The organism is Micromonospora sp. NPDC048835 (assembly GCF_040649995.1).
GTDB lineage: Bacteria > Actinomycetota > Actinomycetes > Mycobacteriales > Micromonosporaceae > Micromonospora.
The window spans coordinates 77,677-165,890 of record NZ_JBEZGM010000017.1 but is presented as its reverse complement, the minus strand read 5'-3'; the positions used below and the strand labels follow the sequence as shown (position 1 = coordinate 165,890).

Sequence of the window (88,214 nt, the reverse complement as noted above, 5' to 3'; positions counted from 1 at the left end):
GGGGTAAGGCCCCCAGCTAGACGACTGGGTTGATAGGCCGGAAATGTAAGCCCGGTAACGGGTTCAGTTGACCGGTACTAATAGGCCGAGGACTTGACTACTAAGCTGCTACGCGTCCACTGTGCAACTCTGAACGAGCGAACACCCGTGAATTTTTGCCCGGGGTTGTTTGATATGTTCATAGAGTTACGGCGGTCATGGCGGAGGGGAAACGCCCGGTTACATTCCGAACCCGGAAGCTAAGCCCTCCAGCGCCGATGGTACTGCACTCGTGAGGGTGTGGGAGAGTAGGACGCCGCCGGACAATCTTTCAGATAAGCCCACCCCATCACGGGGTGGGCTTATCTGCGTTCCCTGACTGCATTGTCTGTCCGGTGTATCGCCCCAGGCCCCTCTGATACCCCCCACCCCCGCGATCTTGCAGATTCTGCGGCGACAAACCGGCTGATAGGGGGCATTGCGGCAACCGAAAGTGCAAGATCGCGGTGGTTCAGGGCTGGCTCGGTGCCGATGGCTAGGCTCGGCGTGTGGATGAGGTGCTGATATTTGTGGTGTTCGTGGGCTGCGTGGCGGCGGTCCTGGGCATCTTCTGGTGGCTCGCGTCCCGGGTCCGTCGTCGTGGCATTGGTGGCGAGGTCATGGGACCGTTCGAGGAGATGTGGCACCCCGCGGCGCACCGGGTCCGGGCCGAGATCCGGGTGCAGGAGAGTCGCGCTGTGCCGCTGCCTCCACAGGGCGGCAAGCGCAATGAGTACGGCGACAACGCCGCCGAGCTGACTCCAGACCTGAGTTGACCCCAAAATCCGCTCGGACCCGGAGCGGGCGGGACATCAGGACGTCTTCGGACCGCAGACGTAGCGGGGCTCCGCGTCGTAGCGCCAGGTGAACTTCTCCCGCTTGACGACCGCGCCGCCCTTCTTGATGACCCGGAACGCGTCCTGCGTGAAGCCGTTGATCCCGTTGGTCTCGATGCACGAGGGGCCGGCGGGCAGGTGGATCTGCTTCGGCGTCGTGATGTTGCGGCGTGGCCCGTACTCCGTCTTCACGCTGTCGTAGATCTTCGTGCTCCAGATCGAGACGGTGATCGAGCTGGACGTGTACGACGTGTCGATGAGGACGCCGTACTTGGTGTTGTTGCGGAACTTGAAGTCCAGGTTCGGCCAGAAGATCGTCGACTCGATGACCGCCGGGTACCTGTCGAACCAGTACGAGTGTGGCTTGTGCTCGACGTCCTCCAGGCCGGCGTAGTAGGTCGCGTTGAAGAGCGTGGTGGTGAACTGCGAGGTGCCACCCCCGACACCCGGCACCAACTTGCCGTCGAGGATGACAGGTGCGTCTCGGTAGCCCTGGGCGTAGCCGCGTTCACCGGTGTGACCGTTGAGCGAGAACGTCTTGCCGGGCAGCACGACAGTGCCGTCCACCTTCTTCGCGATTGTCGCGATGTTCTGGCTGCGCGAGGAGGCCATGCCCCCGGTGAACCGGGTGGTGAAGGTGGACACCCGCTCCTTGATGCCCAGGCCGGCGAGCTTCTCCCCGGTCAGTTGGGGCGGCGCCGCCTTCAACTCGCCGGCGACCTCGCGGCCGTCGGCCTTCGGCAGCACGGCCAGCAGGTCCCGACCGAGGGCGGCGCTGTCCAGTTGCTGCCCGGATCGTCCTTCCTTGGCGACGGGCCGGCCGCCGGTGATCGCCATCGTGGCGTCCTTCGGTGCGACCTCGATGGCGGCCATCTTGTCGCCGAGCGCCGCCCGCAGCCGCTTGACGTCCACCGACGGGGTGAGCTTGCCGGTCTTGTCGGCGCCGAACCGCAGGCTCTTCGCGATCGCGGCAGGCGGGATCGTCAGCGAGCCCTTGTCGGTGCGCAGGGTGACCGGTGCGGCGACCGCCGGCTTCGCCAGCTCGGCGACCAGCCGGTCCAACTCCTCCGGGGTGGTCGCCGGGTGGGTCTCCACCAGGGGCACCGTCACCGGGGCGCCGGCCAGCCAGCCCGTGCGGACCACCTCGGCGGAGCGCTGCGGGTCCAGGGCCAGCCCGGGCCTGGGTTGCACGACCTTCGGTGTGGTGCCCTTGTAGGTGATCGCTGGCATCGTCATGCCCTGGGCCTGGTCGCCGAGCACCTTGCGGAGCGCGTCGTCCAACCGGCCCTCGTCGACTGTCACCACCGGCTCCACGGTGCGGGAGCCGACCAGCCGGCTGACCGGGTGCGCGTCGGCCTCGGCCGCCGCCGCGACGGTCGCCGGCACGTCGACGCCCAGCCCCACGTCGGCCGGGTTGATCTCGGCGGTGCGCCCGTCGACGGTGACCTTCAACGGGGTGGCGAGCGCCGCCGCCCGCCGGTCCAGCGCCGCCCGCAACTCCCGGTCGGCGTCCGCACGGCTGCGGCCACCCAGTTCGGTGCCGAGCACGCTTGTCCCACGGGGAACGTCACCGGCGTACGCCCAGGCGCCGGCACCCGCCACGGCGGCGAGGACGCCCGCGGTGAGACCGACGGCGAGCAGCATCCGCACCCGACGCGGCCGGCCCGAACCGCCGCCGCCCGGCGCTTCGGCGGTGGCTGTCGTGGCTGATGTAGGTCCATCGTCCGGCCAGGTGACCGCAGTGACCCGCACGGTGGGCCGGTCGTCGGCGGGTGGACTCTTTTCGCCGTACAGCGTCACTGCAACCTCGATCGCCAGGGTGCCGCGGGAGGTCCTCCCTCCCGGAGGCACCTACGGTAACCAATGCTCGGCCGTCCCTGCGGGCTGTGCCCGCCAGGCGCTGCTACGCGTGTCGTTCGGTGTGTCGCGGCAACAGGGGGGTGGTGCCGACGGCGGGACACCAACGTGGCACGGTGGCCGGGTGGGCACTGCGGAGCGGGTGTTGGCGTACGGCGGCGGCTGGCTGGATCGGGCGAGCCCGTTGCGGACCGATTCGACGCGGGTGAGTGCGCTGCTCACCGAGGCGGCCACCGTGGTGCTGCCGATGTGGCGGGACCGCTGTCTCGTCGACGGCCACGGGCCGGTTCGGCTCGGCGCGGACCGGGCGGCGCTGGTGCGATCTGCCGCGAGCGAGACTGTCTTTCTGGGGCTCGACGGGGACGTCGCCGTGTTCGCCGCAGACCTGTCCGCACTCCCCGAGCGGTCCGCCGTCGAGATGGCCGGCGCGGTGCGATCCGTCGACGTGCGGGCACTTGTCGGGCGGCTCGAACCTGGTGACGCGGCAGTTCAGGCGTACGCCAGGGGTCTGTTGCACTGGCACCGGCAGCAGCGGTTCTGCGGGACGTGCGGCGCGGCGGCGGTCGCCGGCGGCGGCGGGCATCTGCGGACCTGCACCGGCGCGGAGTGCGGACGTCTGCTGTTCCCCCGGATCGAGCCGGCGATCATCGTGTTGGTCGAGGCGCCCGGTAGGTCGGGGCGCTGTCTACTGGCTCGGCACGCGGGAGCGGCCGAGGACGCGTACTCGACGCTCGCCGGCTTCGTCGAGATCGGCGAGAGCCTGGAGGACGCGGTCCGTCGGGAGATGGCCGAGGAGGCGGGCGTGACCGTCACCGACGTGACCTACCAGGGATCGCAGGCGTGGCCGTTCCCGGCCGGCCTGATGGTGGGCTTCCGGGCCACCGCCACCACCGACGAGGTACGCGTGGACGGTGAGGAGTTGCTCGCGGCCCGCTGGTTCACCCGGGCGGAGTTGCGGGACCGGGCAGCCTCGGGCCGTCCACTCGGTCGGGTGGACGCGATAGACCACCGCCTGCTTGCGGACTGGCTGGCGGAGGGCTAGCTGACCGCCGGGTGGCCACCGCCATCAGCCCGGTGGTGACGATGGCCGTGCCCAGTGCCGCATGGAGGAGACCGGGGACGCTGTGCGGCCGGAGGGTCGCGGTGACTGCCACCAGCCCGGCCACGCCCACCCACAGCGGTGCCGCCGCCAAGCGCGCGCCCGCCGCGAGGCGGTCGTTGAGCAGCACGAACGTCACCGCGTAGAGCGCGCCGATCGCAGCGAAGAGGGGCGCGTACCGGCCCAGGTGGTCGTAGTCGGCTCCACCGGCGAAGCGGAAGGCGAGCCCTCCGGCGAGGGTCGAGGCGAGGACCAGCACCGCGCCGCATCCGCCGGTCACCGCGAGCGCGACCGTTCGGCTGCGCCGGTCACCGCGGGCCAGCCGCGGTAGGGCGAGGACGGCGGCGACCTGCGGTGCCCAGAGCGCGCCCTTGCTCAGAACGGTGCCGACCGAGTACGCCCCGGAGTCCGACGGGGACAGCAGTTGCCGGGCCAGCAGCAGGTCGGCGTAGGAGACGACGAGCATCGCCAGGGTCGCACCGCAACCGGCGACGACCTGCGCGGCGGTCAGCCGTGCTGTGGTCGACGACCGTTCGGGCCCGCGGGCTAGGCGGGCCAGCACCAGCGGGGTGAGGGCGCAGGTCAACGCGCCGACAGCCAGGGCGCCGGTCGGCCCCGCGCCGAGCAGCAACCCGACGATCACGCCCCCGTACCGGCCGGTGGCGAGCAGGGCCATCCCGATGGCGAGTCGTACGAAGCGCTGCCCGCCCTGCAACTCTCCGAGGGACCGGGAGGAGAGCACGATCGCCGCGGTGGTCACCGCCAGCAGCGCGGGCACCTCGACCGGGAGATCGAGGGCGGTGACCAGCAGTGGTGTCGCCGCGAGGAGGGCTCCCGCGCACACCGCGGCGGTGACCGCGGTGAGCCGCCGAGTGTCGGAGGCACCGTGCCGGGCGCGGTGCACGGCGACGGCCAGTTGCAGGCCGAGCCCGGGCACACCGGCGATCGCCACCAGCCCGAGAGCGGCAGCGAGCGCGCTGAGCTCGGCCGGGTCGAGCCGCCGGGCGGCCAGCACCGGCACCAGGTAGGCCAGGCCGTTGACCAGGACCCCGGCCAGGGTGACGCTGACCCCGGCGGTTCCGAGGCCCGTACTCCGACCGCGTGCCAGCTCGGTCTGGGCTGTCCTCGCCCGACGGACGGGGCGTAGCGGGCTCACGTGATCTCGGAGAAGGTCGGAAGCTGCCCGTCGACCGGGTCCGCCGCCTGGCCCGGCGTCGGCGCCCCAGCCGTGGCCGGCGGGGTCTGCTCGGCCGTCTCCGGCGTCGGTCCCGCGACGGCCGGGCTCGCGGCGGTCGGCCTGGCCCGGCGTACGGGCCGTCGTCGGGCGGTGGTGGAGAGCCAGAGGGCACCCAGGGCGACGACGACAGTGAGTTGCAGCAGCCCGTCGGTGTTCCGCCGGGTCGATTCGAGGTAGAGCCACCCGGCCAGCAGCACGAGCCCACCCGGGAGCCACGTCTCGACGGCCCGGCTGATGGTCCTGGCCCGACGGGGGTCGGCCAGCCAGGGCAGGCGGCGTGGGCCGGGTACGGCCAGCATGAACCCCGCCGCGACCAGCAGACCACCGATGAGGCCGCTCGACAGCACGAGCGCACCGGCCCCGACCGCCAGCAGCGGTAGCGAGCGGGTGACCCGGCGTCGCCCGCCCCGGACGGGCGTCGCCGAGGTTCGCCCGGTGGGCGTTCGGGCGGGCAGCACCGCGAGCAGCACCACCACCGCGAGCAGGATGCCGCCGAGGAGAAGCCCCGCCCGGTACGGGGTGTCCGGGGTGAACCGCAACAGCACCTCACCGGAGGCCCCGGCGGGGAGGATCCAGCCCTGCTGCCACCCGTCCACCACGAGTGGTTTCAGCGTCCGCCCGCCGAGCGTCGCCTGCCAGCCGGTGTTGGTGTTCTCCCGCACGGCGAGCACCCGGTCGACGGGGTGACCTGCCACCCGTACCCGTCGCTCGGTGGCCGCCCAGGATTCGATCTCGGTGGCGCTTGCGGCCGCCGACGGCGACGGCGTGGGGGTCCGCGGCACCAGGGCGAGCCTGGTGGGTGCGGCCAACTCGCTCGCGGTGGCGACGACGCGCTGTTCCCCGCCGCCCAGGTCGAGTGGCCTGGTCCTGTCCCGGCCGCACGGCGTCACCGCCATCTCGCGCATCTCGAGCAGGTCGCGGAGCGTGCCGCGCAGGGTGGTGGTCACCCGTGCCGCGCCGACCTGGAGCGTCGGGCCCGATCCGCAGGCAAGCGAAAGCTGTGTGTCGAGGCGCGGTGCGACGGTGGGTGCTCCGGGTAGCACCGTCACCTCGCCGACCGCGATGGGCAGCCGCTCCGGCAACCGCAGCTTGTACGGGTCGGTGCTGGTGGCGGACGGTTTGTCGAGGAACTGGACGGTGATCTCGTCGGTCCGCATCGGCGGGTCCAGGCGGAGCAGCCCGTCGTCGCCGAGCAGGCTGCTGCGGAAGCCGTCGTCGCCGACCACCCGCACACTGCCGAGACGGGTGGCGGCCGTCTTGTCGTCGACCGAGAAGCGGAGCCCGGTGATGGTCTGCGGCTTGAGCCACTTGAGGCGCAGGATCGGCGCCTCGTCGTCGATCGCCGGTGACCAACTGGTGGCCACGTCCCCGTCGAGCGCCGCCCCGGCTCGGCCGGTCGGGTCGGGCACCGCCGTCGAGGAGGCGCTGATCTGCGCCGCGAGGCGCAGTGGCTGCGCGTCGGTCACCAGCTTGTCGATGGCGTTGTCCAGGTCAGGGCCGGCCGTCGGCCGCGCCCACAGCTTGGCGTCGTACGCGCCGGCCGTCGGCAGGGTCAGGGTCCGGTCGATCGTGGACGCGTCCTCGGAACCACGGATGGCGTCGGTGGAGCAGCGTGGGTGCCCGTCGACGGAGAAACAGGCAGGCGTGGTGGGTGCCGCCGACGCGACGACGGTCGCCGGGCGGTCGGTGACCGGTGCGGTGGGCAGGACCAGGGTGCGGCTGGTCCGGATGCCCGGAATCTTGATCTCGGCGATGCCGACCGACCCGTTTCCGAACGGGCGCAGGTCGTACGCGCCGTCGATCGAAATCCGCACCTCGCGGGTGGCGTGTACGGCGGGCAACTCGAACACCATGTGGTCGCTGAACTGCTCGACGGTGCGGCTTCCGTGCCCGGCGCTGACCGTCACCGTCGTGGGTAGGGCGTCGGCCTTCAGGTCGAACCACACCTCGACCCGGGTGACGGTCGTCGGGTTGGCGAGGCCGACTTCGATCCACTGCCTGTCGCTCGGCGAGTACGGTGCGGACTGCCAGGAGGTCGCCGGGTTGCCGTCCATCGCCGCGTACGGCTGGTGTTCCGGTCGGGCACCGCCGGGGGCGTCGACCTGCGAGCGGGCGGTGGAGGTGCGGATCGCGCTGATGCCGTCGAAACGGGCGACGGTGGCGTGCTGTGCCCCCCACTCGGGCAGGTAGTCGTGGGCGGGTGCGCTCTTCTCGAAGGTGTCGTCGGCGGTGAGCGTCTGGGAGGTGTTGTCCCGCAACCCGCCGAACGACACGTCGCGCCTGCGCAGCCCATCGGTCATCGCCACCGGTCCGACGACGTCGCCGGTCGGCGCGTCGCCGGCCAGGACGGTGGGCGCCGGGCCGAGCTGCCCCGCCGCGGCCAGGTCGAGCAGTGACTCGGGCCCGCCCACCACCGTGGTCACGTCGGCTCTGTCGTAGGCGACCACCGGCTCGACGGGCCGGTCGACCCGGTAGACCTCGAGTGCCCGGACCGGCACGTCGAGCCCGTGGTCACGGAACTCGTCCGGGGACGAGGGCCCCCCGCGCAGCGGGCCGAAGGACGTGACCCGGGTCAACCCGGGTGAGCGTTCCAGCGCCTGTCGGACCACCGCCGGGCGGGCCGTGTCGGAGCGGCCGTGGTCGAGGTCGGCGCGGAACAGGACGTGGCTGATCCCCGATCGGGCCAGCAGATCCGCCAGCCCGGTCGATCCGGCGCCGGTGGCGAGGGTCGACTCGATCACGTCCAGCAGCCGGATCGTGGTCGGTGGGGTGAAGGGGATGGCGTTGCGTACCGCCCACCGGCTGTTGAGCAGCGGCTGGGTGATCTCGTCGGTGGTGTTGCCCCAGTCGTACGACGGGAATCGTGCCCCGGGTACGACGAGCACCCGTCCGCGGCCCGCGTTCGCGTCGAGCCAGTCGGTGGCGTCGTGCCAGTAGCCGGGCACCTCCTTCACGCTGCCCGGGGTGGCGAGACCACCAGCGAGGGCCGGCGTGGCGACCGCGGTGACGGCGACGATCGCGGCGCCGGCGGTCAGCCAGGCGCGCGCGACGGTTCTCGGGCGGTGCCGTTCGGGAGCGGTGCGCGCCGCCCGGACGACCAACCCGATCAGGTGCGCCAGGCCCAGGCACAGGGGCAGGCGGAGCAGGACGTCGAACTTGTGCACGTTGCGCAGGGGTGCGCCGACGCCGTCGAGGAACTCCCGCTGTGGCCCGGCGAGGATGTTCGGCAGGTCGCTGACGTGCCCGAGACCGACGAGCGCGACGCCGAGCACCAGACCGGTGACGAGGAACCGGCGGTGCGGCATCCCGCGTCGGGACAGCCCCAGGACACCGAGGACGGCGACCGCCAGGGTGGCGGCGACGAGCACCGCCTCGTTGGCGAGTCGCGCCCCGGACGGGATGGTCGGCCCGAACGGCGAGGCCAGGTAGGCGACCCAGTAGGAGGCGCCGCGCAGCGTGGTCACCGCGTCGGTGACGCTCGTGGTGTTCCGGGCGGTCTCGATGTAGTCGAGGAAGGGTGGGCTGTAGCGGCCGAGGACCAGCAGCGGAACCAGCCACCACGCGGTGGCCAGGGCGACCGCGCCACACCAGGCGGCGACGGCGGTGACCCGGCGGCGTACGGGCTGGACGGTGGCGAGCCAGAGCAGGGCCAGTGGCACCACCGCGAAGACGGCGGTGGCGTTGACCCCACCGGCGCAGGCGACGGCGAGGGCCGACGCGGCGACGGGGCGTCGCAGTCGCGTGCCGGCAGCGAGACCGACGAGCGGAATGAGCACCCAGGGGGCGACGGCGCTGGGCCAGGCTTCCACCGACGACCAGCCGAGCTGGGTGAGGATGCGGGGTGACAGCGCGAAGGCGACACCGGCGATCATGCGCCCGGCCGGCGTTCCGATGCCCAGCCGGCCCGCCAGGCGCACGGCCCCGAGGTAGGCGACGCAGAAGAGCAGCGCCCACCACAGCCGCTGCACCACCCACGGCGCGAGGCCGGCCTCCGAGCCGAGCAGGAAGAACGGGCCCATCGGCCAGAGATAGCCGTACGCCTGGTTCTGGAGTTGGCCGAACGTGCCGGTGGGGTCCCACAGGTGCAGCGAGCGGAGCAGCCACCCGGCCGGGTTGACGTTCAGGTCGACCTTGGTGTCGGGGACGACCTGGCCCGGGGCCTGCTGGAAGGCGAGGGCGGTGAGCGCGATGCAGATGACCAGGTGCCGGAACCGTCGGGCCGTGTGCCGGCTACGGCTGGACTCGGGAGTGGCGCCTTCGGCCACCTCTGCACGCATGTCGGCTCCTGTCTTCACCGGCCGGACGCGCACCCGCAGCCGACGACTGTCGCGCGACGTTATCCGGACCGGGCACGGACGGGCGACCAGGGGCGCTGCGGTGGCGTTATCGGGAGAACGGCCGTCCCCACGGCGTGTAAGCGTGTGGCAGGCTGCCGACCATGTCAATGCCAGAAGCTGAGGCCGAGACGCATCCGGAACGCGTCGCGTCCGATGGCGACGGACCGGGGCCGATCGGCCGATGGCTCCGCGCCGACCCGGTCCGCGCCGTGGCGATCGCCCTCATCGCCGTGTCGGTCGCCTGGCGCGCCGGCCTCGCCGCCCGTGGTTGGTTCTCGCAGGACGAGTTCGTCATCGCCGCCCAGGTTCTCGACACCGGGCTGGACCCGGACTACCTCCTGCGTACGTTCAACAACCACCTCATGCCCGGTGGTCTGCTGGTGGCGTGGGCGATGGTGCGGGCGGCGGGCTTCGCCACCTGGCCGTGGGTGTTGCTGCTGGCGGCTGGTCAGGCGGTGACCGGGCTCGCCGTCTACCGGCTGTTGCGCGACCTGCTCCGGCCCGGCTGGGGTCTGCTCATCCCGCTGTGCCTGTTCGTGTTCAGCCCGTTGACGCTCGAGGTCTCCTCGTTGTGGCTGGTCGGGCTGCTCGTGCTGCCGATGCAGCTGGCCCTGGTCATGGCGGTGGCGGCCCAGGTGCGGTACGTGCGGACCGGTCGCCTGCGGCACCTCGTGGCGATCGCGCTCTGGCTGGTGTTCGGCCTGCTCTTCGACACCAAGTCGCTGCTGATCGTGCCGCTGCTGTTCCTGCTGACCGTCTTCCTCTTCACCTCCGGTGGCGGGTGGCGCAGCCTCACGACGGCGATCCGGCGGCACTGGCCGGCCTGGTTGGTGCTCAGCGTGCTGTCGGGGGGCTACCTGGCGTTCTACCTGTCCCGCCCCTCGGGTGAACTGCGCGATCCGACCTCGGTCGGTTCGATCCTCAACTTCCTCGGTGACCTGGTCGGGGAGACCATGGTGCCGGGTCTGCTCGGCGGTCCGTGGCGTTGGAGTTACGCCGGTGACGGTCCGCCACTCGTCGACCCGTACGACATCGCCAAGTGGTTGTCCTGGGCGGTGCTGGCGACGCTCGTGGTGGTGACCGTCCGGCGGCGTCCGTCGGCTGGCCGGGCGTGGCTGCTGCTCGCCTCCTACCTCGGGCTGGTTGCCGCGCTCTTCGCCGTCACGCGCCTGGGCGGCCCGCTCGGGTCACTGATCGGCGTCGTTCCCCGGTACGTCGCGGACGTGGTCCTGGTCGCCGCGATCTGTGTCGGTGCGGCCCTGCTGGGCATCAGGGACACCGACGAGGACGAGGTGTCGGCGTGGCCGGTGCCGACGGTCCTGCGCGAGCCGGGTGCCTTCGCGGTCGGCCTGGTCTCGATGATCGTCGTCCTGGCGACAATCGGGGTGGGCACCCTGTGGAGCACGGCCCGGTTCGGGGACAACTGGAGCACGAAGTACGGCCGCGACTACCTCGCGACCACGCAGGCCGAGCTGGCCGCCGCGCCGCCGGGCACCGTCTTCTTCGACACCGCAGTCCCGGACCGGGTCATCGCCGGCTATTTCTGGCCGGACAACCTCCAGTCGCACTTCTTCCGCCCGGCCGAACGCCGGCCCACCTTCGTGACCGAGGCCGCGCGACCGTCGACGTTCGACGAGTTGGGCCGGATCCGACCGGTGGTGGTGGAGGGGCGGAAGATCGTGCCCGGCCCGGTGGACGGCTGCGGGCACCTGGCCGAGGGCGGCCGACCCACCCGGATCCCGTTGGACGGTTATCTGGTGGAGTGGCCGTACGTGGTGCACTTCGGTTACCTCAGCTCGGGCGACTCGACTGCGCTGTTCCGGCTCGGGGAGGCCACTCGCGAGATCACCCTGCGCCGTGGGCTGAACGATGTGTTCTTCCTGCTGGAGGGTGCCGGGGACGCCGTCGAGGTCACCGTGCGGACGCCAGGGGTCGGGGTCTGCACCGAACTGGTCACCGTTGGCCGGGCGGTGCCGGCGTCGTGAATGGTTGACCCGACCGACGGCGTCGAGACCGCGCCGCTCCGGCGGAGCCGGGACACGCTGTGGCTGTACGCCGTCGCGGCGGCGGTCACGGTGGTGGTGCTGGCCCCGCTGGCGACGCCCGGCTACGCGCTGCTGTACGACATGGTGTTCGTACCCCGGCAGCCGTTGACCTGGGATCTTGTCGCCCCGGCGCAGACCCTGCCCCGGGCGGTGCCGATGGACGCCCTGGTCTCGCTCGTCACCCAGGTCGTGCCGGGCTGGTTGGTGCAGCGACTGGCGCTGGCTGGTGCGATCCTCCTCGCGGCGGTCGGCGCCGGCCGGTTGGTGCCGACCGACCGGCGCGCGGTCCGACTCTTCGCCGCGGTGGCGTACGCGTGGACGCCGTACCTGGCCGAGCGGTTGCTGATCGGGCAGTGGGGGCTGCTGCTCGCGTACGCCGCGCTGCCCTGGCTGGTGCGGGCGACGCTCGACCTGCGGGCCGGGAGGGCCGGCGCGCTGGCCCGGGTGGTGCTCGCCGCCGCTCCCGCCGCCATCACGCCGACCGGCGGTGTGATCGCGTTGGGCACGGTGCTGGTGCTGACGTCGGACCGGATGCGTGCGCCCCGATCGATGTTGGTGTCGCAGCGGATGCACCCGCACCGGTCCCGGCAGGCGTTGGCAGCGGTCGGTGTGCTCAACGCACCCTGGGTGGTCGCGGCCCTGGTCACCGGTGCCGGGGGCTCCTCGGATCCGGCGGGGGTGGCGGCGTTCGCGGCGCGTTCGGAGAACTGGGCGGGCCCGCTTGTGGCGTTGGCCGGCACCGGCGGCATCTGGAGCGCACAGGCAACCCCCGCCAGTCGCGCCGCACCGCTGGTGCCGGTGGCGACGGTGGTGCTGCTGATCCTGGCCGGTGTCGGTGCGGGGCTGCTGCGGCGCCGGCTGACCCCCGGCGGGGCGGCGCGACTTGCGGTGCTCGCCGGAGTCGGTTGCCTGCTCGCCGCCCTCGGGGTGCTTCCCGGTGGGGACACCGCGCTGCGCTGGGCGGTGGTGCACCTGCCGGGCGCGGGGCTGCTGCGCGACGGCCAGAAGTTCCTGGCGCCGTACGCGCTGCTGCTTGTGGTGTGCGCGGCGTTGGGGGCCGAGCGGCTGGTGGCCCGGATCGACCGGGAGGTGGCCGGGGTGGTCCTGGTCGGGCTGCTGCTCATGCCGGTGGCGGTCCTGCCTGACCTCGCGTTCGGCGGTGCCGGTCGGCTTCGTCCGGTGAGCTATCCGGCCGAGTGGCAGCGGGTGGCCGAGTACATCGAGGAGGATCCGGGGGAGATCCTCGCGTTGCCGCTGAGCGCCTACCGGGCGTACCCGTGGAACCCTGGCCGGGTCGTCCTGGACCCGGCACCCCGCTACCTGCCGGGGACGGTCCTGACCGACGACACGCTCCGGGTCGGCGACGTCGCCGTGGCCGGCGAGAATCCGCGCGTCGGTGAGATGCGCCGGGCGTTGGCCGAGGGGCGGCCGGTCCGGACCACGGGTGTGCGCTGGGTGCTGGTGCAGCGCGAGGTCACCGGCGAGGTGGATGACCAGGTGCTCGGCGGCCTGGTGCGGGTCCATGACGGACCGTTCCTGACGCTCTACCGCAACCCGGAGACCGTGCTGCCACCGAGCCCGTCGGGGCCGGCCCGACTGGCGGTGGTGGCGGCGCTCTGTGCTGCCCTTCTGGTGGTCGTCGCTGCCGCCGTTTCGGCACTACACCGGCGACCTACCGCGTGGTAACGTCCGCTCGCACGTCTCGCCATTGGAGGATTGGCATGCGTAGAGCTCTGACCCTGGTCGTGTCTGGCCTGGTGGCGGCGTTGCTGGGGATCCTGGCTCTCGGCGGGATCTCGGCCGCCGCGACCGCCACCGACGAGGAGGCCGTGAATCAGGCCAAGCAGGTCTCGGAGGCGGCCAAGCGGGCCGGAAAGAAGGACCCGTACGCCCCCGCGGTTTACGGCGACAGGTAGGACGGCTCGCCCCGCTGCGGCACTGGGCGGGGCGACTCCGCAGCCTTGAGGATCGCTTCGAAGCGTCCACCCGCGGCCTGCCAGGTGAAGCTGGCCGCGTGCTCCCGGGCTTGGACCCCCATCTCGCGCCGCAGTTCATCCCGGTGCAGAAGCGTGCGCACCTTCATCAGGTAGTCGTCGATGTCGTCGGCCAGCAGGCCGGTACGCCCGTCGACGACCGCTTCGGCGACTCCGCCGGCTCCCCGGAACGCCACCGTCGGGGTGCCCGCCGAACCCGCCTCCACGATGGTGAGCCCCCAGCCCTCCTTGAGTGACGGGGTCAGGGCCACCCAGGCCGCGGCGAGCAGGGCCGCTTTCTCCTCCTCGGTCACGAAGCCCCGGAAGTCCACCCGGTCGGTGATGTCCAGCTCGGCGGCGAGGTCCCGCAGGTGCGGCTCCCACCAGCCCTGGCCGGCGACGACCAGACGTAGTTGGGGCAGCTCGTCGGCGAGCGCCGCGACGGCCTTCAGGGCCACCTCCACCCGCTTGTGCGGTACCAGCCGGTTCAGCGTGACGAGCAGCGGAAACGCCGCCCGCTCGACGTCGGTGTGGGGCAGCGTCGGGGTGCCGTTGTGCACCACCGAGACCTGCTCCGGGGGCACGCCGAGCGCTGCCAGCTCCCGGCGGGTCGCCTCGGAGACGGTGACGTACCGGCACCGCTGGTAGAGGCGTACGGCGAGCGACGATTCGATCCACCAGCCGAATCGGGCCGCCCACTGTGGAAGCACCACCGGCCACTGCTCGCGGTGCACGTGGTGGATCAGCTTGACCACCGGGCGTCGTGCCCACAGCGGGGCGAGGAACGGCAACCCGTTGCAGACGTCGACGAGGACATCGGGCCGGCCGCCTCGGCGGGCCGCGAGCGGGCCGAGGCCCAGCGCGCCGGCGACGTAACAGAGCGCCGCCCAGAGGTAGACGCTGTGTCGGCCGCCGCGTCGTACCAGCCGGACACCCGCCTCGTTGACCTCGTCGGCGGGGGCCTGGCTGTGGGCGGCGCAGAAGAGAGTGGCGCGGAATCCGCGCGCCACCAGCTCGGCGGCGATCCGTTCGACGTACACCTCGGAGCCGCCACCCTCGGGGTTGCGGGTGTCTCGCCAGTTGAGGAACAACACGTGTCCGGGCATGCCGAAGCGACGCTCCACGCGAACCCTACTCTCAAGTAATTTAGCGACCCGCGTCACATTAGGGGCTGGTGTGCCGGCCGGCAATGCCCCGATGGGCCAGCGCTGAGCGCTATCCGCCGACGGTGGGCGCCGCGGTGCCGGCCGTGACGGCCGGCGGTGTGGTGGCCGGTGCGGCCACGGCGGTGGCGGGGGTGCCGGACGCCTGTCCGCGCCGACGTCGGCGCTGCGAGCCGAGCAGTTGCAGGGGGCGCTCGACGCCGTAGTAGCTGACCGCGGCGTACACCAGGCCGAGGGCCATGGTGAGGGCGAAGGTGTTGAGCAGCCCGCCGGTGAACAGCGGTCGGTCGTCGACCAGGTAGATGAGTTCGATGACCATGGGGTGCCACAGGAACAGTCCGTACGAGACCGCGCCGAGCCACCGGGCGGACGAACTGCCGAAGATCTCCTTGGCCCGGCCCGGCCCGCCGAAGGCCACCGGGATCAGGATCAGCACCGCGATCAGGAGGTACAGGGCCAGTTTGACGCCGAACTCGGCGGCGGTGGGCTCGGTGAGGTCACGGGGGCCGGCGACAGGTGTCGTCGCGATCGCCATCAGGCCGACGGCGGCGGCCCAGCAGGTGACCGGCGCGGAGGCCAGGTCGTCGAGGACCCGGAAGACCGCGGGCGCGGTGCCGGTGCGCAGGGCGACGTGCGCCGCCGCCAGTGCCATGCCGGCGCCGAACCAGGCGGCGTACGAGGGAAACCACATCGTGTGCAGGGCGGTGTCGAGCCAGCCGAGACCCATCATGGTCAGCCACCCCGCGGTCAGCAGGGCGCTCCCGCCGATCATCACGATGGTCCGGACGGGACGCCACGACCGGCCGACGACGAGCGCCGCGAGCAGCGGCAGGAGCAGGTAGAACACCACCTCGGTGGCGAGACTCCAGGTCTGGCTGAGCCCGGCCCGCAACTGCCCGGGTTGGTAGATCTGGGTGAAGGTGAGGTGGCGGACCCAGTCGCCGACGGACGCCTGCCCGTTCTGCGGCAGGACGACCAGGCAGACCACGATCGCCAACCAGTAGGCGGGCACGATCCGCAGGGCTCGCCGCCACAGGTAGCGCTCGGCGCCAGGTCGGGCCCGGCCCGTCGCAGCGTTGAGGGCCCAGGGCCGGAACAGCAGAAACCCGGACAGTACGAAAAAGATGGCGACGCCGACGTCCAGCCGTGCCAGCCAGCCGCCCCAGGTGGTGTTCATCGTGGCGGCGGTCTGGAACCCGACGTGGTGACCGACGACCGCCACCGCGCCGATTGCTCGCAGCGCATCGAGGGCGGGGAGTCGGCCGGTTACCGAAGGCTCCGAAACTGTTGGCGCGGCGGCTGTGGACATCTGGACATCCAGGGGGTCGCTTTGAAGGTGACCGGGGAGTAACCTCCCGCCATGTTAAGGATCGGGTGCCCCGGACAACAGGTCGTAGGGCGGCAGGTTACAGGAGGATGAGTGAAGCTTCGCGTGGGCGCCGCGCTCTTCGGGCTTGGCGTCTTATTGCTGGTCTTCGCGGCCGGGCTGCCGTTCTACGTGGCCCCCGCCGTGACCAAGCTCCCCTATGATCTTGAGCCGACGACGTCCGTCGCCGAGGCGAAGAACGCCAGGTTCCTGAAGATCACGGCAACCGGGAGCTCGGTGAGCATCGAGGTTCCGCAGGGCGATCTGGTGTCCAGTGTGGAGGTAATTCCGCAGCCCGACGACACCAGGGACCGGCTGCCCGAGGACCTCAAGGGTGACGCGGTGATCTGGGACGTCTACCAGACGGTCCGGCGCACCGACAACCAGGACGTGGTCAGCCAGTACAGCACCGAACTCGCTCTCGACCGGATCTCCGGCGCGGCCGTCTCGTGGAAGGAGCAGTGGCTCAACGAGACCGGCGCGGACGGCACTCCGGTCGGCAACGTGAAGTACTCCGGCCAGATCTACAAGTTCCCGTTCGGCACCGACAAGCGCGACTACCAGGTCTTCGACCGTGACCTGAAGCGGGCTCTCCCGGCGAAGTTCGTCGGCACCGAGAACGTCAAGGGCGTCGAGGCGTACCGCTTCGAGCAGCGGATCGAGAACGAGGTGCTGGCCACCCCGGAGAGCAGCATCCAGACGCTTGTCGGCAAGTTCGCCCCCGGTGCCACGAGCGGCCAGGTGGTCTACAGCAACATCCGTACGCTCTGGGTCGACCCGGTCACCGGCTCCTACGTGAACGTGCGGGAGCAGCAGCACAAGGAGTTGCGCCCCAACACCGGCACCCCCACGGTGCTGTTGGACGCCGACTTCAACTACACCGACGACACGGTCAGCCGCAGTGTCGAGACGGTCAAGGACAACCGCTTCAAGATCGGCCTGATCAGTTTCTGGGGCCCGATCCTCGCTGGTGTCCTCGGTCTGATCGCTGTCGTCTTCGGTGTGTGGCTGGTGACCCGGCCCGAGGGCGGGACCGCCCGGCACCGGGCCGAGCCGCCGGTCGCCGACCCGACGCCGACCCGGGTGGACCAGGAGCCGGTACGCGACCCGGAGACCGTCGAGCAGCCCAGGCCGCAGCCGGTCGGCGGGCCACTGAGTGACGAGATCCCGCCGGCCTCGACGAACTGGAAGTCGGAGGACCCGACGGTGCCGACCCAGCGGCCGGCGCCGGGCGAGGTGGAGCAGCGCTGACGCGCGTACGTGTGTCGGTGTGCTTGTGCTGATGAGCGGTATACCTCAGAGGTATGAATATGACTCTGAGGTATACCGCTCTCCTCAGAGCCGGGCCAGCGCCCGGCGCAGCGGGTCGAGGCCCAGCGCACCCAGGTCCAACGCCTGCCGGTGGAACTCCCGCAGGTCGAAGTCGGCGCCCTTGCGGGCCTTGGCGTCCTCGCGGGCCTGCAGCCAGATCCGCTCACCCACCTTGTACGACGGCGCCTGCCCCGGCCAGCCCAGGTAGCGGTTCAGCTCGAAGCGCAGGTTCTCGTCCGGAACTCGGCAGTGCGCCCGCATGAACTCCCAGCCCAGCTCGGGCGTCCACCGCTCACCCGGGTGGAAACCGAAGGGGTTGTCTTCCGGGATCTCCAGCTCCAGGTGCATGCCGATGTCCACAATCACCCGGGCCGCGCGCATCGCCTGGCCGTCGAGCATGCCCAGCTTGTCGCCCGGGTCCTCCAGGTAACCCAGCTCGTCCATCAGCCGCTCCGAGTAGAGCGCCCAGCCCTCACCGTGCCCGGAGACCCAGCAGAGCAGCCGCTGCCAACGGTTGAGCAGGTCGGCCCGGACGGCGGTCTGCGCCACCTGGAGATGGTGACCCGGCACGCCCTCGTGGTAGACCGTGGTCACCTCGCGCCAGGTGGAGAAGTCGCTGATGCCCTGTGGCACTGCCCACCACATCCGACCCGGGCGGGAGAAGTCCTCACTCGGGCCGGTGTAGTAGATGGCGCCGTCGCTCGTCGGGGCGAGGCAGCACTCGATGCGGCGGACCTGCTCCGGGATGTCGAAGTGGGTGCCGTGCAGCTCGGTGATCGCCTTGTCGGCGAGCGCCTGCATCCAGTCCCGGAATGCCTCCTTGCCCTGGATGGTCCGGGCCGGGTCGGCGTCCAACGTGTGCACGGCCTCGTCGACTGTGGCACCGGAGCCGGCGATGCGCCCCGCCACGACCCGCATCTCCGCCTCCAGGCGGGCCAGCTCGGCAAAGCCCCAGGCGTACGTCTCGTCCAGGTCGATCTTGGCACCGAGGAAGTACTGCGACGCCAGCTCGTACCGCTCCCGGCCGGCGGCCTGCTTGTCCCGCCCGTGCGGGGCCAGCTCGGTACGCAGGAAGTGACCGAACTCGGCGGTCGCCGCGGTCGCCGCCGCCGCACCCCGACGCAGCTCCGAGTCGAGCGTGCCGTCCGCCCCCAGCCGCTCGACAAGCCCGTGGAAGAAGTTGTCCCCGGTCGGGTCGACCCAGATGTCACACTGCTTGGCCACCTCGACCAACTGCACCTTCGAGCTGACCTCACCGGCGGCGAGCGCCTCCCGCAGCGTGGTCTTGTAGCCCTCCAGCGCGGCACCGAAGCCGTTGAGCCGGGCGGCGATGTTGGCCTTCTCGTCGCTGGTCGCGGTGGGCATCAGGTCGAACACCATGCGGATCTCGTGCAGCCCGCTGGTGATCACGCTGACCTCACTTGTCACCTCACCGGCGTCGTACCGGGCGAGGTCCAGGCCGAGCCGCTCCTGCATGGCCTCCTTGGCGGTCCGTTCCGATTCGGTCTCCGGCTCGGTCACCTCCAGCTCGGCGAGCGTGCGGCGGGTGAGGTCCGCGCGGGCCGCGTAGCCGTCGGGCGAGAGGTCGTCGAGCTGGTCGTCATGGCCGGCGATGCCGACGAAGGTCGCGCCGGTGGGGCTCAACGGCGCCCACTCGGCCACGTAACGGTTGGCGAGTTCATCAATTCGTCCCACGGTGCGACCCTACGTGACCATCCCACCTCCCGTGTCGCCGCCGTTTGTCGTGTTGGAGCTGCGGGTTCGGCACGGTGTGGCGGCCGAAAGGCGCGCGACTTTGTCGTACGGTTGCGGCAGAGTGTCAGGGGTGAACACCGATACCACTCCTGACAATGCGCCGGTCGGTGCCTGGCTGCCGGGCTTCATCGCCCTCGCCGCGATCTGGGGTTCCAGCTTCCTCTTCATCAAGGTCGGCGTGGCCGAGCTGCACCCCGTCCAGCTCACGCTCTACCGGGTCGTCGCCGGCGCGTTGACCCTCTTGGTGGTCCTCGCCGTGCTGCGCGACCGGCTGCCCCGGGAGCCCCGGGTCTGGGCGCACCTGACCGTCGTTGCCGCCTTCGGCGTGGCCGTGCCGTTCACCCTCTTCGGCTACGGCGAGCAACGGGTCGAGTCGATGCTCGCCGGCATCTGGAACGCCACCACGCCACTGATCGTGCTGCCGCTGGCGGTGCTCGTCTTCCGCACCGAGCGACTGACCCTGCGCCGCGCGGTCGGGCTCGGGCTGGGCTTCGTCGGGGTGCTCGTGGTGCTCGGGGTCTGGGAGGGCATCGGCGGGGCGCACTTCACCGGCCAGCTCATGTGCTTCGGTGCGGCGGCCTGCTACGGCGTGGCCATCCCGTACCAGAAGAGGTTCGTCGCCGGCAGCACGCACTCGGGTCTGTCGCTCTCCACCGCGCAACTGCTGCTCGCCGCCGCGCAGTTGGCCATCGTCACACCGTTCGTCGCCGGCCTGCCGCCACTGCCCACCGACCTGTCGGCAGGGGTGGTGGCGAGTGTGCTGACCCTCGGGGCGCTCGGCACCGGGCTCGCGTTCGTCATCAACATGCGCAACATCCGGGTGGCCGGCGCGAGCACCGCCTCCACCGTCACGTACCTGATCCCGATCTTCGCGGTGCTGATCGGTGCCGTGGCGCTCGACGAACGACTCAACTGGCACCAACCGGTCGGTGCGCTGATCGTGCTGCTCGGGGTCGCGGTCTCGCAGGGCGTGTTCAGTCGTCGCCGGAGCAGCCCTGTCGTCGGCCTCGGCGCACCCGCCGCACCCGTCGCCGAACCCGCCCGACGCTGAAACGCGGAGACGCCACTCAGGCGCGGCTGTGCGTCCAGGCCACCAGGTGCTCCGCCGACCAGGTGTTGACCACCCGGTCGGCGGGGACACCGCACAGTGCCGCGCGTTCGCAGCCGAACCGTTGCCAGTCGAGTTGCCCGGGTGCGTGCGCGTCGGTGTTGATGGCGAACCGGCAGCCAGCCTCCACCGCGCGGCGGATCAGGCGCTTCGGCGGGTCCTGCCGCTCCGGCCGAGAGTTGATCTCCACGGCGGTGTCGTGCTCGGCGCAGGCGGCGAAGACGGCGTCCGCGTCGAAGTCGCTCTCGGCCCGGGTCCGGGCGCGGTGCCCCCGGTCGCCCGGGCCGGTCACCCCGGCCGGACGGGACGACACCATCCGCCCGGTGACATGGCCGAGGATGTCCAGGTGCGGGTTGGCGACGGCGGTCAGCATGCGCCTGGTCATCTTCGACCGCTCGTCCTTCAGGCCGCTGTGCACCGACCCGACCACCACGTCGAGCCGCTCCAGCAGATCGTCGTCCTGGTCCAGTGAGCCGTCAGCGAGGATGTCCACCTCGATGCCGGTGAGGATCCGGAACCCCTCGGGCAACGCCGCGTTCACCCGCGCCACGTGATCGAGCTGCCGGCGCAGCCGGTCCGCGGTCAACCCCCGGGCCACCGTCAGCCGGGGCGAGTGGTCGGTCAGCACCAGATACTCGTGGCCCAGCTCCACCGCCGCCAGCGCCATCTCCTCGATCGGCGAGCCACCGTCGGACCAGTCCGAGTGGGTGTGACAGTCGCCGCGCAGGGCGGCGCGCAGCGCCGTGGCCTCGGCGTCCAGGTCACTGCCCTCGGTCGCCACCAGCCGACGCAGGTAGACCGGCTCCTCCCCGGCGAGGGACTCCGCCACACACCGCGCCGTGACGTCACCGACTCCGGCCAGCTCGGTGAGCGTGCCGTTGCCGGCCCGCTCGGTCAGCTCGGCCGCGGACAGGCCGGCGAGCGCCTTCGCGGCCGACCGGAACGCCCGCACCCGGTAGGTCGCCTCGTTCGCCCGCTCCAGCAGGAACGCGATCCGGCGCAGGTCGGCGATGGGATCCCTCGCGTGCGCCATGTCAGGGTGCCTTCGGGCAGCCGTGCTTGCGCTGCCACGCGGTGACCTCGGCCGCTGGTTCCCGGTTGCCGCCGCGCCGCCAGGAATCCAGGTAACGCGCCGGCCAGATCACCCCGCGCCGGATCCACCAGCCGTCCTTGCCGGTGCAGGCCGGCGAGACGCCGAAGTGCACGTGACACACGTTGTTCGCGTTGCCGGTGCGGCCCACCTTGCCGAGTTGCTGCCCGGCGCGGACCCGCACCCCCGCGTCGACGCCGCTGCTCACCACGCTCAGGTGCGAGCCGTAGTAGCGCACCCCGTCGTCGCCGAGCAGGGAGACCGACAGGCCGCCGTTGTCCGGCCCCTGCGGCCCACGCTTGCGGTACCTGTCGACGCGGCTCACCTCGAGCACCGTCCCGTTGGTCACCGCCACGAACGGCTCGCCGCAGTCGGCGAAGAGGTCCGTCGCCGGGTAAGCGCCGTGCGTCGGGTGATAGTCGACGTTGTCCGCGCGTACCGGAAAGACATGCTTCAGCCCGGTGCGGGGTGCCGTCGCCGACGGCCTGGCCGACGACGGCGCCGGGGGGCTCGGGGCGGTCGCCGTCGGCGTTGGCGTCGGCGACGGCGGCTGGTCGGCGGTCGCCCAGACCGCCGGCGGAGTCGGCGCCGCGCCGTCGGCCGGCACCCCGGGCCGGGTGGTCGCGCAGCCGGCGGCGAGCACCGGGGCGAGCAGCAGCAGAATCGGGTACGCCGGACGAACACGGCGGCTGATCGTCGGCGAGGACATCAGGTCATCCTGGCAGAGCCGGTACCGTGGGCACGAGCGGCACGCGTGAGGGAGGGCAGCGACGGTGACCTTTGCCCGACCCGAACCCGGCCCGGATCTCGGTGCCGCCCGGCCGGTGCCGCGCGCCCCCTCGGGTCTCTTCCCCTCCGGGCCCCCGACCCGGCCCACCTACCGCGAGCCGCACCCGATCACCGGCGGTGGTGTCGCCACCGGCGGCGGCGCGGCGACCGGCTGGCTGCTGCTGTTCGGCCTGCTCGGCACCGACGTGGCCAGCTACGCGTGGTGGACGGTGGCGGCTGGCCTGTCGGCCTGGGTCACCGCTCTGGTGCTGGTCAGGTACGGCGACCGAGGGGTGGCCACCGGCGTCGCCATCGTCACCGCGGGAGGGTTGAGCATCGCCGCCGCCGTGGTGGCGGTCCGCTGGGCCACAAGTGGTGACTGGCCGCTGTGGTGACCGGCGCGTCGACCTCGAGAGGGTGTGCGGTGACTGCACCGTGTGCCCGGTTGGCTGCGTAGCGAACGCCGTCTTGACGTGACCGCCGAGACTCGGCACGCTCGGCACTATGGCCTGGACCACTCCCCGGCAGGATCCCGATCGCAGTCGCCGTCGCCTGCAGTTGCTGGCCGAGTTGGCGGGCGCCCGGGCGGTCCGCCAGCGCAGCCGACCGCAGCGGCAGCGCACCGAGCGTCTGCAACAGCTCATCGCCACCCGCCGTCGAGTCGTCGGCTGACCCGACTTTGTCATGAAAGACCCGCCCTTCGGGGCGTTGACGGGTCGCCTGCCGACCTGACCGGCTAACGTGCACGCGTAACGAGTCGACGCTGTGTCGAGGGCTATTGGGGGGACCGTGTCGTACTTCGCTGCGGCCGTGGTGCGCGACGACAGTGGCTGGACCGCCGCCGAGGTCAGCCTGCGTGGCGCCGCCGACATCGACGAGGTTGCCGACCGACTGCGCGACGTCGACCAGGAGGCCGACGTGTCGCTGCTCTTCATCGAGGCCGACGATGCGTACCTGGTCGTCCTGCGCCTCGACGAGGGCGAGGATCTGCGGGTGTTCGGCTCGGACTCCGCGTACGCCGAGGAGTCGCAGCTGGGGTCGCTGCTTGTCGGTGACCTGAAGACCTCGGTGACCGGGCTCGACGGTGACGACGAGCCACGCCCGGCGAGCACCGGGGACGACGAGAGCGAGCAGCCCGTCGTCGACCCGGAGGCCGACCCGGTCGGTGATGCCGACCTGCTGGCCAACCTGGGCATCTCCGCACAGAAGTTGCTTACCCTCTGCGCCCACGAGGGAATGCTGCCGGCGGACGTGACCGCCGAGATCTGCCAGGTGCTCGGCTGCGCAGACGAGGTCGAGGAGCTGCGTGAGGTCTGAGCCGGCCGACGCCACCGATCCGGCTCTGGAGTCGATCCGGCCGGGGCAGCCGACTCCCGGCGCGGTCGGCCGGGCCGGGCCCGGTGCCCACGAGGGCCTGGCCGAGCTGGGCGAGGTCGGTCGACGGCAGCGGCACGAACGGTGGATGCGCCGCGCCCTGGAGGTCGCCGTCACCGGCCCGCCCGTCGACGACGCGGTCAGCACCGACGTCGACGACGTGCCGGTGGGGGCGGTGCTCTACGGGCCGGACGGCACCGAGCTTGCCACCGGACGCAACGAGCGGGAGTTGACCGGCGACCCCACCGCTCACGCCGAGGTGCTGGCCCTGCGTCGAGCTGCCGAGCGCACCGGCCGGTGGCGGCTGGACGGCTGCACCCTGGTGGTCACCCTCGAACCGTGCACCATGTGCGCCGGGGCACTGGTGCTGGCCCGGGTCACCACAGTCGTGTTCGGCGCCTGGGAGCCCAAGACCGGCGCGGCCGGATCGCTCTGGGACGTGCTGCGGGACCGTCGGCTCAACCACCGCCCCGAGGTCTACGGCGGGGTGCTGGAGGTCGAGACCGCCGCCGTCCTGCGCGCGTTCTTCCGCTGAGACCGGGTCGCCGGTCAGGCCGGCGGCAGGGTGACCGTGACGATCAGACCACCGTCCGGGCGGGGCTGCGCCTCGGCGGTGCCGCCGTGGGCACGGGCCACCGCGCGGACGATGGACAGCCCCAACCCGAAGCCCCGCGCCCCGACGACCCGCTCCCGCGACAGCCGACGGAAGGGCTGGAACATCGTCTCGACGTCGTAGCCGGGGACGACCGGGCCGGTGTTGGTCACGGTGAGGGTGGGTCGGCCGGCGACCAACCCGGTGCGCACCTCCACCCACCCGTCGGCGGGCAGGTTGTGGCGCAGGGCGTTCTCCACCAGGTTGAACGTGAGCCGCTCCAACAGCACCGGGTCGCCGCTGGTGGGTGCCGGGGCCAGGGCCCGCCGGACCGGCACGCCGGGTATCTGCTTCCCGGCCTGGTCGGTGGTGTGCGCGCAGACCTCGGCCAGGTCGACAGGCGTACGCTCGGTCAGCTCGTTCTCCGAGTCGGCCAGGGTCAGCAGACCGTCGATCAGCCGCTCGTGCCGTTCGTTGACCGCCAGCAGCGACTCGCCCAGTCGCCTGGTCTCCGCCGAGGCGTCCGGGCGGGTGATCGCCAGCTCCACCAGGGCACGGTTGAGCGCCAGCGGGGTACGCAGCTCGTGTGAGGCGTTCGCCACGAACCGGCGCTGCCCGTCGAAGGAGCGGTCCAGCCGTTCCAGCATCTCGTCGAAGGTGTCGGCGAGTTCGCGTACCTCGTCGGGAGGGCCGGTGAGCGCGATCCGCTCGTGCAGACCGCGCCCTGCGGTGTCCGCGCCGGCGATCCGTCGGGCCGTGCCGGTGATCTGGTGCAGGGGCTGCAACGCCCGGCCGGCGAGCAACCAGCCGAACGCGATCGCCACCGTCGACACCACGATCAGCGCGACGCCGCCCTGGGTGAGCAGCGACTCCAACGCGTTGCGCTTCGCCTCGTCCTGCGCCTGCTCCACCAGGGAGCGCAGCATCTCGATGTTCTGCCCGTTGCCCGAGCCGGGTGTCGTCGCGGGCACCGGCAGGTCGCGCAGTTTCACCCCGAACGGCTGCGGCATCCGCTGATCGACGAGCACGTACGTGACGGCGAGCAACACGATGCCGGCCGTCAGGAAGAGCCCTCCGTAGATGAGGGTGAGCCGGGCGCGGAGCGTCAGCCGTTTCATCGGATCTGGTACCCCGCTCCGGGCACCGTCTCGATCACCGGCGGATCGCCGAGCTTGCGGCGCAGCTTCATCACGGTCACCCGGACCACGTTCGTGAACGGGTCGATGTGCTCGTCCCACGCGCGTTCCAGCAGGTCCTCGGCCGAGACCACCGCGCCGTCGGCGAGCAGCAACTCGGCCAGCACCGCGAACTCCTTGCGGGAGAGCGCCACGTACCTGTCGTCCCGCCGTACCTCGTGTCGGGCCGGGTCGAGCTGGATGCCGGCGCGACGCAGGGTCGGCGGTGCCGCCGGACGGGACCGACGGGTCAGCGCGTGCACCCGCGCCGACAGCTCGACCAGGGCGAACGGCTTGGTCAGGTAGTCGTCGGCGCCGAGCGCCAACCCCGCCACCCGCTCCCGGACCGCCGCCGACGCGGTGAGCATCAGCACCCGGGTCTCTCCGCCCGCGTCCACGATCGCCCGGCACACGTCGTCGCCGTGCACCACCGGCAGGTCCCGGTCCAGCACCACCACGGCGTACTCGTTGACGCCGAGCCGCTCCAACGCGGCGTCGCCGTCGTACGCCACGTCGACGGCGAACGACTCCCGGCGCAGCCACTCGGCAATGGCGTCCGCGAGCACGTTCTCGTCCTCGACCACAAGCACTCTCACCCCTCCATGGTGCTCGGGGTGCGGTAACCGCGGCATAACCGCAGACGGTAACGCCGGGGATACGCCCCCTGCCGTGCACTGGGTGCGACGTTCGGCGAACCGCGCCGGACCTGAGCGGAAGCGGACATCATGCGACGACAGCTGCTTGTGTTACCCATCCTGCTCGCCCTGGCGCTGTCCGGGTGCGGCTCGGGGGGCGATGACGGCGGCGGGGTGGCGACCGCCGGTGGGGCGTCGACGAGCGCCACGGCGAGCGGTGTGGCGGTCAGCGACTCAGACCGGCAACTCGCCTTCGCCAGATGCATGCGGGAGAACGGGGTGGACCTGCCCGACCCGGAGGCGGGCGGCCGTCCCGGCTTCCGGTTCGGCGCGGACGTGGATCAGCAGAAGGTCCAGGCCGCCATGGAGAAGTGTCAGGACAAACTGCCCAACGGCGGGCAGGGCCCGCAGCTCAACCCGGAGCAGGCCGAACAGATGCGCGCCATGGCCAAGTGCATGCGGGAGAACGGGGTACCGGACTTCCCGGACCCGGACGCCGACGGGCGGGTCCGGATCGGGACCGGGGACAGGGCGATCAACATCGGCGACCCGGCCATGAAGGCTGCCCTGGAAAAGTGCCGGCATTTCGCGCCGCAGTTCGGGGGTGGCCGGTGACCGGCGCCAGCCGACGTTCGCGGCTGCGCGCCGCCATCACCGGGGGCATCGTTCTGCTTGTCGCCGCCGTGGGCGTGGTCGCCGCGGTGGGCTTCGGCGGTGCCGACGGAGACCCTGCCCAGGCCGGCAGCGCGCCGCCCGCCACCGCCACGGTCACCCGACAGACCCTCGCCGACTCGGAGACCGCCGACGGTGAGCTGGGGTACGGCACGACGCGTACCGCCACGGCGAAGCTCAGCGGCACCGTCACCGGGCTGGCGGCGACCGGGTCGACCGTCCGGCGGGGCAAGCCGCTCTACCGCGTCGACGACGAGCAGGTGGTGCTCCTCTACGGCGGGCTGCCCGCGTACCGGACTCTCGCCCCCGGGACGGAGGGTGCCGACGTCGTGCAGTTCGAGCGGAACCTCAAGGCGTTGGGCTACAGCGGCTTCACCGTCGACGACGAGTACACCGGTGCCACCGCCGACGCCGTCCGGGACTGGCAGGACGACCTCGGTCTGACCGAGACCGGTCGGGTCGAGCCGGGGCGGATCGTGTACGCCGACCGGGAGGTCCGGGTGGAGAGCCACCAGGCCGACCTCGGTGATCTCACGCAGCCCGGCCAGGCGGTGCTCACCTACACCGGCACCGACCGCGTCGTCACCGTCGCGCTCGACGTGGACGACCAGCGGTTGGCCAAGCGGAACGCGAAGGTCGGCGTGCGGCTCCCGGACGGCAAGGCGGTGGTGGGCACGATCAGCACCGTCGAGACGGTCGTCCAGGCCGGCGCGGCGGGCGCCAACGGGCAGTCCGGCGAGGCCGAGACGAAGATCGAGGTGACGGTCGCGGTGACCGACCCGAAGGCGCTCACCGGCTTCGACCAGGCCAGTGCCGACGTCACGTTCACCGTCTCGGAGCGCCGCGACGTGCTCAGCGTGCCGGTGGCGGCGTTGTTGGCGCTGGCCGAGGGTGGCTACGGCGTCCAGGTCGCCGACGGCGGTGCGAGCCGGGTCGTCGCGGTGACCACCGGGCTGTTCGCCGACGGCCGGGTGGAGGTCACCGGCGAGGGCATCGTCGAGGGCACGCCCGTGGTGGTGCCGGCGTGAGGCGCGAGGTGATCGTGCTCGACCGGGTCAGCAAGCGGTACGCCGGCGGCGTCGTCGCTCTCGACGACGTGTCGCTGCGAATCGACCAGGGCGAGCTGGTCGCGATCGTCGGACCCTCCGGATCGGGCAAGTCGACCCTGCTACACCTGATCGGCACCCTGGACCGGCCGTCGTCGGGCAGCGTCCTCATCGACGGGTACGACGTGGCGAGGCTGACCGACCGGGAGCTGTCCGCGTTGCGGGCCACCCGGATCGGCTTCGTCTTCCAGCAGTTCCACCTGGCTCCAGGTGTCCCGATCGTGGACAACGTGGCCGACGGCCTGCTCTACTCCGGCGTACCACTGCGAGGGCGGCGCGACCGCGCGGAGGCCGCGCTGGTCCGGGTTGGCCTGGGCCACCGGTTAAGGCACCGGCCGCACGAGCTGTCCGGCGGGGAACGGCAAAGGGTGGCCGTGGCTCGCGCGGTGGTCGGTGAGCCGGCGGTGCTGCTCGCCGACGAGCCGACCGGCAATCTGGACTCCCAGTCCGGCGCCGGGGTGTTGGCGCTGCTGCACGACCTGCACCGGGCCGGCACGACCGTCGTGGTGATCACCCATGACCGGGAGATCGCGGGGAGCCTGCCCCGGCAGGTACTGATGCGCGACGGCGCGGTACGCCACGACTCGGCCTTCGCGACGGGCGGGGTCGGATGACGGCGACGTTGACCCCGGCCCGGCTGCGGCCGGCGGACGTCCTGCGCGTCGGCGGGGTGGGGCTGCGGACCCGTCCGCTGCGGGCGTTCCTCTCCGCGTTGGGCATCGCGATCGGCATCGCCGCGATGATCGCGGTGGTCGGCATCTCCTCGTCGTCCCGGGCCGAGCTGGACCGGGCGCTCGACGCCCTGGGCACCAACCTGCTCACCGTCGAGCCGGGCAGCACGCTGTTCGGCGCGGATGCGCAGCTTCCCGACGAGTCGATCACCATGATCGGGCGGATCGGACCGGTGACCGAGGTGTCCGCGACCGGGCAGGTGTCCGACGCCAAGGTGTACCGCTCGGACCGGATTCCGGCGGCGGAGACCGGCGGCATCGCCACCCGGGCGGCCCGGCTGGACCTGCTCGGCACCGTCGGGGCCGAGGTGGCGACCGGTACCTGGCTCAACGAGGCGACCGCCCGTTACCCGGCGGTGGTACTCGGCGCCACCGCGGCCCGCCGGGTCGGCATCACCACGGCCCACCCGCAGGTGCAGGTGTGGCTGGGTGGTCGGCCGTTCACAGTGGTCGGAATCCTCGCCGCCGCACCGCTCGCCCCGGAGTTGGACACCTCGGCGTTGATCGGCTGGCCGGCCGCTACCGAATACCTGGGCTTCGACGGCCACCCGACCACCGTCTACACCCGGGCCCGGGAGGCGCAGGTCGAGGCGGTCCGGTCGGTGCTCGCCGCGACCACCAACCCGGAGGCGCCGAACGAGGTCGAGGTGTCCCGGCCCTCCGACGCGCTTGCCGCCGCCCAGGCGACCGACGACGCGTTCACCGGCCTGTTGCTGGGTCTGGGCGCGGTCGCACTGCTGGTGGGTGGGGTCGGCGTGGCCAACACCATGGTGATCTCGGTGTTGGAGCGCCGCGCCGAGATCGGCCTGCGCCGTTCACTCGGCGCCACCCGCGGTCAGGTCCGGGCCCAGTTCCTCACCGAGTCGCTGCTGCTCTCCGCGCTCGGCGGGATCGGTGGGGTGGTGCTCGGCATCGTGGTCACCTCGGGCTACGCGTTGTCGCAGGACTGGCCGACGGTGGTGCCGGCCTGGGCGATGCTCGGCGGGGTGGGCGCGACGGTGGTGATCGGCGGCCTCGCGGGCCTCTACCCGGCGGTGCGCGCCGCCCGCCTCGCGCCGACCGAGGCGCTGGCCACCGTCTGACGTGCTGGCTGCCGTCTGACTGTCCGCGGCTCGGCGGTCAGATGCGATAGAGCGTGATGACTGTGGGGCATATTGATGCCTCACAGTCATCACGCTCGTCGCGGTGCTGCCGCCTCCGTCGAGACGGGTCAGGCGATGATCGTGTCGAGCGCGATCTCGACCATCTGGCTGAAGGTCTGCTCGCGCTCCTCCGACGTGGTCTTCTCGCCGGTCTTGATGTGGTCGCTGACGGTCAACACGGTCAGCGCGCGGGCCTTGAACCGGGCGGCGATCGTGTAGAGCGCCGCGGACTCCATCTCCACCGCGAGCACGCCGTAGTCGGCCAGGGTGTCGTAGAGATCCGGGCGGTCGGTGTAGAAGGCGTCCGCCGCCAGGATCGGCCCGACGTGCATGCTGATGCCGCGCCGCTCGGCCACCTCGACCGAGGTACGCAGCAGCCCGAAGTCGGCCACCGGGGCGTAGTCGATCAGCCCGTCGAAGCGCATCCGGTTCATGTTCGAGTCGGTGGACGACCCGATCGCCGCCACCACGTCCCGCAGTTGCAGGTCGGTGCTGAGGGCACCACAGGAGCCGACCCGGATCAGCGTCTTCACGCCGTACTCGTTGATCAGCTCGTGGGCGTAGATGGAGGCCGACGGCATGCCCATGCCGGAGCCCTGGACGGAAACCTCGACACCGTTCCAGCGGCCGGTGAAGCCCAGCATGCCCCGAACCGTCGAGTAGCAGGTGGCGCCCTCGAGGTAGGTCTCCGCGATCCACTTGGCCCGCAGGGGGTCACCCGGCATCAGGACCCGCTCGGCGATCTCGCCCGGCTTCGCGCCGATGTGCGTACTCATGGCAAAGATCCTGCCAGGCCGGCCCGGGCGATACCGGTTCGGCGTCCGAACCGGCGGTCCTGTACCCTCGTCGGCGGTGGCGTGTCCGAGCGGCCTAAGGAGCACGCCTCGAAAGCGTGTGAGGGTTAACGCCCTCCGAGGGTTCAAATCCCTCCGCCACCGCTCTGTAGTGCAGAAACGCCCGGTCGATCCGTGAGGATCGACCGGGCGTTTCGCATCAGAGCTGCTGCTCGCCGCCGTCGACGAACAACTCGCCGCCGGCGAGGCGATGGGGATCAACAAACCCAGCCTCTACGCCGCCTACGGCGGCAAGGAGGAGCTGTTCCGCAAGGCCGTGGCGGTTACGCCGAAAGGGACATGCGGTACGCGCAGGACGCCCTCGCCCAACCCACCGCGTACGAGGTGGTGGCCTCGCCTGTCCCACCGAGAACGCGCCGATCGCCGGGTTCCTCGCCGGCAGCCGCCTGGGCGGTGAAGGCGCCCTCGCCGACCGGCTCGCCCGCGCCGTAGCCGAGGGCGACCTACCCGCGCAGGCCGACCCGGTGGCGCTCGCCCGTTTCTCCATGATCGTTACAGAGGGGCACGCGGTGCACGCCGCAGCCGGAGTCAGATGGATGTCGGAAATGCGACTCGCCGGCGATCTGAGGGTGGTCTCTTGGCAGCATGCCGTCATGGCATGGCCGCGGTCCACGTCCAACAAGCCAGAGAAAGTCAATGGTCAATGGCTTGACAGTGCTCGCAGGTACGCCGACCTCACCACCGACCTGAGTCGCGACTCCGAGTATCTGCGACGCGAGGGCCTGGTCCCGACCATGATCAGCCTCATCGGGCCGACCACCGACAAGATCGTGCTGGATGCGGGCTGCGGCACGGGTTGGCTGTTCGACACGATCGACGCGGCCGAGGCGTGGGAGTGCGACCTGCAGGTCCCCTCGACCAGGCCGGCGCACGTGACGAGCAGCCGCGAGGACGTGACAGACCTCCGCTACCCCGACAATTACTTCGACGTGGTCGTCTCCAGTCTCGTCCTGATGTGGGTCTCCGACTTCTCGGCCGCCTTGACCGAGGCGTTCCGGGTGACGCGGCCCGGCGGTCGGCTCGTGGTGAGCCTGGTTCACCCCTATTTCAACCACGCCGGTCAGGTCTGCGGGAACGGCTTCCTCATCGATCGGGACCTCAGCGTGGAGGCCGAGTGGGACGACTACTACATCTCCGGGGTCGTGGGGCCGCTGACCTACTACTACCGGCTGCCGGAGCAGTACTACAACGCAGCGGTGAAGGCGGGTTGGCGTCTGGTCAACTTCCGCGACTGGTTCGTTGACATCGCGCACTACCGCCGGGAGGCGGCTGGACGTAAGGCTCACATCCTCCGTACGGGCATGGTGCCGACCTTCACCTTCTTCGTCGCCGAGAAGGCCACCTAGCGCGCCAGAGTGGAGGGCCAGTTGTCCAAGCACAGAGTTCTGGTGACCGGAGCGACGGGATTCATCGGCCGGTACGTGACGCAAGAGCTGACGTCGCGAGGGTTGCGCGTGATCGGCCTGGACCGGCACCGCTCCGGAGAGGCACTCCATCAGGACGCGGAACTCCTGTTGGGAGACGTGCGGGATCCCAGCGTGGTGACCGAGGCAATGGGGCAGGCGCACTCCTGGGTGCACCTGGCTGGTGTGCTGGGCACCCAGGAGACGATCGCCAATCCGATTCCAGCGGCCGAGACGAATGTCCTCGGCGGGCTGAACGTTCTCCAGGCGGCGGCCCAGTACCACCTCCCGGGTGTGAACATCTCGGTCGGCAACTGGTTCGAGGACAACACCTACAGCCTGACCAAGCACTGCATCGAACGCTTCTGCTCGATGTATCGCCAGTATCGGTCGTTGCCGGTGAGTGTGGTGCGTGGCTTCAACGCCTACGGCCCCGGCCAGTCGGTCGCTGCACCGTACGGGTCGAGCAAGGTCAGGAAGATCGTGCCCTCGTTCGTGTCCAGGGTGCTCAACGGCGACGTGATCCAGATTTACGGCGACGGCAAACAGATCATGGACATGATCTACGTTTCGGACCTCGCGGTCGTTATCGCCGAGGCGCTGGAATTCACCATCGGAGGCGGCCGGCCGAGCGGGGCCTTCGAGGCGGGCACGGGTCGCCGAACGACAGTCCTGGACATCGCGCACATGGTGACGGAGTTGGCCGGCACCGGCACGATTGCGCATCTGCCGATGCGCCCCGGGGAGTCACCGGGCGCGACGGTGTTGGCGGACACATCGACACTGGAGCCGCTGGGGATCGACGCCCGGACGTTCGTTTCACTCAAGGACGGTTTGCGACAGACCATCGACTACTACGCCGGGCGCACCTAGCAGCGGATTGCTCGCCGTCTGCTTGCCCGCGGACACCAGCTCATCGAGAAGGCCGACAATCGACCGCAGGCACAGACCCTGCAGACATACCTCGAACGGATCGAGGGTGTCGTCGAGGACCAGCGCGTCCCGTGCGAGTACGGCCGCCCGAGCGGTCTCGATCGGTGTCCACAGCAGGCGCGAGTAGGAGCCAGTTTCGGCCGGCACCTCCTCGGCACCCTCGCCGACCGTCACCACGTACGTGAGCATGGCCGTCCACTGATGCTCTTCGGTGCCAAGCGGATCAGAGACGTTGTCAAGCGACCTGGCCCACAACCTTGCGGATGCCCGGAACTGGCCCATCACCAGGGCCGGGGCCAAGCCGAGCTTGCGGGCCATGAGGTGCTCCAAGGCGTATCCGCCGATGGTGGACAGGTAGCCGCCACCGCCGACCTCGAACCACGACGATTGGGCGAGCCTTTCGACGGGCGCCTGCTGTTGTCGGTGCGCTGTTCCTGGGTCCAGGGCCTGGAAGACCTGCCAGGGCACGCCCATCGTCGGAGTGCTGACCACACCTGGAAACCGCTTGACCAGCGGGGTCGGCCGACGCACTCCCAACAGGACTTCCGACATGCTCCTGTCGCGGAAGACGACTGCGGAGATGACTCCGACGGCTTGCTGTTTCGAGGTCCCCGTCGGAACGGCGGCGTCCATCACGTTTGCCGGTCCGTTGGTGCTGAGGCGAACACCGTCTGTCGGAGCCAGTCCTCCTTGCGACGGAGCAGGCGGTTGAGCCGAGGCCCGTAGGTCTTGCTGTAGAGCTGGTCCAGTGGGACAAGCACCAGATCCGGGCTCCACGCACGTACGTCGTCCAACTCATCGGTGGACGAAGATCGGACGAGGTCCAGGCGGTAGACGAAGAATCCGAGGTGGGTGAAGCCCTCCTCACGGTCGAGCACGCACGTGCCCGTGAGCTTGAGGCGATCGTGGTGGACGTCCAGCCCGCAACTCATGAACAGCTCCCGCTGTGCGGCCCGGCGAAACGAAGCTTCCGGAACTTCGAGTGCCTTCGGCTGTCCAGCGCGCTTCCACAGGTCGTCCAGGGCGCGTTCGAGGTTCGGCTCCAGGCTCGCCCGGGACTGGTTGTCCAGGTCCTGAATGAGGATCCGTTCGCTGATGAGGGAGAGAGTCTGAAAATCGTCGCGGGAGTTCTTCTCGGTCCGCCGCTTGAGAAGTACGTTCGGCCCTCTGGCCGTGTTCACGCAGACGGCCACCACGGCGATGGGCTCGACGTCGTCCTGGGCCAGGCGTCCGTAGCGAGCTATCCGCTTGATGACCGGCTTGAACTCGCCGCCGGGCTGCCGGTTGTGTGTGAGGGTGCAGCGGATCTGCTGTGGCGTCAGCGGGATGGCCTGCGCCGCCATGGAGATCAGGTAGGTCTTGAGTTCGGTGACCTGCTCGCCCGACATTCGCGAGGCGATGATCATTTCCATCGTCGCACTGTCGTGTCCGGAGACCGGCAGGGTCGGCAACTGGCTGAGCGTTATTCCTGACTCGGCGCCATCTTTCGTCACGTGGATGATGCAGTCCAGGAACATCTCGTCGAACTCGTAGACCTTGAGGCGGTCCAGGGCCCTCGGTTCGCTCGTCCTCGGTTCGAGCCAGTTGCGGAGGCCGGTTATCCCGATGAGCCAGCGCCGCACCAGCGTGCCAAGGACCCCGGTCTGGCGGTACAGGGTGACGCGCCCTCGTGCTGGTGTGAAGTACCGGACCATCGTCGGCGACGTGTACTCGCCCCTTGTCAGGAGCTCGGCCTGCAGGTCGATGAGCCGGTCGGCGCACTGGTAGGGGAACACGCCGATGATGTCCACCGAGTCGGCGTCGAGAAGTTCTTTCAGGATGTCATCGACAGCGGGGGAGGGTGGGAGGCTGGCAGGGTGTGAGCTGGTCTGCTTCGGAGTTGGCTGCGGGCGCCCCAGCGCCCGAAGGGCGGCCTTGACCTCGGGCGGAGTCTGCGCTGCGCCTGACATCGCATCAAGCCCTGATCCGTTGCCGGCAGATCCGGCCGACCTCGTCCGTCATGACGAACCACGCCTCCTCGAGCTGATCTGAGCCCTGGTCGCGGTCCCCGGCTATGGCTACGACATTCATGACAGCCTGTCGGGGCTTCTCGCTCTTGAGTCGAAGCGCCAGGAGATACAGTCGCCGCCGTACGCGGCTGTCATCGTGGCCGAGGATCTCCGAGAGTGACGCCGGGGAGTCGAAGAGGTCCAGGATCTGTTCCGCGATGGCCCGCTGGGAATCGCGCTCACGGTCCCGTCTGCCGATGTGGTTCGTTATGACCGGCGCGGCAAGCCCGAACAGGGCGCCGATGAAGGCGGCGGCGAGTGTGACGATTTGGTCCGCCAGGAGCCCTCCCCTCATCGGGGTTGCCCTGACTAGGTGAGGTAGCCCTCACGGACCGCCTGGGCGACCATCTCTTTGTTGATCTCGGCGAGTGCCCCCAGAGGCTGCTCCACGCGCTGCAACCTCTTGAGAACTTTGCGGGAATCGACGCCGTGGTTCTTCCAAGAGGATTCCTCAGGATTGAGGAAGTTCAACAGTATTGGCAGGAACGCGTCAATCCCCTTGACGAAACGAGCCTCAGGCGTGGCTTGCGCCTCATACTCCTCCCAGAGGTCGGCCAGTAACGCGGCCGTGGGCTGCGGGAAGGTTGCCCGGATGTGGGCGATGGCGCCCTCCTCGCGGGATCGCTGACCGTCTACGTCGGAACCGAAGGCGAACGTGTCTCCAACGAAAGCCTCTACGACGTCATGAACGCACGCCAACAGGACCGCTCGTGCGATGTCGAGATCATCGGGAGAGTGTTCCGACAGGAGGATGACGCCAAGTGCGATGTGCCATGAGTGCTCGGCGACACGTTCCCTTCGCGAACCGGCGGAAAGCGGATTCTGGCGCTCGACGTTCTTCAGAGCCTCCAGCTGCAAAAGTAGATCCACCTGCGGAGGGAGGTTGTTGATGATCTTCAGCCTGCTCGCGTCATCGTTGATCACTCGAAGCCCTTTCCAAACACTCGAGCCTGCCGGGGAGCATGCCGTCCATATCAGCCAACACAAGCTGGTTGTTTGACGTCAAGCCTCAGGATGAGTCCGGACAGATGGAAAGTTCCCTCGCCTGTCTGCCCTGCCTAATGCCGGCCTGAGCGCTCACCGTCCGAGCAGTTGCTCCACCCCGTCGAGCAGTCGTTGCAGGCCGAATTCGAAGAGGCTCTCGACGTTGAGGTCGACCGCTGTGCGGCTGAGTCGGGCCAGGTGCGGAAACTCGCCCGCCGCGAGCAATCCACCGAACACGTCGGCCTGGGCCTCCATCCACTCGTCTTCGGAGAGGCCGGTGTCCTGCTCGGCCTCGGCCTCCCGCTCCAGATTGACCGCGGTTCCCCGAACATGGTTCGCCAGCGTGACCACCAGGTGGAGCTGGGTGTGCTGGTCCAGGCCGTGCCGGGCCAGGGCGCGAAGCGCCCACTCGGTGTGTGCGACCGCGTGCGGCGCCATCAGTGGGCGGGTCAGTGAGATGACCTGGGCCAGCCAGGGGTGTTGCCGGTAGATGGACCACTGGAGCCGGCTGAGCAGCTCCAGTTGGGCTCGCCACCCGGGCGGGAACGTGCGCGGCAGCCGGTGCGCCGCGAAGGCCGCGTCCGCCATCAGCACGAGAAGCTGCTCCTTGCCCCGAACCTGCCGGTACAGAGACATGGTCGGAACGTCCAGCTCCGTCGCGATGCGCCGCATGCTCAACGCCGGTAACCCCTCGGCGTCCGCGATCGTCATGGCGGTCCGCACCACCTGGTCGCGGGTCAGCCCCTGAGGCGGCAGGCGCCGACCTCCGGACGACGGGCTCCGACTCGACGTGGTCGGCCCTGCGCCGGTGACCACCATGCCCACACCCGGCACCGCCCGCACAAGGCTCTCCTGCCGCAGCGCGGTGAGAGCGCGGCTGGCGGTCGCCATGGCGACGCCCCACTCGCGGACGATCTGCCGGGTGGACGGCACCCGGTCGCCGGGCCCCAACTCGCCTGCCGTGATGCGCCGTCGCAACTCTCCGACGATGCGCAGATAGGGGGGAGTGCTCTCGTCGATCTCCGTCACGGTCGCCTCCCCAGCCTCGCCGTGACCGTAGCGCACTAGAGCACCAGTGGTCGCCCCGTCGAATGTCGAACGCTCCGTGTCGCCGCGCACTAGAGCTCTCTGGTGGCGTGGTTGCCATCTCGCCATGCTCGGTGCGTACGCCGTACCAGCATCGACAGATGGGGAGAGAGATGATGAGGCTTTCGTACCCTCGATGGGTCGTCACGATGGGCGCTGTCGTTCTCGCGGGCTCAGCGATGGCGGTCGGCCCGGCCGCGGCCGACGACGGCCGTCGGAGCGCTACCGTCGTCCGGACCGACCAGGGCGCGGTGCGGGGGGCCGTCGCGGCCGACCACCGTTCGTTCCAGGGCATCCCGTACGCAAGCCCACCGCTGGGTGCTCTGCGCTGGGCCCCGCCGCAGCCCGGTCCAAGGTGGACCGGCGTACGCGACGCACGCCGTCCTGGCGCCGCCTGCGCGCAGCTACAAGGGCTGCCGATGGACGCGCCCTCCGAATCCGAGGACTGTCTCTACCTGAATGTCACCACCCCGCGCTCCTTGGCGCGTACGCCTCGACCGGTCATGGTCTGGTTGCACGGCGGGGACTTCCGGTTCGGCAGCGGCGACCGGTACGGCGGGCAGCGGCTCGCCGCCGGTGGTGACGTCATCGTCGTGACGGTGAACTACCGGCTCGGTGCGCTGGGGTTCCTGGCGCATCCGGCGCTCGCTGGACGGGACGGCGTCACCGGCAACTTCGGATTGCAGGACCAGCAGGCCGCGCTGCGCTGGGTGCGGCGCAACGTCACGGCCTTCGGCGGCGACCCGGGCAACATCACCCTGTTCGGTCAGTCCGCCGGGGCGACAAGCGTCTGCGCGCAGCTCGCCGCGCCGAGTTCCGCTGGTCTGTTCCACCGCGCGATCATGCAGAGCAACTCCTGCGCCAACCCGGTCCAGACCCGGGCCGAGGCGATCGAGGCCGCCCAGGAGTTCGCTCGGAGGATCGGCTGCACCGACCCGGCGGCGGTCGCCGTCTGCCTGCGCGGACGCGCCCCCGGCCGGCTGGTCGAGACGGCCGGCTATCCCGGTGCGGGCGTCGACCTCGGCCCGGTCGTCGACGGCCACACGCTCCCGGTGAACCCGGCCGACGCGCTGACCACCGGGGGACTGCACCCGATGCCGGTGCTGACCGGGATGAACCGGGACGAGTCCCGGCTCGCGGTGTGGGGGATGGAACGGGTCGGGCTCAACTGCCCGGAGCCGCCGAAGCCGAACGAGGAACCGGAGTCGTGCCCGCTCACCGATGACCAGTACGGCGACCAGGTACGGGCCATGTTCGGTGACCGCGCGGAGGCGGTGCTGGCCCGCTATCCGCGCGACCCCGCACATCCCGCGAGCGTGACGTGGTCTGCCGTGCTTACCGATCACGACTACGCCGAGCCGATCTACTCTGCCGCGTTGGCATTCGCGCGGCGGGTGCCGACCTTTGCATATGAGTTCGCCGACGAGGACGCGCCGTTCTTCACCGACGGACCCGAACCGACGTTCACCGCCGGCGCGTATCACTGCGCGGAGCTGCCGTACCTGTTCGCGGTCGACTATGCCGAGGCGCTCACGCCGACTCAGCGGCGGCTCTCCGACGAGATGGTGCGGACCTGGAGCGGCTTCGCCCGGACGGGTCGGCTGGGCTGGCCCCGACTGCGTCCTGACGCCCCGTACGTGCGGACGTTCGCCGGTGGCGGTGCGTCGGGCGCGACGGACTTCGCGGTGGTCCACTCGTACGACTTCTGGCGGTCGCTCCGCCGGTGATGCCGCGGGGGTCGCCCGTCGTTCTGATCAGTCGGCGTCGGTCAGCACGGGCCCACTCCCTCGGTGAAGAGGCGGCGGGCCCAGTCCGCGTACCCGGCGATGGTTTTTCGGACCGTGCGCCCGTCGTGCAGGAACAGGTACGCGCGGTCGCCGCTGCGGGCGAGCAACCCGTCGAGGCGGTGTGTCCCCTGTGGAGCGCGCAGTCGGCTGACCTCCGGGTAGCGGTCCCAGACCTGGTCGACGGGAGATCCCGCCGTGATGCCCTCCGGTGTCCGCATCGGGTCGCCGACCCAGAGCAGCACGAGTTTGTCCTCCACGAAGACCGGGCTGACCATGTCGTGGCCGGCGAGCACCGGCCCGCAGGCATCCAGGCTGGTCCGCAGGATGCCGCGCCGGGTCAGCTCGTCCTCGGTGACGCCGAACTCGATGTTCTGCAGGCCGTTCAGGTCGATGATCTCCACGCTGCCGGCGGGTCGGCCCTCCGGGATCGGCCCGGTTGGCGGTGCGCCGCTGCCAGCGATCGAGGCAGCCGTCATCAGTGCGGCGATAAACGCAAATTGTCGCAATTTCATGGAATCCCCCAGTCCCCAACGGAACGGGAGCGTTCAGGTTGCTGCCAGTGGCCGGATTACTGATTTTCCCACTGTTCGACCAGCTCGTCCCAGTAGTCGGCGCTGAGCCGACGCCGCCCGTGCGCCAGCCAGCCCTCGGTGGTGCGCTCCAGGTGCAGTCCCAGTTCCGCGAACGGGTCGATCCACGAGCCGGGCTCGACGCCCAGTCGGGACAGCGCCCCGTTGATCGGCCACTGCTCGCGCGGCGCGTCCAACTCGTCATCGAAGCGCGGGCCCCAGGACGGCGCCCCGCCCAGCCACACCGCCGCCGACTGGTAGCCGACGCCGCCGCCGAACTCGGCCTCCAGGTAGGCCACCGGCCCCGACCGTGACCAGCGGGCCAGCACCTCGACCAGCGCGGTCGACAACACCAGGCCGAACGGGTGCGCGGCACTCCGGTCGTCGGTCGCGAAATCCGGCAACGAGCCGGTCAGTTCCAGCACCAACTGCGGGGTCACCGGCAGCAGCGCGAAGTCCTGGCGCAACTCGCCGAGGACCGCGTGATCCAACTCGGCGGTCTGCTCACGGAGCAGCTCAGCGTCCGCGACCACCGCGCTGAGCTGGTAACTCACCAGGTCCCTCCGCCGTCCACAGCCTGTGGATAGAACATGTGTACGACGGGTTCGGATCCGTCGGCTCCCGGACGCTACCCGCCGTCCGCGCCCGCCCTTCCAGTCCACTACCCGTTCGTCTCATTTCGGCAACCTAATCGCCCGCTTATCGTGTCTACGCGCCTATCGAAACGGGGTCTCTATGCAGCGAAGCGCAGCTTTTCTCGTTCTTCCCACAGTTCTGGCCAGCCTGGTGATCAGTGCTCCGGCGAAGGCGGCGGAAGACGTTCGGACCATCACCCGGGACGGCGTCGCTCTTCAGCACCACAAGGTGTCCTGGATGAAGAAGACGGCCCGGATAAGAGGCGCAGGTGTCGGCCGTTCCGACTTCGACGGCGACGGCGTCGACGACATCGCGGCCACCGCTGACCCGTCCGATTACAGGCTGCCGAAGGAGCCCGCCGGCGTGGTCACCGTGCGCTACTCCTCGGCCCCGAAGGTCGACTACCTCATGGGCGTCCTGGGGGACGGCGGCGGCTGCGTCTGTTTCGGCATGGCGCTCGCGGCGGGTGACTTCAACGGCGACCGTTTCGACGACCTGGCAATCGGCAACCTTGATGAGCAGGACCCCAAGAACAAGACCCATGCCGGCGGAGTCTGGGTCATTCCGGGTAGTGGCATTGGCCTGGTGGTCGACTCGGCAATCCACTTCAATCAGGATTCGCCTGGTGTTCCGGACAGTCCGGAGGACATGGACCGGTTTGGTGCTGCGCTAGCGGCCGGTGACATCAACGGGGACGGCCGCGACGACCTCGCCATCGGCGCCTGGGGGGAGTCGATCGGAAGCAAGGCGGGCGCCGGTGCGGTCACCGTCCTCCTCGGCGGTTCCACCGGCCTCACGAGCACCGGGGCACAGCACCTTCAGCAGGACCTGGCCGCGGTGCCGGGCGCGGCCGAGAGCAACGACCAGTTCGGCTACACGCTCGCGATCGGGAAGGTCGACAACAACAAGTACCAGGACCTTGTCATCGGGGCTCCTCGGGAGAACGACGGCGTGAGCTGGGACGGCAGTGGGATGGTCACCCTGATGTGGGGTTCGCCGAGCGGCGTGTCACTCACCGGCGCCACCTCGCTCACCGGTTCGGCGGTGAAGATGAACGACGGTACCGACACCATTGCGTGGTACCTGGGCGACGCACTGGCGGTCGGCGACGTGAACGGCGACGGGTTGGGCGAGGTGATCGCCGGAGCCCCCGGCGCCCAGACCCCGCACATCAATGGTGGCCTTGTCGTGGCTTTCGTCGGCCGCGCCAGCGGCCTGTCCGGCAGTGGGGCGCAGATCATCACGCAGCGCACCGCCGGCGTACCGGGCGACCCTGGAAATGATGAATACTTCGGTGGTGCGCTCGCGGTCGGTGACGTGACCGGCGACGGCAGGGCGGACGTGCTCGTCGGTGCGCCTGGCGACCAGGTCGGCTCCCGGACCGCAGCCGGCAGCGTCACCCTGCTCAAGGGGTCCGCCACCGGGCTGACGGGGGCCGGTGCGCAGGCGATCGACCAGAACCACTCGGCCGTCCCGGACGCGTCCGAGAACGGCGACAAGTTCGGCTCGGCCGTCGCCCTGCTGAACCTCGACCTCAGCGGCGGGCTCGACGCCGTCGTGTCATCGCCTGGGGAAGAGGTCAGCGGTGACCCGTCCGGATATCCCTCCGGAGTGATCAATCCGTTCTACGGATCGGCCACCGGGCTCGTACCGCAGAACAAGACGTGGAGTGGTCTGTCCGAGCGGACGGAAGTTATCTGGCCCCAGCGTTACGGTCTTCGGATCGCCGGGCCGCAGAGCGGCGGCGGGTTGTTCTGAGCCGTACGCACCAAAGCGCCCGGCCGGTCCGTCTTGGACCGGCCGGGCGTCTGCGTGAGGGTGGCCGTGAAAGTGTCGACGTCAGCCGCTGGTCGGCACCGGTCGACACGACGGTGCCCGTCCATCGATTCTTGCGGCGGCGATCCCCGAAATCCTGGACAGTTTCCCTTCCGCGCGAAGTTCCGCGCGAACGGAAACTGTCCAGGATTTCGACTGAGGTGGGACGCGTGCCGCAACAGGGCGGTGACGGGCTGGGTGACCGACGGGTCGTCGGGCCGCTCAGGCCCGCTGGGCGAGCTGGGTGACGAACGCGCGCCAGGCCGCGGGCGCGAACGTGAGCGCCGGGCCGGTCGGGTCCTTCGAATCCCGTACGCCGATGACGGCGGGCAGGTTGTCGGCGACCTCGACGCAGGCGCCGCCGTTGCCGCTGCTGCGGCTGCTCTTGCGCCACCGGGCGCCGTTCAGCTCCATGACTCCGCCACCTCCTGGATGAGTTCGACTGACTGCCGGTGGGACAACGCCTCCCCGCGCACGTTCTCCCATGCCGCCATCATGGCGGCGATGTCGTCGGGGTCGCTAGCGACTTGTCCCTGAAGTTGGTTGTCGAGGTAGCCGGCGATCCGGTGGTCGTGGCTGTGCGCGATCACGAACGGCCCGTTGAGGCCGGCATAGGCACCGACCGAGCTGGGCACGACGTGCACCCGGATGTGCGGCTCGGCGCACGCCGTCACCACGGCCAGCAGTTGCTCGCGCATCGTCGACCGACCGCCCACCCGGCGGCGGATGACCGCCTCGTCGACGACCGCCGTGAACTGCGGAGGGTCGTCCCGCTTGAGGATGCCCTGCCGGCCGAGCCGAACCGTGAGATGCCGATCGACCTCACCCCGGGGGATCAGACCCGCGCCGCCAAGCACCGCGCGGGCGTACGCCTCGGTCTGGAGCAACCCCGGCAGGACTGTCGACTCGAACCAGCGCAGCGACACCGCTTCGCGCTCGATTTCCTGCCACGGACGAAACCAGATGGGGTCACGACGTCTTGAAGTGTCCGGCCAGATGTCCGACACGTCCTTGTGCAGCGCCTCCGCTGCCGCCAGTCGGTGCCTCGGATGCGGGATGCGATCCTCCGTCAACCAGCGCCCCACGGTCTTCGGATCGACACCGACGGTCTCGGCGAGGGATTCGGTGGTGTGCCCGGTGTCGCTGAGCGCCACCCGAAGCGCGTCGTTCATGGCCCCTCCATCGGATGTCCTGAATATCTGCGAACCATATAGCTACGCGGTGTATCTGTCTCGTGACTCACTCAAGGCTGGTCCACAGAAGACGGCGTGGCCGGTGGAGGCGCAGGAGCCCGGCGGTCCGCGTCAGTCCGGGGGTCGCCCCGACGGGGAGGCGGGGCGGCCTTCGTCCACCGCGAAGGAGATGCGCCCATGCCCCGCCGCCGCCACCGGCACCACCTGCCGACCCGACCGACCTGGCGCTGCACCGCGTGCGGCATCGCCTGGCCCTGCTCGGCGGCGAAGCTGCGGCTGCTCGGCGAATACCGGCACGACCGGATCGCGCTGACCATCTACCTGGCGACGCTCCAGGCGGAGGCCGGCGAACACCTCACCGACGTCGACCCGGCCCGACTGACCGACCGCTTCCTGTCCTGGGCCCGCGCCCGCGCTGACTGAGCAGCAGGGCCCGCGCCTGGTCGAGCGTCAGGGGCGCCAGATCGCCACGCTGATGTCGCGGCGCCGTTCGGCGAAGCGGCCGTTCCGTGCCACCGAGGTCAACAGGTGCCGCAGGTCCGCCGAGAAGGCCGGGAGTCGGTCAGCGAACAGGTGTGGTGCCGCACTGGAGAGCGAGAACACCGCAGAGGTCACCTCGTCCACCGAGCGTTCCACGACCATCCCCTGTTCGACAGTGATCTGGGTGGGGCCGGTGAAGCCCACCGCGCGCATGATCTCCCCCTCGCCGGAGGGGGTGCCCATCGGTAGCAACCCCTGCCCGGCCCGGCGAACCGGCCCCAGGTAGCTCGCCACCAGATCGTCGATCTGTTTCCACGGCGGTCGGGGGTAGTGCAGTTGCTCGTCCCCGGTCACGCCCTGGTGCGTGCTGGCGCCGACGTGGACCCACGCCCCGTCGGGCGTGATCATGTCGCGGACGCGGGAGGCCACGAGCGGTCGATCCATCCAGTGGAACGACTGGGCGAAGGTGACCACCCGGAACATACCCAGGTCGGCGGGCAGGGCCTCGGCGCGCAGGTGCCGCCACCCGACGTTGGTGACCCTGCCCTCGTCGGCCCGGCGCTGGGCCTCGACGAGCATCTCCGGGTCGGCGTCGACGCCGACGACCGCTTCGAACAGGGGCGCGAGCAGCAGGGTCACCGATCCGGGTCCACAGCCGACGTCGAGGAGCCGGCCGGTGCCGTCCAGGTCGAGTGCCGCGCCGATCGCCTCGGCGAGGCTCGGGGGATAGGGCATGCGGCCCACGGTGTAGTGGGCGGCGCTGCCCGCGTACAACGTCTGGTCCCACTCCCACGTCGCGTCGGTCACGCCGTCGATGAGACCACAGGGTCGGGCGTACGCGGGGTCACCGGCTCGCTGGTGGACAGTCGTGCAGGCCCCCTCATGTTAATCTCGCTCCGCTAAGCATGATCACCTTGAGCGACCGAGGGGACACATGGCAGCCGAGGTTCCACCCGCGGGGGGCCTGCTGGACCCGGGCGGTGCCATGGAACGGCTCGCCGAATGGAAGGGTCGCCTGGACCAGTTGTCGGCCGCGACCGACGCGATGAGTGAGCGCGTCCAGGAACTGCGGGTGACAGTCGCCGACGGCAACGGGCTGGTGGAGGTCACCGTCGACTCCGTGGGCGCGCTCGTCGATCTGCACCTGGGTCAACGGGTTCAACGGGTCGCCCCCGAGGTCGTCGCCCGGACGATCATGACCACGATCGCCGCGGCCAAGCGGCAACTGGCCGACCGCGCCCAGGAGATCATCGGCGACACCCTGGGCACCGATTCGCCCGCCGCCAGGGCGATCGCGGAACGTGTCGGGCGGCAACTGCGTGACGCCGAGCCCCCGGACGAGCAGCACAACCGGTGAGCGCCGGGTTCGAGGTCGACGCCGAACAGATCCGTGTGGTGGGCTGACAGCCACCCCGCAGACGACTCAGGGCCGGTCCCCGTTGGGGCCGGCCCTGTCGTTCGTGCTGCTCAGACGAGCGGAGGATACGAGATTCGAACTCGTGAGGGTGTAAACCCAACACGCTTTCCAAGCGTGCGCCCTAGGCCTCTAGGCGAATCCTCCGCGAGCCAGGATACAGGCCCGCGTCGGCCGGGCCACCCCACCACCCCCTGAAGATCGACGGGCGGTCGGGTAGGCTTGGCGTCACCTCCCGTGCGGCGGTATCTCGTGAACCTCCCCAGGGCCGGAAGGCAGCAAGGATAAGCGAGCTCTGCCGGGTGCACGGGAGGCCTTTTCGTCTGTGGGCCGGTTGATCCACTCGGCATCCGTGATGTCGCGGTGTCCCGGTCATGCGGACACCGCGGTTTCCAGGAAGCCGAGTCGATCAAGCCCTAGTGGCCCGGTCGATCAAGGCTGAAGGCCCAGGCGCCCCGGCGGGGTGGGTGGTCACCCGCGCCCGACCGGCGCAGAATGGCTCGGTCGAGAGGAGGCGGGACGAGTGACGCTGGCGCTCTACCGCAAGTACCGGCCGCGTACCTTCGCTGAGGTCATCGGCCAGGAGCACGTGACCGAGCCGCTGTCGCAGGCGCTGCGCAGCGGGCGGCTCAACCACGCCTACCTCTTCTCCGGCCCGCGCGGCTGCGGCAAGACCACCAGCGCCCGGATCATGGCCCGCTCGCTCAACTGTGAGCAGGGCCCCACCCCGGAGCCGTGCGGCAAGTGTGACTCCTGCCGCTCCCTGGCCGCCGACGGTGCCGGCTCGATCGACGTGATCGAGATCGACGCAGCCAGCCACGGTGGTGTCGACGACGCCCGCGAGCTGCGCGAGCGTGCCTTCTTCGCACCGGCCAGCAGCCGGTTCAAGATCTACATCATCGACGAGGCGCACATGGTCTCGACCCAGGGCTTCAACGCCCTGCTCAAGCTGGTCGAGGAGCCTCCGGAGTACGTCAAGTTCATCTTCGCCACCACCGAGCCGGAGAAGGTCCTCGGCACGATCCGGTCGCGGACCCACCACTACCCGTTCCGGCTGTTCCCACCGAAGGTGGTCCGCCCGTACCTGGAGCAACTCACCCAGGCCGAGGGCGTCGCCGTCGAGCCGGCGGTCTTTCCGCTCGTGGTGCGTGCCGGTGGCGGCAGCATGCGGGACAGCCTCTCCGTGCTCGACCAGCTCATCGCCGGGGCGGGCGCGGAAGGGGTCAGCTACGCCCGAGCCGTCTCGCTGCTCGGGGTCACCGACTCCGCGCTGATCGACGAGATGTGCGACGCACTGGCCGCCGGTGACGGCGCGGCCGCGTACGCCACCGTCGACCGGGTCGCCGAGGCCGGGCACGACATGCGCCGGTTCGCCTCCGACCTGCTGGAACGACTCCGCGACCTGATCGTCATCCAACAGGTGCCGGACGCCGCCGCGAAGGGCCTCATCGACGGCCCGGCCGACCAGATCGAACGGATGGCCGCCCAGGCCTCGCAGCTCGGCTCGGCCACGCTCTCCCGCTGCGCCGACATCGTGCACGACGGGCTGGTCGAGATGCGCGGCACCACCGCGCCCCGGCTGCTGCTGGAGCTGATCTGCGCCCGGATGCTGCTGCCCGGCGTGGACGACTCCACCGGCGGGCTGCTCCAACGCCTGGAGCGGATGGAACGTCGGCTCACCCTGGGCGGCACCGACGCGCCGTCGGCCGCCACCGGCTCCGCACCAACCACCCACCCAGGGGTACGCCCACAGCCAGCCACCCCGGTCCCGGCTGCCGGCACCCCGGCACCGGCGAACGCCCCGACCTCCGCACCGCCGTGGACTGTCGACCCGCCAGCGTCCCCGCCCCGGAGCGGCGCGGCCCCGGGCGCTCCGGCCCCGGCTGCCCCGACTGTCGGCGCTTCCGCCTCGGTCTCCGGCGCTCCGGCCCCGGTCTCCGGCGTTCCCGTCTCGCCCGCTTCGACCTTCGGTGCACCGGCCTCGTCCGTCTCGGCGGCCGACTCGCCGATCCCGGCGTCCCCCGGCGCGTCGACCGGTTCCCCCGCCGAGGCCGTGCCCGGCTCACCCGCCGGCTCGGCCCCGCGTCGCGTGGTGCCACCGTCGGCGGTGCTTCCCGACCCGGCGACACCCGCGCCGCCCCGACCGGGAGCACCGCCCGCCGCGCTGGACGCGGTCGCGGTCCGCCGCGTCTGGCCCGACGTGGTCGGCAAGGTCAACCGGACCAACAAGCGGATCGCCGCCCTGATGCGGGACGCGGTCGTCCGTGAACTCGACGGCGACATGCTGGTGCTGACGGTGAAGTCCACCGTGCTGGCCAAGATGATGGCCGACCACGCGGCGGTGCTCACCGACGCGCTCTACGAGGAGTTGGGCGGCCGCTGGCAGATCCGGTGCGAGGTGGCCGGCGAGCGCGGTGGTGTGTCGCTGCCCAGCTCACCCCGTACCCAGCCCACTGCACCGGCTCGCCCCGCCACACCGCCGGCCGCGACGAACACCGCGCCCCCGCCCGCCGCCGCCGCGCCGGGCTCGTACGCTGTGCCGGGCTCGAGCGTCGACGGGCTGGGGAGTGCGGTAGCCAACGCCCCGACGGGCACACCGCCCACCACGGGGAACTCGAATGTCGTCCCTGGGACGAACGCCGCGCCGGGCTCGCACGCCTCCGCTGGATCGGTGAGCGCGCCTCGTGACCCGGCGAACCCGGCGGGTGCCGCCGGCGGGGCTTCTGGTGGTCACGGTGCTGGTCGGCCGGGTGCTTCGCCGTCCGGGGCGGCAGACGACGAGGGCGACTGGCCGGAGGCGGCCCGTCCCGGAGGCGGTGCCCAGGCTGCCGAGGCGACTGACGACGAGGACTGGCCGGAGGCCGCCCGACCTGGCGGCGCGGCGGCCGGGAACGACTCGAGCCGCGACGGCTCGCACTCCGCGACGGGCTCTGCTGCCGCTCACGGCGGCGCCGTGAACGGCGGCGGCCTCGGCAGTGGTGACACCAACAGTGGCGCCCTTAACGGCGGTGGCGCGAACAGCGGTGGCGGCGCGAACGCCGGCGGCAGCAACGCCGGCGGCAGCAACGCCGGCGGCAGCAACGGCGGCGGCAGCAACGGCGGTGGCGCGAACGGCACCGGACCGGGCGGTTCGGGCGGACCCGGAACAGCGGCCCGCGGCGGTAGGGCGGACGGGCGGGGTAACCCGACACCGGCGGCCCGGCAGCCGGCGGCAGCCGGTGGTGCACCGGTGAGCAGCGCCATCGCCGCGGCTCGCGCGGCGGCGGCGGGGCGTGGTGCGCGTACCGCAGCGGCAGCCCGACCCGTCGCGGACGCCGAGTGGGCCGGCGAGCCGCCCTACGACCCGGACTTCGACGGCCCGGCGCGGGCCGGCGGTCGGCCGGGCGGCGCGGCGGCGGCCCCGGCCTACGAGGGGTTCGACCCGGGCGACGAGCCGTTGGACGAGATCATCGACGAGAAGACGGCCCGAGAGTCGAGCGAGGAGCAGGCAGTACGCCTGCTTCGCGAGACCTTCGGCGCCGAGAAGATCAACGAGGTCGACGCCCGCTAGCCCCCGCCCCCTGGCTCGCCGATCTTGCAGTTTCGGTTGTCGAAATGGGCAGAATGCCCTCCTGTGTCGACGCAGAAAGTGCAACATCGCGCAGGGGAGGGGGTTCGGCCAGGAGGACTCCGAGGCAGACGGCCCAGATGGGGAAGGGTAGGACGGCTAGGCGTTCCATTCCGCCTACTCCGATTCCCAGGCTCTGCTGGGCGAAGAACAGGGTCGTTCCGGCCAGCGCGACTAGGCCGGCGGTGAGGGTGAGTCGTCGCCACCTGCCGAGCGTCGTGTCGCGCGGTGCACAGCCGGCGAGGAGCAGCCCGATGTTGCCGACCCCCATGATCAGAAATGCGCCGAGGACGTGCAGGTTCTCGTCGACGTCGGCGGGGTGGCGAGCGACCAGCGCGTACCCGCCGCTGGCCAGCAGCAGGAGTGTCTGGGCCGTGCGCACCACCGCGCCGCGGCCGAGGGTGCGCCAGGTGAGCAGGAGCCCGGCGGCGAGCAGTACGGCGGTGGCAAGCGTCGCGGTGTTCATCAGTGGGTGCCACGGCGAGCAGACGTAGCGGGGGCGGGTGGTGTCCCAGACGCCGCAGTGGGCGTTGCCCAGGTCGCTGATGTTGTGGGTGGCCCAGCTGTAGGTCGGCTCGCGCCACCGCAGCCCGGTGATCAGGCTGGCGACGAGGAAGAGGGGTGTGGCCGCGAGCCAGCACAGCGCACCGGCCCGGCTGGTGCGGTTGAGGTTCATGCCACGAGCACACCAGTGCGGTGGCCCTCGGCGCACTACCAGCAGATGGCCGTTTCGGGGTAGGGGTAGCCGTACCCCGAAGGCTCGGCGTGGGCGGACCAACCGGGCGGGGAGCGGTCGGTCCCAGCGGATAGGCTGAGCGGCGGTCGAGCAGACGAGTGTGAGAAGGAGCCATCCCGTGCGCCCAGGTGGACAGCCGAACATGCAGCAGATGCTGAAGCAGGCGCAGAAGATGCAGCAGCAGATCGCCGCCGCCCAGGCCGAGCTGGCCGAGGCCGAGCTGACCGGCACCGCCGGTGGCGGGCTGGTCACCGCGACCGTCTCCGGTTCCGGTGAGCTCAAGGCCATCAAGATCGACCCGAAGGCCGTCGACCCGGACGACGTGGAGACGCTCGAGGATCTGGTCGTCGCGGCCGTGCACAACGCCGCCGAGGCGGCCCGTGAGCTGACCGAGCGCAAGATGGGCCCGGTCGCCGGCGGCATGGGCGGCCTCGGCCTGCCCGGTTTCTGAGCCGGCAGATGTACGAAGGTGCCATCCAGGACCTGATCGACGAGCTGGGTCGGTTGCCGGGCGTGGGCCCGAAGAGCGCCCAGCGGATCGCGTTCCACGTCCTCTCGGCCGATCCGGCCGACGTCAACCGGCTGGCCGGCGCGTTGCGCAAGGTCAAGGAGCTGGTGCGGTTCTGCACGACCTGTTACAACGTGGCCGAGTCCGAGCAGTGCCGGATCTGCCGCGACCCGCGCCGTACCGACGAGGTGCTGTGCGTGGTGGAGGAGCCCAAGGACGTGGTGGCCATCGAGCGGACGGGCGAGTTCCGCGGTCGCTATCACGTGCTGGGTGGCGCGATCAATCCGCTGGAGGGGATCGGCCCGGACAATCTACGCATCCGCGAGCTGATGATCCGGCTCGGTGGCGGCGGGGTACGGGAGTTGATCCTGGCCACGGATCCGAACACCGAGGGTGAGGCGACCGCCACCTACCTGGCGCTGATGGTGAAGCCGATGGGCATCTCGGTGACCCGGCTGGCCAGTGGGCTGCCGGTCGGTGGCGATCTGGAGTACGCCGACGAGATCACGCTGGGCCGGGCCTTCGAAGGTCGCCGGGCCGTCTGATTCGTACCGCCGGGGGTGGTGTCGTCCGTGACGATGCCACCCCGTCGTGGTGCCCGGCGCGGCAACGATCAATGTGTCGCCCCGTGTGTTCGCCGAGCCGTCGAGTGTCAGACCCCCGCACAAGGTGTCGGCTTGATAGCGATTGCCTAACGCCCGTTCCGCTGCACGTGTGACATGTCATAGCCTCCCGCACACGGACCGAGCCACAACTCGGTGTGGTCATCCGCATGACAGAGGTGAGAGATGCAGGCGAGAAGGCTAAAAACGGCTGTGGCCATCGCGGCCGTTGCCGCTCTGGCGGTCGGCGCGGCCGGCTGCGCGGAGAGCGATCGCGACGGTGACACTGGCGAGGCCAAGACTGGCGGCACCTTCATCTTCGCGGGTGCCGGCGACCCGAAGAACTTCGATCCGATCTTCAACGATGACGGCGAGTCGTTCCGGCCGGTTCGGCAGATGTTCGACACCCTGGTGAGCCACAAGCCGGGCACCGCGGAGCTTCAGGGCGGTCTGGCGGAGAGCTGGGAGCACGACCCGGCCGGCAAGGTCTGGACGTTCAAGCTCCGTCAGGGCGTCAAGTTCCACGACGGCACCCCGTTCGACGCCGCGGCGGTCTGCTTCAACTTCGACCGTTGGTACAACATGAAGGGCGCTGCCGCCCAGTCCCAGATGATCTACTACATGGACACCTTTGGCGGGTTCGCGAAGAACGAGGCCGAGGGCGCCGGCGAGTCGATCTACAACAAGTGCGAGGCCAAGGACGGCGGGACGGCCGTCCTGACCCTGAACAAGTACAAGGGTGCCTTCCCCGGTGCCTTCGCGCTGACCTCGCTGTCGATCGCGAGCCCCGAGGCGCTCAAGAAGTACGACGCCAACACGGTCACGCAGAGCGGTGACTCGTTCTCGTACAGCGCGTTCGCCAACGAGCACCCGGTCGGCACCGGCCCGTTCACCTTCGGTGGCTGGGACAAGGCCAAGAACGAGATCACCCTGAACCGCAACCCGGACTACTTTGGCGAGAAGGCCAAGGTGGACAAGATGATCATCAAGATCATCAAGGACGAGAGCACCCGCAAGCAGGAGCTCCGTGCCGGCACCGTGCAGGGCATCGACTTCCCGGCCCCGGCCGACCGCAAGGCGCTCGAGGGTGAGGGCTTCCAGGTCATCAACCGCCCGGCGTTCAACATCCTCTACCTGGGTCTCAACCAGAAGAACCCGAAGCTGAAGGACCTGCGGGTGCGGCAGGCGATCGCCTACGCGCTCAACCGCCAGCAGCTGGTGCAGACCAAGGGCCCGGGTGGCGCCAAGGTCGCCGACGAGTTCCTGCCGGACACCGTGCTCGGCTACGCCCCGGACGTGCAGAAGTACGAGTACAACCCGGACAAGGCCAAGCAGCTCCTCAAGGAGGCCGGCGCCGAGGGTCTGACGCTGAACTTCTACTACCCGCCGGACGTCTCCCGGCCGTACATGCCGAACCCGCAGGAGATCTTCACCGTCCTGGCCAACGACCTCCAGGCCGTGGGCATCAAGGTCAACGGAACTCCTCGCCCGTGGAACGGTGGCTTCAAGGACGACGTGCAGCAGTTCGGTAAGCACGACCTGCACATCCTCGGTTGGACCGGCGACTACAACGACCCGGGCAACTTCGTCGGCACGTTCTTCGGCCGGGGCAAGGCCGAGTTCGGCGACCAGGCGATGACCGAGATGTTCGACGCCATCGCCAAGGCTGACGCCACCGTCGACGACGCCGGCAAGAAGGCGGCCTGGGAGCAGGTCAACCGGGACATCGCCGCCAAGTGGCTGCCGGCAGTGCCGGTCTGGCACGCCCCGCCGGCGATCGTCGTCACCAAGGATGTCAAGGGGCTCGTGGCCAGCCCGCTGACCGACGAGCGGTTCAACACGGTCAGCATCAGCAAGTGACGTCCGTCGGCTGAGGCCGTAGGCGTGAATCGGCCCGGTCCGGGGCTCCTTCCCCGGTCCGGGCCGATTCCGCGATCATCGAGAGTCTGGTGTGAGAGATGTTGCGAGTCATAGTCCGCCGCCTGTTGCAGTTGGTGGTGACCCTCTTAGCGCTGTCGGCGCTGATCTTCATCTGGCTGCGGAACCTGCCCGGTGGCCCGGTCGAGGCGCTGCTCGGTGAGCGGGCCACCCCCGAGCGCCGTGCCCTGCTGACCAAGGCGCTCGGCTATGACCAGCCGATCCTGGTGCAGTACGGCAAGTTCATGCAGCGCGTGCTGACCGGCGACTTCGGCAACTCGATCCGGACCGGTGACCCGGTCACCGAGGTCATCAGCCGTGCGTTCCCGGCCACCATCGAGCTGGCCCTCGCCGCGATGATCATCGCCGTTGGCCTCGGGGTGCCGCTCGGCTACCTCGCCGCCCGCTGGCGTGGACGGTGGCCGGACAACGTCACCATCGCCGGCACCCTGCTCGGCATCTCCATCCCGATCTTCTTCCTGGGCTACCTGCTCAAGGACGTCTTCACGCAGAACATCCACTGGTTCCCGCCGTCCGGGCGGCTCACCACTGGTCTGGACAACACGAACGTCACCGGCTTCTTCGTGCTCGACGGCCTGCTCACCCGCGAGTTCGACGCCAGCGCGGACGCGCTGTGGCACCTGATCCTGCCGGCGATCACGCTCGCCACCATCCCGCTGGCGGTGATCGTGCGGATCACCCGGGCCAGCGTGCTCGACGTCCTCAACGAGGACTACGTGCGGACCGCCGAGGCGAAGGGCCTGCGGCACCGCACCATCCGTGGTCGGCACATCCTGCGCAACGCGCTGCTGCCGGTGGTCACCACCATCGGTCTACAGACCGGTGCGCTGCTCTCCGGCGCGGTGCTCACCGAGAAGGTCTACAACTGGGGCGGCATCGGCACGCTGATCACCGACTCGATCAGCGGCGGGCGGGACTACCCGGTGCTCCAGGCGATCATCCTGCTCGCCGCGCTGGTCTTCGTGGTGGTCAACCTGCTGGTCGACCTCTCCTACGCCTTCATCGACCCGAGGGTGCGTGTGCGATGAGTGACCCCATCACCGAGGCCGGCGTGCCGGCCCCCCGTCCCGGGGACGACAAGCCACGCCCCGGCATGAGCGAGCGCAGCATCGGCCTGCTGGGCGACCGCAAGAAGGCGCGACTGGACGAGCTGGCCCAGGCCAGTGCGGCCGACCGGGGCGGGGTGAGCCTCGTCCGCGACGCCGTACGCCGGTTGCGGCGCAACCCGGTCGCCATCGTCGGCGCCGTCATCGTGGGGCTGTTCGTCCTGGTGGCGATCTTCGCTCCGCTGATCGCGCCGCACGATCCGGTGCAGCGCTTCGACGAGCTGACCAAGGGCCTCACCGTGGACACCATTCCGGGTGCCAGCGGTGACTTCCCGTTCGGCTCCGACCCACTCGGCCGGGACTTCCTGTCCCGGATGATCTACGGCGCCCGGCAGACGCTCTTCGTGGGCGTGCTCGCCACCCTCATCGGTCTCGCGCTCGGCGTGCTGATCGGTGCGATCGCCGGTGCCTTCGGTGGTTGGGTCGACGTGGTTCTGATGCGCCTCACCGACGTGATGCTGGCCCTGCCCAGCCTGCTGCTCGCGATCACGCTGGTCGCGATGGCGAGCCGGTCGAGCCAGTGGACGGTCATCTTCGCGGTGGCCATCGTGAGTGTGCCGATCTTCGCCCGGCTGCTGCGCGGCTCGATGCTGGCCCAGCGGGAGAGCGACCACGTGCTCGCCGCCCGCGCGCTCGGCGTCAAGGAGCGCAACATCGTGCTGCGGCACATGCTGCCCAACTCGCTGACCGCGGTGATCGTGCAGGCCACCCTGACGTTCGCGGTGGCCATCCTGGACGCGGCGGCGCTGTCCTTCCTGGGTCTTGGTGACCCGGACATCAACCGGGCCGAGTGGGGCCTGATGCTCGGCGTGGACGGTCAGCGCTATTTCGAGGTCCGCCCGGAGTTGGCGTACTACCCCGCGCTCGCGATCATCGTGGTCGCGCTCGGCTTCACCCTGCTGGGTGAGGCGATGCGCGAGGCGATCGACCCGAAGAACCGGCGGTGACCGCGATGCGCGCGACCAGCACGTCCGGTGCCCGCCTTCGGCGAGCGCGAGGAGTGAGCTTGCGACCCCCACAGGCGCGAGCGAAGGACCACAGCAGTGAGGAAGTGACCCGATGAGCCTGCTCGACGTCCGTGACCTGAGCGTCGTGTTCCAGCGGCGAGGCGAGCGACCCTTCACCGCCGTCGACAAGGTCAGCTTCACGGTGGAACCGGGGCAGACCGTCGGCCTGGTCGGCGAGTCCGGCTGCGGCAAGAGCGTGACCAGCCTGGCCATCATGGGGCTGCTGCCCAAACGGGGTAACAAGGTCACCGGTGAGGTGCTGTTCGAGGGCACCGACCTGCTGACGTTGCGGCCGGACGACATGCGCGACCGGCGTGGTCGGGAGATCAGCATGATCTTCCAGGACCCGCTCTCCTCGCTGAACCCGGTCATCCCGATCGGTGTCCAGGTCGCCGAGGTGTTGGAGCGGCACCAGGGCCGGGACCGCAAGCAGGCGCTGCGGGAGTCGCGGGACCTGCTCGACGCCGTCGGAATCCCGGACCCGCAGCGGCGGCTCTCCGAGTACCCGCACCAGATCTCCGGCGGGATGCGGCAGCGCGCGCTGATCGCCATCGCGCTGGCCTGCAAGCCTCGACTGCTGATCGCGGACGAGCCGACCACCGCGCTCGACGTGACCATCCAGGCGCAGATCCTCACCCTGCTCAAGCAGTTGGTGGACGAGACCGGCACCGCGCTCGTCATGATCACTCACGACCTGGGCGTGGTGGCCGGGCTCTGTGACACGGTCAACGTGCTCTACGGCGGCAAGGTCGTCGAGCGGGAGCGACGGCACCAGCTGTTCGCGCACGCCCGCCACCCGTACACGCACGGGCTGCTCAGCTCGGTGCCCCGGCTCGACTCACCCCGCGGTGAGCGGCTGCACGCGATCCGTGGGTCGGTCTCGGACAACATCCCCTGGGCCGAGGGGTGCGCGTTCGCGCCGCGCTGCGACAACGTCGTGGACGCGTGCCTGGAAGGGCCTCCGCCGCTCGAACCCACCGCCGACGGCGGCGACCTCCGCTGCAACAACCCCGTCTCCGAGGAGGTGGCGGTCCGATGACCGAACAGACCGAACCCCTGATCGAACTGCGCGACATCAAGGTCCACTTCCCGATCAAGAGTGGTCTGCTCTTCGACCGGACCGTCGGCTACGTCTACGCCGTGGACGGGGTGTCGCTGAGCATCCGCAAGGGCGAGACCTACGGGCTGGTCGGCGAGTCGGGCTGCGGCAAGTCGACGTTGGGCCGGGGGTTGTTGCGGCTCGTCGAGCCCACCGACGGCGAGATCATCTTCGAGGGCACCGACGTCCGTGCCCTCAAGGGCGAGGCGATGCGCCGCGCCCGCCGCCGCATGCAGATGATCTTCCAGGACCCGCTCTCCAGCCTCGACCCCCGACAGTCGGTGGAGTCGCTGCTGGTGGAGGGGCTCAAGGCGCACGGGTTGGCCGGCGACAAGGCCGAGACCAACCGGCGGCTGCGCGAGACGCTGGAGGCCGTCGGCCTGCCCGCGTCGGCCCTCGGCAAGTACCCGCACGAGTTCTCCGGCGGCCAGCGCCAGCGGATCGGCATCGCCCGGGCGCTGGTGCTCGACCCGGACCTGATCGTCGCCGACGAGCCGGTCTCCGCGCTGGACGTGTCGATCCAGGCCCAGGTGCTCAACCTGCTGGAGGACCTCCAGAACGAGCGCGGCCTGACGTACCTGATCATCGCGCACGACCTGGCGGTGGTCCGGCACATCGCCGACACGGTGGGTGTGATGTACCTGGGCGGGTTGGTGGAGGAGGCGTCCAGCGACGACCTCTACCGCGAGCCGATGCACCCGTACACCCGGGCTCTGATGTCCGCGGTGCCGGTGCCCGACCCGCTGGTGGAGGACCGTCGTGAACGGATCCTGCTCGCCGGCGACCTGCCCTCGCCGACCAATCCGCCGTCCGGTTGCCGGTTCCACACCCGGTGCCCGTGGGCGCAGCCGACCCGGTGCGCCGACGAGCGACCGGAGCTGCGCGACGTGGTCGGCGGGCATCGGGTGGCCTGCCACTTCGCCGAGGACATCGCCGCCGGCCAGATCCGGCCGCACCAGGTCGAGGTGGAGTTGGTCCGCCCGGTGGAGGGCACCGGCCCCCTCGACCCGCCCGGTGAGCTGATCCCGACCCCGTGACGCCGTCAGGGGCCGTCCCGTCCAGGACGGCCCCTGAGCCGGTGCCTGTCCGGGCGGGTCAGCCCGCCGGACGGCTCAGCCCTCAGGGCGGTGCAGCAGCCCGACCGCGACGCCGTGCACCGCGTCCAGCCCTGCCGGGTCGGCCAGCGCGACCGACGCGCCGGTCACCGCGTACCACTCGTCCGCGTCCTTGTACTGCACCCGCAGGGTGACCGTGCCGTCCGCGTACTCGGTGCGCAACGTCAGGTCGCCGGTGACGACGCCGACCTCGTCGGTCATCACGCCGCCGGGGCCGGGCACGATGTCGGCGGTGCGGCTCTGCGGGCCGGCCGCGCCGCCCGAATCCGCCACCATTCCGGCCCCGGGCACGGCGGCGGGGGTCTCGGCGGCCCCGTCCGCGGTCATACCGGCGGCGGCCGGGCCGCTCTCCCCGGTGGCGGTCACGAGTCGCTCCCCACTCAACAGCCCTCCAACATGTCGGTAAGCGCGGCCTTTTCGGCGCTGGTCACCGTCAACCGCCAGTAGTGCTTGACCGTCACCCAGTCCTGGGCGTATTGACACCAGTACGATCGGTTTGCCGGCTTCCACTGGGACGGGTCCTGGTCACCCTTTGCCCGGTTGGAGGAGGCGGAAACCGCGAAGAGCTGCGGACGGGTGGTGTCGTTGGCGAAATCGCCGCGCTTCGCGTTGTCCCACTCGTCGGCACCCGAGCGCCACGCGTTGGCCAACGGCACCATGTGGTCGATGTCCACGTCGGAAGGGTCCGAGAAGCTGCGCCCGTCGTACACGCTCTCCCAGCGCCCACCGACCACGTTGCAGCCGGACAGCTTCACGTCCTTGCCGTCGCGCTGGAGGATGCTGTCCCGGACATCGCAGTTCTTGCCGGTGTCCCGCCAGTGCGGGAAACGCTCCCGGCTGTAGCCCTTCATCGAGCCGGCGGTCGCGACGGTGAGCTGGCTCAGCTGCTCCGCGGCGTTACCGCCGCCGCTCGGTGGTGGTGCGGTCGGCTCATCCGGCGGGACGCAACCCGCCACGCCGAGCGCCAGCGCCGCGACGAGCGCGACCACCGACACTCGCGGTCCTGATCTGGTACGCACAGACGACACCTCTCCAGCTTGGGGGCTCCCGGCGATTGCGCACAGTACCCGGGAACGGTTTCGGCGTTTCGTGGCGTCTCCCACATGGTGCAAGGCACATTGGTGGGATGACCGCACCCGTACCGGCAACCGCCCTCCGGATGGGCACCACCGCCGGCCGGGGCACGCTGCTCGCCGCCGTGCTCGCCTCTGGCATGGTCTTCCTTGACAGCACTGTCGTCAACGTGGCGCTGCCGAAGCTCGGGCAGGACCTCGGCGCGAACGTGGCCGATCTCCAGTGGACCATCAACGGTTATCTGCTGATGCTTGCGGCGTTCGTGCTGCTCGGCGGTGCGCTCGGCGACCGGTTCGGTCGGCGACGCATCTTCCTCATCGGCGTGGTCTGGTTCACCGCCGCCTCCGTGCTGTGCGGGCTGGCCCAGGGCACCGGAATGCTGATCGCGGCACGGTTCCTCCAGGGCGCCGGTGGCGCGTTGCTCACCCCCGGGTCGCTGTCGGTGCTCCAGGCCAGTTTCCACCCCGACGACCGGGGGCGCGCGATCGGCGCCTGGGCCGGGCTGTCCGGGGTGTCCACCGCGCTGGGCCCGTTCATCGGGGGTTGGCTGATCGACGCGCTGTCCTGGCGGTGGATCTTCTTCCTCAACCTGCCGATCGCCGTGCTGGTGCTGCTGGCCGCCCTGCGCTGGGTGCCGGAGAGCCGCGACGAGAGCGCCTCCCGGACCCAGGGGAGGGGACGGAACCGGCGGCGGTTCGACGTCGCCGGTGCCCTGCTCGGAGCACTCGCACTCGCCGGCGTCACGTACGCGCTGATCGACGCGCCGGCACGCGGCTTCGACTCGGCCGAGGTGGTGATCGCCGCTCTGGTCGGGGTGCTGTCCGCGGTGGCCTTCGTCCTGCTGGAGCGACGACGGGGCGACGCCGCGATGCTGCCCACCGGGTTGTTCGGCAGCCGACTCTTCTCGGTGCTGAACATCTTCACCGTGGTCGTCTACGCGGCGCTCGGCGGCTTCACCTTCTTCTTCGCCGTCTACCTGCAGAACGTGGTCGAGTGGTCGGCCTTCCGCACCGGCATCGCGTTGCTGCCGATGACCCTGCTGCTGTTGGTCGGGTCGGCCCGGGCCGGCGCGTTGTCGGCCCGGATCGGCCCGCGGCTGCCGCTCACCATCGGGCCGGTGGTCGCGGCGGTCGGTCTGCTGCTGCTGCGCGGCGTCGGACCAGGCGCGTCCTACTGGACCGACGTGCTGCCCGGGGTGCTGCTCTTCGGCATCGGGCTGACCCTGGTGGTGGCACCGCTGACCGCGTCGGTGCTGGCCGCCGTGCAGGACCGGTTCTCCGGGGTGGCCAGCGGCTTCAACAACGCCGCGTCCCGGGCCGGCGGCCTGCTCGCCGTGGCGGCGCTGCCGCTGCTGGTCGGTCTGTCCGGCGGCGGCTACGAGCAGAAGGACGAGCTGACCGACGCGTTCCGGGGCGCGATGGAGTGGTGCGCCGGGCTCCTCGTGGCCGGTGCGGTGCTGGCCCTGGTGCTGGTGCACCGACCGCCCCGGGAAGCCCCGCCGTCCCAGCCCTGCCACTCGATGCCCGCCGCGACACCCCCGAAGTAGGTAGCTCACCTCGGGGGCGTCGGGCGTCGGTCAGCGGCGGGCGCGGTTGACGGCGCTGGTGACCGCCCTGATCGAGGCGGTGACGATGTTGGCGTCGGTGCCGACACCCCAGACCGTCTTCCCGTCCACCTCGCACTCCACGTACGCGGCCGCCTGCGCGTCACCACCGGAGGAGAGCGCGTGCTCGTGGTAGTCGAGCACCCGCACGCCCACCCCTACCGACTGGAGCGCGTTGACGTACGCGTCGATCGGGCCGTTGCCGACAGCGGTCAGCGACCGCTGCTCGCCGCCCACACCGACCTGGGTGTCGATCTCGACCTTGCCGTCGATGGTGCTGATCGTGTAGCCGGTCAGCCGGACGGCCGGGTCGGGCTGGTGGTCGAGCAGGTAGTGCGTCGCGAAGATCTCCCACATCGCGGCCGGGTCGACCTCGCCGCCGTCGTGGTCGGTGACCTGCTGGACGACCCCGGAGAACTCGATCTGGAGCCGGCGGGGCAGGTCCAGTTGGTGCTCGCTCTTCATGATGTACGCGACGCCGCCCTTGCCGGACTGCGAGTTGACCCGGATGACCGCCTCGTAGGTGCGGCCCAGGTCCTTCGGGTCGATCGGCAGGTACGGAACGGCCCAGGTGTGCTCGTCCATCGGTACGCCGGCCGCCTTCGCGTCGGCGGCGAGGGCGTCGAAGCCCTTCTTGATGGCGTCCTGGTGGGAGCCGGAGAAGGCGGTGTAGACGAGGTCACCGGCGTACGGGTGGCGCTCGTGCACCGGCAGCTGGTTGCAGTATTCGACCGCGCGCCGGATCTCGTCGATGTTCGAGAAGTCGATCATCGGGTCGATACCCTGCGAGAAGATGTTGAGGCCCAGGGTCACCAGGTCGACATTGCCGGTGCGTTCCCCGTTGCCGAACAGGCAGCCCTCGATGCGGTCCGCGCCGGCGAGCAGGCCCAGCTCGGCGGCGGCCACGCCGGTGCCCCGGTCGTTGTGCGGGTGCAGGCTCAGCACCACGCTGTCGCGGCGCGGCAGGTGCCGGTGCATCCACTCGATCGAGTCGGCGTACACGTTGGGGGTGGCCATCTCGACGGTCGCCGGCAGGTTGATGATCAGCGGCCGGTCCGGGGTCGGGTCGATCACGTCGATCACCCGGGAGCAGACCTCCAGCGCGTACTCCAGCTCGGTGCCCGTGTAGGACTCCGGCGAGTACTCGTAGAAGATCTCGGTGTCCGGGGTGTGGATCTCCGCGTACTTCTGGCAGAGCCGCGCCCCGATGGTGGCGATGTCGGCGATGCCGTCCTTGTCCAGGCCGAAGACCACCCGTCGCTGGAGGGTGGAGGTCGAGTTGTAGAAGTGCACGATGGCCCGCTTCGCGCCGCGCAGCGACTCGAACGTCCGGTCGATCAGGTGCTCCCGGCACTGGGTGAGCACCTGGATGGTGACGTCGTCCGGGATCATGTCCTGTTCGATGAGCTGCCGGACGAAGTCGAAGTCGGTCTGACTGGCCGACGGGAAACCGACCTCGATCTCCTTGTAGCCCATCTGGACCAGCAACTGGAACATCCGGCGCTTGCGCTCCGGCGACATCGGGTCGATCAGGGCCTGGTTGCCGTCACGGAGATCCACCGCGCACCACCGGGGGGCCGCCTCGACGGTGCGGGTGGGCCAGGTGCGGTCCGGCAGCTCCACCCGGAACTGCTCCCGGTACGGCTGGTAGCGCTGGTACGGCATCTGACTGGGTTGCTGCCGGGCGATCGGATCGGTCTCGGCGTCGGTGACAGGTTGAGCCATCTCAGAGTGCTCCCTGGAACATGTGGCGTCAGCAGATCGGAAGGTGTCGGCGAAGTGCCGGGCGACGGTGCGCGGCGGTGCCGAGAAGAGTTTCGGATTGCTGGACGGCGCGATGCGACTCCGCGACGAGGTGCCGGCCGGTCAGGCCTCGTCGCGGCGGCTAAGGAGAAGAAGCGCCCGCCACATATCCAGGTCACCCTACGTGATGGAACGGGGGGTGGAAAGGCTGGTCCGGACTATGGGACCGGAGTCATGGTCGGCGTCGGGGCCTGGGAACCCAGCCTCGGCGTCCGTTGCGTCCAGGCCACCGCGGGCACGACAGCCACCGCTACCAGCACGAAGATCGCTGCCGTCGGTAACCAACCCCGTCGATCAGGCGAGCAGCAGGTCGGTGACCGGTCGGCGGTGCCGTAGGCCGATCTCCCGGGCGCGTAGCTCGGCCGGGAGGGTGAACGGGTCCCCGAGCCGACCGACGGCGGCGACCACGAGTGGGCGGACGCCGCCTGGCAGGTCGAGTTCGGTGGAGAGGCCGGCCCGGTCGAACCGCGTGAGCTGGTGCACGTGCAGCCCGAGCGCGGTGGCCTGCACGGTCAGGTGGGCCATCGCCTGCCCCAGGTCGTACGCGGCCCGCTCGGTGTCGAGGCCGGTGTGCGCGCCGACCACCAGGGTCGCGGCGTGCCGGATCCAGCTCTGGTCGTCGATCGGGAGGCTGATCAGGATCCGTTTCCAGGTCTCGTCGTGGCGGTGGCCGAGGGCGAACCGCCAGGGCTGCCCGTTCTCAGCCGACGGGGCCCAACGGGCGGCCTCGAGGAGCGAGGCGGACTCCTCCGGGGTCAGCTCGGCGCTCCTGTCGAAGGCCCGTGGACTCCAGCGGTAGGCGAGCAGCGGGGTGAGATCAGCCATATGTCGGATCGTCCTGTATGGGTGATTCGCCCCAACGGCGGGGGGTGTCCGAATGTGGGCAAGAGCACCCGTAACGGGACGAAGATCAGGGCGTTCCCGCGCCCGGGCTCTCCGACGGGTCCGGGGTGGGCGGCGCTGCGGTGTCGAGCGGCTCCCGGTCGACCACCACCGGGCCGGCAAGCTGCACGGTCGCCGGTGCCGGGCCGGGTGCGGCAGCCAGTCTCAGCGTCCCGGCTCCGGTCCGGACGCCGGTCGGTGTGCCGTCCTGGTCGTAGCAGTAGATGCCCACATCCAGCGGGGCGTTGAGCGACGCCGAGGTGGAGTCCACCGAGTAGCAGGCGCCGGTCATCCCCTTGGGTGCGTCGGCCGGGGCGACCGCAAGCGGCGCGCGCCTGTCGGTCAGCACGTCCAGCCAGTCGGTGAGCGGGTGCTGAACCCGGGGGTCCAACCGGCGCGGAATCGCGTCGTCGCGCTCACCCAGGCGTACACAGCTCGCCGGCTCGGCGAAGCCGGCCGAGGGCAGGGCGCACTGGAACAGCCCGTCGGCCGTGGTGGCCATCGAGACGTCGGCGGTGCCACCCAACGCGCCGCCCGGCACGTCGACCCGCCAGGTGCCGTCGTTCGCGCTGGTGAACACGATGGTGCGATCGAGCTGGCCCGGCTGGCTGTACACGTACTGGGCCGTCAGGTGCCGATCCTGGGCTGCCGCGGCGAGCGCGGCCAGCTCATCGCGCGCGGCGTCCACCTCGACCGGCCCCGGATCGGCGGGCGGCGGGGCCGGCGGCTGTTCACTCGTGCAGGAGACCAGGAGCGCCGGCAGGGCGAGGACGAGCGGCCCGAGCACGCGGCCGGCCGAGCGGGTGAGGACGGGCACCGGCCCATTCTGGTGGGTGCGGCCGGCTGGCGGGCATCGAGGCGTACCGGCTCGTCCCGGCGTGTCGGGCCGGGTCGCCGCGACCTGGTGGAAGCACCTCGGCCGGCACCGGGCGGGCCGGATGGTGGGATCACCTCACCCGGCGTCGTTACCCGCCGGATACCCTCAAGGGGTTTGACACGCGCCGCCGGCCCCGGTTCCGGCGGCGTCGGCACGCTCAGGGTCGCTGGGAGGGAGTGCACCGTCGTGGCACTCGTGGTGCAGAAGTACGGCGGGTCCTCCGTCGCCAACGCCGAGCGGATCAAGCGGGTGGCCGAGCGCATCGTCGCCGCCCGCAAGGCCGGCGACGACGTGGTGGTGGTGGTCTCCGCGATGGGCGACACCACCGACGAGCTGCTCGACCTGGCCAACCAGGTCAGCCCGCTGCCGCCGGGCCGCGAACTGGACATGCTGCTCACCGCAGGCGAGCGGATCTCCATGGCCCTGCTGGCCATGGCCATCCACAACCTGGGGTACGAGGCCCGCTCGTTCACCGGCTCGCAGGCCGGCGTGATCACCACCTCGGTGCACGGCCGTGCCCGGATCATCGACGTCACCCCGGGGCGGCTCAAGGGCGCGCTCGACGAGGGGTCGGTGGTCATCGTGGCCGGCTTCCAGGGCGTCTCGCAGGACACCAAGGACGTCACCACGCTGGGCCGCGGTGGTTCGGACACCACCGCGGTGGCGCTCGCCGCCGCCCTGCACGCCGATGTCTGCGAGATCTACACCGACGTGGACGGCATCTTCACCGCCGACCCGCGGATCGTGCCCAACGCCCGGCACATCAAGGACATCACCTACGAGGAGATGCTGGAGCTGGCCGCGTGCGGCGCGAAGGTGCTGCACCTGCGTAGCGTGGAATACGCCCGCCGGGCGGGGTTGCCGATCCACGTCCGTTCGTCATACTCGACCAACACCGGCACGATGGTCACCGGATCGATGGAGGACCTTTCCGTGGAGCAGGCACTGATCACCGGGGTCGCGCACGACCGCAGCGAAGCCAAGATCACGATCGTCGGGGTGCCCGACGAGCCGGGTGCCGCCGCGCGGATCTTCGACACCGTCGCCGGCGCCGAGATCAACATCGACATGATCGTGCAGAACGTCTCCACCGAGGGCACCGGCCGGACGGACATCTCGTTCACCCTGCCCAAGGCTGATGGCCCCACCGCCATGGCGGCGCTCAGCAAGATCCAGGAGCCGGTCAAGTTCAAGGGCCTGCTCTACGACGACCACGTCGGCAAGGTCTCACTCATCGGCGCGGGCATGCGCTCCCACCCCGGGGTGGCCGCCGGATTCTTCGCCGCGCTCGGCGCGGCCGGGGTCAACATCGAGATGATCTCCACCTCCGAGATCCGGGTCTCCGTGGTCTGCCGCGACACCGACCTCGACGCCGCCGTCCGCGCCATCCACGACGCGTTCGAGCTGGGCGGCGACACCGAAGCCGTGGTCTACGCGGGGACGGGTAGGTAGCGCCGATGTCGGCGCTGCCCACCCTCGCCGTGGTCGGAGCGACAGGTGCCGTCGGCACCGTCATGTGTGAGCTGCTCACCGGGCGGCGCAACGTCTGGGGTGAGATCCGGCTGATCGCGTCCGAGCGTTCGGTCGGCCGCCGGGTGCGCTGCCGGGGCGAGGAACTCGTCGTCCAGGCGCTGACCCCCGAGGCGTTCGACGGGGTCCAGGTGGCCATGTTCGACGTACCCGACGAGGTCTCCGCCGAGTGGGCGCCGATCGCCGTCTCCCGGGGCGCGATCGCTGTCGACAACTCCGGCGCGTTCCGGATGGACCGCGACGTCCCGCTCGTCGTTCCGGAGATCAACCCCGAGCAGGTCCGCAACCGACCCCGGGGCATCATCGCCAACGCCAACTGCACCACGCTCGCGATGATCGTCGCCGTCGCGCCGCTGCACCGCGAGTACGGCCTCCGCGAGCTGGTGCTCGCCTCCTACCAGGCGGTCTCCGGTGCCGGCAAGTCCGGCGTCGACATCCTGCACGACCAGCTCAGCAAGGTCGCCGGCGACCGGGCGCTCGGCTCGCGCACCGGCGACGTACGCCAGGCGGTCGGCGACGACCTGGGGCCGTTCCCGGCGCCCATGGCGCTCAACGTGGTCCCCTGGGCCGGCTCCCCGGCGGACAGCGGCTGGTCATCCGAGGAGATGAAGATCCGCAACGAGTCGCGGAAGATCCTCGGCCTCCCCGACCTCAAGGTCTCCGCGACCTGTGTCCGGGTGCCGGTGGTCACCGCGCACTCGGTGGCCGTACATGCGGTCTTCGCCACCGAGGTCGACGCCGAGGGCGCCCGCGAGGCGCTCCGCAACGCCCCCGGGGTGATCCTTGTCGACGACCCCGCCGCCGGGGAATTCCCGATGCCGATCGACGCCGTCGGCACCGACCCGTCCTGGGTCGGGCGGATCCGCCGCGCCCTGGACGACCCCCGCGCCCTCGACTTCTTCGTCACCGGCGACAACCTCCGCAAGGGCGCAGCCCTCAACACCGCCCAGATCGCCGAACTCCTAGCCAAAGAACTCCGCACCCCCTAACAGCCCCCCGTGGCCCACCCCGCCCCGGCCCCCCGCGCCCCCACCCCACCCTTGCTGCGCCGATCTTGCACTTTCTGCGGCGACATAAGGGATCAGCGGGACAAAGCGACGACAGAAAGTGCAAGATCGACGGCGGCGAGGGGTGCGGGCGGCTCGGGGGCGAGGGTGGGGGTTGGTGCTGCGGCCAGGGTTGGTGCTTGGGGCTGGGGTTAGGCTGCGGCTAGGAGGACGCCGTCTCGGCCTTGGCGTTTCACCGCGTAGAGGGCCTGGTCGGCCCGCTTCAGGGTGCGGTCGGGGGTTTCGCCGGGGCGGGGGAGGGCGACGCCCACGCTGATGGTGCGGCCGACGCGTCGGGCCGCCTCGGTGAGCCGTTCGGCGATCCGGACCGCCTCCTCCGGGCGGCTCACCTCGATCACCGCGACGAACTCGTCACCGCCGATCCGGTACAACTCGTCGCCGTGCCGCAGTGCCCCCTCCAGCGCCCGGGCCAACCCGACGAGCACCCGGTCGCCGGCCTGGTGGCCGTACGTGTCGTTGACGGTCTTGAAACCGTCCACGTCGATCGCCAGCAGGGCCGTACGCCCGGGGGTGGCCGCCGCGATCCGCTGCCCGAACGGGCCGGTGTGCCGCAACCCGGTCAGCGGGTCGGAGCTGGCCTGCTCGCGCAGCCGGGCCAGCGTGCGGAGTCGGTCCACGCTCGTCCAGGCCTGCCCGGCGAGCAACTCCATCAGGCTGACCGTGGTCGGGTCCGGACGCAGCGCCCGTTCGTCGGCGACCAGCAGTACGCCTCCGGCGTCCGTCGGTCCGACCGGTACGGCGACGAGTGTGCGTACCCCCGCCCGGGTCAGCGGACGGTAGTCCTCGGTCGGCGGATGCCCGGCCTCGCCGAGTGTGTACCCGGCGCCGTACCGGTGTGCCCGGTCGACCATCCGGTCCTGAGCGGCCGGACCCGCCCCGGCCAGTTCGGCGCGGATTCGGGTCTCCAGGTCACCAGGCGTCGCCGGGGAGGGGCCGAGCTGACCGCCGATCAGCAGCAGCGCGGTGGAGAGTGTGGAGACCTCCCGGGCGGCACGGGCCGCCACCCCCATCACCTCCCCCTCCGTCGGTGCGGAGGAGAGCGCCGCGGCATGCCGGAGCAGCTTCTCACTGCGGCTCTCCGCCGGTGGGCCACCGAGGGCGGCGATCCGCGCGCCGAGCCGGTCGGCCAGCCGCTGCGCGGTCTCCCGCCACGGCTCCAGGTCGGTCGGCTCACTCCACTGCAGGTCGAGTACGCCGATCACCCGGCCCGTCGGGTCCGACACCGGCACGCACAGCTCGGCTGTCACGTCCGGGCGTACCGGTAGGTAGTCGGGGTCGACGGTGACGTCCGGGACGACGGCGGGGGCGCATGTCGCGTACACCCGCCCGACGATGCCGGTCCGCGCCGGCACCGTGGCGAAGACCTGCCAGGCCCCGGTCGCCGCGACGCAGCGCAGACCGTCGTGGGCCGCGAGGAGTACGGAGATGGTCGCCGGGGTGTGGCGGGACAGCGCGGTGACCGTCCATCGACACGCCTCAGGTGCGCTCGACGCCATCGGCAGGCGGGCGGTGACGTCACGGATGACTCGCTGATGATCCACTCGCACGTCGTTCCAGGTAGGGGAGGGGCCCGGCTGACGCCGAACCGCTCGATCAAGGGTACTCACGGTGGCGGGGCGGCGACCTTCGTACACACGTGCTATCCACAGGCTGTGGACGCGGCCTGTGGACGCTTGCCCCCGCGATGCCGCGCTCGGCGATAGCCTGAAGCACCCCGGCGCCGAGGAGGCGGGCCCGTGCTCATCGCCCAGCTCAGTGACCCGCACCTGACCACCGGCCTGCTCGCTGCGGAACCCGCCGCCGGTCTGCACCGGGCGCTCGGCCGGGTGCTGGCGTTGCGACCCCGACCGGAGTGCGTAGTGATCACCGGTGACCTGGCCGACCACGGGCAACCCGAGGAGTACGCGGCGCTGCGCGAGGTGATCGGCGGGTTCCCGCTGCCGGTGCACCTGGTCACCGGCAACCACGACGACCGGGAGTCCCTGATCGACGCGTTCGGGGGCACGCCGTGGCTCGGCGGTGGCTTCTCGGCCTACTACCACGTCGACCACGAGGCGGCATCGGTCGTGGTGCTCGACTCGCTCGTCCCCGGCAGTGACGGTGGCCAACTCGGCGAGGAGCAGCTCGGCTGGCTGGACGGGGTGCTGGCCGGGCGGCCCGAGGTGCCCGCCGTGATCTTCCTGCACCACCCGCCGGTGGCGGTCGGCATTCCCGCGGCGGACTCCATCCGGCTCGCCGACGGTGCCGCGCTCGCCGAGGTGATCCGCCGACACCGGCACGTCGTACGGGTCGGCGCCGGCCACCTGCACCGCCCGGTCACCACGGCGTACGCGGGCACGGTCCTCACCGTGGCACCCAGCACGTGGAGACAGGCCACGCTCACCATGAGCGCCGACGAGCAGATCGGTTGGGTCAACGAGCCCACCGCGTTCCTGCTGCACTCGGTGGAGGCCGACGGCTGCGTCACCCACACCGTGCAGGTGAGTCACTCCGCCGGGCAGACCTGCGGCTTCTGAGGGCGACGTCATGCTGGTCTGGTACGTCTCGTACGGCTCGAACATGCACGCCGCCCGGCTGGCCTGGTACATCGGTGGTGGCTGCCCACCCGGCGGGAAGCGGACGTACCCGGGCTGCCGCGACCGCCGTCCACCGAGCCGATCGGTGCCGGTGACGCTGTCCGGCGGCATCTACTTCGCCGGTGAGTCCGGGGCCTGGACCGGCGGCATGGCCTTCTACGACCCGCACCTGCCGGGCGAGGCCGCAGCCCGCGCCTACCTGGTCACGCTGGAACAGTTCACCGACATCGCGGCTCAGGAGATGTACCGCCCCCCGGGCGACACCGCCGACCTGATCCCGGCGACCGGCGCGGCCGTCGACGCCGCCGTCGCCAACGGTCGGGCCACGCTCGGCCCCGGCCGGTACGAGACGCTGATCTGCCCGGGCAGCCGGGACGACGTGCCGATGCTCACCTTCACCGCCCCCGAGGGGGCGTCCGTCGCGCGGTGCCGACCACCCGCACCGATCTACCTCGGCCTGATCGCGAGCGGGATACGTGAGTCGCATGGCTGGCGGGCCGAGCGGATCGCCAGCTACCTGGCGGCCCGGCCTGGCGTGGCGGACGCCTGGCCACGGGACGCCGTGGCGGCCCTGGTCGAAGAAGTGCTGCTCAGCACCTGACCGCCCACGCTGGTTGGCCGCGCCGGCTGGGCCGCGCGGCGCGGTTCGGGCGGTGGTGTCGTCAACCGAGCAGGAACTCGCGCAGCACCGGGGCCAGCGTCGTCGGTGGGACGTCGTGGTAACCACCGTCGAGGCTGACCGAACGGCCGCCCGGGACCGCCTCGGCGGCAGCCCGGCTCGCGTCCCGCAACCACTGTGGACTGCCGGTGCTGTCCACCCCGAGGGTCGGCGTGGTGACGGCCCCCAGGCGGTCGGCGGGAAGTCGGCCTCCAGCGGTGACTATCGAGTCGTACACCAGGGTGTGCGCGACGGCCGTCAGCCCGGCCCACATCGGTTGTGACCGCATCCCGCTGATCTGCTCGGCCGGCAGCCCCACCGAATCGCCGAGGAAGGTCGCCACCGCGCCGTCCCGGTCGTCAGCGGCGATCAGCTCGATGAGCTGCGGGGTGATGTCCGAACGGACGCCCACGTGCGAACCAACCTGAAACGGTGGCTCGAACATGATCAACCCGGTCACCGGCAGGCCCTGCGCGGTGGCGAGGGCGGCCAGGACGGCACCGGAGGAGATGCCGTAGACCGCTGCGGAGCCACCTGCCGCCGCGATCAGGGCGGCCAGATCGTCGATCTCACGGCCGACCTCGTAGGGAGCGGTGTCGCCGCTCTGGCCGCGACCTCGACGGTCATAGCCGAAGGCGGTGAAATCCGGTGCCAACGCCGCACTCAGGTCGCGCGTCGCGTTGCGGTCAGCGAACGCGCCGCCGACCAGGATGACCGCCGGCCCGTCACCGGACCGCTCGAAGGCGATGGGCGTGCCGTCCGCCGATCGCACCTGCTCCACCACCGGGGCCGATCCACTCACGATGTCTCCTGTCCACGTGGGCCGTCCCGTCCTTTCTAGACCCTCGGTCCGACACTGTCCGGCAGACCGCGCCAAACGGCGATCGATTCCGGTCCCGGCGTACGCGCAGCTCCCAGGTGCTGCCCGGGTCGACCGCCGGGCAAACGGATGAGAGGCTGTCGGGGCGGGGGCCATGCTCAACCACCGCCATCCGCGACCCCTTCGACGGCGTCCGTCGGTGGCCCCGGTCGAACCAGAGGCCAGGCACCGTACGCGCCGATTCTCACGAGGAGATCCATGTTCATAACCGGGATGCGTCGGGCCGGTATCGGCCTGACCGCGCTCGCGGTGGCCGCCCTCGGCGCGGTCGCCACCAGCCCTGAGCAAGCCGACGCGCGGCCGAAGCCGGTCGACGTCACCCTGCTGGCCCTCAACGACTTCCACGGCAACCTCGAACCACCGAGCGGGTCCAGCGGCACCATCGCCGGGCAGACCGCCGGCGGCGTCGAGTTCCTGGCCACCCACCTGGCCGAGCTGCGCGCCGCCGCCAAGAAGAAGAACACCATCACTGTCGCCGCCGGCGACCTGATCGGCGCGTCCCCGCTGCTCTCGGCCGCGTTCCACGACGAGCCGACCATCGAGGCGCTGAGCATGGCCGGGCTGGACTACGCCAGCGTCGGCAACCACGAGTTCGACGAAGGCGCCGCCGAGCTGCTGCGGATCCAGAACGGCGGCTGCCACCCGGTGGACGGCTGCATCGACGGCACCCCGTACCGCGGGGCCGGCTTCCAGTACCTGTCCGCGAACGCCTTCAAGACCGCGACCGGCAAGCCGCTGATGGCACCGTACGCGATCCACAAGGTGCAGGGCGTCAAGGTCGGCTTCATCGGCATGACCCTGGAGGGCACCCCGCAGATCGTCAGCCAGCAGGGCGTCGCCGGCCTCAGCTTCGCCGACGAGGCGGACACCGCCAACCGGTACGCTCGCGAGCTGCGCCGCAAGGGCGTACAGGCGATCGTCGTCCTGCTGCACGAGGGTGGCACCCAGGCGGCGACCGGCGGGATCAACGACTGCGTCGGCATGACCGGCCCGATCGTGGACATCACCAACCGGATGGACCCGTCCATCGACGTGGTGGTCAGCGGGCACACCCACCAGGCGTACAACTGCGACATCAACGGCAAGCTGGTCACCAGCGCCAGCTCGTTCGGTCGCCTGGTCACCGACATCGACCTCAAGATCGACCGCCGGAGCGGGGACGTGCTGTCCGCGGCGGCGAACAACGTCGTGGTCACCCGCGACGTCGCCAAGGACCCGCGGCAGACCGCGCTGATCAACCGCTACAAGACGGTGCTCGGCCCGGTCGCCGGACGCCAGGTCGGTGTGACCAGCCAGGCGATCACCCGGAGCCAGGAAACCCTCTTCGGTACGAGTCTGGGCGAATCGCCACTGGGCAACCTGATCGCCGACGCCCAGCTCGCCGCCACCGACGACGAACAGAACGCGGTCGCCGCCTTCATGAACCCGGGCGGGGTCCGGGCCGACCTCGACGCCGGCCCGGTCACCTACGAGGAGGCGTTCACGGTGCAGCCGTTCGCCAACAACCTGGTGACACTCGACCTGACCGGAGCGCAGCTCTACTGCGTCCTGGAGCAGCAGTTCGTCACCGGTCGGACCCTGTACCCGTCGTCCACGGTCGGCTACGTGGTCGACCCGAACGGCACCACCGGTACCGTCGCCGACCCGTGCGCCGGCACCCGAGTGGTCCGGGGCAGCCTCACCCTGGGCGGCACCGCAGTCGACACCGCCGCCACCTACCGGGTGACGGTGAACAACTTCCTGGCCGGCGGCGGTGACGGCTTCAGCGCCCTCACCGGCGGCACGAACCTGGTCACCGGTCAGATCGACCTGGACGCGTTCGTGGACTACCTGACCGCCCAGTCGCCGGTCTCCGCACCGACGCTGGACCGGATCCGCACCACGGCCGAGGTCCCCGCCGCCTGACGGCCGACCCCTGCACCACCGGGCCCCGGAGCATCAGCTCCGGGGCCCGACCACGTCCCAGGCCCCGCCTGCTCCTGTCCGCGTGCTTGTTGCCCACGCTCGCTCCGACCCGCCCTGTGGCCACCACGGGCAAGATCGTGCTCGATCCTCGATGTAGTGGTGTCGGCGCGCGGGGATACCACCACATCAAGGATCGAGTGCGATCCTGGCGAGCAGCAGGATCAACGAGGGAGATCCGAGCAACATCAGGGTTGTTGCTGTCTCCCGCGCGCCTGAGGCAGCAACAACCGTGAAGTTGCTCGGATCTTGGCGCGCGCCGCGACGCCCGGGGCCCCGGGGTGGGGCCCTGCGTGGGGGCCCGGGTGGGGCCCTGCGTGGGGGCCTGGGTGGGGCCGCGGGTGGAGGGCTTGGTTGTCAGGGGCCCCTCAGGGTGTGTGCGAGGTCAGGTGAGGGCGGGCGTGGCAGCGGCGGATGTGGCCGGGGCGGGCGCCGCCAGGCCGTCCTGCTCCGCGGTGAGCAGTCGACGCAGGGAGAGCGCGACAAGCGAGGCGACCAGGCAACCGCCGACCACCGTCGCCACCCACACCATGCCGTTTGCGGCACCGATGAGCGGGCCGGCGGTCACCGGGCCGATCACACCGCTGACTCCGAAGATCATCGAACTCATCGCGTTGTACCGGCCGCGTAGCTCATCGGTGGCCAGCGCGTTCGTCAGAGCGGGCATCACCGGGGACAGCATCGTCTCGCCGAAGCCGAAGATCGCCGAGCAGAGCACCACGCAGAGGGCGGCCAGCACCGCGCTCTGACCATTCACCAGGCCGGCCGCGCCGAGGACCAGCCAGGCGGCGGCGAACACCGCCCCGACCACGGCCAGCGCCCGGGTACGGCTGCGGCCTTCGATCCGGCGGATCACCACAAGTTGCGCGAGCACGATCATCGCGGTGTTCGCCGCGAGCGCCCAGGCCACGACTCGCGGGTTCACCTCGGCCACCCGCACCGCGTACGCGGCGAAGCCCACCTCCACCTGCGCGTACCCGCAGGTGGTGAGAATCAGCCCGAAGACCACCAGTCGCCGGAACGGGCGGTGTCGAAGCACGGTGAGGTAGCCGCCGGGCGACGGATCGTCGACGCCTCGACGGCTGCCGAGTCGGTGGCCCACGGTGGGCAGAGTGAGCAGGATCAATGCCGGCATCAGGTAGGTCACCGCGTCCAGCAGGTAGATCGCCTGGAAGGTGCCGGGCCGCGCCGTGTCGACGATCGCGCCGGAGGTCATGCCGCCGATGCCGATGCCGAGGTTGAGCAGGGCGAAGTTCAGCCCGAAGACGCGTTGCCGTTCGTCGTCGTCGGTCAACGACGCGAGGATGGTGTTCTGCCCGGACCAGATCGCCGAGCTGCCGATGGCGATCACCGTCATCACCAGCACTGCCGACCCGGTCGAGTGGACGAGCGCGAGCGAGCCGGTGCCGATCGCCTCGAGCAGCAGGCAGGGCACCACCACCCAGCGGGCGCCGAAGCGGTCGATAAGCGTTCCACCCAGCGGCGACAGGGCAAGGGTGACCACGCCGTACCAGCCGATCACGAGCCCGGCGCGGGTGTCGGTGAGCCCGCGTACGTCGGTCAGATAGATGAACAGGAACGGCAGGGTCAGTCCCCGCCCGACCGCCGAAAGTAAAGTGCCGAGGAGGAGCCGGCGAGCTTCCGTTCGGCGGGGCAGGGCACGACGCAGCATGCCGGCATTCTGTTCGGTAGGTCTGACGCCGCGCCAACCGTTTCGGCCGCATCTCGCGGTGACCGGCCCGCCGGGTGACCAATCCCACGTTGATCCACTCGCCGTGATCGCGGTCGGTCGGTGTCCGCCGGGTCTGCGATGCTGGCTCGATGACCGGCACCTGGCGACATCTGCCCGCTACCGCCCGCGCCATCGCCGTGACCGCGACGGCGGCCGTCGCCGCCGCCCGGGAACGCGACGGTCAGGCGTACGACGAGGCGGTCGGCGGTCTCGCCGCGGACGAGCGTTCCGGCCTGGTGCTGGGCGGGGTGGTCCGGTTGTTGCTGGAGGAGAGCCATCCGGACGGGTTGACCGGCGACGACATCCGTCAGGTGCTGACCCACTGCGTACAGGAGTCGACGCGCTGGCGTTCGGACGTCGACCCGCACGTGGTGCTCGTCCTGCTGGCCGGCGCGTTGGGGGTGTACGACCCCGAGAGCGACGAGTCACCTCCGGACGCGGCCGCGCTGGCCCGACACGCGCCGCTGCTGGTGGCCGACCTGATGGCGGTGACGAGCGTGCCGTTCGACGACTACCTGGCCGCCGCCTTCGCGGAGATCGAGCGCACCGAGCGGCAGGACTGAGGGCGGGCGTACCAAGCGGCAGGTTGCCGGTCGAGCCGGCCGGCTCGACGTTCCTGGTCGTGCCGTTGCCGGGCTTCGTCGACGTTCGCTACGCGTCGGTACTCGCGGTGGTTGAAACCCAGATCAGGAACACGATCGTCGCGCCGACCCCGGTGACCGCGACCAGACCCGCGCGAGGCCAGGAAGGAGAAGAAGGTGGCGCGGTCGTCCACCGGGGTCGCAAGGGGTGTCGCTGCCGGGCTGTCGGGTGGGCTCCACGGTTGAGGCGCCTGCGGGCAGGTCATACGCGGACGTAAGCCACGCCGACGCAGCACGGGAATCGGTCGACAAGGCTCGCCTGGTAAGACCAAAAGGCCAGGTGAGAGAGAACCTCACCTGGCCTTTACCTCTGGTCGGGGTGGCCGGATTCGAACCGACGACCTCTTCGTCCCGAACGAAGCGCGCTACCAAGCTGCGCCACACCCCGAGGCGTGCCGACAAATAGTAGCCCACCCGCCCCGATGGTCAAACTCGGTACCCCTGCCGCCCTGGCCCTGCCCGGAGAGGCCAAGATCCGCACAACATCCGGGATGTTGCTGCCTCACCACACCCCGAGCGAGCAACATCCCTGATGTTGCGCGGATCTTGAAGCGGCCTGCGGCCGAGCGACCGAGCGGCCCCGCGGCCCCGCGGGCGGGCGGCGGCCGGGCAGGTCAGCGGGGGATGAGGGTGAGGATGCTGGCCTCCGGGGGGCAGGCGAAGCGGACCGGGGCGGTCGGGTGGGTGCCGAGGCCGGCGGAGACGTGCAGCCAGGAGTCTGAGCCGGGCCACCGGTGCAGACCTTTCGCCATCGAGCGGGGCAGGCCGCAGTTGGTCACCAGCGCACCGAAGCCCGGTACGCAGACCTGACCGCCGTGGGTGTGCCCGGCCAGCAGCAGCCCGAAGCCGTCCGCCGCCATCTGGTCGAGCAGCCGCGGCTCGGGGGAGTGCGTCAGCGCGATGGAGAGGTCGGCCGAGGACGACACCGCGCCGGCCACGGCAGGGTAGTCGTCCCGGTCGATGTGTGGGTCGTCCACGCCGACGAGGTCGACCTGTCGGCCGCCAGCCTTCACCGTGGTCCGGGCGTTGTTGAGGTCCGCCCAGCCGGCGCCGGTGAAGACCTGACGCAGCTCCTCGTAGGGCAGCTCGACGCCCTCGGTGTACTCCCGGTCGGGCAGGAAGTAGGTGAACGGGTTCTTCAGCACCGGTCCGGTGTAGTCGTTGGAGCCGAACACGAACGCGCCCGGGTAGTCCAGCAGCGGTTGCAGGGCCCGCAGCACCCCGGGCACCGCGCCGGGGTGCGCCATGTTGTCGCCGGTCACCACCACCAGATCGGGGTCGAGGGCCGCCAACGACGCCACCCAGCGCTGCTTGCGCGCCTGGTCGGGCATCATGTGCAGGTCCGACAGGTGCAGCACGCGCAGCGGCTCCGCGTCGGCCGGGAGCACCGGCACGTCGTACCGCCGCAGGGTGAACATGTTGCGCTCGATGAGCGACGCGTACGCGAGGGTGGCCGCGCCGATGGTGGCGGTTCCGGCGGCAAGCCGGAATAGTGTGCGCTTTCGCATGGCGTTCAGGGTAGTTTGACCGTCCATGAGCACGCTGAAGGACCGCCTCACTGCCGACATGCGTTCCGCGCTCAAGGCGCGCGACGAGCTGACCACCTCCACGCTGCGGATGGCCCTGGCCGCTGTCGGCACCGCCGAGGTCGCCGGCAAGGCCAAGCGCGAGCTCACCGATGACGAGGTGCTCGCGGTGCTGACCAAGGAAGCCAAGAAGCGTCGGGAGGCGGCCACCGCCTTCGCCGACGCGGGCCGCGCCGAGCAGGCCGCGAAGGAGAGCGCCGAGGGCGAGGTGTTGGACCGTTACCTGCCCAAGCAGCTCTCGGACGCCGAGCTGACCGAGCTGGTGTCGGGGGCGCTCGCGGCGGGCGGCTTCACCGGAAAGGCCCAGATGGGCCCGGCGATGAAGGCGGCCCAGGCCGCGGTGGCGGGCCAGGCCGAGGGTGGCCGGGTGGCCGCTGAGGTACGCCGACAGCTCGGTCTCTGACCAGCAGGTCAGACGGAGTGGCAGGACGGTGGTCGTAGCCGATCACCGGTCCGGACAGACGAAACGGGCGGGCACCCGAGGAGGGTGCCCGCCCGTCGTGTCCTACTGGTCGGCTCAGCCGCCGGGGCGACCTGCCCCGGGGCGACCGGGCTGGCCACCGGGCTGACCGCCGGGAGGAGTGCCGTCGTTGTTACCGGGGGCGCCGCCGCCGCTGCTGACCTGGATGGTGACCACGCCACCCTTGATGGTGCGTCCGTCCGGGCTGGTGCCGGCGGCGTCGCCCGCCTTGCAGGAGGACGGCACCTTCGCGCTGGAGACCACCGGCTCGAAGCCGGCGCCCTTGAGTCGGGACTTCGCCTGGTCCACCGAGATGCACTTCACGTCGGGGATGCTGCGCTGGTCACCCTCGGAGATCTTCTGGCCGGGCGGATCGAACTTGACCCGGTCCTTGCCCCTCATGGCGTCGCGCAGGGTTTCGTAGACCGGTGGGTTGATGCCGTCCTTCTCGGCGTGCTTCATCTTGACGTTCGTCTGTGGCCAGTCCGGGTCGGCCATGATGCCGGCCACCGAGTACTGCTTGGTCATGGCGACCAGGGCGGCCGTCTTCTCCGAGTCGGTGGTGCCGGACTTGCCGGCGACGGGCGCGTCGACGATGTCCTTCACCACGCGGGCCGTACGGCTGCCACCGCACTTGCTGGTGGTGGAGTTGTCGCCGACCGGGCAGCGGGCGGCGTCCACGGCGGCCCGGGCCACCTCGGTGCTGAACCGCTTTTCGCAGCGCGGGTTGGCGACGTCCAGCTTCTTGCCCTCCGGGTCGCGGATCTCCTGCACCGGGATCGGCTCGCAGTACTTGCCGTCCGCCGCGAGGGTCGCGTACGCGTTGGCCAGGTCGAGCGGGGTGGTGGAGGAGACGCCCAGGGTGAAGGCACCCCACTGGTGGGCGTCGCCCTTGGTGGCGGCGAACTTGGCGTCGTTGCTGGCCCGGAACTGGATGCCGGCCCGCCGGGCGGCGTCGACCACGTTCTCCGCACCGACCTGCTGTTGCAGCGGGACGAAGTAGGTGTTCACCGACTGGGCGAACGCGGACCACATGTTCTGCACGCCGCCGGCCTTCAGGCCGGAGTTGGTCGGGCAGTAGAAGTGGGTGCCCTTACAGGCCGCCGGGCTGCTGCTGTCGATGATGTATTCCGACTTGAACTGCTGCGGCGCGTTGATCGTGTAGCCGAGCGGGATGCCCTTCTCCAGCGCGGCGAGGATGGTGAAGATCTTGAAGGTCGAGCCGGCCTGGTAGCCGGTGATGCCGTTGCCGCCAGTCAGCAGGGGGTTGACCGTCGCCGGGTAGTTGCCCCGGATCTTCTTCTTGCGCTTCGCCGGATCGCTGGAGAGCTTGTTCTTCGGGTTCTTCGGGTCGTCGAGCTTGAACTGCCGGTTGACCGCGAGCGCTCGTACCCGGCCGGTGCCCGGCTCGACGACCGCGACCATTGCCGCTTCCTTGCTGTTCACGCTCTTGGCCTTACGGACCGCCTTGTCCGCGCCGCGCTGGGCCTGGACGTCGATCGAGGTCACGACGGTGTAGCCGCCGCTCTTCAGCCGGCGCTCCCGGTCGTACGTGGTCGAGCCGAACGTCTCCTGATCCATCCACCAGCGGTAGAAGTAGTCGCAGAAGAAGCCCCACTCGTTGACGTTCGCGGCCACGCAGCCGTTCGGGGTGCGCTTGTCCTTCACCACCAGCTTGGTCGCCTTGGCGGCGTCCGCCTCCTGCTGGGTGATGGCCTTGATGTCGACCATGTTCTGGATGACGTAGTTGCGTCGGTCCAGAGCCAGTGGGTAACCCGCCTCGGTGGTCGGGTCGTTGGTGGTCGGCGCCTTCACCATGCCGGCCAGCAGCGCCGCTTCCTCGATCTTCAGCTTGCTCGGCGGCTTGCCGAAGTAGACCTGGCTGGCGGCGTAGATGCCGTACGCGCCGTTGCCGAACGAGGCGAGGTTGAGGTAGCGGGTGAGGATCTCCTCCTTGGAGAACTCCTTGTCGACCTGGAGGGCCAGCCGCATCTCGCGGAGCTTGCGGGCGCTGGTGTCCTCGGTCGCCGCGACCACGTCGGCCGGGTGGGTGGCCGAGTAGGCGATGGCAAGCCGGACGTACTGCATGGTCAGCGTCGAGGCGCCCTGTCGACCGGAGCCCTCGCTCTGGTTGTTGACGAAGGCGCGGGCGACACCGTTGATGTCGACGCCGTTGTGCTTGTAGAAGTCGTGGTCCTCGGCCGCGATGATGGCCTTCTGCATGGGCACCGAGATGTCGGCGAGCTTGACGTCCCGCCGGTTCTCGTCGTACATCGTCGCGAGCGGGGTCTTGCCGTCCGACGCCAGCAGATAGCTGATCTGCGGCGCGCGGGCCACCGTCAGCTCTGTGGGTAGGGCACCGAATGTCTCCGCGCCGGCCTTCGCGGCCAGGCCGGACATCGCTACCGCGGGGAAGGCCGCCGCAGCGACCACCACGCCGGCCAGCAGGCCACACACGAGTAGCGATGCGGCGTTGGTCAGCACATTGTGGTCACGTTTCCGCATCCAGGTCACCTCGACAGGGTACGCGAGTAGGGAACGAGGGGCGCTGGGGCGTTCTTTCCCCATTTCCTGCGCGCGCTGCCCTCGTTGTGCTAAACGCACGACCCCCGGTGCTTGGTTGCGTATGACCTGGCGTGAGTCTCCTCCGATCCTGTGAGGTGGCGCAGCGTTATCGCCGACCTCGGCGGGGTAACCGGCGGTCGAAGGCCCGGGAAGCCGGGAGTGTCCGGAATGATGGATTTCGCCGACAACGTTGCGTAATCGGTCGACTACAGAGCATGATGGGGGCGGCGACAGGCCACATGTCGTTCGTGCCGCCTTGGGGAAGGCAGGCCGGGCGATCGGGGGGAATTGCCGGCTGACGTGCATCGACGAGGTCGGTAGGTACTGCAAGGGGGGACGTGTACACATGGGCATGATCACTGACTGGCCGTCACTTGCGGCATGTCAGAACGGGGACCCGGACGCGTTGTTCGTACAGGGCGCCGAACAGAACGTGGCGAAGCGGATCTGCCGGAGCTGCCCAGTTCGGTACGAGTGCCTGGCCGACGCGCTGGACAACCGGATCGAGTTCGGTGTGTGGGGCGGCATGACCGAACGCGAACGGCGGGCGCTCCTGCGTCGTCACCCGCAGGTGACGAGCTGGCGCAAGATGTTCGAGGCCGCGATGAAGAAGAACAGCAAGGACAAGGCTGCCAAGGACAAGATTCTCGTCAGCGCGTCCAACTGACGCCGGTCACGGCCGGCTGATCGCCGCGCCGATCGTCCGCAGCCCGTCGACGTCGTGCACGTCGGCGGGCTGCGCGGTAACCGATACCGCCGGCACGGCTGGGAACGCCTCGGTGAAGCGCGCGGCAACCTGCTGCTCGCGTACCGCCTGACGAGCCAGCGTCGCGTGCGCCCGCAGCACGTCGACGGTGGCCGCATGCCCACCCAGCTCGGTCAGCCGCTCGGCGGCCGCCCGGCTCTGCTCGGCGTCCAGCTCCGGCACGGCCGGGCGGTGCACCCGGTTGAGCACCAGGCCCGCCAGCGGCATCCGCTCGTCCCGCAGCCGGCCCGCGAAGTAGGCGGCCTCGCGGACCGCGTCCGGCTCCGGCGTCGCGACAAGCAGGAAGGCCGTCTCCCGTGCCTGCAGGATGCGGTACGTCTGCTCGGCGCGCTGCCGGAAACCACCGAACATCGAGTCGAGTGCCGCCACGAAGCCGGACAGGTCGGTCAGCAACTGCGCGCCGAGCACCTTCTGCACGACCTTCGAGAACATCCCGAACGAGGCAGTCACCAGGCTGAACATGCTCCGGCCGCCGCTGCGCGCCGGGGCCAGCAGCAGTCGGAGCATCCGGCCGTCGAGGAAGCGGGAGAGGCGAGCCGGCGCGTCCAGGAAGTCAAGTGCCGAGCGGGACGGTGGCGTGTCCACCACGATCAGGTCCCACTCGCCCCGGGCGTGCAACTGGCCCAGCTTCTCCATCGCCATGTATTCCTGCGTGCCGGCGAAGGTCGAGCTCATCGCCTGGTAGAACGGGTTCGCGAAGATCTCCGCGGCCTTCGTCGGGTCGGTGTGCTGCAACACCACGTCGTCGAAGGTGCGCTTCATGTCCAGCATCATGGCGTGCAACTCGCCGCCGCTGCTCTCGACGTCGATGCCCTTGACCTGGCGAGGGGTGTTGTCCAGCTCGGTCAGGCCCAGCGACTGGGCCAGCCGGCGGGCCGGGTCGATGGTGAGCACCACCGTTCGCCGACCGTGCTGCTCGGCGGCCCGCAGCGCCAGCGCCGCGGCCGTGGTCGTCTTTCCCACTCCGCCGGCACCGCAGCACACGACGATCCGCACGCCCGGGTCGGCGAGGATCTGGTCGACGTCCAGCTGCGGCGCCGCGTCTTCGGAAGGCACCAATCGAGCGTATCGGGCCGGTGGGTCCGCGCGCCCGTGCTGCGCTCAGGTGTGAGTCATTCGGCGCGAACGAGGGCCTGGGCCAGCGCCGCGAGCCCGGCCCGGTCCACCCCGTCGGGCAGCAACGGAAGCTCGATCATCGGCAGCCCCAACTCCACCAGGTCGGCGCGGAGCGAATCCTCCAGTTCGCGCCGGATGAGCTGGTCACGTGCCTCATCGTGCAGCCCGGCCACGATGTCCCGATCGGCCGGCAGCCCGGCGGCGACCAGCCCGCGTCTCAACTCCGCCGCGGTGACCGCCGGCCCGGCGGGTAGCGGCGGTCGGACACCGTTGACGAGCACCTTCCCGACGCCGAAGCCGAGGGCGGTCAGGTCGGCGATGGCGTCGACTGTCTCCTGGATCGGCATCTCCTCGAGCAACGTGACCACGTGCACCGCGGTCATCGGAGACCGCAGCAGCGCGGCGACCCCCTCGCTCTGGGTCTTGATCGGGCCCACCTTGGCCAGCCGGGCGGTCTCCGCCGTCACGTTGAGGAACCGGCCGATCCGCCCGGTGGGCGGGGCGTCCAGCACCACGGCGTCGTACGCGCGCCGCTGCCCGTTGGTGCGGGTGGTGGCCTCCTTCACCTTGCCGGTGAGCAGGACGTCCCGCAGGCCGGGTGCGATGGTGGTCGCGAAGTCGATGGCGCCGAGCTTGCGGAGCGCCCGGCCCGCCGCGCCCAGTTTGTAGAACATGTCCAGGTACTCGAGCAGTGCCTCCTCGGCGTCCACCGCGAGCGCCCGGACCTCACCGCCGTCCGGTGCGTCGGCGAGGTGCCGCTCCTCGTAGGGCAGCGGGTCGATGCCGAAGAGCTGGGCGATGCCCTGCCGCCCCTCGACCTCGACCAGCAGGGTGCGTCGGCCGCCGGCGGCGAGCGCGAGAGCCAACGCCGCCGCCACACTGGTCTTGCCGGTGCCGCCCTTGCCGGTCACCACGTGGAGGCGGGCGGGCCAGCCGGTACCGGCCGGGTCGATCGGACGCTCAGCTGCACACACCAGCCGAGCCTATCCAGGCTCGTGGGTCATGCGACCTCGCAGACCCACCAACCCGTCTTCTGCACCACAGTGAAGCGCAACTCCTGGTCGGCCACCTTCTCGTCGGCGGTGGTCATGGTGAGCCGGGTGGAGACGGTGGCCCGTTCCCCGGTCTGGTTGTCCACCTTCGGGGTGGTCCACCGGAAGCGCGGGTTCTGGTAGGTCGAGGCGTACTTCTCCACCTCGGCCACCTTCGCGGCGATCTTGTCGTCGTCACGGGAGGCGGCGCAGACGTGACTGGCCGCCTTGGTCGCGTCGCGGTCCTTGTAGACCGCGGTGAGGAACTCGTCGACGGCGACCGAGGGCTCCTTGGCGCCCTCGCCGGTCTCGGCGTCGCGCAGGGTCAGGAAGGCCACCACGCCGCCACCCACGCAGAGCACCATGATCACGACCAGGGCGACGGCCGCGATCAGCAGGCCGCGCTTCTTCTTCGGCTGGGCGGTGCCCGGGTAGGGCGGGTAGGCCGGCGGGGGCGGTGGGATCGACGAGGGGTTCGGGGCGCCCGGCGGCGTCGGTGCGGCTGCCGAGCCGTGCCCTTCCGCCGGCCCGGGGAAGGCTGGGGAGGTGGGGGCGGCGGGGAGCGTCGGCTGGGCAGGGGATGCGGGGAGGGCGAGCTGCCCGGTCGGTGGGGCGTGGGTCGGCTGGCTGGGGATGGCCGGCATGCCGGGCTGACCGGCGGGATCCGGGTGGGCCGGCGGGTGAGCGGGTGTGCCGGCCTGGTCGCCGCTGGGCGGGTGGGTCATGTCGTTCTCCCCGGGGTGCGGCGCCCGCCGCCACCCCTGGCGCCGAGCGTGATCGAGCGGGCGGCCGGGCGCTGCGCGACCGTCCGACCGGAAGGGTAGCGGTCGATGAGCGGATCGGTGTCGCCGCTGCCGCTCGGTCGGTCCGGCGATCCGGTGAGCGGTACCCGCGGCGCTTCCGGTGTCGGGCCCCCGACCTGCGGTGTGTCGCATATGTGACTGTTGGTGACCTCTTGTGCGCGTCCTGTTGGCGGGACCGCGACCACAGACCTACCTTCGTCCGGGTGCGGGGGCCGGAACGGACGAATGGGTCCGGGCCGGAAGCATGGTCCGAGAGGTACGACCGGAGGCAGTGCATGCGCGACGCGGACAACATCCCTCGCACCCAGTTCCCGACGAACGACCGGCCCCGCCGGACCGGGTCCGTGGTCGAGGCCGGCGGGCAGGTCACCAGTCAGCCGATCAACGAACGGTCGTACCGCCGCACGCCGGAGCAGGCGGAGACGCCTCGGGTGCCGAGTCAGCCCGCCGAGCGGAGCCGCGACGACGACGAGGCGGGCTTCGTCATCCACCTGCCGATCCGGGTGCCGAACCTGACTGCGGCGACAGTGCTGGCCGGTCGGGTCGCGGTCTCCCTGGGTTTCCTGCCGGAGCTGGACGCCGGCGAGACCACCGTGTCCAACGCCGACGACCAGAACAACCGGCACCGGGTCTTTTGCGACCTCTTGCTCCCCGACCGGTCCCGCTGCCCCCAGGGGTACGAGCACGAAGGGCTCTGCGGCGAGCTGCCGGCCATGCCGGAGCAGCGTCCCGTACCTCGTCCGGCCAGCGGACCGTAGGCTGTCCCTCGAACAATTCCGCACCGAGAGGGAGCCCTTCAGCGATGCAGAAGTGGGAATACTCCACGGTCCCGCTGCTGGTCCACGCGACCAAGCAGATCCTCGACAACTGGGGCGAGGACGGGTGGGAGCTCGTCGCCGTGGTCCCCGGCCCGAATCCGGACCAGCTTGTCGCCTACCTGAAGCGGCCGAAGGCGTGAGCGTGAGGCGTGCAGCGCAGCGGAGCCCCGCAGTCGCGAACAAAGGGGTGGCGCAGTGAGCAACGGTCCGCACGCGAAGCTCGCCGAGCTGGGTTTCGAACTGCCCGACGTCGTGCCGCCGGTGGCCAGCTACGTCCCGGCCGTGCAGTCCGGGCAGCACGTGTACGTTTCCGGCCAGTTGCCGATGGCCGAGGGCAAGCTGCTCGCGACCGGCAAGGTCGGCGCTGGCATCTCGGCCGACCAGGCGAAGGATCTGGCTCAGCGGTGCGCGCTCAACGCGCTTGCCGCGGTCGACTCGCTCGTCGGCCTGGAGAACGTGGTCAAGGTGGTCAAGGTGACCGGGTTCGTGGCCTCCGCGCCCGGCTTCACCGGTCAGCCTGCCGTGATCAACGGTGCCTCCGATCTTCTCGGCACCGTCTTCGGGGAGGCCGGCCGGCACGCGCGCAGCGCCGTGGGCGTGGCCGAACTGCCCCTGGACGCCCCGGTGGAGATCGAACTGATCGTCGAGGTCGCCTGACCCAACCGCGATCTTGCACTTGCTGTCGCGACGAAAGCCATGAAGAGGCATGAAACAGCAGCAGCAAGTGCAAGATCGCGGGGTGTGGCGGGCGGGGTCGTACGATCGCAGCCATGAGCGGGCACGTGACGGGGGCGGTGGCGGCGCTTGCCGACGAGTTGCCCGGCTGGGTTTCACTGCTGCGTGCACCGAACCCGGGGCCGATGACCCTGGACGGCACCAACACCTGGGTGCTGCGCGCCCCGGCAGCCGAGTACGCCATCGTGGTCGACCCCGGGCCGGCGGACGAGGGGCACCTGACCCGGATCGCCGAGCACGGCCCGATCGGGCTGATCCTGATCACCCACGGCCACCCCGACCACACCGAGGGCGCGGCGCGGCTCAGTGAGCTGCTCGGCGGGGTGCACGTCCTCGCCGTCGACCCGGCACACACCATCGGCGGCGAGCCGCTGACCGAGTCGGGTGAGCAACTCGGCGGCTTCGGCCTGGAGATCCGCCCACTGCACACGCCGGGGCACACCGCCGACTCGATCTGCTTCCTGGTCGAGCACGACGACGAGCGGGTGGTGCTCACCGGTGACACCATCCTCGGCCGGGGCACCACCGTGGTCGCCCACCCGGACGGGCACCTCGGTGACTACCTGACCAGTCTCGAGCTGCTGTCCGCGTACCCGGGGATTCCGGCGCTGCCCGGACACGGCCCGGCGCTTGCCGACTGCGCCGCCGCGGCCGACTTCTACCTCGCCCACCGCCGGGCCCGGCTCGACCAGGTCCGGGCGGCGGTCGCCGCCGGTGCCCACACCCCGGCCGACGTGGTGGCGACGGTCTACGCGGACGTGGACCGCTCCCTCTGGTGGGCGGCTGAGTGGTCGGTCCGCGCCCAGTTGGAGTATCTCGGCGTCGACACCGGGGAATCCGCACCCGGGGTCAGTGGGTTGGAGCACATGTGACCTGCCCCGTGTGTGGAACCGTTGCCGTTCCCGGCGCGCGGTTCTGCCACAACTGTGGCGCCGCGCTGCCCGCTGCCGCCACGTTGCCGGCGGCCGAGCGTCGGGTGGTCACCGTGCTCTTCGGTGACCTCTCCGAATTCACCTCCTGGTCGGAGGACCTCGACCCGGAACGCGTCGGCGCGGTCACCGACCGGGTGCTCGCCGCCCTCGCGGGTGCGGTGAAGACGTTCGGCGGGCACGTCGACAAGCTGACCGGTGACGGCATCATGGCCGTCTTCGGCGCCCCGGTTGCGCACGAGGACGACGCCGAACGTGCCGTCCGGGCCGCGCTGTCCATGCAACGCGCCGTCCGTCGGGTGCTCGACGACGAGCGGGGCGGCGGCGCGCCCCTCGGGCTGCGGGTCGGGCTCAACACCGGCGACGTCATCGCGGGCATCCAGGCCGCCATCGAGTACACGGTCATCGGCGACACGGTGAACACCGCGGCCCGGCTCGCCGACGCCGCCGCGGTCGGCGCCGTCTACGCCGGTGGACGCACCGCCGCGGCCACGCGGCACGTCTCCTCCTGGCGTGCGCTGCGCCCGCTGCGGCTCAAGGGCAAGCGGGAGCCGGTCGAGGCGTACGAGCTGCTGGGTCTGCTGGACGCGCCGGGCACCCGCTCGGGGCTCGGCGACGAGGCGCCGTACGTCGGTCGGGAGACGGAGATCGGTCGGGTCGCCGGCCGGCTCGCCGAGGTGATCGACCAGGGCGATCCACGGGTACTGCTGATGACCGCCGAGGCGGGCATCGGCAAGTCCCGGTTCGCCGCCGAGGTGGAGCGCCTCGCCGCCGGGTACGACGTCGGTGCCGGCCGGTACGCGGCGCACACCGGGGCCCGGGTGCTGTCGGTGCGCTGTGCCGCGTTCGGCGAGCGGCGGCGGCTCGCGCCCCTCGCCGACCTCGTGCGGGCCGCCGTCGGTCTGCCGAGCGACGCGTCCACCGCGCTGACCCGCCCGGCGGTCGAGGAGCGGCTGCGCCGGCTCGGGCAGCGGCTCGCCCGCTCCGGTGCGGAGACCGCGCCGATCGCCACGGAGCAACTGCTCGCCCTGCTCGGCTACGCCGAACTCCCGGCGCACGCGGCCGGCGACAGCGGCGAGTGGGGCGGCTCGGGCACCGCGCCCGCAGACACCGAGGTGGTGCCGAACGCGGTCGCCGACCTGCTCAGCGGGCTCGCCTCGGAGGCGCCGCTGGTGATCGTGGTGGACGACCTGCACGACGCCACCGCCGAGACGATAAGCGCCCTCGGGTCGACGCTGTCCAGGCTCACCGGCCCGGTGCTGGTGCTGCTGCTCGGTCGCCCCGAGCTGGTGCGTACCGCAGGCGCGCTGACCCGGGTCGCGGACGCCGAGGTGCACTCGCTGCCGCCGCTGCGCGGTGCCGACGCGGCCCGGTTGCTGACCAGCTACCTCAGTGGCGGCAAGCTGCCGCAGGCCGACACCGACAGGTTGCTCGCCACCGCGCAGGGCAATCCGTTCTACCTGGCCGAGCTGGTCACCCTGCTGATCGAGCGGGGAGCGCTCACCACGGAGTCGGCGCGCGGTGTCCGCGCAACCGTGGAGCGGCCTGGGTCAGGCGAGCGGGACCAGACCCCGTCGAGCGGGTGGCGGTTGGTGCCCGGGTCGCTGGGCAGCCGGCTGCTCTCCCGGGACCTCGCCGCAGTGCTCGCGGCCCGGATCGACGCGCTGCCGCCGGACGCCCGGTCGGTGCTGCGCGACGCGGCGGTCACCGGCGACACGGTGCCGACCGGCGCGTTGGAGGCGATGCGGGAGCAGCGTGCCGGCCGGGACGGCCGGCCGTCGGCCGTGGTCGCCGTCGAACTGGACCGGGCCGTCGAGGAGCTGCTGCAACGACGGATGCTGCACCGCTCACGTGTCGGCTACTCGTTCGCCACGCCGCTGATGCGGGAGGCCGCGTACGCCGGGGTGAGCAAGGCCGAGTTGGCCGAGCGGCACGCCGCGCTGGCCCGCTGGGCGGCGCCGGCGGACGACGCCACGGTCAGCACGGTGGGCGGGTTCACCGACGAGGCCCGGGACGACTTCGTGGCGATGCACGTCGAGCGGGCCGCCACGCTCGCCGACGCGGTGAAGCTGCGCCCGGACGCGCCGGCGCGCGCGGTGATTCCGCTCGGCGTCGCCGCGCTCGGTCGGGCCGCCCGCCGGTCGCTGTCCGCCGGTGAGCCGGCAATGGCCGTCGAGTACGCCGAGCGCGCCACCGAACTGGCAGGCGCCAGGGTGCCGGCACCCGATCAGGTGGTGTACGCACGGGCGTTGCTCCAGGTCGGCCGGGTCGCCGACGCGTTGGCGTACGCCGAGAAGATCGCCGCGAACGCGGGGGACGAGGCCACCCGGGTCAGCGCCCTGCTGCTGGCCGGGCAGGCCCAGGAGACGCTCGGCGACCAAGGTCGGGCGGTGGCCGCCTGGCAGGAGGCGTTGCAGGTGGCGGCTGACGGGCAGTTGCCCGCGCTGCGCGCCACCGCGATGCGCCGGCTCGGCATGGCCGACTTCGTGGCGGGACGGCTCAGTCAGGCGAGCAGTCGTCTGGCGGCCGCGTACCAGGTCAGCCTCGGTGCACAGGACCGACGCGGGCAGGCCTGGTCCCTGCAGAACCTGGCCTGGGTGACGACCACCCGGGGAGACTTCGCCGGCACCGACGCGGTGCTCGGCCGGGCTGCCCGGCTCTTCGCCGAGCTGAAGGACCCGTACGGGCGGGCGTGGTTGCGCGGCACCACGGCGTTCGCCCGGCTGCTCGCCGGCCGACTGCGCGAGGCCTGTCGGATGGCGCAGGTGTTCCTGCCGTTCGGCGAGCGGGTCGGTGAGGCGTGGGCGGTGGGGACGTTGCGCGCGGTGGCGGCGTTCGCCACCGCCGAGTTGGGTGACCTGGCCGAGGCGGATCGGGAGGCCCGTCGGGCGTACCGGGAGTTCGCCGCCGCCTCCGACGACTGGGGGCGCGGGTTCGCCCTGGTGGTCCGGGCGGTGGTGGCACGCGGGCTGGGCGAGCCGGAGCACGCGGCGGACCTGCTCACCGACGCCCTGGCGTACGCGGAGCGCACCTCGCATCCGCTGCTCACCGGGATGGCCGGGACACTGCGGGGCTTCGTCGCGTTGGACATGGGCGACTGCGAGACGGCCGAGCGGGTGGCCCGCGCGGTGCTGACCGCCGTGGAGCCGCACAACCCGCAGGCCCCGGCGCAGGTGGCGCCCCGGGTGCTGCTGGCGACGGCCCGGCTCGCCGCCGGCGACTCGGCGACCGCGGTCGGGCTGCTCGCCCCGGTGGCCACGGCCGCGGCGAACGCGCCCTCGCTGCTCTTCTCCCGCCGACAGACGATGGCCCAGTACGCTGCGGCGCTGCTCGCTCACGGCCAGCGGGAACAGGCGCTGGACTGGGCCCACCGCGCGGTCACCGCACCGGCCGAGGACGTGCGCAGTCAGGTGATCGCGGCGAGTGTGCTGGCGGAGGCGTTGGCCGCCTGCGGGCGTCCGGCGGAGGCGGTGTCCTGTGCGGAGGAGGCGGTCCGCCTGGCGTACGCGACCGGGCAGCGCAGCGAACGCACCGCAGCCGACGCCCTCCGAACCCGCCTAACCACCACCCACCCCTAACCCCCACCCACCCCTACCCCCACCCCCCTACCCCCACCCCCCTACCCCCACCCCCCAGGCTCCTGCCCCACGCCCCGGGCTGTTGATCAAGAGGTTTGCGTCAGAATTCGCGTCTCCAGTGACCGAAACTTCTTGATCAACCCGTGGGGGTTGGGGTTGGGGTGGGTGGGTCCGATGTCCGGTGGCGAACGCCGTCGGGTGGCGCTCGCCGCGCTGCTCGTCCGCGACGCCG

At 70.8% G+C, this 88,214-nt stretch carries 78 protein-coding genes, 3 tRNA genes, 2 rRNA genes and 1 other RNA gene; 47 read left to right on the top strand and 37 right to left on the bottom strand.

The window, feature by feature from the left end:
• From AB0C15_RS21445 to AB0C15_RS21435, 3 genes are all read left to right on the top strand, one after another.
• A 23S ribosomal RNA gene (locus AB0C15_RS21445) occupies positions 1 to 101 on the top strand; the annotation flags it as partial.
• Positions 102 to 187: 86 nt separating this feature from the next.
• Positions 188 to 304: ribosomal RNA gene (gene rrf, locus AB0C15_RS21440) — 5S ribosomal RNA — on the top strand.
• Between the two features lie 223 nt (positions 305 to 527).
• The gene (locus tag AB0C15_RS21435) at positions 528 to 794 is read left to right on the top strand and encodes a hypothetical protein (protein ID WP_357354476.1); all 267 of its coding nucleotides are present in this window, start codon (positions 528 to 530) and stop codon (positions 792 to 794) included.
• A 36-nt stretch (positions 795 to 830) separates the two neighbouring features.
• Here AB0C15_RS21435 and AB0C15_RS21430 read toward each other — a convergent pair whose 3' ends face one another.
• Positions 831 to 2,654 (bottom strand): VanW family protein, encoded by a 1,824-nt coding sequence (locus AB0C15_RS21430; protein WP_357354474.1) that lies wholly within the window; start codon positions 2,652 to 2,654, stop codon positions 831 to 833.
• A gap of 181 nt (positions 2,655 to 2,835) precedes the next feature.
• Here AB0C15_RS21430 and nudC point away from each other — a divergent pair, with 181 nt between their 5' ends.
• Positions 2,836 to 3,753: an NAD(+) diphosphatase gene (nudC, locus tag AB0C15_RS21425; RefSeq protein WP_357354472.1), complete on the top strand. Its 918-nt coding sequence runs from the start codon at positions 2,836 to 2,838 to the stop codon at positions 3,751 to 3,753.
• Here nudC and AB0C15_RS21420 read toward each other — a convergent pair.
• Both AB0C15_RS21420 and AB0C15_RS21415 read right to left on the bottom strand, forming a co-directional pair.
• Positions 3,650 to 4,918, bottom strand: a complete 1,269-nt coding sequence (locus AB0C15_RS21420; protein ID WP_357354499.1) for a polysaccharide biosynthesis protein — start codon at positions 4,916 to 4,918, stop codon at positions 3,650 to 3,652. The genes nudC and AB0C15_RS21420 overlap by 104 nt on opposite strands.
• A gap of 44 nt (positions 4,919 to 4,962) precedes the next feature.
• Positions 4,963 to 9,324 carry an alpha-(1->3)-arabinofuranosyltransferase gene (locus AB0C15_RS21415; protein WP_357354470.1) on the bottom strand — a complete coding sequence of 1,454 codons (4,362 nt, stop codon included), beginning with the start codon at positions 9,322 to 9,324 and terminating at the stop codon, positions 4,963 to 4,965.
• 161 nt (positions 9,325 to 9,485) lie between these two features.
• On the opposite strand from AB0C15_RS21415, the gene AB0C15_RS21410 reads away from it, so the two are divergent.
• Genes AB0C15_RS21410 through AB0C15_RS21400 form a run of 3 tightly spaced genes read left to right on the top strand, consistent with a single transcriptional unit; the run spans position 9,486 to position 13,345 of the window.
• A complete protein-coding gene (locus tag AB0C15_RS21410; protein ID WP_357354468.1) occupies positions 9,486 to 11,369 on the top strand; it encodes a hypothetical protein in 1,884 nt (627 codons plus the stop codon).
• Positions 11,370 to 13,115, top strand: a complete 1,746-nt coding sequence (locus AB0C15_RS21405) for a hypothetical protein (RefSeq protein ID WP_357354466.1) — start codon at positions 11,370 to 11,372, stop codon at positions 13,113 to 13,115.
• A 35-nt stretch (positions 13,116 to 13,150) separates the two neighbouring features.
• Entirely contained in the window at positions 13,151 to 13,345 is a 195-nt protein-coding gene (locus AB0C15_RS21400; RefSeq protein WP_357354464.1) for a hypothetical protein, read from the top strand.
• Here the strand turns inward: AB0C15_RS21400 and AB0C15_RS21395 are convergent.
• Both AB0C15_RS21395 and AB0C15_RS21390 read right to left on the bottom strand, forming a co-directional pair.
• Positions 13,330 to 14,508 carry a glycosyltransferase family 4 protein gene (locus AB0C15_RS21395; protein ID WP_357354498.1) on the bottom strand — a complete coding sequence of 393 codons (1,179 nt, stop codon included), beginning with the start codon at positions 14,506 to 14,508 and terminating at the stop codon, positions 13,330 to 13,332. The two genes, AB0C15_RS21400 and AB0C15_RS21395, sit on opposite strands and share 16 nt — an antisense overlap.
• Positions 14,509 to 14,617: 109 nt before the next feature.
• The gene (locus tag AB0C15_RS21390) at positions 14,618 to 15,874 is read right to left on the bottom strand and encodes an acyltransferase (protein ID WP_357354462.1); all 1,257 of its coding nucleotides are present in this window, start codon (positions 15,872 to 15,874) and stop codon (positions 14,618 to 14,620) included.
• A gap of 111 nt (positions 15,875 to 15,985) precedes the next feature.
• Between AB0C15_RS21390 and AB0C15_RS21385 the strand changes: the two genes are divergently transcribed.
• Positions 15,986 to 17,182, top strand: a complete 1,197-nt coding sequence (locus tag AB0C15_RS21385) for a porin PorA family protein (RefSeq protein ID WP_357354460.1) — start codon at positions 15,986 to 15,988, stop codon at positions 17,180 to 17,182.
• Between the two features lie 84 nt (positions 17,183 to 17,266).
• Here the strand turns inward: AB0C15_RS21385 and AB0C15_RS21380 are convergent, their stop codons facing one another.
• Complete coding sequence (locus AB0C15_RS21380; RefSeq protein ID WP_357354458.1) at positions 17,267 to 18,937, bottom strand: DUF885 domain-containing protein; 1,671 nt, start codon at positions 18,935 to 18,937, stop codon at positions 17,267 to 17,269.
• Positions 18,938 to 19,067: 130 nt separating this feature from the next.
• Here AB0C15_RS21380 and AB0C15_RS21375 point away from each other — a divergent pair, with 130 nt between their 5' ends.
• Positions 19,068 to 20,048 (top strand): DMT family transporter, encoded by a 981-nt coding sequence (locus tag AB0C15_RS21375; protein ID WP_357354456.1) that lies wholly within the window; start codon positions 19,068 to 19,070, stop codon positions 20,046 to 20,048.
• A 16-nt stretch (positions 20,049 to 20,064) separates the two neighbouring features.
• Here AB0C15_RS21375 and AB0C15_RS21370 read toward each other — a convergent pair whose 3' ends face one another.
• Both AB0C15_RS21370 and AB0C15_RS21365 read right to left on the bottom strand, forming a co-directional pair.
• Complete coding sequence (locus AB0C15_RS21370; RefSeq protein ID WP_357354454.1) at positions 20,065 to 21,138, bottom strand: PHP domain-containing protein; 1,074 nt, start codon at positions 21,136 to 21,138, stop codon at positions 20,065 to 20,067.
• 1 nt (position 21,139) lies between these two features.
• Positions 21,140 to 21,904 (bottom strand): M23 family metallopeptidase, encoded by a 765-nt coding sequence (locus AB0C15_RS21365; protein ID WP_357354452.1) that lies wholly within the window; start codon positions 21,902 to 21,904, stop codon positions 21,140 to 21,142.
• A gap of 115 nt (positions 21,905 to 22,019) precedes the next feature.
• Between AB0C15_RS21365 and AB0C15_RS21360 the strand changes: the two genes are divergently transcribed.
• From AB0C15_RS21360 to AB0C15_RS21345, 4 genes are all read left to right on the top strand, one after another.
• Positions 22,020 to 22,358 (top strand): hypothetical protein, encoded by a 339-nt coding sequence (locus AB0C15_RS21360; RefSeq protein WP_357354496.1) that lies wholly within the window; start codon positions 22,020 to 22,022, stop codon positions 22,356 to 22,358.
• A 109-nt stretch (positions 22,359 to 22,467) separates the two neighbouring features.
• Positions 22,468 to 22,635 carry a hypothetical protein gene (locus AB0C15_RS21355; protein WP_357354450.1) on the top strand — a complete coding sequence of 56 codons (168 nt, stop codon included), beginning with the start codon at positions 22,468 to 22,470 and terminating at the stop codon, positions 22,633 to 22,635.
• Positions 22,636 to 22,752: 117 nt separating this feature from the next.
• Entirely contained in the window at positions 22,753 to 23,280 is a 528-nt protein-coding gene (locus AB0C15_RS21350) for a tRNA adenosine deaminase-associated protein (protein WP_357354448.1), read from the top strand.
• A 34-nt stretch (positions 23,281 to 23,314) separates the two neighbouring features.
• The gene (locus tag AB0C15_RS21345) at positions 23,315 to 23,872 is read left to right on the top strand and encodes a nucleoside deaminase (RefSeq protein WP_357354494.1); all 558 of its coding nucleotides are present in this window, start codon (positions 23,315 to 23,317) and stop codon (positions 23,870 to 23,872) included.
• 14 nt (positions 23,873 to 23,886) lie between these two features.
• Here the strand turns inward: AB0C15_RS21345 and AB0C15_RS21340 are convergent, their stop codons facing one another.
• Positions 23,887 to 25,047, bottom strand: coding sequence for a HAMP domain-containing sensor histidine kinase (locus AB0C15_RS21340; protein ID WP_357354446.1), 1,161 nt, complete (start codon positions 25,045 to 25,047; stop codon positions 23,887 to 23,889).
• The gene (locus tag AB0C15_RS21335) at positions 25,044 to 25,700 is read right to left on the bottom strand and encodes a response regulator transcription factor (protein WP_357354444.1); all 657 of its coding nucleotides are present in this window, start codon (positions 25,698 to 25,700) and stop codon (positions 25,044 to 25,046) included. The genes AB0C15_RS21340 and AB0C15_RS21335 overlap by 4 nt, the downstream gene beginning before the upstream one ends.
• Before the next feature lie 129 nt (positions 25,701 to 25,829).
• On the opposite strand from AB0C15_RS21335, the gene AB0C15_RS21330 reads away from it, so the two are divergent.
• From AB0C15_RS21330 to AB0C15_RS21315, 4 genes are read left to right on the top strand one after another with little or no spacing between them, the layout of a single operon-like run.
• Positions 25,830 to 26,354 (top strand): hypothetical protein, encoded by a 525-nt coding sequence (locus AB0C15_RS21330; RefSeq protein ID WP_357354442.1) that lies wholly within the window; start codon positions 25,830 to 25,832, stop codon positions 26,352 to 26,354.
• On the top strand, positions 26,351 to 27,439 hold the full coding sequence (locus tag AB0C15_RS21325) for a peptidoglycan-binding protein (RefSeq protein WP_357354439.1): 1,089 nt from the start codon (positions 26,351 to 26,353) through the stop codon (positions 27,437 to 27,439). The genes AB0C15_RS21330 and AB0C15_RS21325 overlap by 4 nt, the downstream gene beginning before the upstream one ends.
• Positions 27,440 to 27,447: 8 nt before the next feature.
• Entirely contained in the window at positions 27,448 to 28,131 is a 684-nt protein-coding gene (locus tag AB0C15_RS21320) for an ABC transporter ATP-binding protein (RefSeq protein WP_357354492.1), read from the top strand.
• Complete coding sequence (locus AB0C15_RS21315) at positions 28,128 to 29,330, top strand: ABC transporter permease (protein ID WP_357354437.1); 1,203 nt, start codon at positions 28,128 to 28,130, stop codon at positions 29,328 to 29,330. The genes AB0C15_RS21320 and AB0C15_RS21315 overlap by 4 nt, the downstream gene beginning before the upstream one ends.
• Positions 29,331 to 29,458: 128 nt before the next feature.
• Here the strand turns inward: AB0C15_RS21315 and deoD are convergent, their stop codons facing one another.
• Positions 29,459 to 30,166 carry a purine-nucleoside phosphorylase gene (gene deoD / locus AB0C15_RS21310; protein ID WP_030328147.1) on the bottom strand — a complete coding sequence of 236 codons (708 nt, stop codon included), beginning with the start codon at positions 30,164 to 30,166 and terminating at the stop codon, positions 29,459 to 29,461.
• Between the two features lie 75 nt (positions 30,167 to 30,241).
• Between deoD and AB0C15_RS21305 the strand changes: the two genes are divergently transcribed.
• The 3 genes from AB0C15_RS21305 (at position 30,242) to AB0C15_RS21295 (ending at position 32,520) form a co-directional block, all read left to right on the top strand.
• Positions 30,242 to 30,328, top strand: a tRNA-Ser gene (locus tag AB0C15_RS21305).
• Positions 30,329 to 30,837: 509 nt separating this feature from the next.
• The gene (locus AB0C15_RS21300; protein ID WP_357354435.1) at positions 30,838 to 31,590 is read left to right on the top strand and encodes a class I SAM-dependent methyltransferase; all 753 of its coding nucleotides are present in this window, start codon (positions 30,838 to 30,840) and stop codon (positions 31,588 to 31,590) included.
• A gap of 42 nt (positions 31,591 to 31,632) precedes the next feature.
• Positions 31,633 to 32,520 carry an NAD-dependent epimerase/dehydratase family protein gene (locus tag AB0C15_RS21295; RefSeq protein WP_357354433.1) on the top strand — a complete coding sequence of 296 codons (888 nt, stop codon included), beginning with the start codon at positions 31,633 to 31,635 and terminating at the stop codon, positions 32,518 to 32,520.
• On the opposite strand, the gene AB0C15_RS21290 is transcribed toward AB0C15_RS21295, so the two are convergent.
• The 5 genes from AB0C15_RS21290 to AB0C15_RS21270 all read right to left on the bottom strand — a co-directional run bounded on the left by AB0C15_RS21290 (position 32,467) and on the right by AB0C15_RS21270 (position 36,641).
• Entirely contained in the window at positions 32,467 to 33,216 is a 750-nt protein-coding gene (locus AB0C15_RS21290; protein WP_357354432.1) for a hypothetical protein, read from the bottom strand. The genes AB0C15_RS21295 and AB0C15_RS21290 overlap by 54 nt on opposite strands.
• Positions 33,213 to 34,529, bottom strand: a complete 1,317-nt coding sequence (locus AB0C15_RS21285; protein WP_357354430.1) for a hypothetical protein — start codon at positions 34,527 to 34,529, stop codon at positions 33,213 to 33,215. The genes AB0C15_RS21290 and AB0C15_RS21285 overlap by 4 nt, the downstream gene beginning before the upstream one ends.
• Positions 34,530 to 34,533: 4 nt before the next feature.
• A complete protein-coding gene (locus AB0C15_RS21280; RefSeq protein WP_357354428.1) occupies positions 34,534 to 34,923 on the bottom strand; it encodes a hypothetical protein in 390 nt (129 codons plus the stop codon).
• Positions 34,924 to 34,937: 14 nt separating this feature from the next.
• The gene (locus AB0C15_RS21275; RefSeq protein WP_357354426.1) at positions 34,938 to 35,552 is read right to left on the bottom strand and encodes an HD domain-containing protein; all 615 of its coding nucleotides are present in this window, start codon (positions 35,550 to 35,552) and stop codon (positions 34,938 to 34,940) included.
• 153 nt (positions 35,553 to 35,705) lie between these two features.
• Positions 35,706 to 36,641, bottom strand: coding sequence for a TetR/AcrR family transcriptional regulator C-terminal domain-containing protein (locus AB0C15_RS21270; protein ID WP_357354424.1), 936 nt, complete (start codon positions 36,639 to 36,641; stop codon positions 35,706 to 35,708).
• 62 nt (positions 36,642 to 36,703) lie between these two features.
• Here AB0C15_RS21270 and AB0C15_RS21265 point away from each other — a divergent pair, with 62 nt between their 5' ends.
• Positions 36,704 to 38,425 (top strand): carboxylesterase family protein, encoded by a 1,722-nt coding sequence (locus AB0C15_RS21265; protein WP_357354422.1) that lies wholly within the window; start codon positions 36,704 to 36,706, stop codon positions 38,423 to 38,425.
• 41 nt (positions 38,426 to 38,466) lie between these two features.
• On the opposite strand, the gene AB0C15_RS21260 is transcribed toward AB0C15_RS21265, so the two are convergent.
• Positions 38,467 to 38,961 carry a hypothetical protein gene (locus AB0C15_RS21260; protein WP_357354421.1) on the bottom strand — a complete coding sequence of 165 codons (495 nt, stop codon included), beginning with the start codon at positions 38,959 to 38,961 and terminating at the stop codon, positions 38,467 to 38,469.
• A gap of 92 nt (positions 38,962 to 39,053) precedes the next feature.
• A complete protein-coding gene (locus tag AB0C15_RS21255; RefSeq protein ID WP_357354419.1) occupies positions 39,054 to 39,608 on the bottom strand; it encodes a hypothetical protein in 555 nt (184 codons plus the stop codon).
• 181 nt (positions 39,609 to 39,789) lie between these two features.
• On the opposite strand from AB0C15_RS21255, the gene AB0C15_RS21250 reads away from it, so the two are divergent.
• Complete coding sequence (locus AB0C15_RS21250; RefSeq protein ID WP_357354417.1) at positions 39,790 to 41,448, top strand: hypothetical protein; 1,659 nt, start codon at positions 39,790 to 39,792, stop codon at positions 41,446 to 41,448.
• A gap of 279 nt (positions 41,449 to 41,727) precedes the next feature.
• Here AB0C15_RS21250 and AB0C15_RS21245 read toward each other — a convergent pair whose 3' ends face one another.
• Positions 41,728 to 41,919: a DUF397 domain-containing protein gene (locus tag AB0C15_RS21245; protein WP_357354415.1), complete on the bottom strand. Its 192-nt coding sequence runs from the start codon at positions 41,917 to 41,919 to the stop codon at positions 41,728 to 41,730.
• Positions 41,910 to 42,677 (bottom strand): helix-turn-helix transcriptional regulator, encoded by a 768-nt coding sequence (locus tag AB0C15_RS21240; RefSeq protein ID WP_357354412.1) that lies wholly within the window; start codon positions 42,675 to 42,677, stop codon positions 41,910 to 41,912. The genes AB0C15_RS21245 and AB0C15_RS21240 overlap by 10 nt, the downstream gene beginning before the upstream one ends.
• Positions 42,678 to 42,875: 198 nt before the next feature.
• On the opposite strand from AB0C15_RS21240, the gene AB0C15_RS21235 reads away from it, so the two are divergent.
• Complete coding sequence (locus AB0C15_RS21235) at positions 42,876 to 43,121, top strand: flavin reductase (protein ID WP_357354410.1); 246 nt, start codon at positions 42,876 to 42,878, stop codon at positions 43,119 to 43,121.
• A gap of 27 nt (positions 43,122 to 43,148) precedes the next feature.
• On the opposite strand, the gene AB0C15_RS21230 is transcribed toward AB0C15_RS21235, so the two are convergent.
• Positions 43,149 to 43,985 carry a class I SAM-dependent methyltransferase gene (locus tag AB0C15_RS21230; RefSeq protein WP_357354408.1) on the bottom strand — a complete coding sequence of 279 codons (837 nt, stop codon included), beginning with the start codon at positions 43,983 to 43,985 and terminating at the stop codon, positions 43,149 to 43,151.
• 127 nt (positions 43,986 to 44,112) lie between these two features.
• Between AB0C15_RS21230 and AB0C15_RS21225 the strand changes: the two genes are divergently transcribed.
• Positions 44,113 to 44,535 carry a YbaB/EbfC family nucleoid-associated protein gene (locus tag AB0C15_RS21225; RefSeq protein WP_357354406.1) on the top strand — a complete coding sequence of 141 codons (423 nt, stop codon included), beginning with the start codon at positions 44,113 to 44,115 and terminating at the stop codon, positions 44,533 to 44,535.
• Between the two features lie 119 nt (positions 44,536 to 44,654).
• Here the strand turns inward: AB0C15_RS21225 and AB0C15_RS21220 are convergent.
• Positions 44,655 to 44,739 (bottom strand) — tRNA-Ser (locus tag AB0C15_RS21220).
• 82 nt (positions 44,740 to 44,821) lie between these two features.
• Here AB0C15_RS21220 and ffs point away from each other — a divergent pair.
• Together ffs and AB0C15_RS21210 are read left to right on the top strand one after the other, a co-directional pair.
• Positions 44,822 to 44,911: signal recognition particle sRNA small type (gene ffs, locus AB0C15_RS21215), an RNA gene on the top strand.
• Between the two features lie 204 nt (positions 44,912 to 45,115).
• Positions 45,116 to 48,142: a DNA polymerase III subunit gamma and tau gene (locus AB0C15_RS21210; protein ID WP_357354404.1), complete on the top strand. Its 3,027-nt coding sequence runs from the start codon at positions 45,116 to 45,118 to the stop codon at positions 48,140 to 48,142.
• On the opposite strand, the gene AB0C15_RS21205 is transcribed toward AB0C15_RS21210, so the two are convergent.
• Positions 48,120 to 48,875, bottom strand: coding sequence for a DUF998 domain-containing protein (locus tag AB0C15_RS21205; RefSeq protein ID WP_357354402.1), 756 nt, complete (start codon positions 48,873 to 48,875; stop codon positions 48,120 to 48,122). The genes AB0C15_RS21210 and AB0C15_RS21205 overlap by 23 nt on opposite strands.
• 202 nt (positions 48,876 to 49,077) lie before the next feature.
• Between AB0C15_RS21205 and AB0C15_RS21200 the strand changes: the two genes are divergently transcribed.
• From AB0C15_RS21200 to AB0C15_RS21170, 7 genes are all read left to right on the top strand, one after another.
• Entirely contained in the window at positions 49,078 to 49,386 is a 309-nt protein-coding gene (locus AB0C15_RS21200; protein ID WP_007466279.1) for a YbaB/EbfC family nucleoid-associated protein, read from the top strand.
• Between the two features lie 8 nt (positions 49,387 to 49,394).
• The gene (gene recR, locus AB0C15_RS21195) at positions 49,395 to 49,988 is read left to right on the top strand and encodes a recombination mediator RecR (protein WP_030328135.1); all 594 of its coding nucleotides are present in this window, start codon (positions 49,395 to 49,397) and stop codon (positions 49,986 to 49,988) included.
• Between the two features lie 243 nt (positions 49,989 to 50,231).
• The gene (locus AB0C15_RS21190) at positions 50,232 to 51,905 is read left to right on the top strand and encodes an ABC transporter substrate-binding protein (protein WP_357354400.1); all 1,674 of its coding nucleotides are present in this window, start codon (positions 50,232 to 50,234) and stop codon (positions 51,903 to 51,905) included.
• Between the two features lie 98 nt (positions 51,906 to 52,003).
• Complete coding sequence (locus tag AB0C15_RS21185; RefSeq protein ID WP_357354398.1) at positions 52,004 to 53,011, top strand: ABC transporter permease; 1,008 nt, start codon at positions 52,004 to 52,006, stop codon at positions 53,009 to 53,011.
• Positions 53,012 to 53,076: 65 nt separating this feature from the next.
• Positions 53,077 to 54,036 carry an ABC transporter permease gene (locus AB0C15_RS21180; RefSeq protein WP_357354491.1) on the top strand — a complete coding sequence of 320 codons (960 nt, stop codon included), beginning with the start codon at positions 53,077 to 53,079 and terminating at the stop codon, positions 54,034 to 54,036.
• Between the two features lie 112 nt (positions 54,037 to 54,148).
• Positions 54,149 to 55,135: an ABC transporter ATP-binding protein gene (locus AB0C15_RS21175; protein WP_357354396.1), complete on the top strand. Its 987-nt coding sequence runs from the start codon at positions 54,149 to 54,151 to the stop codon at positions 55,133 to 55,135.
• Entirely contained in the window at positions 55,132 to 56,232 is a 1,101-nt protein-coding gene (locus tag AB0C15_RS21170) for an ABC transporter ATP-binding protein (RefSeq protein ID WP_357354394.1), read from the top strand. Before AB0C15_RS21175 ends, AB0C15_RS21170 begins: the two co-directional genes overlap by 4 nt.
• A 75-nt stretch (positions 56,233 to 56,307) precedes the next feature.
• Here the strand turns inward: AB0C15_RS21170 and AB0C15_RS21165 are convergent, their stop codons facing one another.
• Positions 56,308 to 56,676, bottom strand: coding sequence for a hypothetical protein (locus tag AB0C15_RS21165; protein ID WP_357354392.1), 369 nt, complete (start codon positions 56,674 to 56,676; stop codon positions 56,308 to 56,310).
• 14 nt (positions 56,677 to 56,690) lie between these two features.
• Positions 56,691 to 57,329 (bottom strand): HNH endonuclease family protein, encoded by a 639-nt coding sequence (locus tag AB0C15_RS21160; RefSeq protein ID WP_357354390.1) that lies wholly within the window; start codon positions 57,327 to 57,329, stop codon positions 56,691 to 56,693.
• A gap of 107 nt (positions 57,330 to 57,436) precedes the next feature.
• Between AB0C15_RS21160 and AB0C15_RS21155 the strand changes: the two genes are divergently transcribed.
• On the top strand, positions 57,437 to 58,930 hold the full coding sequence (locus tag AB0C15_RS21155; protein ID WP_357354388.1) for an MFS transporter: 1,494 nt from the start codon (positions 57,437 to 57,439) through the stop codon (positions 58,928 to 58,930).
• A gap of 30 nt (positions 58,931 to 58,960) precedes the next feature.
• Here the strand turns inward: AB0C15_RS21155 and leuA are convergent, their stop codons facing one another.
• The 3 genes from leuA to AB0C15_RS21140 all read right to left on the bottom strand — a co-directional run bounded on the left by leuA (position 58,961) and on the right by AB0C15_RS21140 (position 62,489).
• Entirely contained in the window at positions 58,961 to 60,712 is a 1,752-nt protein-coding gene (gene leuA, locus AB0C15_RS21150) for a 2-isopropylmalate synthase (RefSeq protein ID WP_357354386.1), read from the bottom strand.
• A gap of 372 nt (positions 60,713 to 61,084) precedes the next feature.
• A complete protein-coding gene (locus AB0C15_RS21145; protein WP_357354384.1) occupies positions 61,085 to 61,615 on the bottom strand; it encodes a nitroreductase family protein in 531 nt (176 codons plus the stop codon).
• 85 nt (positions 61,616 to 61,700) lie between these two features.
• Complete coding sequence (locus tag AB0C15_RS21140; protein WP_357354382.1) at positions 61,701 to 62,489, bottom strand: hypothetical protein; 789 nt, start codon at positions 62,487 to 62,489, stop codon at positions 61,701 to 61,703.
• A gap of 246 nt (positions 62,490 to 62,735) precedes the next feature.
• On the opposite strand from AB0C15_RS21140, the gene AB0C15_RS21135 reads away from it, so the two are divergent.
• Positions 62,736 to 64,001 carry an aspartate kinase gene (locus AB0C15_RS21135; protein ID WP_279515351.1) on the top strand — a complete coding sequence of 422 codons (1,266 nt, stop codon included), beginning with the start codon at positions 62,736 to 62,738 and terminating at the stop codon, positions 63,999 to 64,001.
• A gap of 5 nt (positions 64,002 to 64,006) precedes the next feature.
• A complete protein-coding gene (locus AB0C15_RS21130; protein WP_357354379.1) occupies positions 64,007 to 65,068 on the top strand; it encodes an aspartate-semialdehyde dehydrogenase in 1,062 nt (353 codons plus the stop codon).
• A 209-nt stretch (positions 65,069 to 65,277) separates the two neighbouring features.
• On the opposite strand, the gene AB0C15_RS21125 is transcribed toward AB0C15_RS21130, so the two are convergent.
• Positions 65,278 to 66,687, bottom strand: a complete 1,410-nt coding sequence (locus AB0C15_RS21125) for a sensor domain-containing diguanylate cyclase (protein ID WP_357354377.1) — start codon at positions 66,685 to 66,687, stop codon at positions 65,278 to 65,280.
• Between the two features lie 195 nt (positions 66,688 to 66,882).
• Here AB0C15_RS21125 and AB0C15_RS21120 point away from each other — a divergent pair, with 195 nt between their 5' ends.
• Both AB0C15_RS21120 and AB0C15_RS21115 read left to right on the top strand, forming a co-directional pair.
• The gene (locus AB0C15_RS21120; protein ID WP_357354375.1) at positions 66,883 to 67,662 is read left to right on the top strand and encodes a phosphodiesterase; all 780 of its coding nucleotides are present in this window, start codon (positions 66,883 to 66,885) and stop codon (positions 67,660 to 67,662) included.
• 10 nt (positions 67,663 to 67,672) lie between these two features.
• Positions 67,673 to 68,323, top strand: a complete 651-nt coding sequence (locus AB0C15_RS21115) for a histone deacetylase (RefSeq protein WP_357354373.1) — start codon at positions 67,673 to 67,675, stop codon at positions 68,321 to 68,323.
• A gap of 61 nt (positions 68,324 to 68,384) precedes the next feature.
• Here the strand turns inward: AB0C15_RS21115 and AB0C15_RS21110 are convergent, their stop codons facing one another.
• A complete protein-coding gene (locus tag AB0C15_RS21110) occupies positions 68,385 to 69,182 on the bottom strand; it encodes an alpha/beta hydrolase (protein ID WP_357354371.1) in 798 nt (265 codons plus the stop codon).
• A 276-nt stretch (positions 69,183 to 69,458) separates the two neighbouring features.
• On the opposite strand from AB0C15_RS21110, the gene AB0C15_RS21105 reads away from it, so the two are divergent.
• Positions 69,459 to 71,165, top strand: a complete 1,707-nt coding sequence (locus AB0C15_RS21105) for a bifunctional metallophosphatase/5'-nucleotidase (RefSeq protein ID WP_357354369.1) — start codon at positions 69,459 to 69,461, stop codon at positions 71,163 to 71,165.
• Positions 71,166 to 71,607: 442 nt separating this feature from the next.
• Here AB0C15_RS21105 and AB0C15_RS21100 read toward each other — a convergent pair whose 3' ends face one another.
• Entirely contained in the window at positions 71,608 to 72,894 is a 1,287-nt protein-coding gene (locus AB0C15_RS21100) for an MFS transporter (protein WP_357354367.1), read from the bottom strand.
• Positions 72,895 to 73,043: 149 nt separating this feature from the next.
• On the opposite strand from AB0C15_RS21100, the gene AB0C15_RS21095 reads away from it, so the two are divergent.
• Complete coding sequence (locus AB0C15_RS21095) at positions 73,044 to 73,517, top strand: hypothetical protein (RefSeq protein ID WP_357354365.1); 474 nt, start codon at positions 73,044 to 73,046, stop codon at positions 73,515 to 73,517.
• A gap of 389 nt (positions 73,518 to 73,906) precedes the next feature.
• Here the strand turns inward: AB0C15_RS21095 and AB0C15_RS21090 are convergent.
• Both AB0C15_RS21090 and AB0C15_RS21085 read right to left on the bottom strand, forming a co-directional pair.
• Positions 73,907 to 73,983, bottom strand: a tRNA-Pro gene (locus AB0C15_RS21090).
• 226 nt (positions 73,984 to 74,209) lie between these two features.
• Complete coding sequence (locus AB0C15_RS21085; RefSeq protein ID WP_357354363.1) at positions 74,210 to 75,103, bottom strand: metallophosphoesterase; 894 nt, start codon at positions 75,101 to 75,103, stop codon at positions 74,210 to 74,212.
• A gap of 25 nt (positions 75,104 to 75,128) precedes the next feature.
• On the opposite strand from AB0C15_RS21085, the gene AB0C15_RS21080 reads away from it, so the two are divergent.
• Positions 75,129 to 75,584: a GatB/YqeY domain-containing protein gene (locus tag AB0C15_RS21080; protein WP_030328082.1), complete on the top strand. Its 456-nt coding sequence runs from the start codon at positions 75,129 to 75,131 to the stop codon at positions 75,582 to 75,584.
• 114 nt (positions 75,585 to 75,698) lie between these two features.
• Here AB0C15_RS21080 and AB0C15_RS21075 read toward each other — a convergent pair whose 3' ends face one another.
• Positions 75,699 to 78,146: a transglycosylase domain-containing protein gene (locus tag AB0C15_RS21075; protein ID WP_357354361.1), complete on the bottom strand. Its 2,448-nt coding sequence runs from the start codon at positions 78,144 to 78,146 to the stop codon at positions 75,699 to 75,701.
• Between the two features lie 406 nt (positions 78,147 to 78,552).
• On the opposite strand from AB0C15_RS21075, the gene AB0C15_RS21070 reads away from it, so the two are divergent.
• Entirely contained in the window at positions 78,553 to 78,873 is a 321-nt protein-coding gene (locus tag AB0C15_RS21070; RefSeq protein WP_357354359.1) for a WhiB family transcriptional regulator, read from the top strand.
• A gap of 6 nt (positions 78,874 to 78,879) precedes the next feature.
• Here AB0C15_RS21070 and AB0C15_RS21065 read toward each other — a convergent pair whose 3' ends face one another.
• The 3 genes from AB0C15_RS21065 to AB0C15_RS21055 are packed head-to-tail and all read right to left on the bottom strand — an operon-like array spanning position 78,880 to position 81,763.
• Positions 78,880 to 80,031, bottom strand: a complete 1,152-nt coding sequence (locus AB0C15_RS21065) for an ArsA-related P-loop ATPase (protein ID WP_357354357.1) — start codon at positions 80,029 to 80,031, stop codon at positions 78,880 to 78,882.
• Positions 80,032 to 80,084: 53 nt separating this feature from the next.
• Entirely contained in the window at positions 80,085 to 81,062 is a 978-nt protein-coding gene (locus AB0C15_RS21060; protein WP_357354355.1) for an ArsA-related P-loop ATPase, read from the bottom strand.
• A gap of 26 nt (positions 81,063 to 81,088) precedes the next feature.
• A complete protein-coding gene (locus AB0C15_RS21055; protein ID WP_357354489.1) occupies positions 81,089 to 81,763 on the bottom strand; it encodes a hypothetical protein in 675 nt (224 codons plus the stop codon).
• Positions 81,764 to 82,197: 434 nt separating this feature from the next.
• Between AB0C15_RS21055 and AB0C15_RS21050 the strand changes: the two genes are divergently transcribed.
• From AB0C15_RS21050 to AB0C15_RS21030, 5 genes are all read left to right on the top strand, one after another.
• The gene (locus AB0C15_RS21050; protein WP_357354353.1) at positions 82,198 to 82,680 is read left to right on the top strand and encodes a hypothetical protein; all 483 of its coding nucleotides are present in this window, start codon (positions 82,198 to 82,200) and stop codon (positions 82,678 to 82,680) included.
• Positions 82,681 to 82,724: 44 nt separating this feature from the next.
• Entirely contained in the window at positions 82,725 to 82,880 is a 156-nt protein-coding gene (locus tag AB0C15_RS21045; protein WP_007466198.1) for a DUF4177 domain-containing protein, read from the top strand.
• Positions 82,881 to 82,935: 55 nt separating this feature from the next.
• Positions 82,936 to 83,397, top strand: a complete 462-nt coding sequence (locus AB0C15_RS21040; RefSeq protein ID WP_357354351.1) for a RidA family protein — start codon at positions 82,936 to 82,938, stop codon at positions 83,395 to 83,397.
• A 113-nt stretch (positions 83,398 to 83,510) separates the two neighbouring features.
• Entirely contained in the window at positions 83,511 to 84,347 is an 837-nt protein-coding gene (locus tag AB0C15_RS21035) for an MBL fold metallo-hydrolase (protein ID WP_357354349.1), read from the top strand.
• Positions 84,344 to 87,982, top strand: a complete 3,639-nt coding sequence (locus AB0C15_RS21030) for an adenylate/guanylate cyclase domain-containing protein (RefSeq protein ID WP_357354347.1) — start codon at positions 84,344 to 84,346, stop codon at positions 87,980 to 87,982. The genes AB0C15_RS21035 and AB0C15_RS21030 overlap by 4 nt, the downstream gene beginning before the upstream one ends.
• The last annotated feature ends 232 nt before the right edge of the window (positions 87,983 to 88,214 follow it).

Excerpts from the sequence above, each read along its gene's own strand:
- AB0C15_RS21300 (WP_357354435.1), top strand. The coding sequence starts at position 30,838 with ATGGCATGGCCGCGGTCCACGTCCAACAAGCCAGAGAAAGTCAATGGT.
- AB0C15_RS21395 (WP_357354498.1), bottom strand. The coding sequence starts at position 14,508 with ATGCCCGGACACGTGTTGTTCCTCAACTGGCGAGACACCCGCAACCCC.
- AB0C15_RS21355 (WP_357354450.1), top strand. The coding sequence starts at position 22,468 with ATGGCCTGGACCACTCCCCGGCAGGATCCCGATCGCAGTCGCCGTCGC.
- AB0C15_RS21400 (WP_357354464.1), top strand. The coding sequence starts at position 13,151 with ATGCGTAGAGCTCTGACCCTGGTCGTGTCTGGCCTGGTGGCGGCGTTG.
- AB0C15_RS21365 (WP_357354452.1), bottom strand. The coding sequence starts at position 21,904 with ATGTCCTCGCCGACGATCAGCCGCCGTGTTCGTCCGGCGTACCCGATT.
- AB0C15_RS21175 (WP_357354396.1), top strand. The coding sequence starts at position 54,149 with ATGAGCCTGCTCGACGTCCGTGACCTGAGCGTCGTGTTCCAGCGGCGA.
- AB0C15_RS21265 (WP_357354422.1), top strand. The coding sequence starts at position 36,704 with ATGTCGAACGCTCCGTGTCGCCGCGCACTAGAGCTCTCTGGTGGCGTG.
- AB0C15_RS21205 (WP_357354402.1), bottom strand. The coding sequence starts at position 48,875 with ATGAACCTCAACCGCACCAGCCGGGCCGGTGCGCTGTGCTGGCTCGCG.
- AB0C15_RS21085 (WP_357354363.1), bottom strand. The coding sequence starts at position 75,103 with ATGCGAAAGCGCACACTATTCCGGCTTGCCGCCGGAACCGCCACCATC.
- deoD (WP_030328147.1), bottom strand. The coding sequence starts at position 30,166 with ATGAGTACGCACATCGGCGCGAAGCCGGGCGAGATCGCCGAGCGGGTC.
- AB0C15_RS21035 (WP_357354349.1), top strand. The coding sequence starts at position 83,511 with ATGAGCGGGCACGTGACGGGGGCGGTGGCGGCGCTTGCCGACGAGTTG.
- AB0C15_RS21100 (WP_357354367.1), bottom strand. The coding sequence starts at position 72,894 with ATGCTGCGTCGTGCCCTGCCCCGCCGAACGGAAGCTCGCCGGCTCCTC.
- AB0C15_RS21340 (WP_357354446.1), bottom strand. The coding sequence starts at position 25,047 with ATGAAACGGCTGACGCTCCGCGCCCGGCTCACCCTCATCTACGGAGGG.
- AB0C15_RS21155 (WP_357354388.1), top strand. The coding sequence starts at position 57,437 with ATGACCGCACCCGTACCGGCAACCGCCCTCCGGATGGGCACCACCGCC.
- AB0C15_RS21080 (WP_030328082.1), top strand. The coding sequence starts at position 75,129 with ATGAGCACGCTGAAGGACCGCCTCACTGCCGACATGCGTTCCGCGCTC.
- AB0C15_RS21285 (WP_357354430.1), bottom strand. The coding sequence starts at position 34,529 with ATGTCAGGCGCAGCGCAGACTCCGCCCGAGGTCAAGGCCGCCCTTCGG.
- AB0C15_RS21200 (WP_007466279.1), top strand. The coding sequence starts at position 49,078 with ATGCAGCAGATGCTGAAGCAGGCGCAGAAGATGCAGCAGCAGATCGCC.
- AB0C15_RS21390 (WP_357354462.1), bottom strand. The coding sequence starts at position 15,874 with ATGTCCACAGCCGCCGCGCCAACAGTTTCGGAGCCTTCGGTAACCGGC.
- AB0C15_RS21280 (WP_357354428.1), bottom strand. The coding sequence starts at position 34,923 with ATGAGGGGAGGGCTCCTGGCGGACCAAATCGTCACACTCGCCGCCGCC.
- AB0C15_RS21185 (WP_357354398.1), top strand. The coding sequence starts at position 52,004 with ATGTTGCGAGTCATAGTCCGCCGCCTGTTGCAGTTGGTGGTGACCCTC.
- AB0C15_RS21370 (WP_357354454.1), bottom strand. The coding sequence starts at position 21,138 with ATGGCGCACGCGAGGGATCCCATCGCCGACCTGCGCCGGATCGCGTTC.
- AB0C15_RS21045 (WP_007466198.1), top strand. The coding sequence starts at position 82,725 with ATGCAGAAGTGGGAATACTCCACGGTCCCGCTGCTGGTCCACGCGACC.
- AB0C15_RS21410 (WP_357354468.1), top strand. The coding sequence starts at position 9,486 with ATGTCAATGCCAGAAGCTGAGGCCGAGACGCATCCGGAACGCGTCGCG.
- AB0C15_RS21170 (WP_357354394.1), top strand. The coding sequence starts at position 55,132 with ATGACCGAACAGACCGAACCCCTGATCGAACTGCGCGACATCAAGGTC.
- AB0C15_RS21315 (WP_357354437.1), top strand. The coding sequence starts at position 28,128 with ATGACGGCGACGTTGACCCCGGCCCGGCTGCGGCCGGCGGACGTCCTG.
- AB0C15_RS21095 (WP_357354365.1), top strand. The coding sequence starts at position 73,044 with ATGACCGGCACCTGGCGACATCTGCCCGCTACCGCCCGCGCCATCGCC.
- AB0C15_RS21415 (WP_357354470.1), bottom strand. The coding sequence starts at position 9,324 with ATGCGTGCAGAGGTGGCCGAAGGCGCCACTCCCGAGTCCAGCCGTAGC.
- AB0C15_RS21330 (WP_357354442.1), top strand. The coding sequence starts at position 25,830 with ATGCGACGACAGCTGCTTGTGTTACCCATCCTGCTCGCCCTGGCGCTG.
- AB0C15_RS21260 (WP_357354421.1), bottom strand. The coding sequence starts at position 38,961 with ATGACGGCTGCCTCGATCGCTGGCAGCGGCGCACCGCCAACCGGGCCG.
- AB0C15_RS21240 (WP_357354412.1), bottom strand. The coding sequence starts at position 42,677 with ATGAACGACGCGCTTCGGGTGGCGCTCAGCGACACCGGGCACACCACC.
- AB0C15_RS21075 (WP_357354361.1), bottom strand. The coding sequence starts at position 78,146 with ATGCGGAAACGTGACCACAATGTGCTGACCAACGCCGCATCGCTACTC.
- AB0C15_RS21145 (WP_357354384.1), bottom strand. The coding sequence starts at position 61,615 with ATGGCTGATCTCACCCCGCTGCTCGCCTACCGCTGGAGTCCACGGGCC.
- leuA (WP_357354386.1), bottom strand. The coding sequence starts at position 60,712 with ATGGCTCAACCTGTCACCGACGCCGAGACCGATCCGATCGCCCGGCAG.
- AB0C15_RS21105 (WP_357354369.1), top strand. The coding sequence starts at position 69,459 with ATGTTCATAACCGGGATGCGTCGGGCCGGTATCGGCCTGACCGCGCTC.
- AB0C15_RS21130 (WP_357354379.1), top strand. The coding sequence starts at position 64,007 with ATGTCGGCGCTGCCCACCCTCGCCGTGGTCGGAGCGACAGGTGCCGTC.
- AB0C15_RS21225 (WP_357354406.1), top strand. The coding sequence starts at position 44,113 with ATGGCAGCCGAGGTTCCACCCGCGGGGGGCCTGCTGGACCCGGGCGGT.
- AB0C15_RS21250 (WP_357354417.1), top strand. The coding sequence starts at position 39,790 with ATGCAGCGAAGCGCAGCTTTTCTCGTTCTTCCCACAGTTCTGGCCAGC.
- AB0C15_RS21050 (WP_357354353.1), top strand. The coding sequence starts at position 82,198 with ATGCGCGACGCGGACAACATCCCTCGCACCCAGTTCCCGACGAACGAC.
- AB0C15_RS21070 (WP_357354359.1), top strand. The coding sequence starts at position 78,553 with ATGGGCATGATCACTGACTGGCCGTCACTTGCGGCATGTCAGAACGGG.
- AB0C15_RS21405 (WP_357354466.1), top strand. The coding sequence starts at position 11,370 with ATGGTTGACCCGACCGACGGCGTCGAGACCGCGCCGCTCCGGCGGAGC.
- AB0C15_RS21115 (WP_357354373.1), top strand. The coding sequence starts at position 67,673 with ATGCTGGTCTGGTACGTCTCGTACGGCTCGAACATGCACGCCGCCCGG.
- AB0C15_RS21235 (WP_357354410.1), top strand. The coding sequence starts at position 42,876 with ATGCCCCGCCGCCGCCACCGGCACCACCTGCCGACCCGACCGACCTGG.
- recR (WP_030328135.1), top strand. The coding sequence starts at position 49,395 with ATGTACGAAGGTGCCATCCAGGACCTGATCGACGAGCTGGGTCGGTTG.
- AB0C15_RS21245 (WP_357354415.1), bottom strand. The coding sequence starts at position 41,919 with ATGGAGCTGAACGGCGCCCGGTGGCGCAAGAGCAGCCGCAGCAGCGGC.
- AB0C15_RS21180 (WP_357354491.1), top strand. The coding sequence starts at position 53,077 with ATGAGCGAGCGCAGCATCGGCCTGCTGGGCGACCGCAAGAAGGCGCGA.
- AB0C15_RS21190 (WP_357354400.1), top strand. The coding sequence starts at position 50,232 with ATGCAGGCGAGAAGGCTAAAAACGGCTGTGGCCATCGCGGCCGTTGCC.
- AB0C15_RS21055 (WP_357354489.1), bottom strand. The coding sequence starts at position 81,763 with ATGCCGGCCATCCCCAGCCAGCCGACCCACGCCCCACCGACCGGGCAG.